At 60.0% G+C, this 86126-nt stretch carries 78 protein-coding genes and 4 tRNA genes (2 of these 82 running past the window's edge); 48 read left to right on the forward strand and 34 right to left on the reverse strand.

Annotated elements, in window-relative coordinates:
- The 19 genes from LA321_RS08215 to tldD all read left to right on the forward strand — a co-directional run.
- Nucleotides 1–401 carry the 3' end of a tetratricopeptide repeat protein gene (locus LA321_RS08215; protein ID WP_042070288.1) on the forward strand. 691 nt of this gene lie to the left of the window's left edge, so 401 of the gene's 1092 nt are visible here — the last part of the coding sequence; its start codon lies beyond the left edge, outside the window; it ends in the stop codon at nucleotides 399–401.
- A 33-nt stretch (nucleotides 402–434) separates the two neighbouring features.
- Nucleotides 435–2144 carry an MSHA fimbrial ATPase MshE gene (mshE, locus tag LA321_RS08220; protein WP_042070289.1) on the forward strand — a complete coding sequence of 570 codons (1710 nt, stop codon included), beginning with the start codon at nucleotides 435–437 and terminating at the stop codon, nucleotides 2142–2144.
- 3 nt (nucleotides 2145–2147) lie between these two features.
- Nucleotides 2148–3368 (forward strand): type II secretion system F family protein, encoded by a 1221-nt coding sequence (locus LA321_RS08225; protein WP_042070290.1) that lies wholly within the window; start codon nucleotides 2148–2150, stop codon nucleotides 3366–3368.
- 256 nt (nucleotides 3369–3624) lie between these two features.
- Entirely contained in the window at nucleotides 3625–4089 is a 465-nt protein-coding gene (locus tag LA321_RS08230; RefSeq protein ID WP_042070358.1) for a hypothetical protein, read from the forward strand.
- Between the two features lie 73 nt (nucleotides 4090–4162).
- Nucleotides 4163–4834: an MSHA fimbrial major subunit MshB gene (gene mshB / locus LA321_RS08235; RefSeq protein WP_026455899.1), complete on the forward strand. Its 672-nt coding sequence runs from the start codon at nucleotides 4163–4165 to the stop codon at nucleotides 4832–4834.
- A gap of 14 nt (nucleotides 4835–4848) precedes the next feature.
- On the forward strand, nucleotides 4849–5328 hold the full coding sequence (locus LA321_RS08240; protein ID WP_042029027.1) for a prepilin-type N-terminal cleavage/methylation domain-containing protein: 480 nt from the start codon (nucleotides 4849–4851) through the stop codon (nucleotides 5326–5328).
- Between the two features lie 57 nt (nucleotides 5329–5385).
- Nucleotides 5386–5883, forward strand: a complete 498-nt coding sequence (locus tag LA321_RS08245; RefSeq protein WP_042070292.1) for a type II secretion system protein — start codon at nucleotides 5386–5388, stop codon at nucleotides 5881–5883.
- Nucleotides 5870–6430: a type IV pilus modification PilV family protein gene (locus tag LA321_RS08250; RefSeq protein ID WP_042070293.1), complete on the forward strand. Its 561-nt coding sequence runs from the start codon at nucleotides 5870–5872 to the stop codon at nucleotides 6428–6430. Before LA321_RS08245 ends, LA321_RS08250 begins: the two co-directional genes overlap by 14 nt.
- Before the next feature lie 98 nt (nucleotides 6431–6528).
- The gene (locus LA321_RS08255) at nucleotides 6529–7314 is read left to right on the forward strand and encodes a hypothetical protein (RefSeq protein WP_042070359.1); all 786 of its coding nucleotides are present in this window, start codon (nucleotides 6529–6531) and stop codon (nucleotides 7312–7314) included.
- Nucleotides 7304–7777, forward strand: coding sequence for an MSHA biogenesis protein MshP (locus tag LA321_RS08260; RefSeq protein WP_042070295.1), 474 nt, complete (start codon nucleotides 7304–7306; stop codon nucleotides 7775–7777). Before LA321_RS08255 ends, LA321_RS08260 begins: the two co-directional genes overlap by 11 nt.
- Nucleotides 7774–11481: a DUF6701 domain-containing protein gene (locus LA321_RS08265; protein WP_052445718.1), complete on the forward strand. Its 3708-nt coding sequence runs from the start codon at nucleotides 7774–7776 to the stop codon at nucleotides 11479–11481. Before LA321_RS08260 ends, LA321_RS08265 begins: the two co-directional genes overlap by 4 nt.
- A gap of 204 nt (nucleotides 11482–11685) precedes the next feature.
- Nucleotides 11686–12726 (forward strand): rod shape-determining protein, encoded by a 1041-nt coding sequence (locus tag LA321_RS08270; RefSeq protein ID WP_005340051.1) that lies wholly within the window; start codon nucleotides 11686–11688, stop codon nucleotides 12724–12726.
- 42 nt (nucleotides 12727–12768) lie between these two features.
- Complete coding sequence (mreC, locus tag LA321_RS08275; RefSeq protein ID WP_042029031.1) at nucleotides 12769–13662, forward strand: rod shape-determining protein MreC; 894 nt, start codon at nucleotides 12769–12771, stop codon at nucleotides 13660–13662.
- Nucleotides 13662–14147 carry a rod shape-determining protein MreD gene (mreD, locus tag LA321_RS08280; RefSeq protein ID WP_026458460.1) on the forward strand — a complete coding sequence of 162 codons (486 nt, stop codon included), beginning with the start codon at nucleotides 13662–13664 and terminating at the stop codon, nucleotides 14145–14147. The genes mreC and mreD overlap by 1 nt, the downstream gene beginning before the upstream one ends.
- 2 nt (nucleotides 14148–14149) lie before the next feature.
- Nucleotides 14150–14737 (forward strand): Maf family protein, encoded by a 588-nt coding sequence (locus LA321_RS08285; RefSeq protein WP_042070296.1) that lies wholly within the window; start codon nucleotides 14150–14152, stop codon nucleotides 14735–14737.
- Between the two features lie 93 nt (nucleotides 14738–14830).
- Nucleotides 14831–16300, forward strand: coding sequence for a ribonuclease G (gene rng / locus LA321_RS08290; RefSeq protein ID WP_042029033.1), 1470 nt, complete (start codon nucleotides 14831–14833; stop codon nucleotides 16298–16300).
- Nucleotides 16301–20197, forward strand: coding sequence for a YhdP family protein (locus tag LA321_RS08295; RefSeq protein ID WP_042070297.1), 3897 nt, complete (start codon nucleotides 16301–16303; stop codon nucleotides 20195–20197).
- A 28-nt stretch (nucleotides 20198–20225) separates the two neighbouring features.
- Nucleotides 20226–21047, forward strand: coding sequence for a carbon-nitrogen hydrolase family protein (locus LA321_RS08300; protein ID WP_042070298.1), 822 nt, complete (start codon nucleotides 20226–20228; stop codon nucleotides 21045–21047).
- Between the two features lie 410 nt (nucleotides 21048–21457).
- Nucleotides 21458–22906, forward strand: coding sequence for a metalloprotease TldD (tldD, locus tag LA321_RS08305; RefSeq protein WP_042070300.1), 1449 nt, complete (start codon nucleotides 21458–21460; stop codon nucleotides 22904–22906).
- Nucleotides 22907–23050: 144 nt separating this feature from the next.
- On the opposite strand, the gene LA321_RS08310 is transcribed toward tldD, so the two are convergent.
- The 3 genes from LA321_RS08310 to LA321_RS08320 form a co-directional block, all read right to left on the reverse strand.
- Nucleotides 23051–23254 (reverse strand): hypothetical protein, encoded by a 204-nt coding sequence (locus LA321_RS08310; protein WP_026457710.1) that lies wholly within the window; start codon nucleotides 23252–23254, stop codon nucleotides 23051–23053.
- A 162-nt stretch (nucleotides 23255–23416) separates the two neighbouring features.
- On the reverse strand, nucleotides 23417–24133 hold the full coding sequence (locus LA321_RS08315; protein ID WP_042070301.1) for a MarC family NAAT transporter: 717 nt from the start codon (nucleotides 24131–24133) through the stop codon (nucleotides 23417–23419).
- Nucleotides 24134–24276: 143 nt separating this feature from the next.
- Nucleotides 24277–25593 (reverse strand): MFS transporter, encoded by a 1317-nt coding sequence (locus LA321_RS08320; RefSeq protein ID WP_042070303.1) that lies wholly within the window; start codon nucleotides 25591–25593, stop codon nucleotides 24277–24279.
- A gap of 165 nt (nucleotides 25594–25758) precedes the next feature.
- On the opposite strand from LA321_RS08320, the gene LA321_RS08325 reads away from it, so the two are divergent.
- Both LA321_RS08325 and aphA read left to right on the forward strand, forming a co-directional pair.
- The gene (locus LA321_RS08325; RefSeq protein WP_042070304.1) at nucleotides 25759–26433 is read left to right on the forward strand and encodes a Dph6-related ATP pyrophosphatase; all 675 of its coding nucleotides are present in this window, start codon (nucleotides 25759–25761) and stop codon (nucleotides 26431–26433) included.
- Between the two features lie 103 nt (nucleotides 26434–26536).
- Complete coding sequence (gene aphA / locus LA321_RS08330) at nucleotides 26537–27256, forward strand: acid phosphatase AphA (protein ID WP_042070305.1); 720 nt, start codon at nucleotides 26537–26539, stop codon at nucleotides 27254–27256.
- Nucleotides 27257–27337: 81 nt separating this feature from the next.
- On the opposite strand, the gene LA321_RS08335 is transcribed toward aphA, so the two are convergent.
- Entirely contained in the window at nucleotides 27338–27604 is a 267-nt protein-coding gene (locus tag LA321_RS08335) for a hypothetical protein (RefSeq protein WP_042070307.1), read from the reverse strand.
- Nucleotides 27605–27773: 169 nt separating this feature from the next.
- Here LA321_RS08335 and LA321_RS08340 point away from each other — a divergent pair, with 169 nt between their 5' ends.
- Both LA321_RS08340 and LA321_RS08345 read left to right on the forward strand, forming a co-directional pair.
- The gene (locus LA321_RS08340) at nucleotides 27774–28595 is read left to right on the forward strand and encodes an HDOD domain-containing protein (RefSeq protein WP_042070309.1); all 822 of its coding nucleotides are present in this window, start codon (nucleotides 27774–27776) and stop codon (nucleotides 28593–28595) included.
- A 126-nt stretch (nucleotides 28596–28721) separates the two neighbouring features.
- Nucleotides 28722–29243: a GNAT family N-acetyltransferase gene (locus LA321_RS08345; protein ID WP_042070311.1), complete on the forward strand. Its 522-nt coding sequence runs from the start codon at nucleotides 28722–28724 to the stop codon at nucleotides 29241–29243.
- Between the two features lie 117 nt (nucleotides 29244–29360).
- Here the strand turns inward: LA321_RS08345 and LA321_RS08350 are convergent, their stop codons facing one another.
- Nucleotides 29361–29537 (reverse strand): hypothetical protein, encoded by a 177-nt coding sequence (locus LA321_RS08350; RefSeq protein WP_124239471.1) that lies wholly within the window; start codon nucleotides 29535–29537, stop codon nucleotides 29361–29363.
- Between the two features lie 556 nt (nucleotides 29538–30093).
- Between LA321_RS08350 and LA321_RS08355 the strand changes: the two genes are divergently transcribed.
- The 3 genes from LA321_RS08355 to mdtD all read left to right on the forward strand — a co-directional run bounded on the left by LA321_RS08355 (nucleotide 30094) and on the right by mdtD (nucleotide 34115).
- Complete coding sequence (locus tag LA321_RS08355) at nucleotides 30094–31488, forward strand: D-arabinono-1,4-lactone oxidase (protein WP_042070313.1); 1395 nt, start codon at nucleotides 30094–30096, stop codon at nucleotides 31486–31488.
- Between the two features lie 43 nt (nucleotides 31489–31531).
- Nucleotides 31532–32659, forward strand: a complete 1128-nt coding sequence (locus tag LA321_RS08360) for a CobW family GTP-binding protein (RefSeq protein WP_042070314.1) — start codon at nucleotides 31532–31534, stop codon at nucleotides 32657–32659.
- A gap of 61 nt (nucleotides 32660–32720) precedes the next feature.
- Nucleotides 32721–34115, forward strand: a complete 1395-nt coding sequence (gene mdtD / locus LA321_RS08365) for a multidrug transporter subunit MdtD (protein ID WP_042070315.1) — start codon at nucleotides 32721–32723, stop codon at nucleotides 34113–34115.
- Here mdtD and LA321_RS08370 read toward each other — a convergent pair.
- From LA321_RS08370 to folB, 4 genes are all read right to left on the reverse strand, one after another.
- Nucleotides 34100–35935 (reverse strand): methyl-accepting chemotaxis protein, encoded by a 1836-nt coding sequence (locus LA321_RS08370; RefSeq protein ID WP_042070317.1) that lies wholly within the window; start codon nucleotides 35933–35935, stop codon nucleotides 34100–34102. The genes mdtD and LA321_RS08370 overlap by 16 nt on opposite strands.
- A 305-nt stretch (nucleotides 35936–36240) precedes the next feature.
- The gene (locus tag LA321_RS08375) at nucleotides 36241–36729 is read right to left on the reverse strand and encodes a YbaK/EbsC family protein (protein ID WP_042070318.1); all 489 of its coding nucleotides are present in this window, start codon (nucleotides 36727–36729) and stop codon (nucleotides 36241–36243) included.
- A gap of 107 nt (nucleotides 36730–36836) precedes the next feature.
- Nucleotides 36837–37346 carry a 2-amino-4-hydroxy-6-hydroxymethyldihydropteridine diphosphokinase gene (gene folK / locus LA321_RS08380; RefSeq protein WP_042070320.1) on the reverse strand — a complete coding sequence of 170 codons (510 nt, stop codon included), beginning with the start codon at nucleotides 37344–37346 and terminating at the stop codon, nucleotides 36837–36839.
- Complete coding sequence (folB, locus tag LA321_RS08385) at nucleotides 37346–37717, reverse strand: dihydroneopterin aldolase (protein WP_042070321.1); 372 nt, start codon at nucleotides 37715–37717, stop codon at nucleotides 37346–37348. The genes folK and folB overlap by 1 nt, the downstream gene beginning before the upstream one ends.
- Nucleotides 37718–37875: 158 nt before the next feature.
- On the opposite strand from folB, the gene plsY reads away from it, so the two are divergent.
- The 7 genes from plsY (at nucleotide 37876) to LA321_RS08420 (ending at nucleotide 41124) form a co-directional block, all read left to right on the forward strand.
- Nucleotides 37876–38538 (forward strand): glycerol-3-phosphate 1-O-acyltransferase PlsY, encoded by a 663-nt coding sequence (gene plsY, locus LA321_RS08390; RefSeq protein WP_026455833.1) that lies wholly within the window; start codon nucleotides 37876–37878, stop codon nucleotides 38536–38538.
- Nucleotides 38539–38585: 47 nt separating this feature from the next.
- Nucleotides 38586–38661, forward strand: a tRNA-Phe gene (locus LA321_RS08395).
- A 52-nt stretch (nucleotides 38662–38713) separates the two neighbouring features.
- Nucleotides 38714–38789, forward strand: a tRNA-Thr gene (locus LA321_RS08400).
- A gap of 3 nt (nucleotides 38790–38792) precedes the next feature.
- Nucleotides 38793–38868, forward strand: a tRNA-Phe gene (locus LA321_RS08405).
- Between the two features lie 8 nt (nucleotides 38869–38876).
- A tRNA-Asn gene (locus LA321_RS08410) sits at nucleotides 38877–38952 on the forward strand.
- Between the two features lie 395 nt (nucleotides 38953–39347).
- A complete protein-coding gene (locus LA321_RS08415; protein WP_026455834.1) occupies nucleotides 39348–40385 on the forward strand; it encodes a sensor domain-containing diguanylate cyclase in 1038 nt (345 codons plus the stop codon).
- Nucleotides 40386–40545: 160 nt separating this feature from the next.
- Nucleotides 40546–41124, forward strand: a complete 579-nt coding sequence (locus LA321_RS08420; protein WP_042029055.1) for a hypothetical protein — start codon at nucleotides 40546–40548, stop codon at nucleotides 41122–41124.
- Between the two features lie 217 nt (nucleotides 41125–41341).
- On the opposite strand, the gene LA321_RS08425 is transcribed toward LA321_RS08420, so the two are convergent.
- Entirely contained in the window at nucleotides 41342–41659 is a 318-nt protein-coding gene (locus LA321_RS08425; protein ID WP_042070323.1) for a DUF6968 family protein, read from the reverse strand.
- A 325-nt stretch (nucleotides 41660–41984) separates the two neighbouring features.
- On the opposite strand from LA321_RS08425, the gene LA321_RS08430 reads away from it, so the two are divergent.
- Together LA321_RS08430 and LA321_RS08435 are read left to right on the forward strand one after the other, a co-directional pair.
- Nucleotides 41985–42872: a sensor domain-containing diguanylate cyclase gene (locus LA321_RS08430; protein WP_042070325.1), complete on the forward strand. Its 888-nt coding sequence runs from the start codon at nucleotides 41985–41987 to the stop codon at nucleotides 42870–42872.
- Between the two features lie 668 nt (nucleotides 42873–43540).
- On the forward strand, nucleotides 43541–44596 hold the full coding sequence (locus tag LA321_RS08435; protein WP_224212252.1) for an amino acid permease: 1056 nt from the start codon (nucleotides 43541–43543) through the stop codon (nucleotides 44594–44596).
- 64 nt (nucleotides 44597–44660) lie between these two features.
- Here LA321_RS08435 and LA321_RS08440 read toward each other — a convergent pair whose 3' ends face one another.
- A complete protein-coding gene (locus tag LA321_RS08440) occupies nucleotides 44661–45299 on the reverse strand; it encodes an exopolysaccharide biosynthesis protein (RefSeq protein WP_042070328.1) in 639 nt (212 codons plus the stop codon).
- A 139-nt stretch (nucleotides 45300–45438) separates the two neighbouring features.
- Entirely contained in the window at nucleotides 45439–45744 is a 306-nt protein-coding gene (locus tag LA321_RS08445; RefSeq protein WP_042070329.1) for a monooxygenase, read from the reverse strand.
- Between the two features lie 119 nt (nucleotides 45745–45863).
- On the opposite strand from LA321_RS08445, the gene LA321_RS08450 reads away from it, so the two are divergent.
- Both LA321_RS08450 and amt read left to right on the forward strand, forming a co-directional pair.
- Nucleotides 45864–46196 (forward strand): winged helix-turn-helix transcriptional regulator, encoded by a 333-nt coding sequence (locus tag LA321_RS08450; RefSeq protein WP_026455840.1) that lies wholly within the window; start codon nucleotides 45864–45866, stop codon nucleotides 46194–46196.
- A 621-nt stretch (nucleotides 46197–46817) separates the two neighbouring features.
- Nucleotides 46818–48233: an ammonium transporter gene (gene amt, locus LA321_RS08455; RefSeq protein WP_042070331.1), complete on the forward strand. Its 1416-nt coding sequence runs from the start codon at nucleotides 46818–46820 to the stop codon at nucleotides 48231–48233.
- A gap of 77 nt (nucleotides 48234–48310) precedes the next feature.
- On the opposite strand, the gene LA321_RS08460 is transcribed toward amt, so the two are convergent.
- From LA321_RS08460 to LA321_RS08500, 9 genes are all read right to left on the reverse strand, one after another.
- Nucleotides 48311–48778 (reverse strand): outer membrane lipoprotein, encoded by a 468-nt coding sequence (locus LA321_RS08460; RefSeq protein ID WP_026455841.1) that lies wholly within the window; start codon nucleotides 48776–48778, stop codon nucleotides 48311–48313.
- Between the two features lie 98 nt (nucleotides 48779–48876).
- The gene (locus LA321_RS08465; protein WP_042029059.1) at nucleotides 48877–49374 is read right to left on the reverse strand and encodes a GNAT family N-acetyltransferase; all 498 of its coding nucleotides are present in this window, start codon (nucleotides 49372–49374) and stop codon (nucleotides 48877–48879) included.
- A 101-nt stretch (nucleotides 49375–49475) separates the two neighbouring features.
- Complete coding sequence (locus LA321_RS08470) at nucleotides 49476–49880, reverse strand: nitrous oxide-stimulated promoter family protein (protein WP_042070333.1); 405 nt, start codon at nucleotides 49878–49880, stop codon at nucleotides 49476–49478.
- 88 nt (nucleotides 49881–49968) lie between these two features.
- Complete coding sequence (locus LA321_RS08475; protein ID WP_042070334.1) at nucleotides 49969–51771, reverse strand: aminopeptidase P family protein; 1803 nt, start codon at nucleotides 51769–51771, stop codon at nucleotides 49969–49971.
- Nucleotides 51772–51803: 32 nt separating this feature from the next.
- Nucleotides 51804–52469, reverse strand: a complete 666-nt coding sequence (locus LA321_RS08480) for a GntR family transcriptional regulator (protein ID WP_026455845.1) — start codon at nucleotides 52467–52469, stop codon at nucleotides 51804–51806.
- Between the two features lie 190 nt (nucleotides 52470–52659).
- Nucleotides 52660–54285 (reverse strand): phosphoenolpyruvate carboxykinase (ATP), encoded by a 1626-nt coding sequence (pckA, locus tag LA321_RS08485; RefSeq protein ID WP_042070336.1) that lies wholly within the window; start codon nucleotides 54283–54285, stop codon nucleotides 52660–52662.
- Between the two features lie 148 nt (nucleotides 54286–54433).
- Complete coding sequence (gene hslO / locus LA321_RS08490) at nucleotides 54434–55318, reverse strand: Hsp33 family molecular chaperone HslO (RefSeq protein ID WP_042029062.1); 885 nt, start codon at nucleotides 55316–55318, stop codon at nucleotides 54434–54436.
- A gap of 86 nt (nucleotides 55319–55404) precedes the next feature.
- On the reverse strand, nucleotides 55405–55803 hold the full coding sequence (gene hslR / locus LA321_RS08495) for a ribosome-associated heat shock protein Hsp15 (RefSeq protein ID WP_026455848.1): 399 nt from the start codon (nucleotides 55801–55803) through the stop codon (nucleotides 55405–55407).
- A 244-nt stretch (nucleotides 55804–56047) separates the two neighbouring features.
- Entirely contained in the window at nucleotides 56048–56425 is a 378-nt protein-coding gene (locus LA321_RS08500; RefSeq protein WP_042029063.1) for a hypothetical protein, read from the reverse strand.
- 192 nt (nucleotides 56426–56617) lie between these two features.
- Between LA321_RS08500 and LA321_RS08505 the strand changes: the two genes are divergently transcribed.
- Together LA321_RS08505 and ydiK are read left to right on the forward strand one after the other, a co-directional pair.
- Entirely contained in the window at nucleotides 56618–58015 is a 1398-nt protein-coding gene (locus tag LA321_RS08505; protein ID WP_042070338.1) for a phosphatase PAP2 family protein, read from the forward strand.
- Complete coding sequence (ydiK, locus tag LA321_RS08510) at nucleotides 58012–59103, forward strand: AI-2E family transporter YdiK (protein WP_042070339.1); 1092 nt, start codon at nucleotides 58012–58014, stop codon at nucleotides 59101–59103. The genes LA321_RS08505 and ydiK overlap by 4 nt, the downstream gene beginning before the upstream one ends.
- Nucleotides 59104–59408: 305 nt before the next feature.
- Here the strand turns inward: ydiK and LA321_RS08515 are convergent, their stop codons facing one another.
- A complete protein-coding gene (locus LA321_RS08515; protein ID WP_082043375.1) occupies nucleotides 59409–60014 on the reverse strand; it encodes a superinfection exclusion B family protein in 606 nt (201 codons plus the stop codon).
- 462 nt (nucleotides 60015–60476) lie between these two features.
- On the opposite strand from LA321_RS08515, the gene dhaR reads away from it, so the two are divergent.
- Nucleotides 60477–62372 carry a dihydroxyacetone kinase operon transcriptional regulator DhaR gene (dhaR, locus tag LA321_RS08520; protein ID WP_042070361.1) on the forward strand — a complete coding sequence of 632 codons (1896 nt, stop codon included), beginning with the start codon at nucleotides 60477–60479 and terminating at the stop codon, nucleotides 62370–62372.
- A gap of 87 nt (nucleotides 62373–62459) precedes the next feature.
- Here the strand turns inward: dhaR and LA321_RS08525 are convergent, their stop codons facing one another.
- The 7 genes from LA321_RS08525 to LA321_RS08555 all read right to left on the reverse strand — a co-directional run bounded on the left by LA321_RS08525 (nucleotide 62460) and on the right by LA321_RS08555 (nucleotide 69573).
- Nucleotides 62460–63542 carry a glycerol dehydrogenase gene (locus tag LA321_RS08525; protein WP_042070340.1) on the reverse strand — a complete coding sequence of 361 codons (1083 nt, stop codon included), beginning with the start codon at nucleotides 63540–63542 and terminating at the stop codon, nucleotides 62460–62462.
- A gap of 136 nt (nucleotides 63543–63678) precedes the next feature.
- Nucleotides 63679–64395: a dihydroxyacetone kinase phosphoryl donor subunit DhaM gene (dhaM, locus tag LA321_RS08530; RefSeq protein ID WP_042070341.1), complete on the reverse strand. Its 717-nt coding sequence runs from the start codon at nucleotides 64393–64395 to the stop codon at nucleotides 63679–63681.
- A 2-nt stretch (nucleotides 64396–64397) separates the two neighbouring features.
- Nucleotides 64398–65027 carry a dihydroxyacetone kinase subunit DhaL gene (gene dhaL / locus LA321_RS08535; protein WP_042070343.1) on the reverse strand — a complete coding sequence of 210 codons (630 nt, stop codon included), beginning with the start codon at nucleotides 65025–65027 and terminating at the stop codon, nucleotides 64398–64400.
- 9 nt (nucleotides 65028–65036) lie between these two features.
- Nucleotides 65037–66107, reverse strand: coding sequence for a dihydroxyacetone kinase subunit DhaK (gene dhaK / locus LA321_RS08540; protein ID WP_042070344.1), 1071 nt, complete (start codon nucleotides 66105–66107; stop codon nucleotides 65037–65039).
- 230 nt (nucleotides 66108–66337) lie between these two features.
- A complete protein-coding gene (locus LA321_RS08545) occupies nucleotides 66338–67696 on the reverse strand; it encodes an NCS2 family permease (RefSeq protein ID WP_026458174.1) in 1359 nt (452 codons plus the stop codon).
- 302 nt (nucleotides 67697–67998) lie between these two features.
- Complete coding sequence (gene cspE / locus LA321_RS08550; protein WP_026458175.1) at nucleotides 67999–68211, reverse strand: transcription antiterminator/RNA stability regulator CspE; 213 nt, start codon at nucleotides 68209–68211, stop codon at nucleotides 67999–68001.
- A 459-nt stretch (nucleotides 68212–68670) separates the two neighbouring features.
- The gene (locus LA321_RS08555) at nucleotides 68671–69573 is read right to left on the reverse strand and encodes a cation diffusion facilitator family transporter (RefSeq protein ID WP_042029080.1); all 903 of its coding nucleotides are present in this window, start codon (nucleotides 69571–69573) and stop codon (nucleotides 68671–68673) included.
- 421 nt (nucleotides 69574–69994) lie between these two features.
- Between LA321_RS08555 and LA321_RS20225 the strand changes: the two genes are divergently transcribed.
- On the forward strand, nucleotides 69995–70120 hold the full coding sequence (locus LA321_RS20225; RefSeq protein ID WP_019445191.1) for a hypothetical protein: 126 nt from the start codon (nucleotides 69995–69997) through the stop codon (nucleotides 70118–70120).
- 74 nt (nucleotides 70121–70194) lie between these two features.
- Here the strand turns inward: LA321_RS20225 and LA321_RS08560 are convergent, their stop codons facing one another.
- The gene (locus tag LA321_RS08560; RefSeq protein WP_042070346.1) at nucleotides 70195–70938 is read right to left on the reverse strand and encodes a substrate-binding periplasmic protein; all 744 of its coding nucleotides are present in this window, start codon (nucleotides 70936–70938) and stop codon (nucleotides 70195–70197) included.
- Nucleotides 70939–71063: 125 nt separating this feature from the next.
- A complete protein-coding gene (locus tag LA321_RS08565; RefSeq protein WP_026456622.1) occupies nucleotides 71064–71630 on the reverse strand; it encodes a single-stranded DNA-binding protein in 567 nt (188 codons plus the stop codon).
- Nucleotides 71631–72011: 381 nt separating this feature from the next.
- On the opposite strand from LA321_RS08565, the gene uvrA reads away from it, so the two are divergent.
- From uvrA to LA321_RS08590, 5 genes are all read left to right on the forward strand, one after another.
- Nucleotides 72012–74837, forward strand: coding sequence for an excinuclease ABC subunit UvrA (gene uvrA / locus LA321_RS08570; RefSeq protein ID WP_042070347.1), 2826 nt, complete (start codon nucleotides 72012–72014; stop codon nucleotides 74835–74837).
- A 118-nt stretch (nucleotides 74838–74955) separates the two neighbouring features.
- On the forward strand, nucleotides 74956–76662 hold the full coding sequence (locus tag LA321_RS08575; protein ID WP_042070349.1) for a sensor domain-containing diguanylate cyclase: 1707 nt from the start codon (nucleotides 74956–74958) through the stop codon (nucleotides 76660–76662).
- Nucleotides 76663–77096: 434 nt separating this feature from the next.
- Complete coding sequence (locus tag LA321_RS08580; protein ID WP_026456623.1) at nucleotides 77097–77693, forward strand: OmpW family outer membrane protein; 597 nt, start codon at nucleotides 77097–77099, stop codon at nucleotides 77691–77693.
- A 220-nt stretch (nucleotides 77694–77913) separates the two neighbouring features.
- Nucleotides 77914–79893 carry a HAMP domain-containing methyl-accepting chemotaxis protein gene (locus LA321_RS08585; RefSeq protein WP_042070350.1) on the forward strand — a complete coding sequence of 660 codons (1980 nt, stop codon included), beginning with the start codon at nucleotides 77914–77916 and terminating at the stop codon, nucleotides 79891–79893.
- An 8-nt stretch (nucleotides 79894–79901) separates the two neighbouring features.
- Nucleotides 79902–81281: an ABC transporter substrate-binding protein gene (locus LA321_RS08590; protein ID WP_042070351.1), complete on the forward strand. Its 1380-nt coding sequence runs from the start codon at nucleotides 79902–79904 to the stop codon at nucleotides 81279–81281.
- 75 nt (nucleotides 81282–81356) lie between these two features.
- Here LA321_RS08590 and LA321_RS08595 read toward each other — a convergent pair whose 3' ends face one another.
- Entirely contained in the window at nucleotides 81357–82154 is a 798-nt protein-coding gene (locus LA321_RS08595; protein ID WP_042070352.1) for a GNAT family N-acetyltransferase, read from the reverse strand.
- A gap of 324 nt (nucleotides 82155–82478) precedes the next feature.
- On the opposite strand from LA321_RS08595, the gene metF reads away from it, so the two are divergent.
- Nucleotides 82479–83375: a methylenetetrahydrofolate reductase gene (metF, locus tag LA321_RS08600; RefSeq protein ID WP_026456938.1), complete on the forward strand. Its 897-nt coding sequence runs from the start codon at nucleotides 82479–82481 to the stop codon at nucleotides 83373–83375.
- A 162-nt stretch (nucleotides 83376–83537) separates the two neighbouring features.
- On the opposite strand, the gene LA321_RS08605 is transcribed toward metF, so the two are convergent.
- Nucleotides 83538–84704 (reverse strand): benzoate/H(+) symporter BenE family transporter, encoded by a 1167-nt coding sequence (locus tag LA321_RS08605; RefSeq protein ID WP_042070353.1) that lies wholly within the window; start codon nucleotides 84702–84704, stop codon nucleotides 83538–83540.
- 108 nt (nucleotides 84705–84812) lie between these two features.
- Between LA321_RS08605 and LA321_RS08610 the strand changes: the two genes are divergently transcribed.
- Nucleotides 84813–85382, forward strand: a complete 570-nt coding sequence (locus LA321_RS08610; protein ID WP_042070354.1) for a helix-turn-helix domain-containing protein — start codon at nucleotides 84813–84815, stop codon at nucleotides 85380–85382.
- Between the two features lie 16 nt (nucleotides 85383–85398).
- Here LA321_RS08610 and LA321_RS08615 read toward each other — a convergent pair whose 3' ends face one another.
- Nucleotides 85399–86126 carry the 3' portion of an NnrS family protein gene (locus tag LA321_RS08615; protein ID WP_042070356.1) on the reverse strand. It continues 469 nt past the right edge of the window, so only the last 728 of its 1197 coding nucleotides appear in the window; the start codon falls outside the window, past its right edge; it ends in the stop codon at nucleotides 85399–85401.

The raw sequence follows: 86126 nt of genomic DNA on the forward strand, positions 1-86126 counted from the left end.
CCCGCCAGTTGCTGGAGGAGGGGCTCAGGCTTGAGCCCCAGCAGGCGGATTTTCGGCTCCTGCTAGCCCGCCTTGCCATCAGCGAGGGCCAACGGCAACAGGCGCTTGGCTGGCTCGCCGGTTATCAGCCGGAGCTGGCCGCCAATCTCGATTATTACGCCACCTGGGCCGGGCTGACCCAGGAGCTGGGACGCAACGCCGAGGCAGCAGAGCTCTATGTGAAGCTGCTGCGCCAGCAGCCGGATCAGGGCCGTTGGTGGCTCGGGCTGGGCGTGGCCGAGGATGGCCAGGGCCACAGCCAGCGGGCGCTGGACGCCTATCGCAACGCCCTGCTCCATGGCAATCTGGGTGAGGCTTCCACCAGCTGGCTGGAACAGCGCGTCGCCCAGCTCGCCCCCTGACGGGCGACAGGGTCAATCAACTTCGGAGTTTCAATGGCACAACCCAGACTGAAAATGCGCCTCGGCGACCTGCTGGTTCAGGAGCAGATCATCTCGGATGATCAGTTGCAGCTCGCCCTGCAGCAGCAGCGTCAGACCGGCCGCAAGCTGGGCACCACCCTGATCGATCTTGGCTTCATCAGCGAGGTGCAGTTGCTGCAGTTTCTCGCCCGCCAGCTGGATGTGCCCTTCTTCGATCTCAACAACCTCACCATAGACGCGGCGGCGGTGGCCATGCTGCCCGAGGTACAGGCTCGCCGCTATCGGGCGCTGGCGGTCAACCTCAGGGATGACAGGGTGACGGTGGCCATGTCGGATCCGGCGGATCTGAGCGCCATGGATGCCATCGCCGCCCTGCTCAGCCCCCGCGAGATGGTGTTGGCGGTGGCGCGGGAAGGTCAGCTGCTGGAGTATTTCGACCGCCTCTATCGCCGTACCCGCGAGATCGAGAGTTTCGCCGAGCAGTTGCAGGAGGAGTACCAGGACACCGGCTTCGAGCTGGGGGCCAGCAACCTGGGGGCGGCGGATGAGGGGGAAGCAACGGTAGCCAAGCTGCTGCGTTCCCTGTTCGAGGACGCGGTGCAGGTGGGGGCATCGGATATCCATATCGAGCCGGACGAGAAGGTGCTGCGTATCCGCCAGCGGATCGACGGCATCCTCCACGAAAACATCCTCAACGAGGTGCGCATCGCCCAGGCGCTGGTGCTGCGCCTCAAGCTGGTGGCGGGGCTCGACATCTCCGAGAAGCGCCTGCCCCAGGATGGCCGCTTCAACATGAAGGTGCGTGGCCGCGATGTGGACGTGCGGATCTCCACCATGCCTGTGCAATACGGTGAGTCCGTAGTGATGCGTCTGCTGGATCAATCCTCCGGCATCCTGTCGCTGACCGAGACCGGCATGCCGCCGGAGATCCTGACCCGCTTTCGCCGCCAGCTCAAACGTCCCCACGGCATGATCCTGGTGACGGGCCCGACCGGGAGCGGCAAGACCACTACCCTCTACGGCGCCCTCTCCGAGCTCAATCAGGCGAGCCAGAAGATCATCACGGTGGAAGACCCGGTGGAGTATCGCCTGCCGAGGATCAGTCAGGTGCAGGTCAATCCCAAGATAGGGCTCACCTTCTCCCATGTGTTGCGCTCCACCCTGCGTCAGGATCCGGACATCCTGCTGGTGGGGGAGATGCGGGACAACGAGACGGTGGAGATAGGTCTGCGCGGCGCCATCACGGGTCACCTGGTGCTGACCACGTTGCACACCAACGATGCGGTCACCAGCGCCTTGCGCCTCATCGACATGGGGGCTCCCGGCTATCTGGTGGCGAGCGCGCTGCGGGCCGTGGTGGCCCAGCGCCTGGTGCGGCGGGTGTGCGAACACTGCGTCGAGGAGAAGGCGCCGGACGAAGGGCAGGCGACCTGGCTCACCGTGCTCTCCGGCGAAGCGCCTGGCCAGCACCGCTATCACAAGGGGCGTGGTTGCCAGAGCTGCAACTTCACCGGCTATTCCGGCCGGATCGGGGTGTATGAGTTGCTGGAGCTGGACCAGCCCATGATGGATGCCCTGCGCCGCAACGATGCGGAAGGATTCGCCAAAGCGGCCCGCGAACACGAACACTATCGGCCGCTGGCGCTGACCGCGCTCGATTATGCCCGCAAGGGAATCACCTCGGTAGATGAGGTGTTGAGGCTGGCCGAGGATCTGGGGTAAGCGATGACCAACTTTGCCTACAAGGGACGCGACAGCCAGGGCAATGCCACCAGCGGCGTGGTGGAGGCCGCCAACGAGATGGCGGCAGCCGAGCAGCTGATGCGCCGCGGGGTGATGCCCACCGAGCTGAAAGCCAGCAAGGCCAAATCGGCGTCCATCGACTGGTCACTGTTGCTGGAGGGGGGCGTGCGGCTCGAGGAGCTGGTGATCTTCAGCCGCCAGATGTATGCCCTGACCCGGGCGGGGATCCCGATCCTGCGCGCCATCGCCGGGCTGGAGGAGAGCACCCACAACAAGCCCCTCAAGCGGGCGCTGCACGCGCTGGGGGAGGATCTGGGCAACGGCCGGCCGCTGTCGAGCTCGATGCAGGCCCATCCCAAGGTATTCAGCAGCCTGTTCGTCGCCATCATCCATGTGGGGGAGAACACGGGTCAGCTGGAAGAGGCCTTCCTGCAGCTCGCCACCTATTTCGAGCTGGAGCTGGAGACCCGCAAGCGGATCAAGACCGCCATGCGCTACCCCAGCTTCGTGCTGATTGCCATCGGTATTGCCATGGTGATCCTCAATGTCATGGTGATCCCGGTGTTTGCCGGCATGTTCGCCAAGTTCGGGGTGGAGCTGCCGCTGGCGACCCGGATCCTGCTCGCCACCTCCCACTTCTTCGTGCACTACTGGTGGCTGCTGATCGCCATCCTCAGTGCCATGGTATTCGGCTGGCGACGTTGGACCGCCAGTGAGAAGGGCAAGCTGACCTGGCACAGATGGCAGCTGAAACTGCCCATCGTCGGCACCATCATAGAGCGCTCCCTGCTGGCCCGTTTTGCCCGCAGCTTTTCCATGATGCTCAAGGCCGGGGTGCCGCTGAACACGGCGCTGACTCTGGTGGCCGACGCGGTGGACAACGCTTACATGGCGGGCCGGATCCGTGATATGCGGGCCGGCATTGAGCGGGGCGAAAGCCTGCTGCGCACCGCCGGTGGCAGCGGCCTGTTCACCCCGCTGGTGATGCAGATGATCGCCGTGGGGGAGGAGACAGGTCAGGTGGACGATCTGCTGCACGAGGCAGCCGAGTATTACGAGCGGGAGGTGGATTACGACCTCAAGAGCCTCACCGCCCGCATCGAACCCATCCTGATCGGGATAGTGGCGGTCATGGTGTTGATCCTGGCGCTCGGTATCTTTACGCCCATGTGGGACATGATGCGGGCCGTTCGCGGTAAATAAGCGCATCTTCACGGCCATATGGTGAGACATGATGCGGGCCGTTCGAGGTCAATAGGCCGCATCTTTACGGTCATATGGTGAGACATGATACGGGCCGTTCGAGGTCAATAGGCCGCATCTTTACGGTCATATGGTGGGACATGATGGGCGCCGTTCGCGGTAAATAGACGCATCTTCACAGCCATAGGATGGGATATGTATTGCAAGTGGTGATGGAGTCGTCGCGGCAATGGATGGCCGGGGAGTGCGGGACAAGATGAGCAGGCAGTCACAACAGGATGAACGCTGGTTGAGCGGCTATCGGCTGGGGATCACCCTGATCCTGCTGATGATCATCGTCGCCACCCTGGTGCAGAGCTATCAGGGCAACCGGGAGGAGGCGCAGCGGGTCACCCTCACCCTGCTCGGGGAGCAGTTTGCCGAGCGGGTACAGCGCTTGCACGGTCTCTGGCTCGACGCGCGGCGGCCGTCACTGCTCCATGCCGGTGATCTCGCGTGGCAGTTCGATGAGCGGGGCTGGCCGCTGGCGGTGATGCCGCCGCAATCTCCCTCCGGCAACTGCCGTCAGCTTTGGTTGACACTGGTCGGGGAGGCGGAGAGCGGCATGCCGCCTCTACAGTTTCTGGCCCGTCCGGATGGTAGCGGATGCGAAATTGGTTGGGACGGTTATTGGCTGATGTATCAATTTTCTGACGGGCGTGTGACGAAGCGCTCTGAATGAGGCCTGATAAATGGGTCAACTACATGATTTTTTTGAACTCACATGAAATAATAACGCCCATTTCGGAGGGAGTATGGCAATGAAATCAAGGGCATCAACAATCCCGCACAGAGGGATGGTGAAGCTGGCTGCCGGCTTCTCCCTGATCGAACTGGTGATCGTCATCGTGATCCTGGGGATCCTGGCGGTGACGGCGTTGCCACGCTTTCTCGACGTGACCGACGAGGCCAAGAAGGCGAGCGTGGAAGGGGTTTCTGGCGGCTTTGCCACCGGCGTGTCGCTGGTACGGGCCCAGTGGGAGGCCGAGGGGCGTGCCAAGCAGGACGGGCTCAATACTGTGCTCTATGACGGTTCCCGCTTCTACCTGACCACGCCGACCGAGACCCAGATCAGCAATGGCGAGCTCTCGCCAGGCTATCCCATGGATACGTCCGCCGAGGGTGGCATCGATGTGGATCCGGCCAACTTGAGCGCCCAGCGCTGCCTCAAAATTTGGGAGGGGCTGTTGCAAAACCCGCCCAAGGCGACGGCAAGTTTCAGTGAAGTGCGCAGTAGTGGCAATGACCTGAAATATTATGTCAGCGTGACCAATAACGGCCTGGATTCGGTCTGCCGTTACTATCTGGTCAACAGTCTGAGCAAGGGCAGCGATGGCAAGTATCAGGATCCGCAGGGCAGCACGGATGCCTTTATGAGTTTCAGTTACCGTCCGGCCTCCGGCCAGGTGACCACCAACATCAATTAACAGAGGAAAATGAAATGAAAAAACAGGCGGGTTTTACCCTGATCGAGCTGGTCATCGTGATCATCATTCTGGGCATTCTGGCGGTGACTGCTGCACCCAAGTTCCTGAATCTGCAGGATGATGCCAAGAAAGCCGCAGCAGATGGCGTCCTGGCTGCAGTACAGAGCTCAGCTCAACTGGTCTATAGCAAGTCTGCGCTGGAAGGTGAAGAACGCTCTGATGATGCGGCAGTGTCAAGCTCTGATGGCACTTCTATCAAGACCGCTTATGGTTATCCCAAGGCTTCTGATGACGGTATCAAGCTTGCGGTAACTATTGATGGTTCTTGGAACGGCAGTGTGGTTGCAAATGCAACACCGGCTCAGTACCAGTTCAAAGCAGACAATGATTTGAAAAAAGATGCCAAGTGTGTGTTGTATACCGAAGCGAGCAGCACGGCTACAGCAACCTCTAAAATTGGTAAACTAGCGGCCGATAAAGGCGATTGCCAGTAACCTCTTGAATTAGCGAGGCTTCGGCCTCGCTTTCTCTTTTACCTGATGAGAAGACCCATGGCTGCAACCAAGGGCTTTACCCTGATTGAACTGGTCGTGGTGATCCTGCTGCTCGGGATTCTGGCCGCCTTTGCCGTGCCCAAATGGCTGGGCAAAGGCGGCGTTGAAACCCAAAGCCTGCGCGATGAACTGCTGACCCGCCTGCGGCTGGTACAGACAGTCAATATGCATGAACCCGCCAACCGTTGTACCCAGCTGGTGGTCGACGCTTCCCGATTCGCCCATATCACCCAGTCCATGGCCGGCACTACTTGCCCTGCGCCTGGCTCTATTGCTGGCTGGAGCGACAATTTGCGTACGCGAGGCCGCCCTGTCATCCCCTCAGCCGGCATGACGATCTCCTTGAATAACAACAACAGTTTCGTGTTGCGTTTCGATCGGATGGGGCGCCCGCTGGGGGTTTGCAGCAATGGGTGCATAGTGCAGGTCAGTGATGGGCGGGAAGCCGGTCGTATCCAGATTGAATCCGAGGGGTATATCCATGAGATCCCCTGAGCGCGGCTTTACCCTGATTGAGCTGATCGTCGGCATAGTGCTGCTGGCGGTGGCGCTGACCGGCATACTCGGGTTGCTTATCAACCAGGCGCCCAGGGCGGTGGATCCGGTACAGCAGGTGCGTGCCGCCCAACTGGCCCAGCGCCTTGCCGGCGAGATCCTGCAAAAGTCCTTCGATGAGCAGTCGGATCACAACGGTGGCCGCTACCGCTGTGGTGAGACGGTCGACGGTGTCATCATCCCGGCCTGCTCGACCAGCTATGGCCCGGACGGCGAGCCGGCGCCCTACGCCTACAACGATGTGGATGACTTCGATACGGCAGGCAACTGGGTCGATGCCAATCGCTTCACCCAGACCTCGGCGGGTGTCAGTGGCGACGAGTACCCCAACTATCAGGTAAAGATCGCAGTGAGCGGCGTCGATTTCAGCGATGGCAGCTTTCAAAGCTGCACCGAACCCTGCTCGGTGGGCAAGCGTATCGAGCTGCAAGTACGGCTGCCCGATCGCAGCGTACTCGACTTCTCCCTCTATCGGGGGAACTACTGATGGGCAACCCGATATTCACGAGACACTCCGCAACCGGGTCGTGCAGACTTGGCGCCCCCCGGCAGTCCGTGAGCGGGTTTACCCTGGTCGAGCTGGTGATGGTGATCCTGCTGCTTGGCATCATGGCGACCTTCAGCAGCCAGTTTATCGGTATCGGCAGCCAGATCTACGGCGATGCCAGCAGTCGTGAGCAGCTGATGAGCGATGCCCGCTTTGCCATGGAGCGACTCAATCGCGAGGTGCGCGATGCCGTGCCCGGTTCGCTGCGCATTGAAACGGCGACAGGCGACTGGGTGGATAGCGGCTCCTGCCTGCGTTTTTGGCCCATCAGTGCCACCAGTCGTTATCTCACCCTGAACCGTGCCGTCTCCGGCAGTGCCGGCACCCTGGAACTCTTGATGCAGACCCCGGCTTCGGCGGCCAATCCGTTGCAGGATGATGGCGGTGCCGTGGCGGCAAACCGTGATCTGCTGGTCGTGTTTCCCATCCCTCGCGGCGATGTCGATTCCCTCGCACAGGGATGCGTCTATGGCAACTGCGTGGCCAGGGTGAACGCAGTACAGGCACCGGTGACCGGCGTACAGGCGGTCTATTATGCCGCTTCCGAGCAGCTGGATGGCCTCTCCCCCGCCAACCGGGTCTACTTCGCGCGCCAGCAGGTGCGTTATTGCGTGGAGGGAAGCCGGTTGTTTCGCAGCAGCGGGCCGATTGGCGAGGAGCTCTCTTCACCGAGTCTGATGGCGGAGTGGATCCGTGTCGGCAGCTTCTATCGGGAGCCTGCCGCCTTCAATGCCTCGGGGGAGTTTGGGGTCAGGTTCGTGTTCGAGCGCAAGGGGGAGTCGGTTACCTTCAACCACAAGATAGGGGTGAGCAATGTGCCCTGATGTGAGAAGGCCGACCCGCGCAAGAGGCAGCGCCCTGATGATCGCCCTGTTTGTCATCGTGGTGATGGCCCTGCTGGCAGCGGCGCTCGGTCGCATGCTGACGGACAGCAGCGAGAAAAATACCGTGGAGGTGCGCAGCGTGCGTGCCTTGCTGGCGGCCCAGAGCGGGCTGGAGATGGCCTTGTCTCAATTATTCCCCAAGCTCCCAGCCGCACCAGCCCCGGCCAACCTCTGCGATCTGGTCAATGTGCCCCCTACCTTTGGCACCGATCAGGGCCTGGCCAGCTGTCAGGTGCGGGTCGAGTGTGTGCAACGACCCATCACCTATCAGGGAGAGACAGTAAACGGCTACCGTCTGCTCAGCACGGGGACCTGCGGCCAGGATGATCTGGCCAGTGCCAACCCGGATTTTGCCGTCAGTCGGACGGTCACCATTGAAGCCTATGGCGGAGCCACACCATGATGTCCCTTGTTCGCTACCTTTGCCTGCTGGTTTGTCTGTTGTGTTCTCAGGTGTTGTGGGCAGATGTATGGTTGCCGGGCTCATTCTATGTCGGCGACAACCGCAACGATGCGCTGCGCCCTACGACGATGGTTGGCAATTACGGTGGCGGGTTTTTCCCCGTTGCCCCCATCCACTTCTCTCTCTCCGAGTCACAGGCGATTTCGGCGATCCGGGTGGAGGGGCAGTCTGGACTGCACGGTGGCGTCAATATTGTTATCTGGAATGCATACGGTTCCGTGGTGGTTGATGCACAAGCTTCCCTGATGACTCCGGACCGGGTCACCGGGCTGATCAATCTGCCTGCTGGTGAATACCGGATGGCTGTGTGGGGTGGCTGTTATTCCAATGGATATTACTTGGGGCGATTTTGGAACAATTGCCAGGATTGGGATGATTTTCGTTTTAGCGGTATTCGTCTGGTCTCCAGTGGCAGCAGCAATGCGGTGCATTTCATCGAACGCACCCATATTGGTGACAACGTGGATGCCAATCGTTGGTATCCGCCAGCCCCATCAGGTACTTATGTAAAATTAGGGTTTACCCTGCCAGAGAAATCCCGCCTCGATAACCTGACGCTTTATAACTTGCGTGATTGGTCTATAGCCAATGGCAGCCGCATGTTTATCCGCACTCAGGGTTCTGTGGACACCCCGCTGGTGTTTTATTTCAGCGGCAATGGTGATGTGAATTGGGATATCAATTACGAACTGTCTGCCGGTAACTATGAACTCTGGATTGAGACGTTGAGCAGAGCGGATCGTGATGATATCTCATGGGACGATATTGTCCTGCGCTATACCCCCATTCCTGCCGTGACTGATTTTGCTGCATTGTGCCAGCAGGCATTTCCCTATCCGGTGCAGGGGCGAAACGTTAATCACTATCTTGATCTGGGGGGCTCTCATAATGGACCTCCCAATGGATTTATTTGGGGAACAAAAAACGGCTCTTTGGGGTATTACAACAGCGGCATGATAAAAGGTTCCTATCTGCAAGCCTGTGATCGTGACCAGTGTTTGCCAGCAGGAAACACTTCATCGCTCTCGTTGCCAGCATCCCGTTTTCCGCTTCCTGGCGGGTCTAATCTGCGTATTCCCTATGACACTCATTACCAACTGACAGCGGCCAATGGCAACCGTTTCGGCCTTATTGAAACGTCCTATATGGCATCGCTGGATATCCGGCAGGCCGGTCTTTACATCAAAAACTTGCGGCTGGATGGGGGGCGAGGAGGCAAGCCCTACACGGTTCGTCTGGCGGCCGGGGATTACTGGATTGAAGAGCTGTGGATGGATTCCGACACTTCCATCGTGCTGGATGGGCCGGTCAGATTGTTTGTCAAATCTCTGGTCATGGATTCGGCAAACCTGATCAACAGTCCCGGGGTAAACCGGCGCGGAGATATCAACCAGCTATTGCTGGTCAGTTATGGCCAGGTGGTGATGGATAACCTGGATACCATCAGCGGTCTGCTTTATCAGATAGAGGGGAGCTCCCTGTATATGGGATCCAACTCCTATTGGCATGGGCGAGTCAGCTCAGCCAGCGTCGTTATGGGTTACCACTCCGTCATAGACAGCAGCGGTTATGAGTGTGAATCCATCCAGCAGGGGCCGGATCACTACGAGCTTTACTACCCTTCGCAGTCATTGACCTGCGAAGGGGCATCGATCCAGCTGTTGGCTTGCCAGGATAATAATTGCAGCCAGCGTTACGTGGATGGCGCCGAGGTGACACTTGCACCTGCCAGTGGCTGGAGTAGCAATCCTGTGACTGTTGACTCGTCTGGCCAGGCTGCGCTGGCCCTCTCCCGCCTGACCAGCGGGAATGTCACCCTGGGACTGACGAGCAGCGCCCCGAGTGCACCATTGCGTTGCTACCGGGACGGAGTGCTTGATAACAGTTGTTCCATGAGTTTTACCGATGCGGCCCTGCGTTTTGATTTCTCTACCTTTTATGCCGGTGACACGGCCAGCACGACGATCCGGGCTATCCGTTCCAACGATGCCGGAGCAACCCGGGTCTGCGTCCCCCTGCTGACGGGTAACCAGACCCTTCAGTTTGGCCACGCCAAGCTGGAGTCCGAGCCGACCAGCAGTTCAGTCCCGTCGATCAATGACAGTGCGTTGACGCCAACTGGCAGCGTAAGCGTGCTGTTCGATGGCAACGGGGTGGGCCAGCTGGCACTGAAGTATCCGGATGCCGGCGTGTTGCGGCTGGATGCTACTTTCCAGAAGAGCGATACCACCGGTTCCCTGACCCTGACCGGCAGCGATACGGTGGCGGTGATCCCCAGCGCTATCGTGCTGCAGGGGGAGGGGCAGAGTGCGTGCGATGGCAGCGATGATGCCAAGTTTGCCGAGTGTTCTGTTTACAAGAAGGCAGGGGAAGAATATGACTTGCTAAGCCGAGCGGTGAACAGGCAGGGAGAGCTTACTCCCGGGTTTGCGGCCAGCAATCTGACGTTGGAATGGGGCGTCGTTGCGCCGCAAGCGGGTCAGCGTGGCGTGCTAACGCCCGCCTCGATCACGCTTTCGGCAGGCCAGGGGCGAACGCCTGCCAGTTGGAGTGAGGTGGGAGTATTGCAGGCGGGAGTCAGCAATTTTATCCCCTATCCCGGTTATCAGACCGAGTCACCACAACTGGAGGTGCCTCTGCGCTGGAGCAGTCCCATTGGGCGCTTTGTGCCCTGGGATTTTAATCTGGTTCGCGGGGATATCATCCCGGCCTGTGGCCAGTTCAGCTATATGGGTCAGCCTTTTGGTGTCCAGCTGGAGATCATGGCGCGCAATAAAGCCGGGGATCTGACCCAAAACTACAAGGACGCCTTTGCCAAGGGCAGCGCTTATCTGACCACGGCCAATGACAGGGATGGTCACTCCCTTTCAACCCGACTACAGAGTTTGTCGGCCCTTCCCTGGGAAAACGGGTTGGCCAAGCTGGATGAAGTGAGCGCGTTTTTACGCCTCTCCGATACCCAGCCGGATGGGCCCTACCGCTCCTTGTTATTCGGCCTCTATATGCACGATCACGATGGTGACCATACTCTGATTGCCGATCCGGATTTCAACGAGGCGTTGCAGGGGGTGTGCAGCGGCGGCCAGTGCAATGCCAGGCTGATCGATACCGAGCCGATGAAAGCCTATTTTGGACGTATTCTGGCGGGTAAAAATAATGGTGTGGCGAGTGCCAGTTTGCCAGTGATGCTAGAGATGGAGCGTTTCGAGCAAGGGGAGTGGCGGCTCAACGAGGAGGATATGTGTATGCAGTTGTCGCTGGATAACCGGGGTTTTGACCCGATCCCGACCGTGGCGCCAGTTGACCCCGACCGCAACATTGTGTTCAACGGAGCCACTTCCTCTTATGAGGTGCAGGGCAAGTTGCCCCCCGAGATGACCCGGTCATACCGCAGTGTTTTGACTTTGAGTGGGCAAGCTGGGCCAGATAATGTCGCCAAGGCAGAAAAAGGAAAAATAGTACTTCACTTTTCTGCTCCGAATGCCGCGGTACGCATCCCCTTCAGGATCGATCTATCGAAACAGGTTGGTCAGCCTTCTGCTCCTCTCTGGCTGAGCGATCCCGCTTCCCTGCAGGGTGAGGCCATCTTTGGTTCGGCGCGGGGCAATGACCGGATTATTTATCGACGCGAAGTTTTGAACTGACAGAATCCGACAGGGGAACAGGTGAGTACCTTTCCCCTGATTTTCGGTTTATGAGCGTTTATAAGCCCGGGACAGTGAGTGACGACTCGCATTTTTGTCGTGCGTGATTGATTGGCGACAGTTTGAGCGCTTGCCCATTGGGGTGGGCATTGGTAAAGTTAGCCGATTTTCTGCACCTCCCAATTCTTAGGATTTCCCGTAGCCATGTTCAAAAAGCTCAGAGGCGTTTTTTCCAACGATCTGTCGATCGACCTGGGAACTGCCAACACCCTGATCTATGTAAAAGATCAAGGGATCGTCCTTAACGAACCCTCAGTTGTCGCCATTCGCCAAGAGCGCGGGAACGCCAAATCGGTCGCTGCCGTTGGCCATGCCGCCAAGCAGATGCTGGGCCGTACCCCGGGCAATATTTCCGCGATTCGCCCGATGAAAGACGGTGTGATCGCCGATTTCTACGTGACCGAGAAGATGTTGCAACACTTCATCAAGCAGGTTCACGACAACAACTATTTCCGCCCCAGCCCGCGCGTGCTGGTGTGTGTACCGTGCGGCTCCACCCAGGTGGAACGTCGCGCCATCAAGGAATCCGCACTGGGCGCCGGCGCCCGTGAGGTTTACCTGATCGACGAACCCATGGCTGCCGCCATCGGTGCCGGCCTGCCGGTCTCCGAAGCGACCGGTTCCATGGTGGTGGATATCGGTGGTGGTACCACCGAAGTGGCCATCATCTCCCTGAACGGTGTGGTCTACTCCCAGTCCGTGCGCATCGGTGGCGACAAGTTCGACGAAGCCATCATCAGCTATGTCCGTCGCAACTACGGCAGCCTGATCGGTGAAGCCACCGCCGAGCGTATCAAGCACGAGATCGGCTCCGCCTATCCGGGTGAAGAGGTGCGCGAGATCGAAGTCCGTGGCCGCAACCTGGCCGAAGGGGTACCGCGCAGCTTCACCCTGAACTCCAACGAAATCCTGGAAGCGCTGCAAGAGCCGCTCTCCGGCATCGTCGCGGCCGTCATGGTAGCGCTGGAGCAGTCTCCGCCCGAGCTGGCGTCCGACATCTCCGAGCGCGGCATGGTGCTGACCGGTGGTGGTGCCCTGCTGAAAGACATCGACCGTCTGCTGATGGAAGAGACCGGCATCCCAGTGGTCGTCGCCGAAGATCCCCTCACCTGTGTGGCCCGTGGTGGCGGCAAGGCGCTGGAGCTGATCGATATGCACGGTGGCGATCTGTTCCACTACGAATAAGACCCAAAGCCGGCCAGCGTGCCGGCTCTTTTTTGACGACCCATGAAACCCATTTTTGGTAGAGGCCCTTCGCTTCAGTTACGGTTGTTTCTCGCCGTCATCATCTCTATTGCAGCCATCGTCGCGGACTCTCGCTTCGGTGTGTTTACCCATGTCCGCGTCTACCTGAGTTCACTCGTCAGTCCGTTGCAATACATGGCCAATGCCCCCGGAACCCTGCTCGACACCATGTCGACCCAGGTGCAGACCCGGGCCGATCTCATCGAGCAGACCAAGCAGCAGGAGCAGCAGCTGTTCACCCTGCGCTCGCGCCTGCTGAAGATGGATCATCTGGAGCATGAGAACCAGCGCCTGCGCGAGCTGCTCGGTTCTCCGGTGCACAAGGATTCCCGCAAGATGGTGGCCGAGCTGCTGTCGGTGGATTCCGACCCCTTCAGCCACCAGGTGCTGATCAACAAGGGAGCGCTGGATGGCGTCTACAACGGCCAGGCGGTGATCAACGATCAGGGGGTTATCGGTCAGGTGCTGCATGTGGGTTCCACAACCAGCCGGGTGCTGCTCATCACCGACTCCAGCCACGGCATTCCGGTGCGGGTGCTGCGCAACGATCTGCGCGCCATCGCCTCCGGCAGTGGTGAGCTGGACAAGCTGGAGCTGCGCAACCTGCCGCGCAATACCGACGTGCAGGTCGGCGATCTGCTGGTTACCTCCGGCCTTGGCGGACGCTTCCCGGAAGGCTACCCGGTGGCCACAGTGACCCGCTCCGACTATGTGGAGGGTAAGCCCTTCGCCCAGGTCGAGGCCAAGCCGCTGGTGGAGCTGGATCGCCTGCGCTACCTGCTGTTGCTGTGGACTGACAAGAAACCTGACGTACGAGATGATGAGGAAGGCGAACGGGCCGCATCGGCAGCGTCCGCCGCAGGAGCCACCCGCTGATGTTACAACCCGCCAGCGGCAGGGTCTGGATCTGGATTTCCATCCTGCTGGCCTTGAGCCTGTCGATCCTGCCGCTTCCTTTCGAATTTGATCCTTTCCGCCCCGACTGGTTGGCCATGGTGCTGATCTACTGGGCGCTGGCGCTGCCGCACCGAACCAACGTCGGCACCGCCTGGGTGGCCGGCCTGCTGCTGGACGTGCTGCTGGGCAGCACGCTCGGGGTGCGGGCCATGGCGATGGCCATCACCACCTATCTGGCGGCCTTCCAGTTCCAGAAGATCCGCAACTTTTCACTGTGGCAACAGGCGCTGATCATCGGCGGCCTGTCACTGGTGGGCAAGGTGACGGTATTCTGGGCAGAACACCTGTTCAGCCGGGCCAGCCTCAACTTCGCCTATTTTTGGTCGACGTTGACGACGATGCTAATATGGCCCTGGGTGTTTCTGGTGCTGCGCAAGGTGCGGCGCCGCTTCAATATCAGGTAAATATGAACAAGAACAACGAACCGCAACTCTATCTCGCCTCGGGCTCGCCCCGCCGTCATGAACTGCTGACCCAGCTGGGTTACCGCTTCGAAGTGCTCAGGCTGGACGTGCCGGAACAGCGCGAGGAGGGGGAAAAGGCGCAGGATTACGTCTGCCGCCTCGCCCGTGACAAGGCGATGGCCGGGCTGGCGTGTGCGCCGACGGCGTTGCCGGTGCTGGGGGCCGACACCATAGTGGTGCTGGGCGACCGGGTGCTGGAGAAACCGTCCGATCTGCTGGATGCCAAAGACATGCTGGAGGCGCTCTCCGGCAAGGTGCATCAGGTGATGACGGCGGTGGCGCTGGCCACTCCGGAGCGCTGCGACGTGCGACTGGTCACCACCAACGTGGCCTTCCGCAAGCTGGATGAGGCCGAGATCGAGGCCTATTGGCAAACCGGCGAGCCCTGTGACAAGGCCGGGGCTTACGGCATTCAGGGTATTGCGGGCAAGTTCGTCAGCCGCATGGAGGGGAGCTACAGCGCCGTGGTCGGCCTGCCCCTGCTGGAGACGGATCTGCTGATCAAACACCATCTGGAACAGCTCAAATAATTTCCCGTCAGCTGGGCTCTGCTGCGTCTTCCTTGCGCGAGTTGTGCCGGATTGGCTTCATAGAATTCAAAACTGGAACAGGCAAGGTTACTTATGTCGGTAGAACTACTGGTTAACGTTACCCCCTCCGAAACCCGGGTCGCCCTGGTCGAAAACGGCCAACTGCAGGAAGTGCACGTCGAACGTCAGGCCAAGCGCGGCATCGTCGGCAATATCTATAAAGGCAAGATCAGCCGGGTGCTGCCCGGCATGCAGGCGGCCTTCGTCGATATCGGCATGGACAAGGCGGCCTTCCTGCACGCCTCTGACATAGTCCCGCACACCGAGTGCGTGGCGGTGAAGGAGAAGGAGCAGTTTCAGGTCGGCAACATCGCCGAACTGGTGCGCCAGGGGCAGGACATCATGGTGCAGGTGGTCAAAGACCCGCTGGGCACCAAGGGGGCGCGTCTCACCACCGATATCACATTGCCTTCCCGCTACCTGGTGTTCATGCCGGGCAGCGCTCACGTGGGGGTTTCCCAGCGCATCGAGTCCGAAGCGGAACGGGAGCGCCTCAAGCGCACCGTGGCCGGCTATGTGGACGAGCTGGGTGGCTACATCATCCGAACCGCCGCCGAAGGGGTGGGGGAGCAGGAGCTGGAGCAGGATGCCGCCTTCCTGAAACGCCTGTGGCGCAAGATCCTCGAGCGCAAGCAGAAGTATCCCCCCTGCAAGATCCTCTATGAGGATCCCAGCCTGGCCTTTCGGGTGGTGCGCGACTTCGTCGGCACCGAGCTTGACAAGATCCGGGTCGATTCGCGCCAGAGCTTCGAGCAGCTCAAGCGTTTCACCGAGGAGTATGTGCCGGAGCTCGCCGGCAAGCTGGAATACTACCCCGGCGAGTCTCCCATCTTCGATCTCTACGACGTAGAGAACGAGATCCAGCGCGCTCTGGAGCGCAAGGTAGAGCTCAAATCCGGCGGCTATCTCATCATCGACCAGACCGAGGCGATGACCACGGTGGACATCAACACCGGTGCCTTCGTCGGCCATCGCAACCTGGAAGAGACCATCTTCAACACCAACGTCGAGGCGACGGCGGCCATCGCCCGTCACCTGCGGCTGCGCAATCTCGGCGGCATCATCATCATCGACTTCATCGACATGCAGTCGGAAGATCACCGCCGCCGGGTGCTGCACAGCTTGGAGCAGGCGCTGGCCAAGGACAGAGCCAAGACCAACGTCAACGGCTTCTCCCAGCTCGGCCTGGTGGAGATGACCCGCAAGCGCACCCGCGAGAGCCTGGAGCACGTGCTCTGCTCCGAGTGTCCCGAGTGCAAGGGGCGCGGCCGGGTCAAAACGGTGGAGTCGGTCTGCTTCGAGATCCTGCGGGAGATCATCCGGGTCAACCGCGCCTACGATGCGGATCAGTTCACTGTCTATGCTGCCCCGGCGGTGGCCGACTATCTTCACGGCGAAGAGTCCCACAGCCTGGCGGAGCTGGAAGTCTTCATCGGCAAGCAGGTACGGGTGGTGAGCGAACCTCTCTGTGGTCAGGAGCAGTTTGACGTGGTGATGATGTAATTGGTCTATCGCTGGCTGAGTCGGGGCTGGCTGGCCCTGGGGATCCTGTTCGTACTGCTGGCCATGGTGGTCACGCTGGTACGGGTTGGGGGTCCTTTGCTCAATCAGCACCGTCAGGCACTGATCGATACCCTGCTGGTCGACAGCCAGCTGAAGGTAAGTGTGGGAGAGGTAGGGCTGGATTGGACCCGTGCTGGCCCTGCCCTCGAACTGCAGCAACTCTCCATCGCCCCGGACTCGGGGCGTTTTGCCGTCAAACTGGGCAAGGTCTGGGCACATCTCGACTTCTGGCGCTCCCTCAACGAACTCAAGCCGGTCTTCGGCGAGTTGATCCTGGGAGATGGGGAGATCACCCTCGATTTCAGCCAGCCGGCCGATAAGACCCCATCCAGCCACGATCCCCAGCAGCGGGCGCTGTTGCGCTTCCTGCTGACCCAGCTCTCCACCTTCGATGTGCTCAATACCCGCCTCAACGTCACCACCGCTCTCGGCGAGCTGCGGGCGCTGGATATCGCCCAGCTGCGCTGGCAGAACCGGGGCAAGCGTCATCAGGGGGTCGGCAAGGCCTATCTCATCAACGGGGTCGGCGAGAGCACCCTCGATCTTATCCTGGATGTGGATGCTTCGAGTACCCGGCTCGATACCCTCAAGGGCCGGCTCTATCTGGGGGCCAGCCAGCTCGACATCACCCCCCTGCTGGCGCGGATCCATGCCGGTGAGCCCAAGATTGCGGGCCAGCTCGACTTCCAGCTCTGGAGCGAGTTTGCCGACGGCCAGCTGGGGGATAGCCTGCTGGCCTTTGGCAACAACTACCTGATCTGGAAGGATCCCAAGAAGCGCAAACTGCATCGCCTCGCCCTCGACGGCGGCAAGATCCAGCTGCGCCGGGATGGCGAGGATTGGCAACTGGCCAGCCACAACGTGACCTTCAAGCTCGATGACAAGCCCTGGCTGCGCAGCCGGTTGCAGCTCGAGCGGGTCAGTTCGCGGATCCGCGGCTATGTGCCGCAGATCGATCTCGATCAGGTTACCAACCTGAGCCAGCTGGTCTCAGGCCTCTATCCCGAGCTGGCCGAGACCCTCAAGCGCACCAGCCCGAGCGGCAAGATCCAGGATCTCGTTCTGCAGGCAAAGGCCGACTGGCAGGGGCTGTCGCTGAGCGGAAACTTCTCGCACATCAAGGTCAATGCCTGGCAGGATGTGCCCGGGGTGCAGGACCTCAACGGCGAATTCTGGCTCACCCCGAGCGGCGGCAGCGCCAGGCTGGCGCTGGGCAAGGACAAGCTGGATCCGGCCCGTCACTTCAAGGAAGTGATCCCCATCGACAGCTTCTCGGCCCGCCTCGACTGGTGGCGCGAATCGCAGGGCTGGGTGCTCTATGGCCAGGACATAGCACTGGACAACCCGGATCTGCGCCTCGCCAGCCGTTTTCGGCTCGATCTGTTCGAACACCCCTTCCTCGCCCTGACCGGTCGCATCGACGTCAAGAATGCGGGCAACGCCGATCGCTACTTCCCGCTGCAGGCGATGGACAAGGAGCTGGTGGACTACCTGAGCGGTGCCATCAAGGGGGGCAAGGCGAAGGGGGCTGACCTGCTCTGGTACGGCGAGTTCCGGGATTTCCCCTACAGCAAGGGCGAGGGGATCTTCCAGGTGGCGGTGCCGCTGGAGAAGGCCACCTACGAGTTCTTTCCCGGTTGGCAACCGCTCACCGACCTGCAGATAGATCTCCTGTTCCAGAACGCCAGCCTGGACATGCGCAGCCGTTCCACCCGCCTCGGCAAGGCCAGCTCCGACTCGGTCCATGCCTGGATCCCGGATCTCTATCCGGGGGCCCATCTCTATGTGGATGCCAGGGTGGCGGGCGAGGGCAAGGCCATCAGCGACTACCTGCAGGACTCCCCGCTGGGGGGGACCGTGGGGCAGGCGCTGCGGGAGGTCGAGGTGCGCGGCCCCTTGAAGGGGACAGTCAAGCTGGATATCCCCCTCGATGGCGAGAGCGAGGTGAAGGCGAGCGGCGATGCCACCTTCAACAACAACAAGGTACGGGTTGCCAGCCTGGATCTGCCGCTGGAGCAGGTGCAGGGCAAGCTTGAGTATGACAACGAACAGACCCGTTTCAGCAATCTCAAGGCGACCCTGTGGAACCAGCCGCTGACCCTCAACTATCAGGGCCGTCAGCACCCGGATCGCTATCAGGTCGACCTCGGCTTCAAGGGGGAGTGGGACAGCCGTCGCCAACCCACGGCCATCGCCTCGTACGGCATCCTCGCCGGCCGCAGCAACTGGAGCGGCAAGCTCGATCTGGCCCTGCCCGATGACAAGCCATTCAGCTTCCATCTGGCGCTCGACTCCAACCTGCAGGGGATGGGGCTGGAGCTGCCCAAACCGCTGACCAAGGCGGCGCCGGACCGGTTGCCGCTCAAGGTGACCGCGCGGGGCCGCGACGGCAGTGCCGACATTCGCGCCGTGCTGGGAGCCGATGTGGATATGCAGACCCGGCTGGTGTACGGCGAGGGGGAACCTCATCTCAGCCGGGTGCGGGTCGATGTGGGGCAGCCCGGTGCCAGGATATTGCGGGATGTGCCCATGTTGCTGGCCATCAACCAGCAGGAGGCCGATGTGGGAGGCTGGCTGGCCCGCCTCAAGCAGTGGCTGCCGGCCCAGGGCAAGGGCGGTAACGCCGTGGTCGGTCCCTCCTTCTTGCCGCAGGATTGGTGGGTGGATGGCCAGCTGGCCCGCGCCAATATCGGCAGCGCCACTCTCAAGGCGACTCGTTTCACTGTGGGGCCGGTCAAGCAGGCCACCGAGGTGATGATCGACAGCCCCGACGTGATGGGGGTGATCCGCCTGCCGGTTGTCCCCAATCAGCCGGTCGATGCCAAGTTTGCCCGCATCTATTGGTCAGGCAAGAGTTCGGATCTGCGCCCCGAGCCCGATGCGAAGCAGGACAAGGCCATCATGGACTCCATCCCCTGGCTCACCTTCAGCTGCGTGGATTGCCGTTTCGGCGAGTTGCCGCTGGGCGAGGTCAAGGGGGAGCTGATCCCGGGGGCCAACAAGTTGAGCCTCAAGGGACTGGAGATGCGACTGGCGGGCAGCCAGCTGACCGGCAGCGTCGACTGGCGCAGCGATGGCGGGCGGATGCAGACCCGGGCCCATGGCAAGCTGACCAGCAACAACAGCGAGCTGCTGGTCAAGCGCCTTGGCTATACCTCCCCCATCAGCGACGCGCCGGGCTCACTATCGTTCGATGTGAACTGGCAGGATGCTCCCTATCGTCTGAGCCTGCCCACCCTGGCGGGCAGCGCCAACTACCAGCTGGAGGGGGGCACACTGCGGGAGGTCAGCGACAAGGGAGCACGGCTGCTCTCATTGCTGAGCCTGGACTCCCTGATCCGCAAGCTGCGCCTCGATTTTCGCGATGTGTTCGACAAGGGCTTCTACTTCGAATCCATGTCTGCCTCGGTCAACATCAAGCAGGGGCAGGTGAGCAACGACGATTTCTACATGAAGGGCGCCGCAGGCAACCTGCGCGGGGAAGGGGTGGCCGATCTGGTGCGCTGGCGGCTCGACTACGAGCTGAGCTTCTCCCCCAATCTGGGAGGAACCCTGCCGGTGGTGGCGGCTTTCTCCCTCACCCCGGTGACTGGCCTCTATGTGCTGGCTCTCTCCAAATTGCTGGAGCCCGTGGTGGATGTGGTGACCCGCATCGATTTCTGGATCTCGGGCCCCCTCGATGCTCCCAAACTGGTTGAAGCGGGGCGCGACAGGGCCAGGATCAAACTCAACCAGCAGCAGAAAGAGGCGGTGGAAGAGGTCGTGCCCACCCTGCCTGCCAACGAGGTCAGCCCCTTCCTGCTGACCCCTAAACACAGCGGGCCGGATCAGCGTTGATGGTGCCCCCAATCTCAAGGAGTGAGTCATGTGGTTAGCCGCAATACAGCTGGTGTCTGGCCGTCACTGGCAGGATAACCGGGCGCAGATTGCCGCCGAGCTGGCGGCATTGCCGGCCGAACGGCCGCTGCTGGTGCTGTTGCCGGAGAATTTTGCCCTGTTTGGCGAGCGCCAGGGCTATCTGGACGGGGCCGAGACGATCGGCCCCGATCTGAGCGGAGCAGCGCCGATCCAGCAACAGCTTGCCGCGTGGGCTCGCGAACACGGCATCTGGCTGGTAGCCGGGGCCATGCCGACCAGGATCCCGGGATCGGATCACATCCACACCAGCTCGCTGGTGTTTGATCCGGCTGGCGTGCTCAAGGGGCATTACCACAAGATCCACCTGTTCGATGTGGATGTGGCCGACAATCAGGGGCGTTATCGGGAGTCGGAGACCTTCAGCCCGGGGGATGCGCCCGTTACGGTGGACTCCCCCTTTGGTCCCCTCGGCCTCTCCATCTGTTATGATTTGCGCTTTCCCGAGCTCTATCGCCAGCTGGCCCGTGCCGGTGCCCGGGTGCTGCTGGTACCTGCCGCTTTCACTGCGGTGACCGGCGAGGCGCACTGGGAGCCGCTGCTGCGGGCCCGTGCCATCGAAAACCAGTGCTATGTGGTGGCCGCCAACCAGGGGGGCACCCATGAGACGGGGCGCCAGACCTGGGGCCACAGCATGGTGATCGACCCCTGGGGTCGGGTGTTGGCCTGCCAGAGCGCGGGGCGCGCCACCGTGCTGGCGAAGGTGGATGACGGGCTTGTCGATGAATTGAAACGCACCATGCCCGTAATGGAGCACGCCCGTTTGCTCTGATGCTGTGGTAAAGAACTGAAACGCAGCCGTTTGCCAGTGCTGTAACGCGCCCGTTTGCTCTGATGCTGTGGTAAAGAACTGAAACGCAGCGGTTTGCCGGTGCTGCAACACACCCGTTTGCTCTGATGGTGTGGTGAAGAACTGAAACGCAGCCGTTTGCCAGTGCTGTAACACGCCCGTTTGCTCTGATGGTGTGGTGAAGAATTGAAACGCAGCCGTTTGCCGGTGCTGCAACACGCCGGGTTGCTGTGAACATGCGCAGGTTCGATTCGCCCTGTGGCCGGCGTCATCGGACGCTCGCAAACCCCATGGTGTCTTTGACGTCCGATTACGCTTCGCCAATCGACTCTCTGGTCGATTCGCACGAATTAACTGTTACGACATCTCGCATTGAGATTGGAGAGAAAGATTTGAGTCTATTGAGCCAGGTTAGTGCCTCCCTGTTGGCCCCGAACGATCTCGACGAAGGACGCCTGCAACAGCTGCTCGGCAGCCTGATGAGCCATCAGGTGGAGTTCGGCGACCTCTATTTCCAGCGTAGCTGGCATGAGTCCTGGATGCTGGAAGATGGCATCGTGAAAGATGGCAGCTACAACATCGATCAGGGGGTCGGGGTGCGCGCCGTCTGCGGCGAGAAGACCGGTTTCGCCTACTCGGACGAGCTGAGCCTGCTGGCGCTGCAGCAGTCGGTGACCGCCGCCCGCGGCATCGCCGCCGCCGGCGCCCAGGGCAAGGTGAAGGCGTGGGCCAGAACCGAGACCAACCTGCTCTATCCGGCGCTGGATCCCCTGCAGACCCTCGACAAGCAGCAGAAGATCGCCCTGCTGGAGCAGATGGACAAGTTTGCCCGCAGCCTGGATCCCGCCATCAATCAGGTGATGGCCTCCATCAGCGGGGTCTATGAAGAGGTGCTGGTGGCCGCCACCGACGGCACCCTGGCCGCCGACGTGCGCCCACTGGTGCGCCTCTCGGTGACCGTCATCGCCGAGAAGGGAGATCGCCGCGAGCGTGGCAGCGCCGGCGGCGGTGGCCGCTTCGGTTACGACTATTTCCTCGAACTGGACGGGCTGGAGAGCCGCGCCTTCGGTTATGTGCGGGAAGCCGTGCGCCAAGCGCTGGTGAATCTGGAGGCCATCGATGCGCCGGCCGGTACCATGCCGGTGGTGCTGGGTGCCGGCTGGCCGGGTGTGCTGCTGCACGAAGCGGTGGGCCATGGCCTGGAGGGGGACTTCAACCGCAAGGGCTCGTCCGCCTTCGCCGGGCGCATCGGCGAGCAGGTGGCCTCCAAACACTGCACCATAGTCGATGATGGCACCCTGCCGGGTCGGCGCGGCTCCGTCTCCATCGACGACGAGGGGACGCCGGGCGGTTACAACGTGCTGATTGAAAACGGCATTCTCAAGGGCTATCTGCAGGACAAGCAGAATGCCCGCCTGATGGGTGTTCCGCTCACCGGCAACGGCCGCCGCGAATCCTACGCAGCCCTGCCGATGCCGCGCATGACCAACACCTACATGCTGGCGGGTCAGTACGATCCGGCGGAGATCATCGCCTCGGTGAAGAAGGGGATTTATGCCCCCAACTTCGGCGGCGGTCAGGTGGACATCACTTCCGGCAAGTTCGTCTTCTCCGCCTCCGAGGCCTACCTCATCGAGGATGGCAAGATCACTGCGCCCATCAAGGGGGCGACCCTGATCGGCAACGGCCCCGAGGCCATGAGCCAGGTCTCCATGGTAGGTTGCGATCTGGCGATCGATCGCGGGGTGGGTGTCTGCGGCAAGGAGGGGCAGAGCGTGCCGGTCGGAGTGGGTCAGCCCACCCTCAAGCTGGATCAGCTCACCGTGGGCGGTACGTCGTAACTCGGCTTGGCCAGCTCACAGCGTCAATCGATGCGGTGAGCGCAAACTCAAACCCCGGCCTTGTGCCGGGGTTTTTGCTGGCGGGTTGGCGGCGGGCAACAAAAAGCCCCGGTCAGCTGGCCGGGGCGGATCCAATCATTGGCATCAATTGACCGAGATGGCGCGGGCGTCGATGAAGTAGCGGGCATTGCCCTGCTTGTCGATCTGGATCTTGGCGACCAGGTGCTCCTGATCCTTGTACTCCCAGCGCTGCTCGATCTTGGCAAGGGAAGGGCTAGTGATCCCAACCACATTCAGGTACTCGTGAAACAGGCTATGGCTCCCTATTTCGGTCAGCATCTTGTCCATCAGCATACTCTCCTGAAATTGAATGGGTATTCACCAACAAACCTACCAGCGTCCTTCTGAATAGAGTCTGTATGAAAAACAGACTAACTCATTTATGTGTCAATAACATGATCAGGGACAAGATCAATGCAGATCGTCAGCCTGTTTTGACAGCGTTTTCACTCAGTGCTGGCGGGCACCCGGCAGTTGCTCGAGATTGACGGGAGCAGGCGCGGGAGCCGAGATCGCCTGGGTGGCCGGCGCTTCATGGAATACCGGGTCCTGAGCTACCTCCTTGATTCCATTGATACAAAATTGCATACCCATGCACACCAGCAGAAAACCCATGATCCGGGTCATGGCGTCGATGCCGGTGGCGCCCAGGATCTTGCAGACAGGGTCCGCCAGCTTCAGCACGCCCCAGCTGAGCAGGCTCATCAGGGCGAAGGCGGTGACCATGGCGGCATAGATGGTCATGCGGTTGTAGTCATCGGGCAGTTCCGCGATCTGGGCGGCGCCGCTGATAACCAGCGCCATGGTTCCCGGCCCGCACATGCTGGGCATGGTGAGCGGCACGAAGGCGATGCTCTGGTTGATATCCACCCCGTCGGCCTGGCTCGGTGCCGGGAACAGCATGCGAAAACCGATGAAGCCGATGATGAGACCGCCAGCCAGCCGCAGACCCGGGATGGAGATCCCGAACAGATCCAGGATGGAAGAGCCGATGAAGAAGGTGATGCAGAGGGTGCAGAACAGGTAGATGGCGGCCAGATTGATCTGGCGGCGGACATGTTCCCGCGACATTCCCTTGCTCAGCCCCAGCAACAGGGTGGCCGTGGTGGGCGGATTGACCATGGGCAGCAACGCCAGCAAGGCGAGCAGAACGACCTGAAAGTACATGTATTGCCTCGGATGAACAGGGGTAGATGGATGAAGCCGGCACCAGGCCGATTTCGAAAGGGTGGTTATATTATGCCCTGCAAACTGAACCCAGGCCGTACAAAAAGCCCCGACCTGGGTCGGGGCTGAACTGAGAGTGGGTATCAGGCCGCCTGGGGCAGCGTCTGGCGCTGGCTGCGCTGCTGGACCCAGAGCCAGAGGCCGATGACAAAGCCAAGGGCCGACAGGCTCATCACATAGTGGGAGGGGGCCAGCACGTCGTTCTTCATCCACAGGGTGACCAGCATGGGGGTCAGGCCGCCGAAGATGGCGTAGGCCACGTTGTAGGAGAAGGAGAGGCCGGAGAAGCGGACCACTGCCGGGAAGGCGTTGACCATCACATAGGGGACGGCGCCGACGATGCCGACCGCAAATCCCGCCAGCATGTAGAGGGGCACCAGCTGGGCCGTGCCCGCCACCAGACCGTGGTAGAAGGCATAAGTGGAACCCGCCAGCAGCAGGGAGCCCAGCATGAAGGTCAGACCGCTGCCTAGGCTGTCGATGAGGCGACCATAGGCGATGCAACCCAGGGTGAGCGCGACTATGGCCAGGGAGTTGGCGGTCAGCGCCTCGGCGGGGGTGATGCCATACACCTTCTGCAGGTAGGTGGGGGTCATCAGGATCACCACCACGATCCCGGCGGAGAGCAGCCAGGTCAGCAGCATGGAGACGACGACGCTGCCCTTGTGCTCGCGCAGCACCGTCTTGAGCGGCAGCTCCTCGGCCAGGGACTTGTTGGCCTGCATCTCTGCAAAGACCGGGGTCTCGTGCAGCCAGCGGCGCAGGTACATGGCGACGATGCCGAATACCCCGCCGAGCACAAAGGCCAGACGCCAGCCCCACTCGCTCACATCGCTCGGGCTCATGCTGCGGTTGATGGCGGTGGCCACCAGGGAGCCGAGCAGGATGCCGGCCGTCAGTCCGGCGGTCAGGGTGCCGCAGGCGAGGCCAATCCGGCGGGCGGGCACGTGTTCAGCCACGAATACCCAGGCCCCTGGCACTTCACCACCGATAGCGGCCCCTTGCAGGATCCGCAGCAACAGCAGCAGCAGCGGGGCGGCGATGCCGAGGGCGGCATAGGTGGGCAGCAGGCCGATCAGCAGGGTTGGCAGCGCCATCATGATGATGCTCAGGGTGAACATGCGCTTGCGGCCGATGAGATCGCCGAAGTGGGCCATGATGATGCCCCCCAGCGGGCGGGCCAGATAGCCGGCGGCGAAGATGCCGAAGGTCTGGAACTGGCGCAACCATTCGGGGATATCGGCCGGGAAGAAGAGTTCGCCGATGACCACGGCGAAGAAGACGAAGATGATGAAGTCGTAAAATTCCAGCGCGCCGCCCAGCGCCGCCAGGCTCAGGGTCTTGTAATCCTGTCGGTTGAGGGGGCGACTGTGATCGTAGTGTTGTGTGGCTGTCGTCATATCCTTATGTTTCCCATCGCTTTTTTAGTTATTGTTCCCCATCCTTGCCGGGGACACGCTCCTCTTCGAGGGTATGCTTTTGCATCCCGGTATGTAAATCGCGCAATTCGCAACACTGTCTTGCATCTTTTTGGGGCATATTGACTCCCGTCAGGGGGAAGAATCATGGAAAAGAAACGGGTATTGCTCTCCTGGAGCAGCGGCAAGGATTGCGCCTGGGCGCTGCATCGCCTGCGCCAGGATCCGGCCATCGAGGTAGTGGGGCTGTTCACCACCCTCAATCAGGCCTTTGAGCGGGTGGCGATGCACGGTGTGCGCAAGCAACTGCTGTTGCAGCAGGCCAAGTGCGTGGGGCTGCCCATCATCTGCATCGATCTGCCCTGGCCCTGCAGCAACGAGGATTATGCCCGCATCATGGAAGGCTTCATCGCCGATGTGCTGGCGCAGGGGATCCGTCACATGGCGTTTGGTGATCTCTTCCTTGAGGATGTGCGGGCCTATCGCGAGCGGCAGCTGGCGGGAACCGGTATAGAGCCGCTATTTCCGCTGTGGGGGAGCAAGACGCCCGAGCTGGCGCGGGAGATGATGGCGGCGGGCATGAAGGCGAGGATCAGCACGCTGGATCCGAAGAAGCTGGATGCCGGTCTGGGTGGCCATGATTTCGATCCGGCCCTGCTCGCCGCCTTGCCCGAGGGAGTGGATCCGTGCGGCGAAAACGGCGAGTTTCACACCCTGGCCTACGACGGGCCCATGTTCCGGCGTCCGCTGGCAATCCGGGTGGGGGAAACCGTGGAGCGGGACGGTTTCATCTTCACCGACCTGCTGCCAGTCACCGATTGATTATTGGGCGTCAAACGCTCCCTTCTGTAGGGTAACTCACAGTTTGGACAAGGGGATGGGGGCACCATGAGCCCCCTCTATTGTTTGAAGAAGAAGACGTGCGATGAAATCTGTTTCCCGCCCCGTGCTGCTCGCCTCCCTGCTGGCAGCCGCCCTTTCTCTCCCGGCCATTGCCGACGTTACCGCCACACCCCAACCGGTCCCTGCCGGCGTGACCACCGCCTCGCTGGCCGAGCAGGCGCCCGTTCACTGGGTGTCGCTGGCCCAGATTGCCGCCAGTCTGGATGGTCTGCCGCCGATGGCGGTGGGCTTTGACATCGATGACACCCTGCTCTTCTCGAGCCCCGGCTTCTATCGCGGCAAGCAGGAGTTCTCCCCGAAAGACGAGAGTTATCTCAAGAACCCCGCCTTCTGGGAGAAGATGAACAATGGCTGGGATGCGTTCAGCGTGCCAAAACAGGTGGGCAAGGCGCTGATCGCCATGCACCTCAAGCGAGGCGACAGCATCTACTTCGTCACCGGGCGCTCGGCCACCCGCACCGAGACGGTGACCCAAACCCTGCAGCAGACCATGGGGATCCCGGCCGATCGGCTCAATCCGGTGATCTTTGCCGGCGACCAGCCTGGGCAGAACACCAAGGTGCAGTGGCTCAAGGATAAAAAGATGAAGGTCTTCTACGGCGATGCCGACGGGGACATCAAGGCGGCGCAGGCGGCGGGCATTCGCGGTATCCGCCTGCTGCGGGCGGCCAACTCCACTTACCGGCCACTGCCGCTGGCGGGGGCGTTGGGGGAAGAGGTGATCATCAACTCCCAGTATTGATCGGTCAAAAGCTGATTCATGAAAGAAGGGCGGGGCCATCGGCACCCGCCCTTCTGTTTGTTCGCCGTACGGAGACGTGGTTCAGTCGGCCCAGGGCATCTCGGGCAGGCTGTCGAGAAAATCGCCGTAACGGGTCAGGTTGAAGGGGCCCTGTTCGGCTTCCATCGCCATCAGCTCGGCGCCGAGGGCGCAGGCGATGTATTGCAACGCCTCTTCTCGCGGGGTGCCCGTCATCACCAGCCGCATCAGGGTCGCCTTCACCTGGGGCGGCTGGCCGTCGGCGAGCTGGTTGTCCACCATCTCCAGCAGGGCGGCTTCGTCGAAAAATTCCTGAGAGTCGTCGTTCATGGGATATCCGCAACAGTGAATGTGGCGGCCAGTATAGCCCGAATGCTTGCTAACACCTTGAGTCATGGGCAAATAAAGAATCCGTTATAGCGCTGGCTTGTTACTCATAATTAGTAGGCGTTTGCCCCGCAAACAGGTTTGCACACATACCAGATGGATGGATAAGCCTATGCCTACGATAGATGCCCTGCTGGCACAGCCACACAACCTGCCCCAGATCCCCGAAGTGATGCGCGAACTGATCCAGACCTTCAACGAGAGGGAGCCGGATCTGAGCAAGATCAGCAAGCAGATCGCCAAGGATCCGGTCATTTCGGCCAAGTTGCTGCGCCTGGCCAACTCAGCAAAATTCGGCGGCAGTCGCCAGGTTGCCACTGTCAACGAAGCCACGGTCCGGCTTGGGTTGGCCATGGTGCGCAACATGGTACTGGCCTGCGGCCTGACCGAGTCGGTCAAGGCGGTGCCCGGCCTCGACCTCAGGCACTTCTGGGGTTGCGTCTTCAACGTGGCCGAACTGGCGCGCCGTTTGGCGGTGCGAAAAGGAATGAAAGGAGAGGAGGTCTTCACCTGCGCCCTGCTGCACGATCTCGGGCGGCTCATCATGCATGTGGGGCTGCCGGAAAATACCGTGCTGCACATCAAGGATCTGGAGCTGCACAAGGGGCGGGCCAAGGCTGAGGAGCTGGTGGTCGGCTTCAACTATGCCCAGGTGGGAGCGGCCATGGCCAAGTTGTGGAAGTTTCCCGACACCATCTGCAGCGCGGTGGAGTACCACTACAACCCCATGCTGGCCAAGGAGTTTTCTACCGAGGCAGGGCTTATCCACTTGGCCATAGTGCTGGCGGCCCAGTCGGATGTGGGGGAGGCGGCACCCCCAGAGTGGCCTGACAAGGTGGCCGACAAGCTGGGGTTGCCCTGGGCTGACTGCGCGGCCGAATTCACCGCACTGCGCGAGCAGGGCAATGGCTACGCCGGATTGCTGGCAGCCTGACGCTACGGGGTTGCAAAGGGGGCCGAAAACGGCCCCTTTTTCATGCCGACAGCCACGCGGGCTTGCCAGTACGGGATGAGGGGAGCACTCTTTGCTCTCTATCTCCTTGTTTTGAGAGCCGTTGTCATGATCTTCACACCCCGTCTGACCCTGCGTGAAATGAATCTCGCCGATGCCCCCTTTATCCTCGAGCTGCTCAACGATGCCGATTTTTACCGCTTCATCGGCGACCGGGGAGTTCGTACCCTGGAGCAGGCGCAGGAGTATATCCAGCAGGGGCCCGCAGTCAGCTATGCCCGTCACGATCACGGCCTCTATCTGGTGGAACGCCAGGAAGATGGCGCCAGGCTCGGCATGTGCGGCCTTATCAGACGCGACAGCCTGCCCTGCGAGGATATCGGCTATGCCTTTTTGCCTGCTTATCGCGGGCAGGGCTATGCCATCGAAGCCGCACATGCCGCCTTGCAGGATGGTCGTGAGCGGCTCGGGATCGAGCGGGTCATCGCTATCGTCACCCCGGGCAACGAGCGTTCCATTGGCCTGCTGGCCAAGCTGGGGCTGGTGCGCAGCCGTCTGGTGAAGCTCGCAGAAGATGCCGACGAGTGCCTGCTGCTGGAGGCGGCGGACGTAGAGCCGTGCCGGATCTGAGAGCGGTTCTCTGATCGGAGAGGCTGATTATTCGGTTGTAAGGGAGATGGCTGTCGCAAAGAGGCCGCCGTGAGTTGCGGCCTGTCTGCATCGGGCGCTGCCGTGTGGCAGGCAGGATCAGTGGAGGTCTTCGATGGAGAACTCGCCAGCGATGCCATCACAGGAGATGGCGAAACCGCCGCTGAAGCGGGTGCTGAACTGGATCAGAAACCCATCGTCATCGTGCTCTTGCACGGGCAGGTTGATGGGTTTGCTACGACGCAGGGGCTTGTGTGTTTTTACTGCTTTCATCATAGTATTTCTCTATATAAATTAAATGTTTGCTCCTTGTGTTGGCAAATGACAGGTCAATGGGCGCGGTCAGCCCGGATGGCTGACAGGCGCGCAGGAATACCCAGCCCGTCTCACGGGCGTCTGCACTTTCAAGGAATATGCCAAGGAATATGCGGATGCATGGTTCACATGGGTGGGCAGATCGGGTCTGCGCCGTGAGAGCCGGGCAACGCAGGCGGACAGCCTGACGGTTCTCGAGGCGAGTAAATCAGAAGAAGGTTATGCGGGTACTGACAGGATTCATCGTGAGGTGAAGCATTGCAGGGTAAACATAAACAGGGCTGATTAACTAGCCGGCGCGCATTCTGGCCGTGAAATGAATAAAAAGCAAACAATTATTTTGTTGTGGCGTAAATAAGTGCCCGCACTTCCTCCTCATCGAATGACGAAAGGTGCTTGAATGGCCGCCACGACGCATTTCCCCTCCTGATCGCAAGGGCTTGTTTTTCATGCCTTGGCGCGGACTTTTCGGTAGAATCGTCGCTCATTTTGACGTCAGATAGAGATGAGGCGCGGTATGACGGTTCAGTTCCAGGCATTTCACAGCATCAAGGCGATCGACAATCGGGAGGTGCTGTTCAACTGGTCCAGAACCAATCCGCTCGGGGCACTGGAGCAGGTGTGGCGCCCGAAACATCGCGACGAGCTGCAGGCGCTGCTGCGCGAATTCCCGGAGCGCAAGCTGCGGCTCATCGGCTCCGGCCTCTCCTTCGAACCCATCCACAGTGTCTATGCCGAGGGCAATCAGGCGCTGCTGGTGGACCTGCACCACCTGCGCGGCCAGCTGGCACAGACCGCCGACACAGTCACCTATCAGGCGGGCACACCGCTCGACACCGTCTACGCCGAACTGATTGCCATGGAGCGGATGCTGCCGGCCTCCCCCGGCGTCATCGGCATCCAGACCCTGGGCGGTGCGCTCAGCACCGGCACCCATGGCCAGGGGCTGCACCAGTCCGCGCTGTGTGACGCGGTGGAGGTGCTGACCGTGATGCTGGCCAGTGGCGACATCATCCGGGTGGATCGCGCCGATCCGCGCTTCGGCGCCTTCGTGATGGGGATGGGGATGCTCGGCATCCTGCTCGACGTCACCCTGCGCACCGTGCCGAACCGCATCATGCGCTGCACCAAGTTCACTACCGACTATCCCTTCCTGCTGGAGCACAACGAGCGGCTGAACCGCGAACACGGTTTCGTGAAGAGCTGGTGGTTCGCCTGGACCGGCGAGAGCCACATCTGGCTGGTGGATCCCGCCAGCGAGGAGGAGGTGACCCGCTACCGGGCCGCCGGCAGCGAGCCGCTGCTGCTGGATGGCGACATCGACGCCCGCATGAATGCCACCATCGACGCCACCCTGCAGAAGATGGCGAAGGACACCAAGGACGAGGCGCTGGCGGGGGAGCACTTCGAGACGGTGCGTCGCTTCAAGGATGCCTCGGACCTGGTGGGCAACGTCTACCAGATCCTCTGCAAGGGGATCCCGGCCCCCCAGATCAACTGCGAGGTGGCGGTGCCGCTGCATCGCATGCAGGAGGCGCTGGAGATATTGCAGGCGTGGCAGGAGGCCAATCCCGGCGTGCTGCACTATCCCTTTATCCTGCGCTGCACCGGCCCCTCCGAGGCCTGGCTCAGCGCTGCCTATGGCCAGTCGGTGTGCTGGATTGGTTTCCTGGTCTATCTGGCGGCGGACGGCACCTTCGTCAACGGCTCCATGGAGCAGATGCGCGAGTTGCAGCAACTGCTGGTGCCCCTCGGCGGCATCCCGCATTTTGGCAAGCACCTGGCGATGGATCTCTACGACTTCCCGGCCTTGCTACCGCGCTGGCACGACTTCCTTGCCCTCAAGGGCGAGCTTGACCCCCATGGCCGCTTCGAAAACCGCTGGCTCGCGGCTCTGTTTGCTAACAAGTGAGGGTGGCTGGCCCTCTCATCACGCCAGGTTTTAAGGATTTGACATGACCGATATGCAAGATACTCGCATCCCTGTGACCCTGCTGACCGGCTTTCTCGGCAGCGGCAAGACCACGCTGCTCAACCACTGGGTGAAGCAGCCCGAGCTCGGCGAGTGTGCCGTGCTGATCAACGAATTCGGCTCGGTGGGGCTGGATCATCATCTGGTACAGCAGGTGGACGAACAGGTGGTGCTGCTCGATTCCGGCTGTATCTGCTGCTCGGTGCAGGGCTCCCTGGTAGAAGCGCTGCAGGGGCTCTTTATGAAGGCCATCCAGCGCAAGATTAGACCCTTCAAGCGGCTCATTATCGAGACCACAGGCCTCGCCGATCCGGCCCCCGTGCTGTTCACGTTGAGGGAGGAGGGCTTTATCGCCCAGCGCTATCGTTTCGACGGCACAGTCACAGTCGTCGATGCGGGTCATATCGAGCAGCAGCTTATCCAACAGTATGAAGCGGTGAAGCAGGTGGCGCTGGCGGATCTGCTGGTGGTGAGCAAGGGCGACCTTGTGGATGAAGGGACTCTGGCACGGGTCGAAGCCCAACTGGCGGCCCTCAATCCGGCGGCGCCCATCGAGCGGGTGATCAACGGCGAGCTGTCGCCCGCCGTGCTGGAGAAGCTGGGCGCCTACAACGAGGCGGCCGGGCGCGACGTGCGTCAGCTGCTGGCCTGGCTGCGCACCGAGTCCCCCAAACAGGGGCTGGCCTCGCCGATGCAACCCAAGATGAAGCCATTCGCCGCCAAGGTGGGGACGGCTGCGCCGACCCATTTCGAGCATGGCAACATAGAGAGTTTTTCCCTGCGTATCGGCGAGCCGCTCAAGCCCTCCCGCCTGCTGGCGGCCATCGATGCGGTGCAGGCGCAGTACGGCGATGCGCTGTTGCGGCTCAAGGGCATCTTGCAGCTGGAAGGGGAGAGCCAGCCGGTGGTGATCCACGGCGTGCACGGTCAGCTCTATCCGCTGCAGGCACTGGGGGACTGGCCGGAGGGCAAGGCCCAGTCGCGGCTGGTGTTCATCGTGAAGAGCCAGGACAAGGCGGGGATAGAGTGGTTGTTTCTGGACACCCTCAAGGCGCCCGAACCCAGTCTGGAAGAGCAGCTCAGAGCCATGCTCGGCCAGCCGGATGCCTGATAGTCTGATGTGACCCGCTTTCGTGCGGGTCTTTTTTTGTCTGAAGAGGAGGTGGCTGTTCATGCCCGATAGCACACACAAGGTTACCCCGGCCCAGCGCAAGTGGCTGCCTCTGCTGACGGCGGTCGGTTTCTTCATGCAGACACTGGATGGCACCATTCTCAACACTGCCCTGCCCAGCATGGCCGAGGCGCTGGGGGAGAGCCCGCTGCAGATGCAGTCCGTGGTCATCGCCTACATGCTGACGGTGGCGCTGCTCATCCCCGCCTCCGGCTGGCTGGCGGACAGGTTCGGCACCCGTCGCATCTATCTGGCGGCCATCCTGTTGTTTACCCTGGGATCTTTGGCTTGTGCTGCCGCCAATACCCTACCTGTGTTGGTGGCGGCCAGGGTGTTGCAGGGGATAGGCGGGGCCCTGCTGATGCCGGTGGGCAGGCTGGCGGTGCTGCGGGTCTACAGCAAGCACGAACTGCTGCGGGTGATGTCGTTCGTCACCATTCCGGGGCTGCTTGGCCCCTTGATGGGGCCGGCGCTCGGGGGCTGGCTGGTAGAGGTGGCGAGCTGGCACTGGGTGTTTCTCATCAACCTGCCGGTGGGGGTACTCGGTTTTATTGCCAGTTGGCACTTCATGCCCGATCTGCGCCAGGAGACGGCGAAATTCGACTGGCAGGGGTTCGTGATGTTCAGCATCGGCATGGTGCTGGTGTCGGTAGGTTTGCAGGGATTGGGGGAGCACAGCATCTCCACCGGCTGGGCGCTGTTTGCCCTCATCTTCGGGTTGGCGGCCATGGCGAGCTACTGGCTCTACGCGGCCAATGCGCAGGAACCGCTGTTCAGCCTGACGCTGTTCAAGACCAACACCTTCGCCATCGGCATCTGGGGCAACCTGTTTGCCCGCCTCGGCAGTGGTGCCATGCCGTTTCTCACGCCACTGTTCTTGCAACTGGGACTGGGATTCTCGCCGAGCAAGGCGGGGATGACCATGATTCCCACTGTGCTGGGGGCCATGCTGACCAAGACACTGGTGAACAAGCTCATTCCGCGCATCGGCTATCGCCGCATCCTGATCGGCAACACCCTGGCGCTGGGAGCTATGATCGCCAGCTTCTACTTCATCGACAACCAGCTGCCTTACGAGGTGCTGCTTGGCTGGCTGGCCCTCTTTGGCGCGCTCAACTCCTTGCAGTTTTCCGCCATGAATACCCTGACCCTGCAGGATCTCGGGCCGAGTCATGCCAGCGGCGGTAACGGTCTGCTATCGGTGGTGATGCAGCTCTCCATGAGCCTGGGGGTAGCCATCGCCGCCAGCCTGCTTGGGCTCTTCTCCGCCGGGGCTGACGCCGCCGGCGGGCAGTGGCTGGCGGGTTTTCACCTCACCTATCTCTGTGTCGGGCTGCTCTCCATGCTGGCGGCGCTCATCTTTGCCCAGCTGGAGCGGCCTCAGACCTTGAATTGATCGATGGCACTGGCCAGCTCGCTGGCCTGTTGCTCCACCTGCAGGGTAGCGGACAGGGACTCTTCGGCCTGGCCACGCACCTGGTTGGCGATGTCGCGGATCATCACGGCGTTGCGGTTGATCTCGGCGGCGACCGAGCTCTGTTCCTCCACGGCGGTGGCGATCTGGGTATTCATGTCGAGCACTGCCTCCATCCGCTCCGTGATGAGATTGAGCTGCTCTCCGGCCAGCTGGGCTGCCGAGACGCTTTGCTCGCCATTGTCACGGCACTCGCCAATCTGCGCCACCATGCTGGCGGTGCGTGACTGCAGGCTGCCTATGATGGTGGCGATCTCCGTGGTGCTCTGCTGGGTGCGCATCGCCAGGCTGCGAACCTCGTCAGCCACGACGGCGAAACCACGCCCCTGATCCCCGGCCCGGGCCGCCTCGATGGCGGCGTTGAGGGCCAGCAGGTTGGTCTGTTCGGCGATGGCCCGGATCACGTCCAGCACGCTGCTGATGGTCTGGCTCTCCTGCGACAGGGCTTCGCCCTCATGGCCGGTTTCATCCAGCCGCTCCGAGAGCTGGCGTATGGTCTGGCCGGTCTGCTGCACACTGTCGCGGCCCTGTTCGGCGGCGCTGTGGGTGTCGCGGGCGCTGGCGGCAGCGGTTTCTGTGTTGTCTGCAATATTGGCGATGGTGGATTCCATCTCGGTGGCGGCGCTGGCCACCAGATCGCTCTCCTCAAGCTGTTTTGACAAGGCCTGCTGGGTCAGCTCTGCCTGTTGGCTCAGCAGCCGGGTCTGGGACTCCAGGTGCCCGACCGAGCCTTTCACCCGTTCGATAAGGGCGTGAAAGTGATCCAGCATGGTATCGAAGTCACGGCCCATGGCGGCCAGTTCGTCCTTGCCGGTCAATCTGGCACGCAGGGTGAGATCGTTGTTGCTGGTGACCCGACGCATCACGTCGGCCAGCTTGTCGAGGCCGCTCATGATGCTGCGACCGATGGCAAGGTTGAGCAGCAGGGCGGTGATGATGCCAACGGCACACAACATGATCATCATCCAGGTCTGGCGATCATGCTGGGCATTGACGTAAGTGGTCAGCTCCTTGAGCAGGGTGGCGCTTGCCGAGGCCATCTTCTGCTCTTTCTGGATCAGGCTTGCTCGCAGGCCATCCTTGCCGGTCAGACCCAGTTGCTGTTCAGCGCTAACCAGCTCCTTGAAGTACTGGCGGTAGCGCTGGAGCAGCTCGGCCTGTTCCGGATTGGCGGCCAGCGCCTCGGCCAGCGGCGTTGCGTTGGCTTCCAGCTGATCCAGGTAGCGTGCATCCCGGCGCAGCATGAAGTCCTTCTCGTTGCGGCGCAGCTGCAACAAGATGACTTCAAGGCGGGGATCGTCGCGCTCCTTGAGGGCCGACTCAAGCGCATGGGTAGCAGCTCTGAGCTTGCCGTAGAGGCCTGCTTCCGGCGTGAGGCCGATCCGTTCCTGCTCGCTCTGCAGTCGTTTGAATTCAGCCTGGTAGTCATCGAGTGCACCACCGAGCACGGTCAGGTGCGCGTCCATCTCCGCTGGCAGGTAGCCTTGGAGCTGCTGGATGGTCTCCCGGATCCGCTGGCTCTGGGCGGCGAACTCGGTGACAAGGGAGGGATCCTTGCGCAGCAGGTATAGCTTCTCGTCGAGCGCCAGCTGGGTGCGTTCGGAGTCAAGCTGCTGGGTCAGTCGCTGTGCCATGGCAAGCTGCTCGTTTCGCTCCGAGAAGTAGGATAGGCCTCCGACCAGCAGCAGCTGGATCAGGGTGATGAGGAAGGCGGACCAAAGTAACTTCTGTTTGACGCTCATTACTGCCTCACAGCAACAGGGGAAGTACCCGTCATTATCGTTCAGTCGAGCAAAAACTTTAATATTATGTTTATTGTCAATAAGTTGCCGCTTCGTCTGTCACCTGACAGTTTGTGAGGAGGACAGACAATCTCGTTCGGGATCAGGCAGTTGTTTTGTTGGTGGCTAGCCGCCCACAAAGTGAGGAAGTACTTCCTCATGGCAGAGGGAAGACAGTCCTCGGGGGGATGGTTGTCGTGAACGTGGCATAAGGCCGCCCCCCGGAGCGGTGACGCGGCTCTTCGGTCCACAGAAGTGGGGCTGACTCAGGTCGTTGTCACGGGCAGATAGCTGACCTCACAGGGCAGCTGTGCCAGCACCCGGGGCAGGTGGGCGGTTTCCAGCAGAAAGGTTTGTTCCGGGTGACCCGGGGTCCAGGTAAAGGCGTGATGGGCGAGCAGCTGCGGGTCTATCAGCAGCGGGATGTCGGCGCGCGGCAGAAAGGGGCAGACGGCTCCCGGCAGGCAGCCGATCTGTGCCTGCATCTCCTCGGCCGTGCAGATGGAGGGTTTGGCTCCCAGGGTGGCCTTGACGGCCTTGTTGTCGAGCCGACCGTCCCTGTGGGTCAGCAACAGGGCGAAACGGCCGTCCTTGAACTTGAGAAACAGGGTCTTGCTGAACTCCGCCTGCCAGCCAAGGCGTGCCTTGACCTGCTCGTCGGTGGCGTAATCGAGGATGGGCTCGTGTTGATAACGCTGATGGGGCAGATCGGCGAGCAGCTGGCAGTTGAAGTGATGGATGGTATCGAGTGGCATCTATTCCTCCTTTTCATGGGAATTATCCTGCCAGCAGGGCAGGGCAATGGCCAATCACGCTTTCTAATCTGCCATAAGCGACAAGGGCACCGAGGTGCCCTTGTCGATCAGCTGTGCTGCAATGCCGGTGCTTCCCAGTGAAAGGAAATGGGGTAGAGCCGCTGGGAGGCCTTGTCATAGGCTTGCCACAGCTCATCCATGGTGCGGCCATCGAGCGGATGGCGCAGGGCCGGGGCCAGCTCGGCCAGCGGCCACAACACGAAGGCGTTGGTGAGGATCTCGCCGCGTGGCAAGGTGATCGGTGTGTCGCAAACCAGATCGCCATAGAGCAGCAGGTCGAGATCCAGGGTGCGGGGAGCGAACTTCTTGGCATCCGCTTCGCGGCCGTGGGCAAACTCCATGGCGCGCAGGCGCTGGCAGACGGTCGCCAGTGGAAGATCGGTCTGCGCCGCCACCACCAGGTTGTAGAAGGGGCGGCCATTGAAGCCTACCGCCTCGCTCTCGAATACCCGTGACACCAGCAGCTCGCCAAACTCGCCGTACAGGGCATCAAGGCCGGCGCGGATATGGCGCTCCCGCTCTATATTCGAGCCCAGGCTGATATAGAGGGTGGTCATCAGTTGGCGCTCGCTACCGGTGTGCGATGGCGCAGGATCTCGACGCCGACGCCTTCGGCATTGGGTACGGCACCGGGCTTGGTGAGAGTCACTTTGACCCACTGTACCCGCTCATCGGCAAGCACCAGGATGGCGACCTGTTCGGCCATGGTTTCGACCAGTTCGACTACCTTGCCGCTGACATGTTCACAGATCCGGTTGGAGAGGTCGGCATAATCCAGTGCCAGCTTGATATCGTCGGTTGCGGCGGCGGGGCGGTTGTCGAACCCCATCTCAAGGTCAAACCGGAGTTTCTGGCGAATGCCCTTCTCCCACTCATATACACCTATGGTGGTCAAAACCTCGAGTCCGCGAATAAACACCTTGTCCATGACTGTACTTCTTCTTTACTCTTGATGGGCTGTGATGACAGCGCAGGGATGCTGGCCGGGCGACATGCTTGCCGAGGCTGTCTGGTTGGGCAAAGGGTCCAAGCCAGCGTATGTGGCCCGCATCATACCCCATTCATATCGTGGTAAAAACGACCAAGATGACGGCCCTGACGATTTTGATGATTATTCTGGCCTACCTGGGTGGTTCACTATCCAGTGCTGTGCTGGTCTCCCGCTTCACCGGTCTGCCTGATCCGCGGGATCATGGCTCCCACAATCCGGGGGCGACCAATGTGCTGCGCCTCGGTGGCCGGATGGCGGCTCTGGTGGTCTTGCTGCTCGATGTGATCAAGGGAATGGCCCCCGTCTATCTCGCCTGGTTTCTGCAAATCAAACCCGTCTACCTCGGCTTTATCGGCGTGGCGGCCTGTCTTGGCCACATGTATCCCCTCTTCTTCCATTTCCGGGGAGGCAAGGGGGTAGCGACGGCGCTGGGCACCATGCTGCCCATCGGTTATGGCATGGGAGGCGCCGTGATAGGTACCTGGCTGCTGGTACTGCTGGTGAGTGGCTACTCCTCTTTGGCTTCCATCATTACCGTACTGTTGACGCCGCTCTTTACCTACCTGCTCAAACCCGAATATACCTTGCCGGTTTCGCTGCTCTCCTGCCTCATCTTGATCCGCCATCACGAGAACATTGCCCGTTTGCTCAAGGGGGAAGAACCCAGGGTGTGGGGGCGCAAGCGCAGGGCCAGTGAGGGGGAAGTGGAGGAAATGGGGCGCGTTGAGCAAAAAAGAGACGAACGAGACAAAAAGTGAAATTTCCCGTTGACCACCAGCCCTAAAATCCGTTTAATAGCGCCCACGCCCAGATAGCTCAGTCGGTAGAGCAGGGGATTGAAAATCCCCGTGTCGGCGGTTCGATTCCGTCTCTGGGCACCAAATTTTGGTGTCATGAAATAAAAATTTGTTCATGCGCAATGGTTTGAAGTGTGCCGGCTTAGCTCAGTAGGTAGAGCAACTGACTTGTAATCAGTAGGTCACCAGTTCGATTCCGGTAGCCGGCACCATTTGCCCAGATAGCTCAGTCGGTAGAGCAGGGGATTGAAAATCCCCGTGTCGGCGGTTCGATTCCGTCTCTGGGCACCACTTACAATTCCTCCTTAGTTCAGTCGGTAGAACGGCGGACTGTTAATCCGTATGTCACTGGTTCAAGTCCAGTAGGAGGAGCCAACACAAAAGCCCAGCTGAAAAGCTGGGCTTTTTTTTATCCGTTTCGTCATGGTGACGAGCGGCTCGCCTGTTGCTGTCGTCGGCCGTCACCATCTGTCGCCGGGCGTTGACTGTTTGTTGCGTCAAGCCATCTCATCCGCAAACAGGGTTCCACCTTGATCCATTATGGGGATCCGGGGCCTGGATGGCCGGAGAATATCGCTTCCTCATTATTAATCTGCAGATGACTGGCTATAGTAAATAATAAAGTTAATTACTTTATAATCGACATTTACAATGCGGTTTATCTGTTCTATATTTATTTGAATGGTTGTTTTGTTATGCAGTTGAAGTTCATTTTATAGCTGATAGAACAATTAAATGCAGTCTATTTGATGAGATATATGGGGAATGTTATGCATAATGAACGTTATCTTGATACAGCCGAACTGGATAAATTAAATTCCGGCGGTGATATAACCATGCCAGTATCATTTATCCTTGATATATCTCGTTCCAAATCACTGCAAGATGTATTGAATGTGGTGGCAAACTGGATTCACCATTTATTTAAAGCCGAACGAGTCAGTATTACAATTAAAGAAAATGAACATTTCCTGAAGCTTTATTCCATTTCCGGTAATCGGGCCATTCCTCTTGATTTTCTTATGCCCATTAAAGATACATTTGTCGGTGGTGTATTTTCATCGGGTCGTTTGGCCATCTGTGATGATTTGAGCATGTCTGACAAGCTGGACTGCCAGATGTTGTATCACAAGGGGATGGGCTGTTGCATGGATGCCCCCATGCTGCAAGGTGACAACTGTATCGGCACCCTGAATGTGGCGCATCAGGATAAATTTTTTTACTCAACGAGAGACGCTGTCATTTTACAGTGTCTGGCCCATTGGCTTGCCCTCAATATCCAGCTCTATCTGCAAGTCGATGAAATGAAAGTGCTGGCTTCTACCGATTATCTTACCGGCATATACAACCGCAGGGCATTCATGGCAGAAGGGCAGAGCCGGGTCGCCCATTCGTTATTGACGGGGGTTCCCTGTACCGTGGCGATTCTTGATATCGACAATTTCAAGGAGTTGAATGATCGCTATGGTCATGAGGCGGGAGACCTCGTGCTCAGGCAGTTGGCTGCTGCCGTTTGCACCGTCGTCCGGGAGCATGATGTATTTGCCCGCATTGGCGGGGAAGAATTTGCATTGATTATTGCCGGGGGCTCCCATGATGACAGCGATGATATTTTTGAAAAAATAAGAGCCTTGATTGAAGAGTTGCTTATCGAATATGGCGAATACACCATTCAAGTCACGACCAGCATAGGGGCGTCAGTCTCCACCCCTGCGGATGTCGAGATCGGACATCTTTTGCGAAGAGCGGACATGGCGCTCTACCAAGCCAAGAGTGCCGGCAAGAACAGGGTAATCTTCGAGTTGTAACTGACTTCTGTACTGGCCTGCGAAGGCGGACGGATCGCTGGGGCAGCCCCTGTCGTCCGCAATGCTGCGGGCATCGATCTTCCACGAAAATTTACCTAGCATGGAAACTTTGGCGAGCCAAACATGCCGCCGCTACTTTACTGTCGAGAGAATCCACAAGATGAAAATGCGTCCCCTGTTGTTGCTGAGTGTCCTGCTGCTGGGCGGGTGTAGCGTCAATCCCTATCGTTGGCCCGGCAGTGAGCCCCAGACGCCTGCGCCGAGCGAGCCAGTCACCCAGCCTCCCGTGACTCAACCCGAGGTGAAACCACCGGTACAAAAACCGGTGGCACCGACCGCGCTGGCCGTGGCCATGGCGGATGCCTTCGTCCAGGCCCCCGAGGTGCGGGAGCTGGCCAATGGCAACCCTGTGCTGCTGCTCACGCCACCCCAGAATGGAACGGGGGAATCTCTCGACACGCGCCCCATGGCGGCGGCCATGATCAAGCGGATCCAGTCCAAAAGCGAGTTTCGCTTCGTCGACCCGGGCCAGGTCGCGGCCATCACCAGCCAGCTCGAATATCAGCAAGGGGGGGTCAATCCAGCCTCTTTGGTCCGCCTGGGGCGACAGACCGGTGCGGGTTACATGCTCTACGGGGATCTGGTGCAACAGGGGGGACGTTATCGGCTTGCCATGAGCCTGATGGATCTGCGCAGTGGCGAACTGCTCTGGAATGCGAGCCGCTTCGCCAGCCGATAGTTTGGACTTTGTCGGGGTCACCACGGCACCAGGCCAGAGGTGACCCTTGCGGGACGGTGGGGGGATGGCAGCCCCCTTCAGTAGATACCGGCTGTCGCGTTCCTTTCCCCTGCCCATACGCTATGGCCAGCGAGGCCGATAGTGATTGCTCGCTTGCCATCATCAACAATTCCTCACATCAGAGCCGCCATGGCAGTCGGTGGCACGCCACCTTGTTTCAGAGCATCGGGAAGTAGCAGGCGGTGATATCGACGGGCTGATCCGGGCAACCCGGTTGATAAAACTGCCAGCCGGCGTCTGAGAAGGCGCGCAGCTCGCTCTCGACAAATGCCAGCGCCAGGCTCATGGCCTGCAGGGCATCGATACCATGGATAAAGGTCTTGTCACGCAGGCCGGCAAGCTTCACCTTGCAGCGATGGTCACCGTTGGCGGATCTGGTATCAGGTCTGGGCCTGTGGATGGCGATCTTCAGGCGAAGTTGCTCACCCTCTGGGTTGACGACATCGAACCTGGCGGTGACTAGGGTCTTCTTCATCCGGATATTCCTTTTCCGTTGGTGGGTACAAGCTTGAGGAGCCCTGGTCGGGGACCAGAAGGAGCTCTGGGGTATCAGCCTAATGGAACCTGGAGACTCAAACAATCTGCTGTCAGCTCATGGCAGATGCCAAAATGAATCAGAGCCCCTCATGCTGGTGCTGCTGAATACCGGCAAAGAGCTCGGTTGATTACCTGGTTGAACATTATTTACGCATCAAGATTCATCGCTGATTGAATTTGATGTTCGCTCCGGGTCTGGCACGGTACGATATTTTGACAGTCAGCCAGCCTTTCGCTGCCTGAGGCTCGCAGGAGGAGATGGAATGGAGCTTTCGGTCAAGCAACTCTATGAAGTGATGGCCCAACTGCCGGATCCTCTCTTTATCCTGAGCGAAGATGGCTACTACATCGAATACCTGGGCGGGATGGAGGAGCAGTCCTATCAGGACGGCAACCCCCTGACGGGAAAGAGACTGTTCGATGTACTGCCTGCGGTGATGGCGCAATGGGTGATGGAACAGGTAATGCTGGCACTGGATAGTGGCCAGATCCAGGTGGTGGAATATGATCTTGCGGCCACTGAGGTGGCGGGGATCGATGCCGCCGTCGGGCCGCAAGGGATGCAGCGATTCGAGGGCAAGATTGCCCCCTTGCCCTCTCTGTATGAGGGGAAGCGAGCGGTCGTCTGGGTAACCCGCAATATTACCTGCCAGCACGAGCTGCAACAGCGACTGAAATTGCAAAGCGAAACCGATCAGCTCACCGGTCTCTACAACCGGCGATTCTTCTTCGATCACTGGGCCCGGTTGCAGCAGGGGGAGGGTCATGGCCTCATCATGCTGGACATCGACCACTTCAAGCAGGTCAACGATCGTTTCGGCCATCAGGAAGGGGATCGGACGTTGCAACGCTTCTGCGAGTGTGTGGCGACCCAGTTGCGCAGCGAGGATCTCTTTGTACGCAGCGGCGGCGAGGAGTTTCTGATCTTGCTGCCGCGACTGGATGAGCTGGCACTATCGCGCATTGCGGAGCGGATCCGTGCGGCTGTGGCAGCCCTGGCCGCCGACCCTGTTACGCTGACCGTCAGTCTGGGTACGACGCTGGTGCGACCGGGTGAGGATATCAATCTGGCGTTGGCGCGCGCCGACGAGTGGCTCTATCGCGCCAAGCGGGCAGGGCGCAACCGGGTGGCTCACTGCCCATCGCGCTGACGGCCGGCCATCAGTGATTAATAATATCGTCCACCTTCGCTATTATTTCATTGAGGTGGAATTAAGCTCATTTTATTTATTGAAGGTTTTTTACGCCATCATGTTAATATTAATAGGTCGGCTAGTTCTCATTAATCTTGTTGAGAAAAAAGCCGTGGTTTTACCATTATGTTATCAGGGCGCTGTCGCACAGCCCTGACAAGACTGGAATGATACATTTTATTGTTTTTTGAAACATCTCGGTTTAAACGGTCATGAATTATTAACCTTGACCTTGATGATGATTTCAATGATGGTAAAACGGCATTTTCGTATTGCCCCGGCGTGCATTATTGAATGTCGGTGGATTTATTATGGTACGAAGTATTCGATATTTTATTGAATATCGCTTGCCAGTTATTTCTGGCCAATAAAAATAATGATGACAGAACAATAAGGTATGTATCGCAATGAGTCTTGCTATTGCAGAAAAGAGTAATACTGTTTCAAAGTTGAAATGGGAGAAAAGTGATTCGGTATGGACCATGGGGCTATATGCCACAGCTGTGGGGGCCGGCACTTTATTTCTCCCGATTACCGTAGGCAGTAACTCCCCGGTTATCTTGCTGTTTATTTTATTACTGGCGTTTCCACTTTCTTATTATTCTCACCGTGCGCTGAGCCGGTTTGTGCTCTCCAGTTCCCATCGGGAGGGAGACATCACCCATGTGGTGGTGGAGCACTTTGGCGCCAGAGCCGGCCAGTTGCTGATGCTGGTCTACCTGATGGCCTTTTACCCCATCATTCTGGTCTACAGCATCTCCATCACCAATGCGATCCAGAGCTTCCTGGTGAACCAGCTGGGGAGTGCAGCTCTCCCTCGTGGCTGGCTGGTGCTCGGGGTCATGCTGGGTCTGCACCTGATCCTGCTGGCGGGCAAGCATATAGTGGTATCGGCCATCAGCGTGCTGGCCCTGCCCATGGTGGCGTTTCTGCTTGGCCTCTCCTTCTATCTGCTACCCCAGTGGAGCCTCTCCTATTTTACCGAGAGCCTGGCGGTGGATTGGCATGATCCCGCCTTCTGGAAATCCCTCTGGCTTATCGTGCCTGTGATGGTGTTCTCCTTCAGTCATGCTCCCATCATCTCCTCATTCAGCGCCGCCCAGAAGAAGCGGGATCATCAGCATGCGGATCAGCTCAGCAGACGCATCATCAAGTGCAGCAGCCTGCTGATCTGCGGCAGCGTGATGTTTTTTGTCGTGAGCTGCGTGATGAGCCTGAGCCAGGCCGAGATGGCGCTGGCTCGTACCGACAATATCTCCGTGCTGTCGGCGCTCGCGAACAAGTTCTCAAATCCGTTGATTGCCTATGTGGGGCCGCTTATCGCCATCCTGGCCATGTCGAAGTCCTTCCTCGGCACCTCCATGGGGGTGAGCGAGGGAACGGTGAGCATGGTGAATGGCGCCTGTCAGGGGCTCGGACTCTCCCTCAAGGAGTCGACCATTACCCGGGTTTCCTCCCTGATCCTGTTCGTCGTGACCGGGGTCATCACTTACCTCAATCCCAACGTGCTCGACATCATAGAGCGCATCAGCGGGCCGCTCATCGCCGTGATCCTGTTTCTGCTGCCTGCCTGTTCCATCTATCGCTTGCCCGCGCTCAAGCGCTATCGCGGAGCGAGCACCCTGTTTGTGCTGGTGATGGGGCTGCTTGCCATCTCGGCCCTTATCTACGATCTGTTCTGACGAACCGGATCCGGCACAAAGCAAAAAGGGCGGCCCATGGCCGCCCTTTTCATATTTCTGGCTGTCAGCCAAACAGGGTCGAGATATTTTGTCCCGCCATCAGCAGGCCGATGGCCAGGGCGCTGAACCAGACCAGGGTCGCCGTGACCAGCAAATAACCGCCAGCGACGAACAGGCCATCGCGCTGCAGCATGCCGGTGCTTAGCAGCAAAATGGCCCAGGCCGGCATGGCGTTGGTGAAGGGGATGGCACCCAGGGGGAGCATCAGCAGCAGGGCCGCCAGCATGATCAGCAGGCCATTGCAGCGGTTGATGGTGGTGCTGCCCGTCAGCAACAGCAGGCGCGGGCGGATGAAGCGATCGATGCGGGCCAGCAGATCCGCCCCCTTGTGCAGGGTCGGCTTGAGCTGATCCGCAGCGAAGCGGCGTTCCATCAGAAAAGCAGGCAACCAGGGCACCCGGTTGAGAGTGATGCCGATGCCGATAAACAGGATCAGCAGACCAAACGGGGTGCTGACGCCCGGAATGGAGACCGGCAGCAGGAAGGGCACGGTGAGCAGCACGCAAAACAGCAGCATGCCCTGCTCTCCCACCAGGGTCAGCATCTGGCGCAGGTTGATGTGGCTCTCGTCGATGGCGTGTGCCGTGGATCGCAGGGTATCCGAGAGCGTGCTTTGTGGATCTTTGAGTTGCGCGGCAACCATGCCTGATGTCCTTCTGATGAGTGCTGAGGGTCACCATGACCCGGTTGCGCGTCAGAATACGGGGGCAAGGTTAATCGCGGATGAATAGGGGGGAGCAGATAGCGAAGCGCCGCCCCGATCAGGCGGCGGGGCGAACGGATCACTTGATGCCGAATGTGATGCGGCTGAGGGGCTCGTTGATGTCGAACAGCTTGTATTGCACGTCGCTGGCGCCCATGGCAAGCACTCGCTGTTCGTGCATCTGCACGTATTGCCGTGCGCTCGCCTCATCCTCGAACAGATAGATGCCGCCTGCTTCGCCGGTGCGCGGGTTCTCCGTCCATATCTTGGAGATAAAACCGGGCTCGCGGGTGATGGACTCGGCCAGCGGCACGGCGGCCTCGGTCAGTGCCGGCCCCATCTGCTCGGCGGGAAAGGTGAAATGGATTTGCAGCAAACTGGGCATGACGGCTTCTCCTGTTGAATGATACGACTTGTCGCATCATAGGAAGCCGGCATTTTGGCTGCAAGAAGGCACATTTTCGTGGCATAGTTACCCTGAAGTAACCATTAGCGAGGTACGCCTTGAACCCGCCCCTCTGTCCTGCCTACGAGGTATTGCGACTGCTGAACGGAAAATGGAAACCGGCCATCCTGTTTCATCTGCAAAGCCAGACTCTGCGTTTTGGCGATCTGCGTCGCCGTTTGCCCGCCGTCAGCCAGAAGGTGCTCACCGCCCAGCTCAAGGAGCTGGAGAGTGACGGTGTCATCAGCCGGACCCTCTACCCCAGCGTGCCTCCCCGCGTGGAGTATGCCCTGACACAATTGGGTACGGCTTTGCTGCCCCTGTTGCAACAGATGCATGACTTTGCTCTTGCCAACGCCGGGTTGCTGGCACAGCAGCAGGATGTGACTTAGGCCTCCTGGGGCCGGCCATGTCTCATATCCGCAGATGATCAGGGGAGGGATGCCCTTCGCCAGGGGATGAGCCTGACCCTATGCCCGGTGTCAGTGAGCTCTCGCTGCACTCTTTCCTTGCGCCAGTTCCCGAATGCCTGAGCTCATATCCAGCCAGATCTGTCCTGTTCGTGGGTCACGCCCGTTTTCCTGCCATATCGCAGCCAGATCATTCCTGGTGATGACGGATTTTCCCGATGTTGGCTCGCGCGTGGTCAAGAGGCGCCCCTGATTTGGCTGCGCCGTTCTGGTGCGCCCGCCATGACCTGCCCTGTCACGGGGCGGTCGAGGGCTGGATGGCGCATCTCGTGCGCCAACTTGGTGCGTCAAGTGCTAGGTTATAAGTCAATTACTTGATTTTATTGAATTTTAATTTTTGGCTCACTTTATGCTTTTTATCTGTCAGGTGGTGTCTGCGGCCATCGGTGACAGCAGTCATGATGGCGCTCCTGTGCAGACCCCTCCCCGTGCCGGACACGGGCGTGATTTTGGCAAGCCGTGAACAGTGCTGCGGCCGCCACGGATTCAATCAAGGAAACGGAGCCGGTCATGGACCGGCACGACAGGGAAGGAGAGTGCTCTATGGTCAAAAAATGGATGATGGCGGGTTTGCCAATACTGTCTGCCTTGCTGGTTACCCCAAGTTGGGCCGAAGAGGTCGCTCAGGTGCAGGCTGCGGCCACTGTCACCATCAACAAGGGGGACAATACCTGGATGCTGCTGTCGGCGGCGCTGGTGATCCTGATGTCGATCCCCGGTCTGGCGCTCTTCTACGGCGGCCTGGTTCGCGCCAAGAACATGCTGAGCGTATTGATGCAGGTATTCACTCTGTTTGCCCTCATCTGCGTGCTGTGGGTGATATACGGTTATTCGCTGGCCTTCACCGAAGGAGGCAGTTTCTACGGCTCTTTCAGCAAGGTGCTGCTCGCGGGGGTCACACCTGATTCCATCGCCGCCACCTTCAGCAAGGGGGTCGGCATCAGCGAATTCATCTACGTGGTGTTCCAGGGGGCATTTGCCGCCATCACCTGCGGCCTGATCGTGGGAGCCTTTGCCGAGCGCATCAAGTTCTCCGCCGTGCTGCTGTTCTCGGTGATCTGGTTTACCTTCGCCTATATCCCGCTGGCCCACATGGTGTGGTACTGGGCGGGCCCCGATGCCTACACGGACGCCGCCGCGGCTGATGCCGCCAACGCCACCGCGGGTTATCTGTTCCAGCATGGAGCCCTCGACTTTGCCGGCGGCACAGTGGTGCACATCAACGCCGCCGTGGCCGGTCTGGTCGGCGCCTATCTGGTGGGTAAACGCCTGGGTTACGGTCGCGATCCCATGACTCCCCACAGCCTCACCATGACCATGATCGGGGCCTCCCTGCTCTGGTTTGGCTGGTTCGGTTTCAACGCGGGGTCGGCTCTGGAGGCCAATGGCACGGCGGCGCTGGCCTTCGTGAACACCTGGGTGGCCCCGGCGGGTGCGGCCCTCTCCTGGACTCTGGCCGAGTGGGTGATGAAGGGACGCCCCTCCTTGCTGGGCGCCGCTTCCGGTGCCGTCTCCGGTCTGGTGGTGATCACGCCGGCGGCCGGTTTCGTCGGGGTCGGTGGCGGTCTGGTGATGGGCCTTATCAGCGGCGTAGCCGGCCTGTGGGGGGTGCACGGTCTCAAGCGCTGGCTGGGTGCTGACGACAGCCTGGACGTATTCGGGGTGCACGGGGTGTGCGGTATTCTCGGCGCCTTGCTGACCGGTGTCTTTGCCAGCCCGGATATGGGCGGTACCGGGGTGTGGGACTATGTTTCCAACCAGGTGGCCGATGGCTACTCCATCCTGGCCCAGGTGAAGGTTCAGGCCATCGGGGTGGGGGTCACCATCCTCTGGTCCGGTGTCGTGGCTGCGGTGGCCTACAAGGTGATCGACATGGTGATCGGATTGCGGGTGAAGGACGATGCCGAGCGGGAGGGGCTGGATGTCACCACCCACGGCGAGAAGGCCTACAGCATGTGATCCTGGTCGTGCCAGAGCACAAAAAAACCGCCGGGAGACCGGCGGTTTTTCATTGTTACCGAGAGAGGACGAGCTGCTTAGTTGACCACGGCGACGTTGATGGTGCCGTTGCCTTGGGTCATGCGAACCCGGGCGCCCGGGACGAAGGTCGGGCTGGCTTTCTGGACCACCACGATGGATTCCCCGGTCTCTTTCTTGATCTCGAGCTCGACACCATCAACTTGGTTGAACTTGTCTCCGGCGGCCTTGCCTGCGGCTGCACCGGCGATGGCGCCCCCGGCTGCAGCCAGGTCACGGCCGGTACCGCCGCCAATGGTGCTGCCCAGCAGGCCGCCGACCACGGCGCCACCTATGGTGCCGAGCAGGGCGTTCTCTTCGGCCTGGATCTTGACCGGGCGGGTCGAGATGATGGTGCCGTAGCTGACGGTTTGTACCTGTTTGGCGCGATCCTTGGTGTAGACATCGCCGGAGTAAACATCGCTATTGGCGCAGCCAGTGATGGTGGTGGCGGCAAGCATGGCAATGATGGTCATACGTTTAAACATGGTGGTTCTCCTGCACTGCACGCAATTTGAACAATCTGGTTGGTGAGTCGCACTCTACTCCAACCCGGTTGCACATGAAATTGGCAAAATGTAACCAATTATGTGTCCTGAGGGTGGCTTTGTCCTTGAATCCAGCCTGTACCAGAGAGTTTTTTCGCCAGCACCAGGCGATCTTCTCCCGGGCCGAAGTAGCCTGCGACTTCCTCCATCAACTGGTAGCCGAGGCGGTAGTAGAGACGCTGGGCCGGGTTGGCGGGATCGACGGTGAGGCGCAGCTCGTCGACGTTCAGGGCGCGCTGGTTGACCTCCATCTGGCGCATCATCCGCTCGGCCAGACCGAATCCGCGTGCCTCTGGCAGCACCGCCAGCGACAGCACCCAGCCTTGCGCGCGATCCTGGCCAAATCCCCCCAGCACATAGCCCACCAGATGCCCTTCATGCTCTGCCACCAGCAGCAGCTGTGGCCACAGATCCATGGCCTGGCGGAAGAAAAAGGCCGGATAGAGATCCTCGCCAAAGACCTTGGCATCGATCTGCCAGATCCCGTGCATGTCGGCATGGGTGGCGGTGCGCAAAACGGGCGGGGTGTGGTGCATCAGGACTCCATGTTTACAGCAGTTCGCCGTTGAGCGGGAGGTCAACGGCAACAAAGGAGCCATAGGGTACTGGCCATCCCTTGCCCGATGCAAGGGGGCATTCAGGGCGGCAGCGGGCGACTGTGGGGCAGTTTGGGCGCCTTGCGCAAGCGGTCGAGCAGGTGGCGCAGGGTTAGCCAGGGGTGATGCCACAACATGCGCGGGCCGCTCCATTTCATGACCTGGAGGATCTGCTTGCGCATCACGGAGGCGTAACAGTGGATGCTGCAGTTGGCGCAGGTCGGTTTGTGATCGTGGCCATAGCGACAGCGATTGAGCCTTTGGTAGGCAAAATCCCTGAGCTGGTGGCAGCGTTGGCAATGGGGATCCTGGTGATGATGCTGGCAGTAGAGGCGGATCATGGCGCTGACCGTCTTTTGCTCGCGCATCAGTCTGGGGTGGTCACTCGTCTCGCTGTGAGTAGCAGCGTGTGAGCCCCCGGCTGGGCTGGCATGATGACTTTTCATGGGCGCCATTTTCCTGACCCGCCCGCCGGGGGTGTTGATACAGGTCAAAAGGGGAGGCAAAAAAACAGGGCCCGTGGGCCCTGTGTCATCAGATGAGGCTGGTTGCCTGCTCAAGCCAGGCGAGATCGTCCCCGTCGAGCAGCGGACTCAGGCGGCGGAACACCTCGGCATGGTATTCGTTGATCCAGCGGAACTCGTCCGGGCTCAGCAGGCTGCGATCGATGAGGCGAATATCGAACGGCACATAGGTCAGGCGCTCGAAGCCCAGCATCGGCAGCTCGCCAACCTGCTCCTGCTCGGTCACCACCACCAGATTCTCACAGCGGATGCCGAAGGCATCTTCCCGGTAGTAACCCGGTTCGTTGGAGAGCACCATGCCCGGTTGCAGGGGGACCATGCTCCCTTTCGGAGAGATGCGCTGCGGACCTTCGTGCACGCTGAGGAAGTGGCCGACCCCGTGACCGGTACCATGGTCATAGTTGTAGCCGGCCTGCCACAGCGGCATGCGGGCCAGCACATCGAGCTGGATACCGGCGGTGCCGCGCGGGAAGCGGGCCTGATCCAGGGCGATGTGGCCCTGCAGCACCCGGGTGAACATGGCTTTCTGTTCGTCGGTCACCTCACCCACCTTGATGGTGCGGGTGATATCGGTGGTGCCGTCCAGATACTGACCGCCGGAGTCCACCAGATAGAGGCTGTCCTGACCGAAGGGGCGCGGCGTGCCGTTGCCATGGTGGTAGTGGCACATGGCGGCGTTGGGGCCCAGCGCCGAGATGGTATCGAAGCTCGGCTCGATATAGTGTTCCTGCTCGCGGCGGAAGGCTTCCAGCTGGTCGGCCAGGGTGCCTTCGTCCATGCCCTCGAAGGAGCCTGCGGCGATCTGCCGATCCAGCCAGGCGAGGAAGCGGGTCACGGCCACGCCGTCGCGTAGGTGGGCGGCGCGCATGCCGGCCAGCTCCACCTCGTTCTTGCAGGCTTTCGGCAGCATGGTGGGGTCCTGGCCGGCGACCAGGATGGCGCCCGCCTCTTCCATCACCAGCTGGGTCCAGGCGTTGGCGCTGTCCGGGTCGGCCAGCACCTTCTGCTGATCCTCACCGATGCGTACCAGCACGTCACCCAGCTTGTCGATGGGGTAGACGGAGACGTCCTGACCCACGTGCTGGCTGAAGGCGAAGCAGTCGATCTTGTCGGTATCGACGAAGAAATCCACAGTGGTGTTGGCGTACAGCACCGCAAAGCCCAGCACCACCGGCAAGCGCTCGATGTCGCGGCCACGCAGGTTGAGCAGCCAGTTGATGGGCTCGGCCTGGGTCAGCAGCACCGCATCCAGACCGCGCTTGCGCAGATCCGCCGCCAGCAGCTCACGCTTGGACTGGCTGGACTGGCCAGCCAGCTCCTCGCTGTAGAGAATGACCGGGCTCTTGGTCGGCGCGGGGCGATCGGTCCAGTGCAGGTCGATGGGGTTTTGCTCGACGCGCACCAGCTCGATGCCGCGCTCGGCCAGCAGCGCCTTGGCTTGCTTGTACCAGGTCAGGCTGTGCAAACGTGCATCGAAACCGACCCGGGCGCCGGACGGCAACTGTTCGGTCAGCCACTGCACGTGGGGATTGTCATTCAGGTGAAGAAACTCGAACAGCTCGGCGGGGGTCTGCATGCGGGCCTGCACCGTATAGCGGCCATCGACAAACAGGGCGGCGCGCTGAGCCATGATGATGGCGACGCCGGCGGAACCGTTGAAACCCGTGATCCAGTCCAGTCGCTCGGCGTAGGCGGGGATGTACTCACCCAGGTGCTCATCATCGTGGGGGATGATAAAGGCGTCCAGCTCCTGCATGGCCAGCTCGGCCCTGACTTGGGCGACGCGGGTTTCAATCAACTCGAAATTATTCATATCGTTATGCCAGATGGTTGCTATATGAGTGTTCAGTTGTTGTGGCTGCTGTCCAGGATCCGCTTGATCGACTGGCCTGCGGCCTCAATATGCTGCTTGAGCAGCACCACCGCCTCGTGCTTGCGCCGGGCGCGGCATAGCTCCAGCAGCTGGGCGTGTTCACGCTCCGCCTTGTCCACGCCATCGCTGGCAAACAGCAGCTCGAAGCGGACATAACGGTCACAGCTCAGATTGATCTGGGCGATGAGATCCAGTGCCTGGGGGCGGCCGGCAGCCTGATAGAGGGTGGCGTGGAAGCTGTGGTTCAACTCGGCCCAGTGTTCGATCTGGGTGCCTGACTCCAGGGCGTGATCGAACTGGGCGAGGATCGCCTCCGCTTGCGCGAAGGTGGCTTCGGTCATCTTGTCGACGGCATGAAACAGGGTATCGGCTTCCAGCAACGCTCGCAAATAAAACAGTTCCTCGATGGCCGAGGCGTCCAGCATGGTGACCACGGCGCCGCGATGGGCTTCGAACTTCACCAGCCCCTGGGCCTCCAGCTGCATCAGGGCTTCCCGCACCGGGATGCGGCTCACCGCCAGCTCCTTGGCGATGGCGTCCTGGCGCAAGGGGGCGCCGGCGGGAATTTCCCCACGGAGGATCCGGCCACGGAGGTTTTCCATCACCATCTGGGTTCGGGTCTTGTAGGGTGGGGTCATGGCAGGGTCACGATAGCGCGTTACGAAATTGTATATTGTATAAAGTTTGGCTGAATCTACCCCGTTGGGGCGAGCAAGGCAAGGTTTACGGGCGTCCAGCCCAATGCCAGCAGCGTTCGGAGCCTGTGTAAAAAACAAAAATGCCGGTCAGCAAGGCTGACCGGCATGATTCACTCGTCGCGAGGAGTTATTACAGCTGCGGACCTGCCGCCACCAGGCGCTTGCCCTCGTCGTTGTCGGTGAAGCGCTCGAAGTTCTTGATAAAGCGCTGGGCCAGATCCTGCGCCTTGGCATCCCACTCGGCCTTGTCGGCGTAAGTGTCGCGCGGGTCGAGGATCGCCGGGTTCACGTCGTGCAGCTCGGTCGGCACTTCCAGGTTGAAGATCGGCAGTACCTTGGTCGGCGCCTTCTCGATGGAGCCATCCAGGATGGCGTCGATGATGGCGCGGGTGTCCTTGATGGAGATGCGCTTGCCGGTGCCGTTCCAGCCGGTGTTGACCAGGTAGGCCTCGGCGCCCGCCGCTTCCATCCGCTTCACCAGCTCCTGGCCGTACTTGGTCGGGTGCAGGGAGAGGAAGGCCGCGCCAAAGCAGGAGGAGAAGGTCGGAGTCGGCTCGGTGATGCCGCGCTCGGTACCGGCCAGCTTGGCGGTGAAGCCTGACAGGAAGTGGTACTTGGTCTGCTCCTTGGTCAGCTTGGCGACCGGCGGCGGCACACCGAAGGCGTCGGCGGTCAGGAAGATCACCTTGGTGGCGTGACCCGCCTTGGAGACCGGCTTGACGATGTTTTCGATGTGGTAGATGGGGTAGGAGACGCGGGTGTTCTCGGTACGGGAGCCATCGTCGAAGTCGATGGTGCCGTCGGCAGCTACGGTCACGTTCTCCAGCAGCGCATCGCGGCGGATGGCGTGGTAGATGTCCGGCTCGGCCTCTTCGGAGAGCTTGATGGTCTTGGCGTAGCAGCCTCCCTCGAAGTTGAACACGCCGTGGTCGTCCCAGCCGTGCTCATCGTCACCGATCAGCTGGCGCTTGGGATCGGTGGAGAGGGTGGTCTTGCCGGTGCCGGAGAGGCCGAAGAAGATGGCCACGTCGCCGTCCTGACCCACGTTGGCGGAGCAGTGCATGGAGGCGATGCCGCGCAGGGGCAGGAAGTAGTTCATCATGGAGAACATGCCCTTCTTCATCTCGCCACCGTACCAGGTGCCGCCGATGAGTTGCATCTTCTCGGTCATGTTGAAGGCGACGAAGTTCTCGGAGTTGAGGCCCTGCTCCTTCCAGTTCGGGTTGGTGCACTTGGCACCGTTCATCACCACGAAGTCCGGTTTGAAAGTCTTGAGTTCTTCTTCGCTCGGGCGGATGAACATATTCTTCACGAAGTGCGCCTGCCAGGCCACCTCGGTGATGATGCGCACGGCCAGGCGGGTGTCCGGGTTGGCGCCGCAGAAGCCGTCGACCACGAACAGGCGCTTGCCGGAGAGTTGCTTGGTCACCAGGGATTTCAGATGTGACCACACTTCCGGGGTGATGGCCTTGTTATCGTTCTTGCCTTGGTCAGACCACCACACAGTATCCTGGGTAGTTGCGTCTTTGACGATATATTTATCTTTCGGGGAGCGGCCGGTGAAGATACCGGTGTTGACGTTGACGGCGCCCAGCTCGGTCACTACGCCGCGCTCGAATCCTTCCAGGTCGGGGCGAGTCTCTTCTTCGAACAGCTGCTCGTAAGAGGGGTTGCGTACAATTTCCTGGCTGTTTTTGATGCCGTACTGGTCCAGACCTAATTGTTGGGCCAGGGTGGGTTCTGCCACGATTGTCATTGTATTCTCCTGGGGTCAGAGGTTGTAGGGTTCTATCTGGCGTCCATCCTATCACTTAGGTGGTAGAGTTTAGCGATCGCCATCAAACTTTATAAAATAGGGTATTTTTTTGTTATTAAAGTTAAAGGCGGGTTTTGCCCGCCTTTAATTAGTGTAACTTGTTTGCATCATTGCCGGGAGCCCTGCTGAACAGGGTTTCGACGTCGATCCCATTAAATTGGTACTGGGCGCCGCAGTAATCACAGTGCATGTCGATCTTGCCGAGCTCCTGCACCATATCCATGACCTCTTCCTTCTCGATCTGCAGCAGGGCCCCTTCGCAACGCTCGCGGGAGCAGGTGCAGCGGAACTCGACCGCCTGCGGATCGAATACCCGTACCTTGTCCTGGTGGTAGAGGCGGTAGAGGATCTCTTCCGCTTCCAGACCGAACAGCTCTTCATCCTTGATGGTGCTGGTGAGCTGGGTCAGGTGGTCAAAGTCATTGCTGTGATCCTCGCTCTGGGCGGGCAGCTCCTGCAGCATGATGCCGGCCGCGCGCGGGGCACCTTCATGGTAACCGGTGCGGATCCACAGCTTGGTCGCCAGCTGTTCGGACTGGGCGAAGTAGTGCTCCAGACAGCCCGCCAGGGTGTCGGCGTCCAGCGCAATGATGCCCTGATAGCGCTCGCCCTGCTCCGGGGTGATGGTGATCACCAGCTGGCCATTGCCGATCAGGCTCTGCAGCTTGTCGTCGTTCGGCAGCTCGCCCTCGTAGCGGGCCACGCCACGCAACTGCTGGTTGTTGTCGCCGTTGATGACGGCCAGACGGACCGGGCCGTCCCCCTGCAGCTGCACCGTGATGGAGCCTTCGAACTTGAGGGTAGCGGTCAGCAGGCTGGTGGCCACCAGCAGTTCACCCAGCAGCTTTTGCACCTGCACCGGGTAGTTCTGGGCTTCCACCACATGGCGATAGGTGTGATCCAGCTGGACCAGCTCGCCACGTACTTCGTACTCTTCAAACAGATAGCGATACAGCAGATCTTGGTTGCTCATCATGTATTCCTGGGTTGTTCGGTGAGGTCAATCGGTCGGGTTGGCTCCTGCCTCGCGGTGGCCAGCCCGTCGTTAAATGGGTCGGGTCAGTATTGCTTGACCTTGAGCAACTGGCGCCGCTCCTGTTTGTCGGGGCGACGTTCGGGGCTCGGGGCAAACTGGCTGTTGAAACGGCGGGCCTCGCTGTTCTCGGCCCGTTTCTTCAGGCTGTCAGCCGTCTCTTCATAGAGTTGCTGGGCCAGCGGTGCCGACTTGCGCTGCTCGCTGAGGGCCAGCACTCGCACTTCCCGTTCATCCTGGCCCTGCCAGAAGCGGATTAGTGCCCCTACTTCCACATGTTTGCCCGGTTTGCTGCGCTGACCATTGTAGTGCACCTTGCCCCCGTCAATCTGATCCCGCGCCAGCGAGCGGGTCTTGTAGAAGCGGGCCGCCCACAACCACTTGTCGAGACGAACCTCGAGGGTGCTTTCTGCATGTTTGGACATGAACGGGCTCCATAACGGGGAAAAGAGGCGGTCGATTATACCAGAGGCGATGGCCGGGATAGAAACCGGGCGACAGGGGAGCCGGCATTGGCGGGCATCCGTGTCACCATCATGTTGGCAGCCTGCTGATTGGAAAGGAGAAATATTGCCAGACTGGATAAACGTCAGGGCTTGGCGCAACACGGTGTCGAAGGCATAAAAATGCCGCCTGGTGGGGCGGCATCGAGGGGCGGCGGGGCCGGGATCAGAAACGATCCTGTTGCTCCGGCTTGTTGCCCTGCTCTTTTTCGCTGTGTTCGATGGCGGTACGGATGAGATCCACCCCGGCGCGGATGATCAGCACCCCCATGTTGACCAGCTTGACGCAGACCCACATGAAGGCGATCAGCAGGATCAGCTTGAGCACTGTCTGGAACGCCTCCAGGAAGTTCTGTTCCAGATTGGCGGTCAGGCCGCTGGCGCTGCTCATCAGCCAGGTGTAGACCTCGCGCACGAAGGGGATGCGGCTCGGCATCTCCAGCACGTCGAGGGCGGCGGGCAGGGCCTGGAAGATAACGATGCTGCCAAACAGGATCAGGATGACACCAAGGGAGATGCCAAGGAAAAAGCCGAACTGTCTCATTAAGGGCTCCAGCATTTGCTGTGTGACATTGAGGTTAGCCCTCAATAGTAGGGAGTCACTCCTCTGACCGCAATCGTGGCGGCGCAGGAGTGGGGGCAAGCCCGGGTTGGCAAGGGGCGACCGGTGCGATGGCATTGCCCGTTTGACGGATTTCTGGGAGGCTTGTCACCCAGCTTGTCTGAGTGACGGATCATGTTGAAAATCCTGTTGTTACTGTTGATTGCCCTGGGGGCCGGCCTGCCGGTGCAGGGGGCCGAATTGCCGCCGCAAACGGCGCCAAGTGCAGCCGTTTGTGCCATTCGGCATCAGGGCGACGTCTTGCTGGTGCAGGATCGCATCTCTTCCCGCTATAGCCTCAGTGGCGGTTATATCGACGAAGGGGAAACGCCCGCCCGGGCGGCGCTGCGAGAGCTTTATGAAGAGACCGGGCTTCCGGGTGAGGTGATAAAACCGCTGGGGCGCTGGCAGCGGGCGGAGATCTTCGCCTGCCGCACCCTGGCGCCGATAGTGGCGCAGCAAGGCTCGGGATTTGTCTCCCTCCTGCGGGCCCCCAATCTGGGTGGAGAGATCCTCAACGCCCGTCTGATTGCCATCGATAAGCTGCCCGCCGCAGAGCGCCGCTTTCCGGATCAGCTCGACTGGTTGCAGGGGTGGCTGGACGAGGTGCTTGAGAGCGAGGTGAGCTGGCAAGCGGACTTCGTGGCGCAGGGCAGTAGCCTGCACCGGGCCGAAATCCCCCTGATGGTGCGGTTGCAGCAGTGGCTGGGGCCTGATGTATGGTGGCTCTCGGTCAGCAACCTGTTTGGTTCAGGAGGCTTTCAGCTGGCCCTGATACCTTTGCTGCTGCCTCTGCTGGGTTGGCCACGGTTGCGCCAACTGCTGTTTGCCATGCTCTGGCTCGGCCTGCTGGTGCAGGTGGGCAAGGAGAGCATCGGCTGGCCACGTCCTTTCCATTTGTTGCCGGAGCTTGCGGCCAGCAGTGCCCAGGGATTCGGCATGCCGAGCGGCCACACCGCCTCGGCCATGGTGTTCTGGGGGGCGCTGCTCGGCTGGTTGTGGCCGGCGCACCGCTGGCGGGCCACCCTGCTGGCGCTGGTGCTGGCTCTCACCACAGGGTTGGCGCGAGTCTGGCTCGGTGTGCACTTTATCTCGGACGTGGCAGTTGGGCTGCTGCTTGGCGCCCTGGTGCTGGCGATGCGAAGCGCCTGGCGCCATGACGCCCGAGCCACTGGCTGGCTGGTGCTGACCACGTTTGCCTTGGTCAGCGCTGGCTGGGCCCAGTCGACCCATCTGGCCGGGATTGGCGTGGTTGCCCTCGGGCTTTGGCTGGGGGGAACCGCTTCGCTGGCGCGAGGTGGCCATCCTCCCTTGCTGACCGGTGTCGTCACGCTGGCAGGTGGCGCGCTTTTGGGAACCGGCCTGTGGGCCCTGCCGCTGCTTACCAGCAGTTCGCTGGGGATCCTGCTCGGCCAGCTGTCGCTCTTTTTCGGACTGGGGCTCTGGTTGAGCGCCGGTCTCTGGTGGATACTGTCTCTCCTGAATACTGACTCTCTACCCCGGGGAATGGGCCCCGATAAGGGAACGCTATGAATATGAAAAAAGTGGATCTGGCCAAGATAACCCTGGGGGTGCTGTTTATCAGCATCCTCATCATCTCCTGCTTCATGGTGCTGCGCCCCTTTCTGCCCGCGCTGGTGTGGGCCACCATGATCACCATCGCGACCTGGCCGCTGATGCTGATGGTGCAGCGCCTGCTGTGGGGCAAGCGCACGCTGGCGGCGCTGACCATGACGCTGGGATTGTTGCTGATGTTCGTCATTCCGCTGTTCATGACCCTGGCGAACGTGGCGGAGAAGGCGCCCATGCTGATCGAGCTGGGCACCAGTATCAGCCACTCGCCGCCGCCCGAGTTGCTCTGGCTGCAACAGATCCCGCTGGTGGGCGCCAAACTCTATGACTTCTGGCAGCAGATCCTGGCCAGCGGTGGTCAGGTGTTGTTTGCCAAGCTGGCCCCCTATTTTGGCCAGACCGCCCGCTGGCTCGCCTCCCAGGCCGGCAATCTGGGCCTGCTGTTTGTCCACTTCCTGCTGACCGTGGGGATCTGCGGTGTGCTTTATCACTCGGGGGAAATGGTCGCGACCGGCATCCGCCGCTTTGCCCATCGTCTGGCGGGGGAGCGCGGCGACAATGCCACCGTGCTGGCCTCCCAGGCGATCCGCGCTGTGGCCATGGGGGTGGTGGTGACCGCCATCGTACAATCCTCGGTGGCAGGTCTGGGTCTGTGGATTGCCGGCATTCCCTACACCATGGTGCTGGTGGTGGTGATGTTCATCCTGATCGTCGCCCAGATCGGCCCCTTCCCCGTGTTGTTGGCCTGTATCGGCTATCTCTACTGGAGCGGTGATACCACCTGGGGCACCTTCCTGCTGGTGTGGTCGCTGATCGCGGGCACCATGGACAACTTCCTGCGCCCCTTCCTGATCAAGCGCGGTGCCGACCTGCCCCTTATCCTCATTCTGGTGGGGGTTATCGGCGGCCTGCTGACCATGGGGATCATCGGTCTCTTTATCGGCCCGGTGGTGTTGGCGGTGGGTTACACCTTGCTGGATGCCTGGATCAAGGAAGGAGATCACCTGCCAGAGGCGACCGCCGTCGCTGCACCGCCCAAGGCTGAGTGACGATTCAGCCATAAATAGCTGATGCATAGAGCCGCCCAATGGGCGGCTATTTTGTTTATTACCGTCCCATGCAGGTTCGATTAGCGAAGCGTAATCGGATGATCGAGATGCTGCTGTCCCGAAGTTTCCGTGAGTCAACGGCATCTGTCAGAGGGGAAATACGGGTGGTCGTTATCGCGGGATAATCGATTTACGCGAATGTCCGATTACGCCTTACGGCTAATCGAACCTAACGACGCCAACAGCAACCGAGCCTAGCGAGGTACAGTGCACGAAGTGCGTGATGCAGCTTGGCCTTGTTAAATTTACCAACCATTAAACAATGACTCTTCTCGAAAAATAGAATTCATAAATGGTGGTCTATTACTTTTTAGAAACTCAATTTCTTGGTGAGACGGCTCGCCGTTTGGCAAATCAAGTAGATCGTAGGTTAAATTTTCTCTAACAAAATCTGATATCTTCATACTAAATAACATTCCAGCTACAGACCTTCTTCCATGCTGTCCAATTAGCTGAAGAATCCCCACATTTATTAAACCTGCTACAACAGGATGATCCATTGGTAGTTTAAGAGAGTTCTGTCCTTGCAAATAGAATTCTCTCAATACTGACTTTTCTGATGGATCAAGTTTGTTTAGGCGTTCTAAGGAAGACTTTTTAAATTTCCGAGAATAAATACTATCTGTAACCCTATTCCACATGTAACTAATAGATTCAATTGCAAGTAAAGTACCAGAGGTAAGAGCAGTGATACCGATATAAAGTCCGAATTTCTTTACAAAGTCGGCTAACTTCAGAGAGGTCAATGTTTCTTCGGACAAAAACAATAAAGCAAAAGAAACCGAAAATATAACCACGATAAATTTTGTTGGTAGTTTAGCTGCTTCTATAATTTTTCCAATCCATTCCACCGATTTCTCCTAAAAATTCAACAGTGATTAGATAGAAGGCGGTACTAATCCGTTAATAGAGCCTTCCATATAACTCCGGTTCGCCCTGAACGCCGCCACGAAAATACATTTTAAATCACAACATTACCGACCTGCATATTGTGCTGAACACATTCGTCAAACATTTCCCTTTGGCTCTGTTTTTCGCTACTGAGCAAAAATACACTTAAGGTGCGTCTATGGAAAGTGCTGCTCGGTCTCCTCTTTGTGAACAAGTCAGGAGTGTGATCGAGGTGACATATCAGAAGTGCGGGGCGATGCCGGAGTGCCGCGCCTTCTGCCACTGGCTTGGCCAGCAATTTGCCGGGGGCGAACCTGACCGGGATGAGGACGGGGTTGCCACCCTCTGAGGCAGGTCACTGAATCGGGCCTGCAAGAGTGGTTAAATGGTCGGCTAACATCTTGCCGGATATTGCTGTGACCATACCATCTGACCTTCAGCCACTGCAGCCCTGGCCTGACTATCTGCAGGCCTCCTGGCTGCGCTGTGCCCACCAGACCAGCGCGACACTCTGGCACCCGCCTCACTGCGCCAGGGGGCAGACTTTGCAAAGCCTGCGTCAGCGCAAGCGGGAGCTGCTCACCACCGGCGAGATGGCCCTCGAAGATCTCTACGAATTTATGGAAGAACGCCCCTGCGCCCTGCTGCTCACCGACGAGAGCGGCTGCCTGCTGGCCCGCACCGGCCACGGCGAGACCCTGAAGGCGCTCGATGCGCTGGGTTTTGGCCCCGGCGCCTTCTTCAGCGAGGGGCGCATCGGCACCAATGCCATCAATCTGGCAGCGCTGGAGGGGATGCCGCTCTGCGTCAGCGGCTCCCAGCATTTCAACCACACCCTGCACCCGTGGCACTGCTGCGCCAGCCCGGTTTACAACAGTAATGGCCGCCAGGTCGCCATCGTTGCCCTGATCTGCAAGGTGGAAGGGGCGACGGCGGGGGATCTGGCGCTCACCGTCAGTGCCGGCCGCGAACTGGCCCATCTGCTGCAGGCGGAGCGCCTGATGCAGGAGTCCCAGCACCATTTGAGCGAGCTTTACGCCCTGCTCGATGGCATGGATGACGGCGTGCTAGCCTGGGATCCCCAGGGCCGGCTGCGCTACCTCAACGCCCTGGCGGCCAGGCGACTGCGGCTTGAGCCGGATCTCTGCCTCGGCCAGCCGCTGGAGCTGCACCTGCTGCTGCCCCAGCGACTGCAACTCGCCATCAAGGGGCAGACGCCGCTCAGCCACGTGGAGGTGACGTTGGAGCGCACGGGCACAGGGGAGTTCATCAATGCGCTGGTGAGCCTCAAGCCGTTGCCCGGGCCGGATGGGGTCAGCTTTATCGTCCTGCTCCATCCGGTCGACAGGCTGCGCGCCATTCATCAGTTGCGCCAGACGGTGCCCGAGCTGTCGGCGCTGGTGGGGGAGTCGAGCGCTATGCGCAAGCTGCTGCGCTACGCCCGTCAGGCGGCTCAGGGGCAGGGGCCAGTCCTGCTGCGCGGTGAAGAGGAGGTGGGCAAGGCCCAGCTGGCCGAGGCCATCCATTTCGGCAGCGATCGGGCAGCCGGCCCCCTCGTCACCCTCAATTGTCAGGCACTGCCGAGCGAGCGGATGGCACTGGAGCTGATGGGCTCCGACGAAGCAGGGCAGGAGCGGGCCGGCAAGTTCGAGCTGGCCCACGGCGGCACGCTAGTGCTGGAACAGGTGGAATTTCTGCCTGCCCCCATGCAGGCAGCCTTGCTGCAGTTGCTCAAGACAGGTCGCATCCAGCGCTTCGACTCGGCTCGCGTGTTGCCGCTCAAGGTGCGGATTATCGCCACCAGCAGCGCGCCGCTGGAGCAGAAGGTGCAGGAGGGACGTTTCGGACGTCAGCTGCTCTATGCCCTGCAGGCGTGCGAGCTCTGGTTGCCGAGCCTGCGCGAGCGCACGGCGGATCTGCCCGGCCTTATCAGCCAGCAGCTGGCGGCGCAGGGGCGTGAGCCGGTGCGCCACTTCAGCCCGGCGGCCCTCGACTGTCTGCAGGCCTATTCCTGGCCCGGCAATCTGGGGGAGCTGCGCAGCGCCATCGAGCATGCCCTGCTTCACTCCAGCCAGGCGCAGATCCCGCCGGAGGCGCTGCCGGCCGCCATTCGTCATGGCTATCGACTGGTTGAAGACGAGGTGGTGGGGCAGCCGCTGCTTACCCTGGCCGAGCTGGAGCGCCAGGCCATCCTGCGCACCGCTCACGCCTGCAAGGGGCAGGTCAGTCTGATGGCCAGGCAGCTTGGCATAGGCCGCACTACTCTCTGGCGGCGGCTGAAAACCCTCGGTATCGATCCCGCCGACTACCACGGATAACGACTGTTCATCGGTCTGTGCCACCGGAAAGGCGCAAAACAACAAGGCCCCGCAATGGCGGGGCCTCTTCATATGGCCAGCGTGTCGTTACAGCCCCAGTTGGTGGGCGGTGACGATGGCCGCCAGCACATCCTCCGCGGTGACCTTGAACGGCATGTTGTGGATGGTCTCGCCCTCGGCGGTGGAGGCCCTGGCCACGTCCATCAAGCGTGCCATATCCAGCTCCTTGACCCCCATCATGTGCAGGTTGGTCGGGAGGCCCACCGAACGGCAGAAACCCAGCACTGTCTCGATCTCCGCCATGGGGGCATTCTCCAGCACCAGTTGCACCAGAGTACCGAACGCCACCTTCTCGCCGTGGTAGAGGTGATGGCACTCATCAAGCTGGGTCAGGCCGTTGTGGATGGCGTGGGCGGCGGCGAGACCACTGCTCTCGAAGCCGATGCCGCTGAGATAAGTGTTGGCCTCGATGATGTTTTCCACCGCTTTGGTGCAGAGCCCCTGTTCCACCGCCAGCTTGGCCTTGTAACCATCGGCCAGCAGGGTTTGGTAGCAGAGCTCGGCGATGGCCTGGGCCGCCAGGGTGGAAGCGCCACCGGCCATGGTTTGGCAGCCGGAAACCTTGTTGGCGCGCGCCTCGAAGTAGGTGGAGAGCGCATCCCCCATGCCGGAGACTAACAGCCGCACCGGCGCGCGGGAGACGACACCGGTATCCATGATGACCATGTCGGGGTTGGTCGGGATCATCAGGTATTCGCTGAACTGCCCCTGTGGGGTATAGATGACAGCCAGCGCGCTGGTGGGGGCATCGGTGGAGGCGATGGTCGGCACTATGACTACTGGCAGTTTCTGGTAGAAGGCGACAGCCTTGGCGGTATCGAGCGTCTTGCCGCCGCCGATGCCGATGATGACGTCAAAGGGCGTCTGGTTGCAGCGGGCCAGCAGCCGGTCGATCTCGGGGCGGGAGCACTCGCCGTTGAAGCAGTCGAACTCGGGCTGGATCCCGGCCCCGTGGCAGCTGGTGGCGACCGTGTCACCCACCAGTCTGGTGACGAAGGCATCGGCCAGGATCAACGGCCTGCTGCCGAGCGCCTTGACGTAGTTGCCGAGATTGGCGAGGGCCCCGTTGCCTTGTACATATTTGCTGGGGCTGATGATGATGCGATCCATTTTCTATCCCTCTTTCTGTGAGAATCGGGGCGAAGTGTCCGGGGATAGCCCCGGAGCACCTCGTCTTGAAAAGGCGCCAAATGTGCGGCGAATCGGGCCGATACGGCGCCTGAAACAGCAGACCGGTGAGCGGCGGTCAGTCGCCGAAACGCTCATCGGCAAGCTGCCGGAAGCAGGCCAGTGCTGCCTCGGCATCCTCTCCGCGGGCCAGCAGGGTCAGGCGATCCCCCTGGCGCACGTCGAGCATGGCGAGCCGGGTCAGGCTGCGGGGATTGGCTTCTTTCTCCCCCTTTTGCAGTTTCAGCTCGGCGGTGAAGGGCTTGAGGCTGGCCACCAGACGGGCGGCGGGGCGCACGTGCAGACCGTGGGCATTCTCTACCACCACTTCGCAGCTCAGCCAGCCTTGCTCGGCGGCCGGGGTTGGGTCGGCAGTGTCTTGAGACGCTTCGGTCGGCAGCATGGCCTGTTTCGGGCCCAGTGCCCCCAGCGCCTCGGCGGCCACCTCGTCCAGGCTGAGGCCGGAGCCGGCTGCCACCACGGCGGCCAGGGTGCCCTCGACCAGCGGGGCAGGGCAGAGTCGTACCCGTGCACTCAGCTCGGGGGGCAGCAGCTCGAGGGCGGTCTCGGCGCTCAAGAGAGCGCTGCCAAGATCCATCAGCACCAGCACGCCACTGCCGTCATCCGCTTCTTCGATCGCACTCATCACTGCGATGGCATCGGTTCCGATGGGGTGGTCGGGGTCATTGACCCCGGCCGCCAGCCGCAACCGGGCCGGGCTACCCAGCTGACCGGCCAGTTCCTGCAGACCGGCCGCCAGGGTGGCGCTGTGAGAGACAACTACGATTCCTATCATGTTTACAACCTCGCTCTGTCACGCAGGGCGGTCAACAGCAACAGGGTCGAGGTGGCCCCGGGATCCTGATGGCCTATGCTGCGTTCGCCGAGATAACTGGCGCGCCCCTTGCGGGCCTGCATCTGTATGGTGGACTCGGTGCCGGCAGTGGCGGCTGCCACCGCCTTGTCCAGCGCCTCGGGCAGCGGCAGACCCTGCTGCTCGGCCTGTTGCAGTGCAGCCAGGGCGGGCCACCAGGCGTCGCACATGGTCTTGTCGCCCGGCTCGGCGCGACCGCGGGAGACGATCCCCTCCACCCCGTCGCTCAACATCTTGCAAAGCTGGTTCAGGTTCAGGCTCTGGCAGGCATCGCTGCTGGCCGCGGCACGGATGAAGAAGGTGCCGTAGAGGGGGCCGCTGGCGCCCCCCACGGAGGAGAGCAGAGTCATGCCGGTGGTTTTCAGCACCTGGCCGATGTCCTTGTCCGCCACTGCCGGCAGCTTTTCGGCCACCTTGGCAAAGCCGCGCTGCATGTTGAGGCCGTGATCCCCGTCGCCGATGTCGGTATCCAGCGCGGTCAGGTAGTCGCGCTGATCGGTGAATATGTGCTCGCAGTCGAGCAGCCAGTTGACGATTTGATGCTTGCTTAACATGGACATTCCTTAGCAGCCGCGACGCAGGGCGGGGGTGTGAACGGGGGCATCCCACAGGGTCATCAGCTCGTCATCCACCTTGAGCAGGGTGATGGAGATGCCGGTCATGTCGAGAGAGGTGCAGTAGGGACCGATCAGGTTGCGCACCAGATGAATGCCCGCCTCTTCACACAGGGTGGCGAGCCGGCCATAGACGCCGTAGAGCTCGGAGATGGGGGTTCCCCCCAGGCTGTTGACCAGCGCGATGACCCGGTCGCCCTTGTTGAGCGGCTCGATAAAGGTGTGCTCCTCCTGCCAGCTGCCACTGGCGCGATCCCAGTGACGCAGGGTACGGCCATAGGGACGGTTGTCAGTCAGCTCCTTGAACATGTCGTCCACCAGGGCGTTGAGGTCGGTGAAGGGGCGGCGCTCGATGCCCGGCTCGCCATGGATGCCGACCCCGAATTCCACCTCGTTGTCGGCCAGGGTGAAGGAGGGCTTGCCGGCGGCCGGCACTGTGCAGGCGTGCATGGCCACCCCAATGGTGCGGCTCTGATTGTTGACGCGGCGGGCCAGGGCCTCGCAGCGCGCCAGGTCATAGCCCGCCTCGGCGGCGGCACCTACCAGTTTTTCACACAGCACTGTGGTGGCGACGCCGCGACGGCCCGCGGTGTAGAGACTGTCTTTGACCGCCACGTCGTCATCGATGAGGGCGAAGCCCACCTTGACCCCGTCACCGTGCAGCAGTTCGACAGCGGTCTCGAAGTTGAGCACGTCGCCGGTGTAGTTCTTCACCAGAAACAGCACGCCGGCACCGCCGTCGACCGCCTGCCCACACTCATACATCTGATCCGGCGTGGGCGAGGTGAAGATCTCGCCGGGACAGGCACCATCCAGCATGCCCTTGCCCACCAGACCGCCGTGCATCGGCTCGTGGCCGCTGCCACCGCCGGAGACCAGCGCCACCTTGCCTTGTACGGGGGCATCGGCGCGGGTGATGTAGTGGGGTTCGATACGGACCTTGAGCTCGGGATGGGCGGCAGCCATCCCCATCAGTTGTTCACGGACCACGGCATCGACGGCATTGATCAGTTTCTTCATGGCTCACTCCTTGGCTTGCCACCGTATGGTGGGCAAATGGTTGGTAGAGCCAGTCTAGCGAGAGAAAGCGGGAGAAAAATGACGGCCGTTCCGGTTCGGATCTGAAACAGCCTGAGGGCGCTGGTTGTTCCAAACTGAAACACCGACGGGTGGAATAAAGGGGAAATGTTAGCCGGGTCACAACCACGAAAAAGGGCCCCCGCAGGAGCCCTTTTCGATAACCGGAGGTATTAGATGGCCCAGCCACCGGCGTAGAAGATCACCAGCGCCACGGCGATGATGACGGTGCCGATGTTGAGCTTTTTCCACTCGGCGGCAAACAGGCGGCCAATCACCAGCGCCACGAAGCCCAGCATGATGCCGGTGACTATGTTGCAGGTCAGCACGATAAAGACGGCGCACAGCATGCCGGAGAGAGCATCGACCGAATCGCTGAAGTCCAGCTTGGTAACGTTGCCCAGCATCAGCAGACCCACGTACATCAGGGCCGGTGCGGTGGCGTAGGCCGGTACCAGATAGCTCAGCGGGGAGAGGAAGATCATCAGCAGGAACAGCACGCCAACCAGGGTGGCAGTCAGACCCGTCTTGCCACCGGCGGCAGTACCTGCGGCCGATTCAATGTAGACCGCGGCCGGTGCACCACCGACGGCGCCCGCCACCATGCTGCTGACGGAGTCGGCGGTCAGGGCCTTGCCGCCACTGATGATGTGGCCACGCTCGTTGATAAGGCCGGCCTGGCCAGCTACGGCACGGATGGTGCCGGTGGCGTCAAATACGGCTGTCATCACCAGTGCCAGCACGGTGGGGATGACCACCGGGTTGAGGGCGCCCAGCAGATCCATGCTGCCTACCAGAGAGCCTTTCTCGCCGGTCAGGCTCGGCATGGCGAAGAAGCCCTGCCAGGTCACTTTCGGGTCGAATATGAGGCCGAGGATGGAGATGGCGATGATCACCATCAGGATGCCGCCCGGCACCTTGCGGCGCTCCAGACCGAAGATGGCGGCCAGACCCAGTACCGTCATGATGACGGGGAAGGCGGTCACTTCACCGAGCTGGACCGGCAGACCGGCCCCTTCGTTCTTGATCACCATGCCGACGCCGTTGGTGGCGATCAGCAGCAGGAACAGGCCGATCCCGATGCCGGTACCGTGGGCGATGCCGGAGGGGAGGTTATCGAGGATCCATTGGCGCACACCGGTGACGCTGATCAGGGTGAACAGCACCCCCATCAGGAAGATGGCGCCCAGCGCCACCGGGATGCTCAGCCCTTGCCCCAGCACCAGGCTGAAGGCAGTAAAGGCGGTGAGGGAGATGGCACAACCGATGGCCATGGGCAACTTGGCCCACAGACCCATCAGCAGGGAGCCGAAGGCGGCGATCAAGCAGGTAGCCACGAAGACGGGACCCTGCTCGAAGCCGGCGGCACCCAGCATGTTTGGCACCACTATGATGCTGTAGACCATGGCCAGGAAGGTGGTCAGCCCCGCAACCAGCTCCTGACGCACGCTACTGCCGCGCGCAGAAATGGAAAAATAAGAGTCCAGAAAGCCGCCGTTCCCTGATTGGGCGGCCATATCTTGCTTTGCCATAACTAATCCTGAAAGTGTGAAGGAAATCGTTTGCGTTGGTGGCGCGCAAAATAGCAAGAAATCGCGACAAAAGCAGCGGATAACCCGAAATTTTCGTCAAGATCTCCACATAAGGAGCCATTCGGGATTTTTTTTCGAGCCAAAGCGACTCGAGCAGGAGAGGCATGTGTGATGCTGGTTGTCTGGTGGGAGGTTAAAGGAGTGACATATGGATAACAAAAAACCCGCCAAGGCGGGTTTTTTCAATGCTTGCAGTGTACTCAGCCAATGGCATGAGTCATCGCCAGACGGTTTGACCTGAATTACAGGGCAACGACGTTGGCAGCTGCCGGGCCTTTCTGGCCTTGTTCGATGGTGAACTCTACGCGCTGACCTTCTTCCAGGGTTTTGAAACCGTTGGACTGGATGGCGGAGAAGTGAACGAACACGTCCTTGCTGCCGTCAACCGGGGAGATGAAACCAAAACCTTTCTCGGCGTTGAAGAACTTAACAGTACCAGTCACTTTGTTAGACATAATAATTTCTCTTTAAATAGTGTTTGAAATGCCATTACGGCAGTCGGTGATTATTCGTCAGCAATACGTATGGGGAGCACTAAAGAAGGAGAATTATTTGACAGGAATTATAAAGATAACGCCTATTGTAATCACTGCTTTACTAAAATGTCTGCCTAACATAAACAGGTCTGAACTGCCGAACCATCGTGAAGGATTAGAACACTCTCCCATTTCTAAAGCAAACTTTATCTTGAAATCGCACATATGTAACAGCAAGTTTTCCTTGGTAGCGTCACAAAGATGATATTTTTCAATCGCATAGAGACAATGGGTAATGTTCTTGCATTTTCGAGAAATGCCATCACATCTCATTTTTCCTGTCAAAGGGAGTGGCGGATCATTTGCGCAGAAATGAAGTGGAAGGGCGAACAGGCGGGAGCAAGGCAGTAAGAAACCCAGCTCCGCCTGATAGGACCATCAGCAGGGGGTTGCCGCGAGAGCCCCGCTCTGTTCATCAGGTTCGACGTGGATCAATACGATGGCGTGCGGCAGCTGCTGCATGATGGCCTCCTCTATCCGGTCACAGATGGTGTGGGCTTCGCCGATGCTCATGGTGGTCGGCAGGGTGAGGTGAAAATCGATATGGCGACGACGACCCGCTCGGCGGCTGCGCAGATCGTGAAAATCGGCACCCGGTGGGCAGCAGTCGGTGATGATGCGGCTGGTCATCGCCAGTTCCTCGGGACTCATGCTGCGATCGATCAGGGGGTGAAAGGCTTCCATCAGCATGGCGATGGCTTCCTTGACGATAAACAGCGCGACACCGATGGCCACCAGGGGATCCAGGATGGCAAGAGAGTAGCCAAACAGGCTGGCCAGCCAGATACCGCCAAGCCCGGCAGCCACGCCGGCAGAGGTGAGCACGTCGGCCTTGAGATGAAGGGCATCGGCAGCCAGGGCGACGGACTCCTCTTCTCTGGCCACCTTGTAGAGGTACGCCGAGACGACACTGTTGACCAGAGCCGAGATCACCATCACCAGCACACCCCAGCCGATGCTCTCTATGGGGGAGGGGTTGAGCAGCTTGCCGATGGCTTCAACCATGATCCAGCCAGCGGCCAGCAGGATCAGCAGTGCTTCAATGACGCCGGAGACATTTTCAATCTTGTCGTGACCATAGGGGTGGTGCTCGTCGGGGGGCAGATCCGATTTCTTCACCGCAAACAGGGCGATCAGGGCGGCGACCAGATCCATGGCCGAGTGAATGGCTTCCGAGATGATGCTGACCGACCCGCTGATGAGACCGGCCACCAGCTTCATGATGATCAGGCTGATATTGGAACAGACGGAGACCAGGGCTGCGCGAGATTTTCGGGACATGATTCGGGTTCCTGACTCAATAACGGCATTTGCAAAGTGGTGCATTATATATTTCAGCCACCAAATAATCCGTGCCACTTTGTAATATTATGTTTCCGGTGATAGTGAGAATGCTTATTAAAATATTGTTCTTTGCAGTCACATATATTTCATCTGGCAAATGCATATAAATTATTTGGCGGTGTCATATCAAAATGACGATCGTTAATCGCGTTTTTTTATTGCCAGAACAGAACGATCGGAAAATTGTCGCAGCGGCAAGTTTGCGCGGAAACCGGGCTGGATCCCGGGGCATGGCGGGGGTATGCTGGCTCTGGTGATGGCCTTGCGCCATCGCACCAAGCGTACTGATGTTGATGATTCGGATGACATGCTGGCGCCCTCACGGGACCAACTGTCTGGGTAACATTTTTGGAGTTTGATGATGAGTAACAAAGAACATCACAACGGCAAAGATGCCAAGAAAAAACCGCAGATGTCACTGAAGGAAAAACGCGAAGCCAAGCGGCAAAAAGCCGAGCTGAAAAATGGCAGCGCAATGAAGTAACGCTCCTCTTGCTGTTGTTCCTCCGGAGCCAGTACAAAGCCAGCCTGTGATGGGCTGGCTTTTATGTTTGTGCGTCAGGGCGTGGCGCCGTATGTCTCGAATACTTTCAGATAGCGACCATCCTGCTTCATGGCTGCGAGCTGGCGGTCAAACAATTCCCGTGTGTCGGGTGAGCGAAACGCAAAGTGATAGATGGTGGGAGGGAACAGATCCGCCTGATTGATCTGGGCTCGTTGATAGCGTTCGCCGGAATGGGGATGGGTGATCAGCTGGTCCAGATAGTAGTAGAACACCCGCTCTTCCAGCACGATGGCATCGACTCTGCCACGCAGCAGCTGGTGTACCTGGCCTTGCTGCTTGGCAACCTCTTCATAGCGGGGATTCTGGCTGACCATGGTGGCAAAGTGTTCTCCCAGGATGACTTTCGCGCGCTGAAAAGAGGTGACTCTCAGGTGTCGCAGCTCATCCAGGGTGGTGACGGGGTGGTCGTACAGGGTAAAGACCCGGTTATGAAAGGTGATGACAGGTTGGGTCAGGAAGCGGCTATCCATCATGCCGGGTCTGACGTTGATGATGGCATCCAGTTTGCCGGACTTGAACATGCGAAAGGTGCGCTCCAGCGGCAGAAATTCGAACTGAAGCTGGTATTGGGTGCCGGTAAAGGCTTGCGTCAGCAGATCCAGTTCTATGCCACGCTTTTCCCCTTCGATGACATAGGGAGGAATGGCAAAACTGACTCCGACCCTGAGAGGTTTTGCCAGCAGGCATCCGGGGGCAAGGGCGATCAGCAACAGCAGGACATGGACAATCAGCTTCATCGCACCTCGTACGAACGATCCTGTCGATACATCAATCTGGTTGGAGTGCCTTAAACTGGCAAAATTCTGCTTACTGGCAGCTCAAAAAAAGCCCTGGCTAGGCAGGGCTTTTGCATTGCTTCATTTTAGAACGGAATATCGTCGTCGAAATCCATCGGCGGCTCGTTATAGACCGGCGGAGCTGACTGGGGCTGCTGAGCCGGACGGCCGTAACCACCCTGCTGCTGCATGTTCTGCTGCGGAGCGGGACGCTGCTGGTTCATCGGCTGCTGCATGGCCTGCTGCGGCTGGCCCCAGCCACCCTGGTTCTGGCCACCCATACCCTGACCGGCGCCTTGCGGACGGCCACCCAGCATCTGCATCACGCCGCTGAAGCTGTCGACCAGCACTTCGGTGGTGTAGCGTTCCTGGCCGCTCTGATCCTGCCATTTGCGGGTTTGCAGCTTGCCTTCCACATAGACCTGGGAACCCTTTTTCAGGTATTCACCGGCGACTTCGGCCAGCTTGCCCATGAAGACGACGCGGTGCCATTCGGTGCGCTCTTTCTGCTCGCCGGTTTGCTTGTCGCGCCAGGTTTCAGAGGTGGCCAGGGTAATGTTGGTCACAGCACCGCCACTCGGCATGTAGCGTACTTCCGGGTCTTGCCCGAGGTTACCGATCAGAATGACTTTATTGATGCCTCGACTGGCCATAATCTCTCTTCCACCTTTATATTCCGGCCAGGCAGCAAGCCTGGGCCAACCAAATGAGTTCCGCGATTTTTATCTGTGCCATGCTGTTATCGCATTGAACAACATGGTTTTCTATAACCCTTGTAGCAGTCAGGCTGATGATCGCTGATTACCTGGCACAGGTTTAGCGCACAATAGTAACAGCTGATGCGCCCCTGCGCATCATCCAGCGAGCGTACTCGCAGGTCAGGCGGCGGGTGAAGGGTCTCTGTTGACAACCCGCTCCGGCGTGGCCGCTTATCGTCAAAAAGGATAACCGCGATAGATAATGCCTGTCTATTCATCCAGTAGTCTCTGTGCCATACTGGCTCGCTCTGGTCTGTGTATCGAGCGTGCAACAAGATGGAAAAGATCGTGGTCCGGGGTGCTCGCACCCACAACCTCAAGAACATCAACCTGACCCTGCCCCGCGACAAGCTGATCGTGGTCACCGGCCTCTCCGGCTCGGGCAAATCCTCCCTGGCGTTCGATACCCTCTATGCCGAGGGGCAGCGCCGTTATGTGGAGTCGCTCTCCGCTTATGCCCGCCAGTTCCTCTCCCTGATGGAGAAGCCGGACGTGGACCACATCGAGGGGCTCTCCCCGGCCATCTCCATCGAACAGAAGTCCACCTCCCACAACCCGCGCTCCACGGTCGGCACCATCACCGAAATTTACGACTACTTGCGTCTGCTGTTTGCCCGGGTCGGCGAGCCGCGCTGCCCGACCCACGGCATCCCGCTCACCGCCCAGACCATCAGCCAGATGGTGGACCAGGTGCTGGCCCAGCCGGAAGGCGCCAAGCTGATGCTGCTTGCCCCCGTGGTGCGCAACCGCAAGGGGGAGCACGTCAAGCTGCTGGAGAACCTGGCGGCCCAGGGTTATATCCGTGCCCGCATCGACGGGGAGGTGTGTGATCTCTCGGATCCCCCGACCCTGGAGCTGCAAAAGAAGCACACCATCGAGGTTGTGGTGGACCGCTTCAAGGTGCGTGACGATCTGCAGCAACGCCTCGCCGAGTCGTTCGAGACGGCGCTGACTCTCTCCGGCGGCATCGTCCTGGTGGCGCCCATGGACGGAGATGAGGGGGAGACCCTGACTTTCTCGGCCAACTTCGCCTGCCCCGAGTGTGGCCACTCGGTCTCGGAGCTGGAGCCGCGCATCTTCTCCTTCAATAACCCGGCCGGCGCCTGCCCCACCTGCGACGGTCTCGGGGTGCAGCAGTACTTCGATCCGGACAAGGTGATCCACGATCCGGGCCAGAGCCTGGCCGGTGGCGCCATCCGCGGTTGGGACAAGCGCAGCTTCTACTACTTCCAGATGCTCAAATCCCTGGCCGAGCATTACGACTTCGATCTGGAGGCGCCTTGGGAGGATCTGCCACCCAAGGTGCAGGAGGTGATCCTGCGTGGCTCCGGACGCGGCGACGTGGAGTTCCGCTACATGAACGACCGCGGCGATGTGGTTGTGCGCAAGCACCCGTTCGAGGGGATCCTGCACAACATGGAGCGCCGCTACCGGGAGACCGAATCCAACTCGGTGCGTGAAGAGCTGGCCAAATACATCGCCAACAAATCCTGCACCAGTTGCGGCGGCAGCCGGCTGCGGGAAGAGGCGCGCCACGTCTTCGTCGAGAACCGCAACCTGCCGGCCATTGCCGAGCAGTCCATCGGCGATGCGCTGGCCTTCTTCGAAGGGTTGAACCTGACCGGCCAGCGCGCCCAGATTGCCGAGAAGATCCTCAAAGAGATCGTCGAGCGGCTCGGCTTCCTGGTGAACGTGGGTCTCAACTACCTGAGCCTGTCGCGCAGCGCCGAGACCCTCTCCGGTGGTGAGGCACAGCGGATCCGGCTGGCCAGCCAGATCGGGGCCGGTCTGGTGGGGGTCATGTATGTGCTGGATGAGCCTTCCATCGGCCTGCACCAGCGCGACAACGAGCGGCTGCTCAAGACCCTGACCCATCTGCGCGATCTCGGCAACACGGTGATCGTGGTGGAGCACGACGAGGATGCTATTCGCCTCGCCGACCACGTGCTCGATATCGGCCCGGGGGCCGGGGTGCACGGCGGCGCCATCGTCGCCCAAGGGACACCGGCGGAGATCATTGCGAACCCCGAGTCATTGACCGGTGACTACCTCTCCGGTCGCAAGCAGATCGCTATTCCGGCAGAGCGCACGCCGCTCACCGACAAGTGGTTGAAATTGAAAGGGGCGAGCGGCAACAACCTGCGTAACGTCAACCTGGATCTGCCCATCGGGGTGATGACCTGCGTCACCGGGGTCTCCGGCTCCGGCAAGTCGACCCTGATCAACGACACCCTGTTTCGCATCGCCCATCGGGAGCTCAACAAGGCGACCGAGTCGACCCCGGCTCCCTATCGCAGCATCGAGGGGCTGGAGCACCTGGACAAGGTGGTGGACATCGACCAGAGCCCCATCGGCCGTACCCCGCGCTCCAACCCGGCCACCTACACCGGCCTGTTCACCCCGATCCGCGAGCTGCTCTCCGGCACCCAGGAGGCGCGCTCGCGCGGCTACCAGCCGGGCCGCTTCTCCTTCAACGTCAAGGGGGGCCGCTGCGAGGCGTGCCAGGGGGATGGCGTCATCAAGGTGGAGATGCATTTCTTGCCGGATGTCTACGTACCGTGCGACGTCTGCAAGGGCAAGCGCTACAACCGCGAGACCCTGGAGGTGAAGTACAAGGGCAAGAACATCCACGAGATCCTCGAGATGACGGTGGAGGACGCGCGCGCCTTCTTCGATCCGGTGCCTGCGGTGGCGCGCAAGCTGCAGACCCTGATGGACGTGGGCCTCTCCTACATTCGGCTCGGCCAGTCGGCCACCACCCTGTCGGGGGGCGAGGCGCAGCGGGTCAAGCTGGCGCGCGAGCTCTCCAAGCGGGATACCGGCCAGACCCTCTACATCCTGGACGAACCGACCACAGGGCTGCACTTCCACGACATCCAGCAGTTGCTCAAGGTGCTGCACCAGCTGCGGGATCGCGGCAACACCATCGTCATCATCGAGCACAACCTGGACGTCATCAAAACCGCCGACTGGATTGTCGATCTGGGCCCGGAGGGGGGCTCGGGGGGCGGCCGCATCCTGGTCACCGGCACGCCGGAGGAGATCTGCGCCAACAAGGAATCCCACACGGCGCGTTTTTTAGGGCCGATGCTGGCGAAATAAACTGCGTAATGAAGAGAGGGGCCATCGGCTCCTCTCTGCTATCAAATCCACTAGATTGAAAGAGGCATTTCAATGCCGACAGGCTACTGAACTGCCATTGGCAACTACATGGTGACGTATGACCAGATCTCCCCGCTCCCTCGATCATCTGCTGGCATATTCCATGATCCCCATCTGGGTCGGGGCCATCTTGATGTTGCTGGTGTTGATCGCGCTGACGCAGGTACCGGCTGCCACCCGTATCGAAGAGCAACGGGTGAAAGAGCATCTGGTGCGAGTGCTCAAGGCGATTCAACTCGATATCAGAGCGGTGGATGCCTTTACCCGGGATTGGGGGATCTGGGATGACAGTTACTACTTCATCACCCATCACAACCGTGACTATATCGAGGCCAATCTGCTCAGCGACATGCCGATGCGGGATTTCGGTCTCAACCTGATCAGCTACATGGACCTTCAGGGGAACGAGATCTGGACCCACACCCAGTTGCCGGAAAATAACGACTCCGGTACCACGGCCACCGAGTTGCCCAATTTCCTCGATGACCTGAAACGTCAGCTGCGTCAGGACTCCCTGGCGCAAGGCACGGTCAATCTGCACGGGATCCGGAATTCCCTGTGGGGGCCCCTCATCTTCTCCTGGCAGGCTATCCGCCTCAGCGATGGCAGCGGTACACCCAACGGTTTTCTGCTGGCATTGCGCTGGCTGGATCGTCCCTACATCGAGCAGATTTCCGAGCGTACCGCACTGCCGATCATGATTGCCCCCACTCGCCAGGGTGAGGGGGAGACGGGTTTTCAGCCACTGCAGGCGCAGATGACCTATCGCCTCATCGATCTCGGCCTGCAACGGGTTCGTGGTGAGGGGCGTCTGCTCAACAATGCTGGCCAGCCGGTGGTGACCCTGGTGCTGGAAGAGGAGCGGAAGGTGCTGCAAGCCACCCTGGAGGGGGCCTTGCTGACGTTTGCCGGCATGCTGGTCGTGAGTGCGCTGTGCATGCTGCTCGCCATGCACAGGTTGAAGAGCATAGTGCTGACTCCCCTGCATCAGTTGATGACGGCGTTGCAGCGTTTTGGCGACAAGCCGGATGTGGCGCTGATCCCCCATATCGACAGCAGTACCGAGTTGGCGACTCTCAGCAGCAAGATGCGTGAAATGGCCGGCAAGGTGAGTCAGCAACACGATGAGTTGTTGGCCAGATCCAACCTTATGGAGATGGCGGCCTTTACGGATCCCCTGACCCGCTGTTTCAACCGCCGTTACCTTGAGGGGTGGTTACAGGATCACAGGGCTGAACCCTGTACGCTGTTGCTGCTGGATCTCGATCACTTCAAGCGGATCAACGACAAATTTGGTCACGACGTCGGGGATCTGGTGCTGCAACAGTTGGCTGAGCTGCTCAGAAAGCTGGTGACAACCGATGTCGGGCCGATCGTCCGGCTGGGGGGAGAAGAGTTTCTGCTGTTGTTGCAAGTCGAAGACGAATGCGAGATTGCGCTGTGGGTGGAACGGCTCAGGCTGCGCGTCGCCAGTCACCGTTTCGGCAGGGAAGAGACACCGCTCTGGCTGACAGTTTCCTTGGGATATTGCCGTTATCCGTTACACCCTTCGATGGTCGACAGCTTCTGGAGCCATAGCTTCAAGTTGGCGGATATGGCTCTCTATCGTGCCAAGCAGGAAGGGCGCAACCAGTGGCAGGGTTACACGGGAACCTTGCCACCAGATGCGATCGCGCTGACTCCCGAGCAGATTGTCGATGGTGATCATCTGCAGCTGAACAGGCTGGAGTTCCGGGATCAGCCCTGCCGAACCAGTACCAGATAAGCCATGGCGACGATAAAACCGATCAGGATAAAGAGAAAGGATCCTATCCCCCATACGGCGGCGAGAAATGCCCCCACCTTTTGCCATCTCGACTCATTCTTCATAAATAAATAATTACTTTCCAGTAACTTGCGTGCCACAAAAATACGCTCGTCAGGCCTTGTACACAACTGTTAATTGTTTATTCCGCAAAATGGATAAGATGCCTCAATTCGGCATATTTAGTCGCAATCAGACGGACGAAATAAAGTCGTGTGAGTGATGGCTGGTGTGTCGCAAATAGTGTGACGGCAACGAAAACTTGCCAATAAAGATGCCATGCCAATCAATCTATTTCTGCTTAACATTTGTTCCAAATCAATAACCATGCACTTACAAGCTTTTATAGTCAGCACGCTTACAGCATCGAATGACAACAAAAAAAGGACTTAGTGATGAAAAAGATTCTTCCTCTGATGATTGCAGCAGCCCTGACCTCTCCCTTTGCCATGGCACACCAGGCTGGCGATATTCTGGTGCGTGGTGGTTTGGCATTTGTTTCTCCGCAGGAGAGCAGCACGCCTGTCGATCTCGACATCAATGACAACATGCAACTGGGGCTGACCCTCTCGTACATGATCACCGATAACTGGGGTGTCGAGTTGTTGGCGGCCACTCCCTTCTCCCACTCGGTAAAGCTGGGTGATGCAGAAGTGGCCAAGATCAAGCATCTGCCGCCAACCCTGATGGGTCAGTACTATTTTGGCGATGCCCAAAGCAAGGTTCGCCCCTATATCGGTATCGGTGTCAACTACACCACCTTCTTTGACGAAGAGGGTCGCGGTCCTTTGGCCGGCACAGAAGTTAAAATGGATGATTCCTGGGGGATCGCGGGTCAGGTCGGTATCGACATGGCCATCACCGACCGCTGGTTCGTGAACGGTTCTGCCTGGATCATGGATATCGACTCTGATGTACATACTGCCATTGGTACCATCGATACCAAGATTGACCCCATGGCCTTTATGGTCGGCGTCGGCTATCGCTTCTAATAACCGGATTCTGATGGCGTAATGCCGCAGATATATAGCTAAGCACGTCTCCTTTCAGCCCGGCTCGGTCCGGGCTTTTTTATGTCTGCCATTAATTACAAAGTGATTAATTAGCCTCGGCAGATCAATAAAATAGCTCCTCTCCTCCCTCTATAATGCGCCGTTTCTGCCGATAGTGACTATGTTCACTTTACCTTTCCCCACGAGCGAGGATGTCTCCATGGGTTTATCTATTGTGCAGCGGATCATCGCCGGATTTGTGTTGATGCTGCTGTTGCTGATCCTGCTTGGTGTGATCAGCACCTTTAAAATCAAGGGTATCAATGACGGCCTCTCCGCCGTCTCCGATCGGGCGACCCCTCTGGTGGTGGCGGTAGCCAATCTCAAGGGGGCATTGCAAGAGAGCAATCGCTGGGTGCTGGTTTATCGCACCAGTGAAGATGCCGCCCAACTGCCGCAGTTCGCCAACCAGTTCAAGGAGCAGCAAGCCCGTTTCACCCAGCTGAGCCAGGAGATGGGCAAGTTTACCGAAGTGGCGGAGGCGCGTGCCCGCTTCCGGCAGGTAGAGAGTGCGACCGGCCAGTTTTATAGCCTGGCGGAACAGGTACTGGCCCAGCATGGCAAGTGGGTCGATGCCCTGTCGCAGCGGCACAAATTGCAGCTGGAGTTTATCCGGCTCGAGGACACCTATCAGTGGGCCGCCGATCTGCTGTTGCAGCAGAGTGCCAGCAAGCGTTCCATGCGCAACAAGGCCGAGCTCATCACCTCGGGGATCGCACGGGATCTGAAGAATATTCGCCGGGCCGATGCCAAGACGGATCTCAATGAGCTGGAAAAGGTGCTCAGCAAGGACATCGAGATGGCCCACAAGCGCCTGGAACGCGTACTGGTGCCGGATGATGTGAAGCAGCGTTTCGTGACCAATCTGGATCGGATGCAGGAGCTGGCACTGGGCCCGCAAGGCTTGCTGGCCACCATGCGTCAGGCACAACAACTGGAGCTGGCGCTGGTCAGTCTGAACCAGCAACTGGATGCCAGCCTGGCCAGCAGCCTGAGCCTGCTTGACGAAATGGGCCAGTCGGCCGGTTCCATTGCCAGCGAGAGCCGCGTCAATGCCGATGCCGCCGTCAGCAGCGCCAGTGTCTGGATCCTGATCGTGGCCACCGTCTCGGCGGCTGCGGCGCTGCTCATCGGTTACACCACGGCACGCAGCATTCAGCGTCCGTTGCAGATGATCAACCGGGAGCTGGAGTACATGGCGGCCGGGGACATGACCCGCCGTATCAATTACCACAGCAGTTGCGAGTTTGGCAGCCTTTCCCGCTCCATTGATACACTGGCGGGCAAGACTGGAGAGCTGCTTTCCCAGATCAATGCGGGTTCCCGTCATCTGGTGGAGGAGGCGAGCCGCGCCGCCGAGATCAGCGAACGGGCCATGTCCCGGGTACAGGATCAGAAGAGCCAGACCGATCAGGTGGCGGCTGCCATCACCGAGCTGGAGGTAAGTGCCACCGAGGTGGCCCGTTCCACCGATGGTACCAAGCATGAGGTGGATCTGGCCGATGAGGAGGCCAGAAGCGGCCGCCAGAAAGTGGCGACCACCCGTCGCATTACAGAACAGCTGGCCAGCGCCATGGAAGAGGCGGTCGGTATCACCTACAAGCTGGGGGAATTCAGCAACAACATCGGCAGCATTCTCGACGTGATCCGCAGCATCGCCGAGCAGACCAACCTGCTGGCGTTGAACGCGGCCATTGAGGCGGCCCGGGCTGGCGATGCCGGTCGCGGCTTCGCCGTGGTGGCCGACGAGGTACGGGCACTGGCCAACCGGACCCAGACCTCGACCGAGGAGATCCAGAGCATGATCGAAAACTTGCAGAGCTCCAGCAAGCATGTGGTGGAGGTGATGGGGCGCAGCCAGGAGCAGACCCATAGCTGTGTTGAGCAGACCCGCGAGATGGATGCGGCACTGCAATCCATCGCCGATCGGATGAGCGCCATCAAATCGATGGCGGATCAGGTAGCCAATGCCGCCCAGGAGCAGATCTCCGTCAGCCAGGGGGTGGCTCGCCATATCGCCGGCATTGCCGATGTGGCCTACGAGACGGAACGGGAGGCACGAGAGTCGGCCAGCAGCAGTGAAGTGCTGGCGGATCTGGTCGCCAAGCAGCAACAACTTATCGCACATTTCAAGGTCTAGGAGGGCTTATGGCTAACAAGTGGATTGGAGCCCTGAGTCTCCTGTTGTGTGGCCAGCTGATGGCCAGCGAGCTGGTGATCGAGAGCTGGCGTGCCGATGACAAGGCGCTGTGGGAGCAGAAGATCATCCCGGCGTTCGAGGCGACGCACCCGGGGATCAAGGTGACGTTTCATCCGGTGCAAAACGTCAACTATATGCCTACCTTGCTGGAGAACCTGAAGGCCGGCAAGGCGGGGGATCTCATCACTTGCCGCCCGTTTGATGATTCCCTCGCGCTGTTCAAGGCCGGTCATCTGGCCGAGCTGACCGAGATGGCGGGGATGGAGAACTTCCCGAGCTTCGCCCAGTCGCCCTGGCAGACCGACTCCGGTGCCCAGACGTTTTGCGTCCCCATGGCGTCCGTTATTCACGGCTTTTTCTACAACAAGAAGATCTTCAATGAATTGGGGCTGACCCTGCCGCAGACCCGCGACGAGTTCTTCGCCGCGCTCGACAAGGTGAAGGCCGATGGCCGTTATGTGCCGCTGGCCATGAGCGGTGGCGAGAGCTGGGTCTCCTCTGAACTGGGTTTCCAGAACATTGGTCCCAACTACTGGAAAGGGGAAGACGGGCGCCTGGCGCTGATCGGCGGAAACGAGCGGTTCGACAACCCGCATTATGTGAAGGTGTTCGAGGAGCTTGCTCGCTGGCGCCCCTATCTGGGTGAAGGGGGTGAGAGTCGGGATTATGCTGCCACCAACGAGCTGTTCACCTCGGGCAAGGCCGCCTTCTATGTGGCCGGTTCCTGGGAGATAGCACCCTTCACCGGCAAGGTCGATTTTGGTGTCATGCGCCCGCCGGTCGCCAAGCAGGGAGCTGGCTGTTTCTTCACCGATCACACCGACATCGGCATGGGGATGAACCCGGCGAGCAAAAACAAGGAGGCCGCCATGGCCTTCCTGCAGTGGCTGACTACGCCCCAGTTTGCCGAGCTCTACACCAACGCGTTGCCGGGCTTTTTCTCCCTCTCCAACCACTTCTTCGACGTCACCAATCCGGCGGCCAGAGAGATGATGGAGTGGCGGGATCAGTGTGATTCCACCATACGAGTGGCCACCCAGATCCTCTCTCGCGGCACTCCCAAGCTGGGGGATGAGCTGGCCGAAGTGAGTCAGGCGGTATTGCTGGGCAAAATGGAGCCCAAAGCGGCGGCCGAGCGACTGGAACAAGGGCTTAAAGGCTGGTATGCCCCCCATCAGGGTAGCAAGGTTGCGGGGCAGGAGTGCCAGTGTGATGCCGGCGTGACTCAGACAAGTGCCGTGACTGCGACGCAAACGGCGCCGCAACCTGCCGCGCAGGATGCAGTCGAGCAGGCGCTTTCCAGCGAGCTGGAAACACCGCAACAGTAGAGCATGACCAGTAGATTCTGATTGTGCAGAAAACGGGAGGCATCAGCCTCCCGCTTTTATTGGCGGGTTGGTGGTTCAGGTATCGGAGGGCCAGCGGCAGAGGCTGCCGATGCGGGCCACGGGAGTGAATCCGAGCGAGCGATAAATCCGCTGGGCGTGGTAGTGCTCATCGGCCACTATGATCAGCCGCTCTACCCGCTTCAGCCCTTGTCGTGCCACATGGCTGAGCAGCCGGTGGCATAGCCCTCTGTTGCGCCATGCCCTGTGGGTGCGTACCAGCTGGAAACGCCCCATGGTATCGGTAAAGAAGAGGCCGCAACTGGCGATCAACTGGCCCTCCTGCCAGATCCCCCACCAATCGCCGAGTCCATCGGCGATCATGGCTTGGTAAAGCCGTTGTCGTGAGTGCAGATAGGCGAGATAGCTGGCCTCGTCATGACTCATGTCTCGCTCATGGAGTTCGAAGTCGAGCCATGTCTGCCAGTCGCTTGCCCGGAATGCACGAAGTTCCTGACCCGGATGAGAAAGCATCACTGGTTGCCAGCTCTGCTCGTCGAGAGCCAGCACCACACACTCCAGATACTGATAACCCGTTGTTACAAATCCGGCTATTCGGCTGTTTTGTCCTTCCGCCAGCGGCCATTGGAAAGTGCGGTGACGGATCCTGGGATCCTGGCCGATCAGTTGATCGAAAGTGGCTTCGAGCCAGCCCTTGTCCCTGTCACTGGGAGGGGTGGAGAGCAGCAGATAGTTGCCGAAGTAGTAGTCGGGGGCATCCGGAGTTCGCACGGCCCAGAACTCGTCATGCCGGGTGACTTCGCCCTGATAGCGGTCGAACAGCAGATCCGTGGCAAAGCCGGGGTGGGTGTCCATGGTGATACTCCTGCAAAGATTCAATCTGTTATCGGCAAGAGCGGGGGGAAGAAAAGGGGCCGGAGAAATCTCCGGCCAAACAATCACACGCAGATTCAGAACGTCCAGGACGATCCGGCTTCATCATAACTCGACCTTGGTGATTTTGGGATGGGGTCAGGGGGTTACTTACCGTTAATTTTGTAAATATGGGACAGTCCGAGTGGAAGAGTGACAAATCAGAGTTGACTTTGGGACGCTTTGCTCATAAATATAGAGACGTTTAGACGTCCAAACATCCGTTTTGGCGTACACAGATGGATTGCAGGACAGGGAGAAGAGCAGATGGGATTTCACAGTGCACGTCAGGTTGAGGCGCTCAACCAGAGTCTGGCGGATTTGAATGGCGATATATCGGTCAGCTTCGAGTTTTTTCCGCCCAACAGCGAAGGCATGGAAAATACCTTGTGGCAGTCCATCGAGCGCCTGAAAGTGCTGGAACCCAAGTTCGTCTCCGTGACCTATGGCGCCAACTCCGGCACTCGGGATCGCACCCATAAGGTGATCAAGGACATCAAGGAGCGGACCGGTCTGATCGCGGCGCCGCACCTGACCTGTATCGATGCCAGCCGTGATGAGTTGCGCTCTATCGCCCGTGATTACTGGAATAGCGGCATCCGCCACATAGTGGCGCTGCGTGGTGACCTGCCTCAGGGGGTCGACAAGCCGGACATGTATGCCACCGACCTGGTTGCCCTGCTCAAATCCGAGGCCGATTTCGATATCTCGGTAGCGGCTTATCCGGAAGGGCACCCGGAAGCGAGAAGTGCGCAGTCGGATCTGCTCAACCTCAAGCGCAAGATAGATGCGGGAGCCAACCGTGCCATCACCCAGTTCTTCTTCGATGTGGAGACCTACCTGCGTTTTCGCGATCGCTGCGCCGCCATCGGCATCGACGCTGAAATCGTGCCGGGGATCCTGCCGGTCTCCAACTACCAGACGTTGGCCAAGTTTGCCGGGTTTACCAACGTGAAGATCCCGCGCTGGATGCACCAGCGCTTTGAGGGGCTGGAGCATGACCAGATGACTCGTAACATGGTCGGAGCCAGCATCGCCATCGACCAGGTCAGAGTGCTTAGTCAGGAAGGGGTGAAAGATTTCCACTTCTATACCCTGAACCGCTCCGAACTGACCTATGCCATCTGCCATACTCTTGGGGTCAGGCCGAAAGGACAAGCCTGATACAACAGATGCAAGATCAAAACAGCCAATGAGTTTCTCATTGGCTGTTTTTGCTATGGCGGCCGGCCACCATCCGGCAGGGGCTATGAAGAGATGATCTGGACTCCTGAGAGCAACCCGGCTGGTTGGGGTTACCAGGTGTGTCCGTGAGTTTTGCCTGGTTTACTGCTTTGCGCGACTCCGCGGCCGTGATTGGAGCAGGTGCAGGCTAAACCCGATGAGCAGTCCCCAACAGGCGGCGCCGACACCGAGCAGGCTGATGCCGGATGCCGTGATGATGAAGGTGAGCAGGGCTGCTTCTCGCGCCTTATCTTGTTGCAACGCCGTGTGCAGGCTGCTGCCTATGGTGCCAAGTAACGCCAAGCCAGCTACGCAGGTGATGAGTGTCGCAGGGAAGGCGGTAAACAGAGCCGCGACCGTGGCGCCGAAGCAACCGGTCAGCAGATAGAAGCAGCCCGCCCAGACGGCAGCCGGCCAGCGGCGGTTGGCATCCGGATCCACCTCTTTTCCCATGCAAATCGCGGCCGTGATGGCTGCCAGGTTGAAAGCGTAACCCCCGAAGGGGGCGAGCAGCAGGCCGGTCAGGCCGGTCCAGCTGATAAGAGAAGAGGTCGCTGGTTGATAGCCATGAGCCCGCAAGATAGTTACCCCGGGCATGTTCTGGGAGGTCATGGTGACGATAAACAGCGGCAGAGCGATGCCAAGCAGGGCATCAAGGGAGAAAGTCGGTGAGATCCAGATCGGAGTGGCCAGTTGCCAGTGCACGTCGCCAAGTTGCAGCTCTCCTCGCAGAGCACAGGTCGCTATCCCGCTCATCAGTACCAGCACCATGGTGTAGCGGGGCCAAAGATGGCGGCCCAGCAAAAAGGCCAGCAATAATGAGCCAAGCAGCAAGGGATCCTGCGGAGCAACCTTGGACAGATCCAGACCGAATCTGAGCAATACCCCGGCCAGCATGGCGGCGGCCAGTGGGGCTGGAATATGGCGCATCAGCCGATCGAACCAGCCACTGATGCCGCACAGGGTGATCAACAGAGAGGAAATGATAAAGGCACCGATGGCCTCAGCCAGAGTAAAGTCGCCGAGACTGGTGATCAGCAGGGCTGCCCCCGGGGTGGACCAGGCTGTGAGCACGGGGATGCGGTAATAAAGAGAGAGACCGATACAGCTAATCCCCATGCCGATACCGAGCGTCCATAGCCAGGAGGAGACCTGAGCCGCATCCGCCCCGGCTGCCGTTGCCGCTTGAATGATCAGGATGACGGAGCTGGTATAGCCGACCATCACGGCAATAAAGCCTGCCACTATATGGGGAAGCGCGAAGGGCATGGGTGACTCCTGTCGGTTTGTGCGTTATAGCGTACAATATGCCACCAACTATATCGCTGTGCGTTATAGCGCACAATCGAATTACGTAGGATCTATAGAGGGGTAACCATGCAAGAGATTAATCAGCATCTGGCCCATCGCCTGAGGGGGTTGCGCGGTGAGCTGGGTTGGAGCCTGGATGTAGCAGCGCGGGAAACCGGAGTCAGCAAGGCCATGCTGGGGCAGATCGAGCGGGGAGAGTCCAGCCCCACGGTGGCGACCCTGTGGAAGATTGCCACCGGTTTTCGGGTTTCCTTCTCCAGTTTTATCGAACCCGCTCCGGTTACTCAGGGAAAGGCGCTTTATCGTATTGCCGATGCCATCCGTCAGCAGCCGGCGGGGGAGGGAATGCAGGTTGCTCCTCTCTTTCCCTATGAGAGCCGGTTTGGTTTCGAGTTGCTTGAATTGACTCTGTTACCTGGCTATCAGCGTGAATCCGACCCCCATGAGCCAGGGGTGACCGAGCATGTCATCGTCATCAGTGGCGTGATGGAGGTGCTGGTGGAAGGGGAGTGGCGCTCGCTGACCCAGGGGGAGGCGGTTCGGTTTGCAGCCGACTCCCCCCACGGTTATCGCAATCTGGGTGTGGCTCCCGCAATCTTTCATAACCTGATCCACTATCCGGTGAATCGGTCATGAAAAATCTTCCGGGCGATTACCCCGGGCGGCCATCTGCTCTGGGGCTGGTCAGGATGGGGGCATACACCCAGACAAACAGGCCATAAGCCAGGCTCCAGGCCAGGCCGCTCAAGTTCCAGCCATGCAGGGTGTAAGCAGGCCAAAGCAGCGGAACGAGCACCCGCAACAGCGCTGCCGCAATGATCAGGACAAAAGCACTGCGGATATGGCGTCCCACCTGCAAGGCGCGACCACTATGGCCGAGAGAAACCCGTGCGATCATGCCCAGGATCATGGTGCCCAGACAGCCTGCGCTAAGCAGATGGCTGGCCAAGGAAAGGCTAATGGACATCCCGGCAGCTTGAGCCGCGAGTGCGAGCAAGCCCAGAGGAATGAACAGATAGGCGAGGTGCAACGACCAGAGCAGGGGATGACCCATGGTTGTAGGCAACCGCCAGCGCAGCTGGCGCCACAGGTGCAAGCTTGCCGCCACTATATATAGAGGCATCATATAAACGCTGGCCGTCCACTGGTTTGGAAAGAGTAGCCAGATCAACAGGAGCAACCACAAAGAGGCGAGCGCGCCACGTTCCAGCCACACCAGCGGAACCGCTTTATCCAAACCAGTGGCTCTGGCGGTAAAGAAGGGAATGACCCGTCCTCCCATCACGGCAATCAGGGTGGTGAACAACAATACCGTGGTGATCAACAAATGTTCTAGGGTGGCCCACTCGCCGTGCCATATCCAGCTTGTTCCGTTGAGCA

The organism is Aeromonas enteropelogenes (assembly GCF_020097295.1).
GTDB classification, from domain to species: domain Bacteria; phylum Pseudomonadota; class Gammaproteobacteria; order Enterobacterales; family Aeromonadaceae; genus Aeromonas; species Aeromonas enteropelogenes.

Excerpts from the sequence above, each read along its gene's own strand:
- aphA (WP_042070305.1), top strand. The coding sequence starts at position 26,537 with ATGAAATCTGTTTCCCGCCCCGTGCTGCTCGCCTCCCTGCTGGCAGCC.
- LA321_RS08415 (WP_026455834.1), top strand. The coding sequence starts at position 39,348 with ATGCATAATGAACGTTATCTTGATACAGCCGAACTGGATAAATTAAAT.
- LA321_RS08240 (WP_042029027.1), top strand. The coding sequence starts at position 4,849 with ATGAAAAAACAGGCGGGTTTTACCCTGATCGAGCTGGTCATCGTGATC.
- LA321_RS08270 (WP_005340051.1), top strand. The coding sequence starts at position 11,686 with ATGTTCAAAAAGCTCAGAGGCGTTTTTTCCAACGATCTGTCGATCGAC.
- LA321_RS08225 (WP_042070290.1), top strand. The coding sequence starts at position 2,148 with ATGACCAACTTTGCCTACAAGGGACGCGACAGCCAGGGCAATGCCACC.
- LA321_RS08470 (WP_042070333.1), bottom strand. The coding sequence starts at position 49,880 with ATGAAAAGTCATCATGCCAGCCCAGCCGGGGGCTCACACGCTGCTACT.
- LA321_RS08575 (WP_042070349.1), top strand. The coding sequence starts at position 74,956 with ATGACCAGATCTCCCCGCTCCCTCGATCATCTGCTGGCATATTCCATG.
- LA321_RS08480 (WP_026455845.1), bottom strand. The coding sequence starts at position 52,469 with ATGACCCCACCCTACAAGACCCGAACCCAGATGGTGATGGAAAACCTC.
- LA321_RS08320 (WP_042070303.1), bottom strand. The coding sequence starts at position 25,593 with ATGACGACAGCCACACAACACTACGATCACAGTCGCCCCCTCAACCGA.
- LA321_RS08265 (WP_052445718.1), top strand. The coding sequence starts at position 7,774 with ATGATGTCCCTTGTTCGCTACCTTTGCCTGCTGGTTTGTCTGTTGTGT.
- LA321_RS08285 (WP_042070296.1), top strand. The coding sequence starts at position 14,150 with ATGAACAAGAACAACGAACCGCAACTCTATCTCGCCTCGGGCTCGCCC.
- LA321_RS08585 (WP_042070350.1), top strand. The coding sequence starts at position 77,914 with ATGGGTTTATCTATTGTGCAGCGGATCATCGCCGGATTTGTGTTGATG.
- LA321_RS08245 (WP_042070292.1), top strand. The coding sequence starts at position 5,386 with ATGGCTGCAACCAAGGGCTTTACCCTGATTGAACTGGTCGTGGTGATC.
- LA321_RS20225 (WP_019445191.1), top strand. The coding sequence starts at position 69,995 with ATGATGAGTAACAAAGAACATCACAACGGCAAAGATGCCAAGAAAAAA.
- LA321_RS08440 (WP_042070328.1), bottom strand. The coding sequence starts at position 45,299 with ATGGTTGCCGCGCAACTCAAAGATCCACAAAGCACGCTCTCGGATACC.
- LA321_RS08545 (WP_026458174.1), bottom strand. The coding sequence starts at position 67,696 with ATGGCAAAGCAAGATATGGCCGCCCAATCAGGGAACGGCGGCTTTCTG.
- LA321_RS08300 (WP_042070298.1), top strand. The coding sequence starts at position 20,226 with ATGTGGTTAGCCGCAATACAGCTGGTGTCTGGCCGTCACTGGCAGGAT.
- LA321_RS08595 (WP_042070352.1), bottom strand. The coding sequence starts at position 82,154 with ATGGACACCCACCCCGGCTTTGCCACGGATCTGCTGTTCGACCGCTAT.
- metF (WP_026456938.1), top strand. The coding sequence starts at position 82,479 with ATGGGATTTCACAGTGCACGTCAGGTTGAGGCGCTCAACCAGAGTCTG.
- LA321_RS08340 (WP_042070309.1), top strand. The coding sequence starts at position 27,774 with ATGCCTACGATAGATGCCCTGCTGGCACAGCCACACAACCTGCCCCAG.
- dhaK (WP_042070344.1), bottom strand. The coding sequence starts at position 66,107 with ATGAAGAAACTGATCAATGCCGTCGATGCCGTGGTCCGTGAACAACTG.
- rng (WP_042029033.1), top strand. The coding sequence starts at position 14,831 with ATGTCGGTAGAACTACTGGTTAACGTTACCCCCTCCGAAACCCGGGTC.
- mdtD (WP_042070315.1), top strand. The coding sequence starts at position 32,721 with ATGCCCGATAGCACACACAAGGTTACCCCGGCCCAGCGCAAGTGGCTG.
- LA321_RS08325 (WP_042070304.1), top strand. The coding sequence starts at position 25,759 with ATGGAAAAGAAACGGGTATTGCTCTCCTGGAGCAGCGGCAAGGATTGC.
- LA321_RS08420 (WP_042029055.1), top strand. The coding sequence starts at position 40,546 with ATGAAAATGCGTCCCCTGTTGTTGCTGAGTGTCCTGCTGCTGGGCGGG.
- mreD (WP_026458460.1), top strand. The coding sequence starts at position 13,662 with ATGTTACAACCCGCCAGCGGCAGGGTCTGGATCTGGATTTCCATCCTG.
- plsY (WP_026455833.1), top strand. The coding sequence starts at position 37,876 with ATGACGGCCCTGACGATTTTGATGATTATTCTGGCCTACCTGGGTGGT.
- LA321_RS08430 (WP_042070325.1), top strand. The coding sequence starts at position 41,985 with ATGGAGCTTTCGGTCAAGCAACTCTATGAAGTGATGGCCCAACTGCCG.
- LA321_RS08425 (WP_042070323.1), bottom strand. The coding sequence starts at position 41,659 with ATGAAGAAGACCCTAGTCACCGCCAGGTTCGATGTCGTCAACCCAGAG.
- LA321_RS08375 (WP_042070318.1), bottom strand. The coding sequence starts at position 36,729 with ATGCCACTCGATACCATCCATCACTTCAACTGCCAGCTGCTCGCCGAT.
- mreC (WP_042029031.1), top strand. The coding sequence starts at position 12,769 with ATGAAACCCATTTTTGGTAGAGGCCCTTCGCTTCAGTTACGGTTGTTT.
- LA321_RS08255 (WP_042070359.1), top strand. The coding sequence starts at position 6,529 with ATGGTGATCCTGCTGCTTGGCATCATGGCGACCTTCAGCAGCCAGTTT.
- folB (WP_042070321.1), bottom strand. The coding sequence starts at position 37,717 with ATGGACAAGGTGTTTATTCGCGGACTCGAGGTTTTGACCACCATAGGT.
- LA321_RS08360 (WP_042070314.1), top strand. The coding sequence starts at position 31,532 with ATGACCGATATGCAAGATACTCGCATCCCTGTGACCCTGCTGACCGGC.
- hslR (WP_026455848.1), bottom strand. The coding sequence starts at position 55,803 with ATGTCCAAACATGCAGAAAGCACCCTCGAGGTTCGTCTCGACAAGTGG.
- LA321_RS08610 (WP_042070354.1), top strand. The coding sequence starts at position 84,813 with ATGCAAGAGATTAATCAGCATCTGGCCCATCGCCTGAGGGGGTTGCGC.
- mshE (WP_042070289.1), top strand. The coding sequence starts at position 435 with ATGGCACAACCCAGACTGAAAATGCGCCTCGGCGACCTGCTGGTTCAG.
- LA321_RS08505 (WP_042070338.1), top strand. The coding sequence starts at position 56,618 with ATGTTGAAAATCCTGTTGTTACTGTTGATTGCCCTGGGGGCCGGCCTG.
- LA321_RS08465 (WP_042029059.1), bottom strand. The coding sequence starts at position 49,374 with ATGCACCACACCCCGCCCGTTTTGCGCACCGCCACCCATGCCGACATG.
- pckA (WP_042070336.1), bottom strand. The coding sequence starts at position 54,285 with ATGACAATCGTGGCAGAACCCACCCTGGCCCAACAATTAGGTCTGGAC.
- amt (WP_042070331.1), top strand. The coding sequence starts at position 46,818 with ATGGTCAAAAAATGGATGATGGCGGGTTTGCCAATACTGTCTGCCTTG.
- LA321_RS08355 (WP_042070313.1), top strand. The coding sequence starts at position 30,094 with ATGACGGTTCAGTTCCAGGCATTTCACAGCATCAAGGCGATCGACAAT.
- LA321_RS08370 (WP_042070317.1), bottom strand. The coding sequence starts at position 35,935 with ATGAGCGTCAAACAGAAGTTACTTTGGTCCGCCTTCCTCATCACCCTG.
- LA321_RS08250 (WP_042070293.1), top strand. The coding sequence starts at position 5,870 with ATGAGATCCCCTGAGCGCGGCTTTACCCTGATTGAGCTGATCGTCGGC.
- uvrA (WP_042070347.1), top strand. The coding sequence starts at position 72,012 with ATGGAAAAGATCGTGGTCCGGGGTGCTCGCACCCACAACCTCAAGAAC.
- LA321_RS08345 (WP_042070311.1), top strand. The coding sequence starts at position 28,722 with ATGATCTTCACACCCCGTCTGACCCTGCGTGAAATGAATCTCGCCGAT.
- dhaM (WP_042070341.1), bottom strand. The coding sequence starts at position 64,395 with ATGATAGGAATCGTAGTTGTCTCTCACAGCGCCACCCTGGCGGCCGGT.
- LA321_RS08580 (WP_026456623.1), top strand. The coding sequence starts at position 77,097 with ATGAAAAAGATTCTTCCTCTGATGATTGCAGCAGCCCTGACCTCTCCC.
- LA321_RS08590 (WP_042070351.1), top strand. The coding sequence starts at position 79,902 with ATGGCTAACAAGTGGATTGGAGCCCTGAGTCTCCTGTTGTGTGGCCAG.
- LA321_RS08260 (WP_042070295.1), top strand. The coding sequence starts at position 7,304 with ATGTGCCCTGATGTGAGAAGGCCGACCCGCGCAAGAGGCAGCGCCCTG.
- LA321_RS08475 (WP_042070334.1), bottom strand. The coding sequence starts at position 51,771 with ATGAATAATTTCGAGTTGATTGAAACCCGCGTCGCCCAAGTCAGGGCC.
- LA321_RS08230 (WP_042070358.1), top strand. The coding sequence starts at position 3,625 with ATGAGCAGGCAGTCACAACAGGATGAACGCTGGTTGAGCGGCTATCGG.
- LA321_RS08500 (WP_042029063.1), bottom strand. The coding sequence starts at position 56,425 with ATGAGACAGTTCGGCTTTTTCCTTGGCATCTCCCTTGGTGTCATCCTG.
- mshB (WP_026455899.1), top strand. The coding sequence starts at position 4,163 with ATGGCAATGAAATCAAGGGCATCAACAATCCCGCACAGAGGGATGGTG.
- LA321_RS08560 (WP_042070346.1), bottom strand. The coding sequence starts at position 70,938 with ATGAAGCTGATTGTCCATGTCCTGCTGTTGCTGATCGCCCTTGCCCCC.
- LA321_RS08445 (WP_042070329.1), bottom strand. The coding sequence starts at position 45,744 with ATGCCCAGTTTGCTGCAAATCCATTTCACCTTTCCCGCCGAGCAGATG.
- hslO (WP_042029062.1), bottom strand. The coding sequence starts at position 55,318 with ATGAGCAACCAAGATCTGCTGTATCGCTATCTGTTTGAAGAGTACGAA.
- ydiK (WP_042070339.1), top strand. The coding sequence starts at position 58,012 with ATGAATATGAAAAAAGTGGATCTGGCCAAGATAACCCTGGGGGTGCTG.
- LA321_RS08525 (WP_042070340.1), bottom strand. The coding sequence starts at position 63,542 with ATGGATCGCATCATCATCAGCCCCAGCAAATATGTACAAGGCAACGGG.
- dhaL (WP_042070343.1), bottom strand. The coding sequence starts at position 65,027 with ATGTTAAGCAAGCATCAAATCGTCAACTGGCTGCTCGACTGCGAGCAC.
- LA321_RS08335 (WP_042070307.1), bottom strand. The coding sequence starts at position 27,604 with ATGAACGACGACTCTCAGGAATTTTTCGACGAAGCCGCCCTGCTGGAG.
- LA321_RS08315 (WP_042070301.1), bottom strand. The coding sequence starts at position 24,133 with ATGTACTTTCAGGTCGTTCTGCTCGCCTTGCTGGCGTTGCTGCCCATG.
- LA321_RS08460 (WP_026455841.1), bottom strand. The coding sequence starts at position 48,778 with ATGTTTAAACGTATGACCATCATTGCCATGCTTGCCGCCACCACCATC.
- cspE (WP_026458175.1), bottom strand. The coding sequence starts at position 68,211 with ATGTCTAACAAAGTGACTGGTACTGTTAAGTTCTTCAACGCCGAGAAA.
- LA321_RS08565 (WP_026456622.1), bottom strand. The coding sequence starts at position 71,630 with ATGGCCAGTCGAGGCATCAATAAAGTCATTCTGATCGGTAACCTCGGG.
- LA321_RS08310 (WP_026457710.1), bottom strand. The coding sequence starts at position 23,254 with ATGGACAAGATGCTGACCGAAATAGGGAGCCATAGCCTGTTTCACGAG.
- LA321_RS08555 (WP_042029080.1), bottom strand. The coding sequence starts at position 69,573 with ATGTCCCGAAAATCTCGCGCAGCCCTGGTCTCCGTCTGTTCCAATATC.
- LA321_RS08350 (WP_124239471.1), bottom strand. The coding sequence starts at position 29,537 with ATGATGAAAGCAGTAAAAACACACAAGCCCCTGCGTCGTAGCAAACCC.
- LA321_RS08605 (WP_042070353.1), bottom strand. The coding sequence starts at position 84,704 with ATGCCCTTCGCGCTTCCCCATATAGTGGCAGGCTTTATTGCCGTGATG.
- folK (WP_042070320.1), bottom strand. The coding sequence starts at position 37,346 with ATGACCACCCTCTATATCAGCCTGGGCTCGAATATAGAGCGGGAGCGC.